At 64.3% G+C, this 109,603-nt stretch carries 109 protein-coding genes, 5 tRNA genes, 3 rRNA genes, 2 pseudogenes and 1 riboswitch (2 of these 120 only partly in view); of the genes and pseudogenes, 70 read left to right on the top strand and 49 right to left on the bottom strand.

All coding sequences use genetic code 11. The annotated features are described in order from the left end of the window. Positions 1-144 carry the end of an acetolactate synthase 3 large subunit gene (locus ACXI0U_RS19720; protein ID WP_043244472.1) on the top strand. 1,581 nt of this gene lie to the left of the window's left edge, so only the last 144 of its 1,725 coding nucleotides appear in the window; the start codon falls outside the window, past its left edge; it ends in the stop codon at positions 142-144. Positions 145-146: 2 nt separating this feature from the next. Beyond that, complete coding sequence (ilvN, locus tag ACXI0U_RS19715) at positions 147-638, top strand: acetolactate synthase small subunit (RefSeq protein WP_021219285.1); 492 nt, start codon at positions 147-149, stop codon at positions 636-638. A gap of 55 nt (positions 639-693) precedes the next feature. Here ilvN and ilvY read toward each other — a convergent pair whose 3' ends face one another. Beyond that, the gene (ilvY, locus tag ACXI0U_RS19710) at positions 694-1,575 is read right to left on the bottom strand and encodes an HTH-type transcriptional activator IlvY (RefSeq protein ID WP_021219284.1); all 882 of its coding nucleotides are present in this window, start codon (positions 1,573-1,575) and stop codon (positions 694-696) included. A 125-nt stretch (positions 1,576-1,700) separates the two neighbouring features. Between ilvY and ilvC the strand changes: the two genes are divergently transcribed. From ilvC to ACXI0U_RS19650, 12 genes are all read left to right on the top strand, one after another. Then, positions 1,701-2,717 (top strand): ketol-acid reductoisomerase, encoded by a 1,017-nt coding sequence (gene ilvC, locus ACXI0U_RS19705; RefSeq protein WP_021219283.1) that lies wholly within the window; start codon positions 1,701-1,703, stop codon positions 2,715-2,717. A gap of 154 nt (positions 2,718-2,871) precedes the next feature. After that, positions 2,872-3,687, top strand: coding sequence for a CDP-diacylglycerol--serine O-phosphatidyltransferase (pssA, locus tag ACXI0U_RS19700; RefSeq protein WP_271659044.1), 816 nt, complete (start codon positions 2,872-2,874; stop codon positions 3,685-3,687). 61 nt (positions 3,688-3,748) lie between these two features. Next, positions 3,749-4,753 (top strand): protein-methionine-sulfoxide reductase catalytic subunit MsrP, encoded by a 1,005-nt coding sequence (msrP, locus tag ACXI0U_RS19695; RefSeq protein ID WP_431482729.1) that lies wholly within the window; start codon positions 3,749-3,751, stop codon positions 4,751-4,753. Next, positions 4,753-5,379, top strand: a complete 627-nt coding sequence (gene msrQ, locus ACXI0U_RS19690; protein ID WP_431482728.1) for a protein-methionine-sulfoxide reductase heme-binding subunit MsrQ — start codon at positions 4,753-4,755, stop codon at positions 5,377-5,379. Before msrP ends, msrQ begins: the two co-directional genes overlap by 1 nt. A gap of 541 nt (positions 5,380-5,920) precedes the next feature. Next, positions 5,921-7,457, top strand: a 16S ribosomal RNA gene (locus ACXI0U_RS19685). Between the two features lie 95 nt (positions 7,458-7,552). After that, positions 7,553-7,629 (top strand) — tRNA-Ile (locus ACXI0U_RS19680). A 27-nt stretch (positions 7,630-7,656) separates the two neighbouring features. Further along, a tRNA-Ala gene (locus ACXI0U_RS19675) sits at positions 7,657-7,732 on the top strand. A gap of 235 nt (positions 7,733-7,967) precedes the next feature. Beyond that, a 23S ribosomal RNA gene (locus tag ACXI0U_RS19670) occupies positions 7,968-10,859 on the top strand. A 131-nt stretch (positions 10,860-10,990) separates the two neighbouring features. Then, a 5S ribosomal RNA gene (gene rrf, locus ACXI0U_RS19665) occupies positions 10,991-11,106 on the top strand. The 16S, 23S and 5S rRNA genes sit together here with 2 tRNA genes alongside, the layout of an rRNA operon. Before the next feature lie 367 nt (positions 11,107-11,473). Continuing rightward, a complete protein-coding gene (locus ACXI0U_RS19660; RefSeq protein ID WP_374978949.1) occupies positions 11,474-12,136 on the top strand; it encodes a paraquat-inducible protein A in 663 nt (220 codons plus the stop codon). Then, the gene (locus ACXI0U_RS19655) at positions 12,123-12,746 is read left to right on the top strand and encodes a paraquat-inducible protein A (protein ID WP_374978948.1); all 624 of its coding nucleotides are present in this window, start codon (positions 12,123-12,125) and stop codon (positions 12,744-12,746) included. Before ACXI0U_RS19660 ends, ACXI0U_RS19655 begins: the two co-directional genes overlap by 14 nt. Beyond that, the gene (locus tag ACXI0U_RS19650) at positions 12,739-15,030 is read left to right on the top strand and encodes a PqiB family protein (protein ID WP_021220390.1); all 2,292 of its coding nucleotides are present in this window, start codon (positions 12,739-12,741) and stop codon (positions 15,028-15,030) included. The genes ACXI0U_RS19655 and ACXI0U_RS19650 overlap by 8 nt, the downstream gene beginning before the upstream one ends. A 59-nt stretch (positions 15,031-15,089) precedes the next feature. Here the strand turns inward: ACXI0U_RS19650 and mksF are convergent, their stop codons facing one another. The 5 genes from mksF to ACXI0U_RS19625 all read right to left on the bottom strand — a co-directional run bounded on the left by mksF (position 15,090) and on the right by ACXI0U_RS19625 (position 21,586). Further along, positions 15,090-17,924 carry an Mks condensin complex protein MksF gene (gene mksF / locus ACXI0U_RS19645; RefSeq protein WP_021220391.1) on the bottom strand — a complete coding sequence of 945 codons (2,835 nt, stop codon included), beginning with the start codon at positions 17,922-17,924 and terminating at the stop codon, positions 15,090-15,092. Next, positions 17,921-18,625 (bottom strand): Mks condensin complex protein MksE, encoded by a 705-nt coding sequence (gene mksE, locus ACXI0U_RS19640; protein WP_031288083.1) that lies wholly within the window; start codon positions 18,623-18,625, stop codon positions 17,921-17,923. The genes mksF and mksE overlap by 4 nt, the downstream gene beginning before the upstream one ends. Continuing rightward, the gene (gene mksB, locus ACXI0U_RS19635; RefSeq protein WP_184487340.1) at positions 18,615-19,862 is read right to left on the bottom strand and encodes an Mks condensin complex protein MksB; all 1,248 of its coding nucleotides are present in this window, start codon (positions 19,860-19,862) and stop codon (positions 18,615-18,617) included. Before mksB ends, mksE begins: the two co-directional genes overlap by 11 nt. A 172-nt stretch (positions 19,863-20,034) precedes the next feature. After that, entirely contained in the window at positions 20,035-20,643 is a 609-nt protein-coding gene (locus ACXI0U_RS19630; RefSeq protein WP_021220394.1) for a hypothetical protein, read from the bottom strand. Positions 20,644-20,908: 265 nt separating this feature from the next. Then, entirely contained in the window at positions 20,909-21,586 is a 678-nt protein-coding gene (locus tag ACXI0U_RS19625) for a hypothetical protein (protein WP_374978945.1), read from the bottom strand. Positions 21,587-21,893: 307 nt separating this feature from the next. Between ACXI0U_RS19625 and ACXI0U_RS19620 the strand changes: the two genes are divergently transcribed. The 7 genes from ACXI0U_RS19620 to rimI all read left to right on the top strand — a co-directional run bounded on the left by ACXI0U_RS19620 (position 21,894) and on the right by rimI (position 29,823). Continuing rightward, the gene (locus ACXI0U_RS19620; protein WP_271659037.1) at positions 21,894-22,904 is read left to right on the top strand and encodes a DUF6160 family protein; all 1,011 of its coding nucleotides are present in this window, start codon (positions 21,894-21,896) and stop codon (positions 22,902-22,904) included. Between the two features lie 2 nt (positions 22,905-22,906). After that, positions 22,907-23,935: a hypothetical protein gene (locus tag ACXI0U_RS19615; protein ID WP_479550722.1), complete on the top strand. Its 1,029-nt coding sequence runs from the start codon at positions 22,907-22,909 to the stop codon at positions 23,933-23,935. Continuing rightward, positions 23,925-24,515: a DUF6160 family protein gene (locus ACXI0U_RS19610; RefSeq protein ID WP_271659035.1), complete on the top strand. Its 591-nt coding sequence runs from the start codon at positions 23,925-23,927 to the stop codon at positions 24,513-24,515. Before ACXI0U_RS19615 ends, ACXI0U_RS19610 begins: the two co-directional genes overlap by 11 nt. 14 nt (positions 24,516-24,529) lie before the next feature. Continuing rightward, positions 24,530-26,851 (top strand): DUF6160 family protein, encoded by a 2,322-nt coding sequence (locus ACXI0U_RS19605; protein WP_479550721.1) that lies wholly within the window; start codon positions 24,530-24,532, stop codon positions 26,849-26,851. Positions 26,852-27,008: 157 nt separating this feature from the next. Beyond that, entirely contained in the window at positions 27,009-28,559 is a 1,551-nt protein-coding gene (locus ACXI0U_RS19600) for a 2-isopropylmalate synthase (RefSeq protein ID WP_479550720.1), read from the top strand. Continuing rightward, positions 28,556-29,374 carry an energy transducer TonB gene (locus ACXI0U_RS19595; protein ID WP_184487347.1) on the top strand — a complete coding sequence of 273 codons (819 nt, stop codon included), beginning with the start codon at positions 28,556-28,558 and terminating at the stop codon, positions 29,372-29,374. The genes ACXI0U_RS19600 and ACXI0U_RS19595 overlap by 4 nt, the downstream gene beginning before the upstream one ends. Then, positions 29,371-29,823 carry a ribosomal protein S18-alanine N-acetyltransferase gene (rimI, locus tag ACXI0U_RS19590; protein WP_479550719.1) on the top strand — a complete coding sequence of 151 codons (453 nt, stop codon included), beginning with the start codon at positions 29,371-29,373 and terminating at the stop codon, positions 29,821-29,823. Before ACXI0U_RS19595 ends, rimI begins: the two co-directional genes overlap by 4 nt. A gap of 32 nt (positions 29,824-29,855) precedes the next feature. Here rimI and ACXI0U_RS19585 read toward each other — a convergent pair whose 3' ends face one another. Next, complete coding sequence (locus tag ACXI0U_RS19585; protein WP_479550718.1) at positions 29,856-30,197, bottom strand: hypothetical protein; 342 nt, start codon at positions 30,195-30,197, stop codon at positions 29,856-29,858. Positions 30,198-30,356: 159 nt separating this feature from the next. On the opposite strand from ACXI0U_RS19585, the gene ACXI0U_RS19580 reads away from it, so the two are divergent. The 7 genes from ACXI0U_RS19580 to ACXI0U_RS19550 all read left to right on the top strand — a co-directional run bounded on the left by ACXI0U_RS19580 (position 30,357) and on the right by ACXI0U_RS19550 (position 38,526). Further along, positions 30,357-31,703, top strand: a complete 1,347-nt coding sequence (locus tag ACXI0U_RS19580; protein ID WP_423728785.1) for a flavin monoamine oxidase family protein — start codon at positions 30,357-30,359, stop codon at positions 31,701-31,703. 86 nt (positions 31,704-31,789) lie between these two features. Continuing rightward, on the top strand, positions 31,790-32,434 hold the full coding sequence (gene can, locus ACXI0U_RS19575; protein WP_021220405.1) for a carbonate dehydratase: 645 nt from the start codon (positions 31,790-31,792) through the stop codon (positions 32,432-32,434). Between the two features lie 3 nt (positions 32,435-32,437). After that, a complete protein-coding gene (locus ACXI0U_RS19570; protein ID WP_479550717.1) occupies positions 32,438-33,346 on the top strand; it encodes a DMT family transporter in 909 nt (302 codons plus the stop codon). Between the two features lie 257 nt (positions 33,347-33,603). Next, complete coding sequence (locus ACXI0U_RS19565; protein ID WP_111264892.1) at positions 33,604-34,773, top strand: integrase core domain-containing protein; 1,170 nt, start codon at positions 33,604-33,606, stop codon at positions 34,771-34,773. A gap of 544 nt (positions 34,774-35,317) precedes the next feature. Then, positions 35,318-36,151, top strand: a complete 834-nt coding sequence (locus ACXI0U_RS19560) for an AraC family transcriptional regulator (RefSeq protein ID WP_479550716.1) — start codon at positions 35,318-35,320, stop codon at positions 36,149-36,151. Between the two features lie 480 nt (positions 36,152-36,631). Next, positions 36,632-38,023, top strand: a complete 1,392-nt coding sequence (locus ACXI0U_RS19555) for an amino acid permease (protein WP_479550715.1) — start codon at positions 36,632-36,634, stop codon at positions 38,021-38,023. Between the two features lie 125 nt (positions 38,024-38,148). Continuing rightward, on the top strand, positions 38,149-38,526 hold the full coding sequence (locus ACXI0U_RS19550; protein WP_431482719.1) for a hypothetical protein: 378 nt from the start codon (positions 38,149-38,151) through the stop codon (positions 38,524-38,526). On the opposite strand, the gene ACXI0U_RS19545 is transcribed toward ACXI0U_RS19550, so the two are convergent. Further along, the gene (locus ACXI0U_RS19545; protein WP_431482718.1) at positions 38,502-38,840 is read right to left on the bottom strand and encodes a hypothetical protein; all 339 of its coding nucleotides are present in this window, start codon (positions 38,838-38,840) and stop codon (positions 38,502-38,504) included. The genes ACXI0U_RS19550 and ACXI0U_RS19545 overlap by 25 nt on opposite strands. A 216-nt stretch (positions 38,841-39,056) precedes the next feature. Between ACXI0U_RS19545 and ACXI0U_RS19540 the strand changes: the two genes are divergently transcribed. Then, positions 39,057-39,485: a hypothetical protein gene (locus tag ACXI0U_RS19540; RefSeq protein WP_479550714.1), complete on the top strand. Its 429-nt coding sequence runs from the start codon at positions 39,057-39,059 to the stop codon at positions 39,483-39,485. 53 nt (positions 39,486-39,538) lie between these two features. On the opposite strand, the gene ACXI0U_RS19535 is transcribed toward ACXI0U_RS19540, so the two are convergent. Continuing rightward, complete coding sequence (locus tag ACXI0U_RS19535; protein ID WP_021220411.1) at positions 39,539-39,964, bottom strand: hypothetical protein; 426 nt, start codon at positions 39,962-39,964, stop codon at positions 39,539-39,541. Between the two features lie 91 nt (positions 39,965-40,055). On the opposite strand from ACXI0U_RS19535, the gene ACXI0U_RS19530 reads away from it, so the two are divergent. Further along, positions 40,056-40,439: a hypothetical protein gene (locus tag ACXI0U_RS19530; RefSeq protein WP_479550713.1), complete on the top strand. Its 384-nt coding sequence runs from the start codon at positions 40,056-40,058 to the stop codon at positions 40,437-40,439. A 315-nt stretch (positions 40,440-40,754) separates the two neighbouring features. Here ACXI0U_RS19530 and ACXI0U_RS19525 read toward each other — a convergent pair whose 3' ends face one another. Then, positions 40,755-42,533 carry an acyl-CoA dehydrogenase C-terminal domain-containing protein gene (locus ACXI0U_RS19525; protein WP_479550712.1) on the bottom strand — a complete coding sequence of 593 codons (1,779 nt, stop codon included), beginning with the start codon at positions 42,531-42,533 and terminating at the stop codon, positions 40,755-40,757. A gap of 200 nt (positions 42,534-42,733) precedes the next feature. On the opposite strand from ACXI0U_RS19525, the gene ACXI0U_RS19520 reads away from it, so the two are divergent. Further along, the gene (locus ACXI0U_RS19520; protein WP_431482715.1) at positions 42,734-43,201 is read left to right on the top strand and encodes a hypothetical protein; all 468 of its coding nucleotides are present in this window, start codon (positions 42,734-42,736) and stop codon (positions 43,199-43,201) included. 80 nt (positions 43,202-43,281) lie between these two features. Here the strand turns inward: ACXI0U_RS19520 and ACXI0U_RS19515 are convergent, their stop codons facing one another. Continuing rightward, positions 43,282-43,539: a DNA-binding protein gene (locus ACXI0U_RS19515; RefSeq protein ID WP_236209850.1), complete on the bottom strand. Its 258-nt coding sequence runs from the start codon at positions 43,537-43,539 to the stop codon at positions 43,282-43,284. A gap of 123 nt (positions 43,540-43,662) precedes the next feature. Between ACXI0U_RS19515 and ACXI0U_RS19510 the strand changes: the two genes are divergently transcribed. Beyond that, positions 43,663-43,935 carry a DNA-binding protein gene (locus ACXI0U_RS19510; RefSeq protein WP_111264789.1) on the top strand — a complete coding sequence of 91 codons (273 nt, stop codon included), beginning with the start codon at positions 43,663-43,665 and terminating at the stop codon, positions 43,933-43,935. Continuing rightward, positions 43,928-44,143, top strand: coding sequence for a hypothetical protein (locus ACXI0U_RS19505; RefSeq protein WP_021220417.1), 216 nt, complete (start codon positions 43,928-43,930; stop codon positions 44,141-44,143). The genes ACXI0U_RS19510 and ACXI0U_RS19505 overlap by 8 nt, the downstream gene beginning before the upstream one ends. 584 nt (positions 44,144-44,727) lie before the next feature. On the opposite strand, the gene ACXI0U_RS19500 is transcribed toward ACXI0U_RS19505, so the two are convergent. Then, positions 44,728-44,913, bottom strand: a complete 186-nt coding sequence (locus tag ACXI0U_RS19500; protein WP_021220418.1) for a hypothetical protein — start codon at positions 44,911-44,913, stop codon at positions 44,728-44,730. A gap of 166 nt (positions 44,914-45,079) precedes the next feature. On the opposite strand from ACXI0U_RS19500, the gene ACXI0U_RS19495 reads away from it, so the two are divergent. The 4 genes from ACXI0U_RS19495 (at position 45,080) to ACXI0U_RS19480 (ending at position 46,690) form a co-directional block, all read left to right on the top strand. Beyond that, positions 45,080-45,349, top strand: a complete 270-nt coding sequence (locus ACXI0U_RS19495; protein WP_479550711.1) for a DNA-binding protein — start codon at positions 45,080-45,082, stop codon at positions 45,347-45,349. Next, positions 45,346-45,561: a hypothetical protein gene (locus tag ACXI0U_RS19490; RefSeq protein ID WP_479550710.1), complete on the top strand. Its 216-nt coding sequence runs from the start codon at positions 45,346-45,348 to the stop codon at positions 45,559-45,561. Before ACXI0U_RS19495 ends, ACXI0U_RS19490 begins: the two co-directional genes overlap by 4 nt. 362 nt (positions 45,562-45,923) lie before the next feature. Beyond that, on the top strand, positions 45,924-46,094 hold the full coding sequence (locus ACXI0U_RS19485) for a YhfG family protein (RefSeq protein ID WP_139131194.1): 171 nt from the start codon (positions 45,924-45,926) through the stop codon (positions 46,092-46,094). Continuing rightward, positions 46,094-46,690 carry a Fic/DOC family protein gene (locus tag ACXI0U_RS19480; RefSeq protein WP_479550709.1) on the top strand — a complete coding sequence of 199 codons (597 nt, stop codon included), beginning with the start codon at positions 46,094-46,096 and terminating at the stop codon, positions 46,688-46,690. Before ACXI0U_RS19485 ends, ACXI0U_RS19480 begins: the two co-directional genes overlap by 1 nt. A gap of 479 nt (positions 46,691-47,169) precedes the next feature. Here the strand turns inward: ACXI0U_RS19480 and ACXI0U_RS19475 are convergent, their stop codons facing one another. Next, a complete protein-coding gene (locus tag ACXI0U_RS19475; protein ID WP_479550708.1) occupies positions 47,170-47,628 on the bottom strand; it encodes a hypothetical protein in 459 nt (152 codons plus the stop codon). 896 nt (positions 47,629-48,524) lie between these two features. On the opposite strand from ACXI0U_RS19475, the gene ACXI0U_RS19470 reads away from it, so the two are divergent. Further along, positions 48,525-48,893 (top strand): hypothetical protein, encoded by a 369-nt coding sequence (locus ACXI0U_RS19470; protein WP_479550707.1) that lies wholly within the window; start codon positions 48,525-48,527, stop codon positions 48,891-48,893. Between the two features lie 123 nt (positions 48,894-49,016). On the opposite strand, the gene ACXI0U_RS19465 is transcribed toward ACXI0U_RS19470, so the two are convergent. After that, a tRNA-Met gene (locus tag ACXI0U_RS19465) sits at positions 49,017-49,093 on the bottom strand. 219 nt (positions 49,094-49,312) lie between these two features. Between ACXI0U_RS19465 and ACXI0U_RS19460 the strand changes: the two genes are divergently transcribed. From ACXI0U_RS19460 to ACXI0U_RS19425, 8 genes and pseudogenes are all read left to right on the top strand, one after another. Then, positions 49,313-49,981: a metal ABC transporter ATP-binding protein gene (locus tag ACXI0U_RS19460; RefSeq protein WP_479550706.1), complete on the top strand. Its 669-nt coding sequence runs from the start codon at positions 49,313-49,315 to the stop codon at positions 49,979-49,981. Continuing rightward, complete coding sequence (locus ACXI0U_RS19455) at positions 49,981-50,841, top strand: metal ABC transporter permease (RefSeq protein WP_423728799.1); 861 nt, start codon at positions 49,981-49,983, stop codon at positions 50,839-50,841. Before ACXI0U_RS19460 ends, ACXI0U_RS19455 begins: the two co-directional genes overlap by 1 nt. Positions 50,842-50,858: 17 nt before the next feature. Continuing rightward, entirely contained in the window at positions 50,859-51,728 is an 870-nt protein-coding gene (locus ACXI0U_RS19450) for a metal ABC transporter solute-binding protein, Zn/Mn family (protein ID WP_479551108.1), read from the top strand. Then, positions 51,725-52,156 (top strand): annotated as a pseudogene (hisI, locus tag ACXI0U_RS19445) (phosphoribosyl-AMP cyclohydrolase). The gene ACXI0U_RS19450 and the pseudogene hisI overlap by 4 nt, the downstream one beginning before the upstream one ends. Further along, positions 52,153-52,713, top strand: coding sequence for a gamma carbonic anhydrase family protein (locus ACXI0U_RS19440; RefSeq protein WP_043245640.1), 561 nt, complete (start codon positions 52,153-52,155; stop codon positions 52,711-52,713). Before hisI ends, ACXI0U_RS19440 begins: the two are co-directional and overlap by 4 nt. A 2-nt stretch (positions 52,714-52,715) precedes the next feature. Further along, the gene (locus ACXI0U_RS19435; RefSeq protein WP_479550705.1) at positions 52,716-54,056 is read left to right on the top strand and encodes a dihydroorotase; all 1,341 of its coding nucleotides are present in this window, start codon (positions 52,716-52,718) and stop codon (positions 54,054-54,056) included. 69 nt (positions 54,057-54,125) lie between these two features. Further along, positions 54,126-54,536: a MerR family transcriptional regulator gene (locus ACXI0U_RS19430; RefSeq protein ID WP_479550704.1), complete on the top strand. Its 411-nt coding sequence runs from the start codon at positions 54,126-54,128 to the stop codon at positions 54,534-54,536. Next, the gene (locus ACXI0U_RS19425) at positions 54,529-54,915 is read left to right on the top strand and encodes a carboxymuconolactone decarboxylase family protein (protein ID WP_043245635.1); all 387 of its coding nucleotides are present in this window, start codon (positions 54,529-54,531) and stop codon (positions 54,913-54,915) included. The genes ACXI0U_RS19430 and ACXI0U_RS19425 overlap by 8 nt, the downstream gene beginning before the upstream one ends. Positions 54,916-54,973: 58 nt before the next feature. Here ACXI0U_RS19425 and ychF read toward each other — a convergent pair whose 3' ends face one another. The 9 genes from ychF to ACXI0U_RS19380 form a co-directional block, all read right to left on the bottom strand. Next, positions 54,974-56,074 carry a redox-regulated ATPase YchF gene (gene ychF / locus ACXI0U_RS19420; protein ID WP_021220431.1) on the bottom strand — a complete coding sequence of 367 codons (1,101 nt, stop codon included), beginning with the start codon at positions 56,072-56,074 and terminating at the stop codon, positions 54,974-54,976. A 39-nt stretch (positions 56,075-56,113) separates the two neighbouring features. Beyond that, positions 56,114-56,698: an aminoacyl-tRNA hydrolase gene (pth, locus tag ACXI0U_RS19415; protein WP_031288103.1), complete on the bottom strand. Its 585-nt coding sequence runs from the start codon at positions 56,696-56,698 to the stop codon at positions 56,114-56,116. Between the two features lie 34 nt (positions 56,699-56,732). Continuing rightward, complete coding sequence (locus ACXI0U_RS19410; RefSeq protein ID WP_021220433.1) at positions 56,733-57,341, bottom strand: 50S ribosomal protein L25/general stress protein Ctc; 609 nt, start codon at positions 57,339-57,341, stop codon at positions 56,733-56,735. Between the two features lie 109 nt (positions 57,342-57,450). Then, a complete protein-coding gene (locus tag ACXI0U_RS19405; protein ID WP_021220434.1) occupies positions 57,451-58,392 on the bottom strand; it encodes a ribose-phosphate pyrophosphokinase in 942 nt (313 codons plus the stop codon). Positions 58,393-58,479: 87 nt separating this feature from the next. Next, positions 58,480-58,554, bottom strand: a tRNA-Gln gene (locus ACXI0U_RS19400). Between the two features lie 54 nt (positions 58,555-58,608). After that, a tRNA-Gln gene (locus tag ACXI0U_RS19395) sits at positions 58,609-58,683 on the bottom strand. A 35-nt stretch (positions 58,684-58,718) separates the two neighbouring features. Beyond that, positions 58,719-59,570 (bottom strand): 4-(cytidine 5'-diphospho)-2-C-methyl-D-erythritol kinase, encoded by an 852-nt coding sequence (gene ispE, locus ACXI0U_RS19390; RefSeq protein WP_021217951.1) that lies wholly within the window; start codon positions 59,568-59,570, stop codon positions 58,719-58,721. Positions 59,571-59,577: 7 nt separating this feature from the next. Continuing rightward, the gene (lolB, locus tag ACXI0U_RS19385) at positions 59,578-60,195 is read right to left on the bottom strand and encodes a lipoprotein insertase outer membrane protein LolB (protein ID WP_021217950.1); all 618 of its coding nucleotides are present in this window, start codon (positions 60,193-60,195) and stop codon (positions 59,578-59,580) included. Positions 60,196-60,198: 3 nt separating this feature from the next. Then, the gene (locus ACXI0U_RS19380; protein ID WP_479550703.1) at positions 60,199-61,926 is read right to left on the bottom strand and encodes a tetratricopeptide repeat protein; all 1,728 of its coding nucleotides are present in this window, start codon (positions 61,924-61,926) and stop codon (positions 60,199-60,201) included. Positions 61,927-62,111: 185 nt separating this feature from the next. Here ACXI0U_RS19380 and hemA point away from each other — a divergent pair, with 185 nt between their 5' ends. From hemA to ACXI0U_RS19350, 6 genes are all read left to right on the top strand, one after another. Continuing rightward, complete coding sequence (gene hemA / locus ACXI0U_RS19375; protein WP_479550702.1) at positions 62,112-63,386, top strand: glutamyl-tRNA reductase; 1,275 nt, start codon at positions 62,112-62,114, stop codon at positions 63,384-63,386. Continuing rightward, entirely contained in the window at positions 63,383-64,465 is a 1,083-nt protein-coding gene (prfA, locus tag ACXI0U_RS19370; protein WP_479550701.1) for a peptide chain release factor 1, read from the top strand. The genes hemA and prfA overlap by 4 nt, the downstream gene beginning before the upstream one ends. Position 64,466: 1 nt before the next feature. Continuing rightward, positions 64,467-65,297 carry a peptide chain release factor N(5)-glutamine methyltransferase gene (gene prmC / locus ACXI0U_RS19365; RefSeq protein ID WP_479550700.1) on the top strand — a complete coding sequence of 277 codons (831 nt, stop codon included), beginning with the start codon at positions 64,467-64,469 and terminating at the stop codon, positions 65,295-65,297. Next, on the top strand, positions 65,291-66,046 hold the full coding sequence (locus tag ACXI0U_RS19360; protein ID WP_479550699.1) for a molybdopterin-synthase adenylyltransferase MoeB: 756 nt from the start codon (positions 65,291-65,293) through the stop codon (positions 66,044-66,046). Before prmC ends, ACXI0U_RS19360 begins: the two co-directional genes overlap by 7 nt. Next, positions 66,039-66,836: a glutamate racemase gene (murI, locus tag ACXI0U_RS19355; protein WP_316926492.1), complete on the top strand. Its 798-nt coding sequence runs from the start codon at positions 66,039-66,041 to the stop codon at positions 66,834-66,836. The genes ACXI0U_RS19360 and murI overlap by 8 nt, the downstream gene beginning before the upstream one ends. A gap of 110 nt (positions 66,837-66,946) precedes the next feature. After that, positions 66,947-67,462 (top strand): acyloxyacyl hydrolase, encoded by a 516-nt coding sequence (locus tag ACXI0U_RS19350; protein WP_316926493.1) that lies wholly within the window; start codon positions 66,947-66,949, stop codon positions 67,460-67,462. A gap of 661 nt (positions 67,463-68,123) precedes the next feature. Here ACXI0U_RS19350 and ACXI0U_RS19345 read toward each other — a convergent pair. From ACXI0U_RS19345 to ACXI0U_RS19295, 11 genes are all read right to left on the bottom strand, one after another. Continuing rightward, positions 68,124-68,447 (bottom strand): YkgJ family cysteine cluster protein, encoded by a 324-nt coding sequence (locus tag ACXI0U_RS19345; RefSeq protein ID WP_184487373.1) that lies wholly within the window; start codon positions 68,445-68,447, stop codon positions 68,124-68,126. Between the two features lie 47 nt (positions 68,448-68,494). Further along, complete coding sequence (locus ACXI0U_RS19340; RefSeq protein WP_374978922.1) at positions 68,495-69,004, bottom strand: DUF2878 domain-containing protein; 510 nt, start codon at positions 69,002-69,004, stop codon at positions 68,495-68,497. Further along, positions 68,997-70,268: a class I SAM-dependent methyltransferase gene (locus ACXI0U_RS19335; RefSeq protein WP_184487375.1), complete on the bottom strand. Its 1,272-nt coding sequence runs from the start codon at positions 70,266-70,268 to the stop codon at positions 68,997-68,999. Before ACXI0U_RS19335 ends, ACXI0U_RS19340 begins: the two co-directional genes overlap by 8 nt. Beyond that, on the bottom strand, positions 70,255-71,055 hold the full coding sequence (locus ACXI0U_RS19330; RefSeq protein ID WP_479550698.1) for a DUF1365 domain-containing protein: 801 nt from the start codon (positions 71,053-71,055) through the stop codon (positions 70,255-70,257). Before ACXI0U_RS19330 ends, ACXI0U_RS19335 begins: the two co-directional genes overlap by 14 nt. Beyond that, positions 71,052-72,299 (bottom strand): NAD(P)/FAD-dependent oxidoreductase, encoded by a 1,248-nt coding sequence (locus ACXI0U_RS19325; protein WP_021222243.1) that lies wholly within the window; start codon positions 72,297-72,299, stop codon positions 71,052-71,054. The genes ACXI0U_RS19330 and ACXI0U_RS19325 overlap by 4 nt, the downstream gene beginning before the upstream one ends. Further along, positions 72,296-73,060, bottom strand: a complete 765-nt coding sequence (locus ACXI0U_RS19320; RefSeq protein WP_431482701.1) for an SDR family NAD(P)-dependent oxidoreductase — start codon at positions 73,058-73,060, stop codon at positions 72,296-72,298. Before ACXI0U_RS19320 ends, ACXI0U_RS19325 begins: the two co-directional genes overlap by 4 nt. Continuing rightward, positions 73,057-73,479, bottom strand: a complete 423-nt coding sequence (locus ACXI0U_RS19315) for a nuclear transport factor 2 family protein (protein WP_021222245.1) — start codon at positions 73,477-73,479, stop codon at positions 73,057-73,059. Before ACXI0U_RS19315 ends, ACXI0U_RS19320 begins: the two co-directional genes overlap by 4 nt. Then, positions 73,476-74,909 (bottom strand): deoxyribodipyrimidine photo-lyase, encoded by a 1,434-nt coding sequence (phrB, locus tag ACXI0U_RS19310; protein WP_479550697.1) that lies wholly within the window; start codon positions 74,907-74,909, stop codon positions 73,476-73,478. The genes ACXI0U_RS19315 and phrB overlap by 4 nt, the downstream gene beginning before the upstream one ends. Then, positions 74,897-75,856 (bottom strand): MerR family transcriptional regulator, encoded by a 960-nt coding sequence (locus ACXI0U_RS19305; RefSeq protein WP_350447016.1) that lies wholly within the window; start codon positions 75,854-75,856, stop codon positions 74,897-74,899. The genes phrB and ACXI0U_RS19305 overlap by 13 nt, the downstream gene beginning before the upstream one ends. 2 nt (positions 75,857-75,858) lie before the next feature. Further along, positions 75,859-76,821: a YbgA family protein gene (locus ACXI0U_RS19300; RefSeq protein ID WP_431482699.1), complete on the bottom strand. Its 963-nt coding sequence runs from the start codon at positions 76,819-76,821 to the stop codon at positions 75,859-75,861. Between the two features lie 142 nt (positions 76,822-76,963). Continuing rightward, positions 76,964-77,947 (bottom strand): NAD(P)/FAD-dependent oxidoreductase, encoded by a 984-nt coding sequence (locus tag ACXI0U_RS19295; protein WP_021222249.1) that lies wholly within the window; start codon positions 77,945-77,947, stop codon positions 76,964-76,966. Between the two features lie 200 nt (positions 77,948-78,147). Here ACXI0U_RS19295 and ACXI0U_RS19290 point away from each other — a divergent pair, with 200 nt between their 5' ends. From ACXI0U_RS19290 to ACXI0U_RS19280, 3 genes are all read left to right on the top strand, one after another. Continuing rightward, positions 78,148-79,059: a TIGR01777 family oxidoreductase gene (locus ACXI0U_RS19290; protein WP_431482698.1), complete on the top strand. Its 912-nt coding sequence runs from the start codon at positions 78,148-78,150 to the stop codon at positions 79,057-79,059. Further along, positions 79,056-80,081: a ferrochelatase gene (hemH, locus tag ACXI0U_RS19285; protein ID WP_431482697.1), complete on the top strand. Its 1,026-nt coding sequence runs from the start codon at positions 79,056-79,058 to the stop codon at positions 80,079-80,081. Before ACXI0U_RS19290 ends, hemH begins: the two co-directional genes overlap by 4 nt. A 125-nt stretch (positions 80,082-80,206) precedes the next feature. After that, on the top strand, positions 80,207-81,565 hold the full coding sequence (locus ACXI0U_RS19280; RefSeq protein ID WP_431482696.1) for a spinster family MFS transporter: 1,359 nt from the start codon (positions 80,207-80,209) through the stop codon (positions 81,563-81,565). A 138-nt stretch (positions 81,566-81,703) separates the two neighbouring features. Here ACXI0U_RS19280 and ACXI0U_RS19275 read toward each other — a convergent pair whose 3' ends face one another. Both ACXI0U_RS19275 and upp read right to left on the bottom strand, forming a co-directional pair. Beyond that, a complete protein-coding gene (locus tag ACXI0U_RS19275; protein WP_350447012.1) occupies positions 81,704-82,981 on the bottom strand; it encodes a uracil-xanthine permease family protein in 1,278 nt (425 codons plus the stop codon). Between the two features lie 3 nt (positions 82,982-82,984). Further along, the gene (gene upp / locus ACXI0U_RS19270; protein WP_021222254.1) at positions 82,985-83,623 is read right to left on the bottom strand and encodes a uracil phosphoribosyltransferase; all 639 of its coding nucleotides are present in this window, start codon (positions 83,621-83,623) and stop codon (positions 82,985-82,987) included. Positions 83,624-83,890: 267 nt separating this feature from the next. On the opposite strand from upp, the gene ACXI0U_RS19265 reads away from it, so the two are divergent. Next, positions 83,891-84,448, top strand: coding sequence for a hypoxanthine-guanine phosphoribosyltransferase (locus tag ACXI0U_RS19265; protein ID WP_431482695.1), 558 nt, complete (start codon positions 83,891-83,893; stop codon positions 84,446-84,448). A 4-nt stretch (positions 84,449-84,452) separates the two neighbouring features. Further along, positions 84,453-84,923, top strand: a complete 471-nt coding sequence (locus ACXI0U_RS19260) for a WbuC family cupin fold metalloprotein (RefSeq protein ID WP_184487383.1) — start codon at positions 84,453-84,455, stop codon at positions 84,921-84,923. On the opposite strand, the gene dauA is transcribed toward ACXI0U_RS19260, so the two are convergent. Then, on the bottom strand, positions 84,911-86,635 hold the full coding sequence (gene dauA, locus ACXI0U_RS19255) for a C4-dicarboxylic acid transporter DauA (RefSeq protein WP_265169716.1): 1,725 nt from the start codon (positions 86,633-86,635) through the stop codon (positions 84,911-84,913). The genes ACXI0U_RS19260 and dauA overlap by 13 nt on opposite strands. A gap of 128 nt (positions 86,636-86,763) precedes the next feature. Between dauA and ACXI0U_RS19250 the strand changes: the two genes are divergently transcribed. From ACXI0U_RS19250 to ACXI0U_RS19240, 3 genes are all read left to right on the top strand, one after another. After that, positions 86,764-87,285 (top strand): hypothetical protein, encoded by a 522-nt coding sequence (locus ACXI0U_RS19250; protein ID WP_431482694.1) that lies wholly within the window; start codon positions 86,764-86,766, stop codon positions 87,283-87,285. 63 nt (positions 87,286-87,348) lie between these two features. After that, positions 87,349-87,636 (top strand): PA4642 family protein, encoded by a 288-nt coding sequence (locus ACXI0U_RS19245; RefSeq protein ID WP_021222259.1) that lies wholly within the window; start codon positions 87,349-87,351, stop codon positions 87,634-87,636. Between the two features lie 94 nt (positions 87,637-87,730). Continuing rightward, positions 87,731-89,038: a WD40 repeat domain-containing protein gene (locus ACXI0U_RS19240; RefSeq protein ID WP_479550696.1), complete on the top strand. Its 1,308-nt coding sequence runs from the start codon at positions 87,731-87,733 to the stop codon at positions 89,036-89,038. A 121-nt stretch (positions 89,039-89,159) separates the two neighbouring features. Here the strand turns inward: ACXI0U_RS19240 and mqo are convergent, their stop codons facing one another. Next, complete coding sequence (gene mqo / locus ACXI0U_RS19235; protein ID WP_021222261.1) at positions 89,160-90,683, bottom strand: malate dehydrogenase (quinone); 1,524 nt, start codon at positions 90,681-90,683, stop codon at positions 89,160-89,162. A gap of 337 nt (positions 90,684-91,020) precedes the next feature. Continuing rightward, on the bottom strand, positions 91,021-91,257 hold the full coding sequence (locus ACXI0U_RS19230; RefSeq protein WP_431482692.1) for a hypothetical protein: 237 nt from the start codon (positions 91,255-91,257) through the stop codon (positions 91,021-91,023). Positions 91,258-91,427: 170 nt separating this feature from the next. Between ACXI0U_RS19230 and ACXI0U_RS19225 the strand changes: the two genes are divergently transcribed. Continuing rightward, entirely contained in the window at positions 91,428-92,012 is a 585-nt protein-coding gene (locus ACXI0U_RS19225) for a YajG family lipoprotein (RefSeq protein ID WP_021222263.1), read from the top strand. Positions 92,013-92,190: 178 nt separating this feature from the next. Continuing rightward, positions 92,191-92,478 (top strand): hypothetical protein, encoded by a 288-nt coding sequence (locus ACXI0U_RS19220; protein ID WP_043246545.1) that lies wholly within the window; start codon positions 92,191-92,193, stop codon positions 92,476-92,478. Between the two features lie 79 nt (positions 92,479-92,557). Here the strand turns inward: ACXI0U_RS19220 and ACXI0U_RS19215 are convergent, their stop codons facing one another. Continuing rightward, the gene (locus ACXI0U_RS19215; RefSeq protein ID WP_271658993.1) at positions 92,558-93,721 is read right to left on the bottom strand and encodes a 1-acyl-sn-glycerol-3-phosphate acyltransferase; all 1,164 of its coding nucleotides are present in this window, start codon (positions 93,719-93,721) and stop codon (positions 92,558-92,560) included. Between the two features lie 104 nt (positions 93,722-93,825). Between ACXI0U_RS19215 and ACXI0U_RS19210 the strand changes: the two genes are divergently transcribed. From ACXI0U_RS19210 to ACXI0U_RS19195, 4 genes are all read left to right on the top strand, one after another. Then, positions 93,826-94,008 (top strand): CPXCG motif-containing cysteine-rich protein, encoded by a 183-nt coding sequence (locus ACXI0U_RS19210; RefSeq protein ID WP_271658992.1) that lies wholly within the window; start codon positions 93,826-93,828, stop codon positions 94,006-94,008. After that, positions 94,008-94,268 carry a putative signal transducing protein gene (locus tag ACXI0U_RS19205; RefSeq protein ID WP_265169714.1) on the top strand — a complete coding sequence of 87 codons (261 nt, stop codon included), beginning with the start codon at positions 94,008-94,010 and terminating at the stop codon, positions 94,266-94,268. The genes ACXI0U_RS19210 and ACXI0U_RS19205 overlap by 1 nt, the downstream gene beginning before the upstream one ends. 22 nt (positions 94,269-94,290) lie before the next feature. Further along, the gene (locus ACXI0U_RS19200) at positions 94,291-94,905 is read left to right on the top strand and encodes an SOS response-associated peptidase (protein ID WP_271658991.1); all 615 of its coding nucleotides are present in this window, start codon (positions 94,291-94,293) and stop codon (positions 94,903-94,905) included. 509 nt (positions 94,906-95,414) lie between these two features. Continuing rightward, positions 95,415-96,542 (top strand): IS481 family transposase, encoded by a 1,128-nt coding sequence (locus ACXI0U_RS19195; RefSeq protein ID WP_431483515.1) that lies wholly within the window; start codon positions 95,415-95,417, stop codon positions 96,540-96,542. 319 nt (positions 96,543-96,861) lie between these two features. On the opposite strand, the gene ACXI0U_RS19190 is transcribed toward ACXI0U_RS19195, so the two are convergent. After that, positions 96,862-97,704, bottom strand: coding sequence for a methyl-accepting chemotaxis protein (locus tag ACXI0U_RS19190; protein ID WP_371877108.1), 843 nt, complete (start codon positions 97,702-97,704; stop codon positions 96,862-96,864). A gap of 15 nt (positions 97,705-97,719) precedes the next feature. Next, a pseudogene (locus ACXI0U_RS19185) lies at positions 97,720-97,920 on the bottom strand (HAMP domain-containing protein); the annotation flags it as partial. Between the two features lie 1,250 nt (positions 97,921-99,170). On the opposite strand from ACXI0U_RS19185, the gene ACXI0U_RS19180 reads away from it, so the two are divergent. Beyond that, positions 99,171-99,986, top strand: a complete 816-nt coding sequence (locus ACXI0U_RS19180; RefSeq protein ID WP_271658989.1) for a M48 family metallopeptidase — start codon at positions 99,171-99,173, stop codon at positions 99,984-99,986. 77 nt (positions 99,987-100,063) lie between these two features. Beyond that, positions 100,064-101,047 (top strand): NAD-dependent epimerase/dehydratase family protein, encoded by a 984-nt coding sequence (locus tag ACXI0U_RS19175; RefSeq protein WP_431482680.1) that lies wholly within the window; start codon positions 100,064-100,066, stop codon positions 101,045-101,047. Positions 101,048-101,104: 57 nt separating this feature from the next. Here the strand turns inward: ACXI0U_RS19175 and ACXI0U_RS19170 are convergent, their stop codons facing one another. The 5 genes from ACXI0U_RS19170 to ACXI0U_RS19150 form a co-directional block, all read right to left on the bottom strand. After that, positions 101,105-101,551 carry a ketosteroid isomerase-related protein gene (locus tag ACXI0U_RS19170; RefSeq protein WP_021222272.1) on the bottom strand — a complete coding sequence of 149 codons (447 nt, stop codon included), beginning with the start codon at positions 101,549-101,551 and terminating at the stop codon, positions 101,105-101,107. A 112-nt stretch (positions 101,552-101,663) separates the two neighbouring features. Continuing rightward, entirely contained in the window at positions 101,664-102,242 is a 579-nt protein-coding gene (locus ACXI0U_RS19165; RefSeq protein ID WP_031288843.1) for a TMEM165/GDT1 family protein, read from the bottom strand. Between the two features lie 94 nt (positions 102,243-102,336). Further along, positions 102,337-102,456: riboswitch (yybP-ykoY riboswitch) on the bottom strand. Between the two features lie 50 nt (positions 102,457-102,506). Further along, the gene (locus ACXI0U_RS19160) at positions 102,507-103,979 is read right to left on the bottom strand and encodes an amino acid permease (RefSeq protein WP_431482679.1); all 1,473 of its coding nucleotides are present in this window, start codon (positions 103,977-103,979) and stop codon (positions 102,507-102,509) included. Between the two features lie 88 nt (positions 103,980-104,067). Continuing rightward, positions 104,068-105,063, bottom strand: coding sequence for a class I SAM-dependent methyltransferase (locus ACXI0U_RS19155; RefSeq protein WP_043246536.1), 996 nt, complete (start codon positions 105,061-105,063; stop codon positions 104,068-104,070). 49 nt (positions 105,064-105,112) lie between these two features. Continuing rightward, positions 105,113-106,078 (bottom strand): 2-hydroxyacid dehydrogenase, encoded by a 966-nt coding sequence (locus tag ACXI0U_RS19150; RefSeq protein ID WP_431482678.1) that lies wholly within the window; start codon positions 106,076-106,078, stop codon positions 105,113-105,115. Between the two features lie 79 nt (positions 106,079-106,157). Between ACXI0U_RS19150 and ACXI0U_RS19145 the strand changes: the two genes are divergently transcribed. Beyond that, entirely contained in the window at positions 106,158-106,787 is a 630-nt protein-coding gene (locus ACXI0U_RS19145) for a LysE family translocator (protein ID WP_184487397.1), read from the top strand. 109 nt (positions 106,788-106,896) lie between these two features. On the opposite strand, the gene ACXI0U_RS19140 is transcribed toward ACXI0U_RS19145, so the two are convergent. Then, positions 106,897-107,679, bottom strand: a complete 783-nt coding sequence (locus ACXI0U_RS19140) for an AraC family transcriptional regulator (protein ID WP_431482677.1) — start codon at positions 107,677-107,679, stop codon at positions 106,897-106,899. A gap of 89 nt (positions 107,680-107,768) precedes the next feature. Between ACXI0U_RS19140 and ACXI0U_RS19135 the strand changes: the two genes are divergently transcribed. Beyond that, positions 107,769-108,953 (top strand): MFS transporter, encoded by a 1,185-nt coding sequence (locus ACXI0U_RS19135; RefSeq protein ID WP_431482676.1) that lies wholly within the window; start codon positions 107,769-107,771, stop codon positions 108,951-108,953. A gap of 82 nt (positions 108,954-109,035) precedes the next feature. Here ACXI0U_RS19135 and ACXI0U_RS19130 read toward each other — a convergent pair whose 3' ends face one another. After that, positions 109,036-109,603: the final stretch of a thiolase family protein gene (locus tag ACXI0U_RS19130; protein ID WP_431482675.1), read on the bottom strand. It continues 608 nt past the right edge of the window; only the last 568 of its 1,176 coding nucleotides appear in the window; the start codon falls outside the window, past its right edge; its stop codon occupies positions 109,036-109,038.

Raw genomic sequence — 109,603 nt, 5'->3', positions numbered from 1 at the left:
CCGAAGATGGAAGAAGCGTTCGCGCTGAAGAATCGCCTGGTGTTCCTCGATATCCAGGTCGATCCGAGCGAACACGTCTACCCGATGCAGATCCGGGATGGCGCCATGCGCGATATGTGGCTGAGCAAGACGGAGCGGACCTGAACATGCGACACATCATTTCCCTGCTGCTGGAGAACGAACCCGGTGCGCTGTCCCGTGTCGTCGGCCTGTTCTCCCAACGCAACTACAACATCGAAAGCCTGACCGTAGCGCCCACCGAGGATCCGACCCTGTCGCGTCTGACGCTGACCACCGTTGGCCAGGACGATGTGATCGAGCAGATCACCAAGAACCTCAACAAGCTGATCGAAGTGGTCAAGCTGGTGGACCTGTCGGAGAGCGCTCACATCGAGCGCGAGCTGATGCTGGTAAAAGTGAAGGCTACTGGCGCCCAGCGCGCCGAGGTCAAGCGCACCACCGACATCTTCCGCGGGCAGATCGTCGATGTGACCAGTAGCGTCTACACCATCCAGCTGGCCGGTACGTCCGACAAGCTGGACAGCTTCATCCAGGCGATCGGCACCGCGTCGATCCTCGAGACCGTGCGCAGTGGCGTTACCGGCATTGCCCGTGGGGACAAGGTGCTGAGCATCTGATCGCCATGCTGTGTTGAAGAGCCCCGCCTTGTGCGGGGTTTTTTATTACCCGGATTTACTGGCGACGATTCCAGAAGGCGGCGATTAGCGGATCCTTGAGGCGTTTTTCCAGGGCGAACAGGCCGATGTCGTAGGCGGTCAATGGAGGCTGGATGTCGTAGATGCGGATGCGCTCGGTCAGCGGGCTGTTGTCGAGCACGATCTGCGGAACCACGCCGATGCCGAACCCCAGGCTCACCATGCTGACGATGGCTTCGTTCCCCGCCACCTGGGCGTAGATACGCGGCTTGATGCTGTGGCTTTTCAGCCAGCGCTCGGTGCGCGTTCGGGCCAGGCCTTCTTCCGAGAGAATCATCGGCACGTCCTTCCAGCTTTGCGCTGTGGGCTGCCTCAGCTGTTCCTCGCTCAGTAACTGAGGTGACTGTGGTCCGATGAAGCGCAGCTCCGAACGGGTGATTGACTGGAAGTCGATGCCGGCTGGCAGGTTGTCGGGCCGGGCGCCGATGGAGAGGTCCTCCAGCCCCTGTTGTACCCGCTCGACCGCCTTGGCGGGGTCGCCGGTGTGCAGCTTCATTTCGATGCGAGGGTAGTCCTGGCGGAAGCTGCTGAGGATGTCGTAGAGGAAGCTGTAGCTTGCCGTCACCGAGCAATACAGGGAGAGCTCGCCGTGCAGGTCCACCTGGTCCTGCATGAACCGCTGGCGGATGGCGTGCCAGCCGCTCATGACCTCGCTGGCATACTCGCGGAACTGCTGCCCCTCTCGGGTCAGCTGGACCGAACGGTTGTCGCGTACGAACAGGGGCGCGCCGACTTCGTCTTCGAGCTGCTTGATGCTTCGGCTGAGTGCAGAGGGGCTGACATGCTGTTCGCGGCTGGTTTTGCCGAAGTGCAGGTTATCTGCCAGGGAAAGGAAGAGCCTGAGCGAGTGGTTGTCCATGAGTGTTCCATTAACAGGCACATGACGTTGCGAATATATCATTTTACGCAACGGGCCCGATCGCTTAATGTGCCTCTGTCGCGGTGCGCGCACCCCATCCCTTTCGTTTTAGAAGAGTCATGAACATGAAAGTTTATTACGACAAAGACTGTGACCTCTCGATCATCCAGGGCAAGAAAGTAGCCATCATCGGTTACGGCTCCCAGGGTCATGCTCATGCCTGCAACCTGAAAGACTCCGGTGTCGACGTAACCGTCGGCCTGCGCCCGGGCTCCGCCACCGTCGCCAAGGCTCAAGCCCATGGCCTGACCGTGAAGAGCGTGCCGGAAGCCGTTGCCGCCGCTGACCTGGTCATGATCCTGACTCCCGACGAATTCCAGTCCAAGCTGTACAAGGACGAAGTCGAGCCGAACCTGAAGAAAGGCGCCACCCTGGCTTTCGCCCACGGTTTCGCCATCCACTACAACCAGGTCGTTCCGCGTGCCGACCTCGACGTGATTATGATCGCGCCGAAGGCTCCGGGCCACACCGTACGCTCCGAGTTCGTCAAGGGCGGCGGCATCCCTGACCTGGTCGCCATCTACCAGGACGCTTCCGGCAATGCCAAGAACGTTGCCCTGTCCTACGCCTGCGGCGTTGGCGGCGGCCGTACCGGCATCATCGAAACCACCTTCAAGGACGAGACCGAAACCGACCTGTTCGGTGAGCAAGCGGTTCTCTGCGGCGGTTGCGTCGAGCTGGTGAAAGCCGGTTTCGAAACCCTGGTCGAAGCTGGCTACGCGCCGGAAATGGCCTACTTCGAATGCCTGCACGAGCTGAAGCTGATCGTTGACCTCATGTACGAAGGCGGCATCGCCAACATGAACTACTCGATCTCCAACAACGCTGAATACGGCGAGTACGTGACCGGTCCGGAAGTCATCAACGCCGAATCCCGTCAGGCCATGCGCAACGCTCTGAAGCGCATCCAGGACGGCGAATACGCCAAGATGTTCATCCAGGAAGGTGCTTCGAACTACGCGTCGATGACCGCCTACCGCCGCAACAACGCTGCTCACCCGATCGAGCAGGTTGGTGAGCGTCTGCGTGCGATGATGCCGTGGATCTCCGCCAACAAGATCGTCGACAAGACCAAGAACTAAGGTCTCGCGCGGTTGAAGAAGAAACGCGGCTACGGCCGCGTTTTTTCATGGTGCTCCCGCTTCTGGTATAAAGCCTGATTACCGGGCACGTGACGCGAACCAGCCTGTTGCATCCCGGTCAAATTCATTCGCATACCTCGCAAGGATGTTGTTCATGAGTGACCGTCCCGAAGAGCCGAACGAGGCTCCCGACGCCGAAAGCCTGCTGCCGATCGACGAGCATGTCGAAGAGGGGCACGATGATGAGGGTCGCAAGGTCCGTCATCGCGGCATCTATCTGCTGCCCAACCTGTTCACGACTGCCAACCTGTTCGCCGGCTTCTACGCGATCATCAACGCCATGAACGGAAACTTCTCCGTCGCGGCTGCCACCATCTTCGTTGCCATGGTGCTCGACAGTCTCGATGGGCGGGTTGCGCGCCTGACCAATACCCAGAGTGCATTCGGCGCCGAGTACGACTCGCTCTCGGACATGGTCGCCTTCGGCGTCGCACCCGCGCTATTGGCATTCGAATGGGCACTGAGTGGGCTCAACAGCGTTGGCCTGACGGTTGCCTTCATCTATGTGGCAGGTGCGGCTCTGCGCCTCGCGCGCTTCAACACCCAGATCGGCAAGGCCGACAAGCGCTACTTCATTGGTTTGGCCAGCCCGGCCGCTGCCGGTGTTGTTGCTGGTACGGTGTGGGCGTTCAGCGACTTCGGTATCAAGGGCTCGAACATGTCCTTCATCGTCGCCCTGCTGGTAGCGGCTGCCGGCATGTTGATGGTCAGTAACGTCAAGTACTACAGCTTCAAGGACCTTGACCTGAAGGGGCGCGTCCCGTTCGTGGCCATCCTTGTGGTGGTGCTGGCGTTCGCCGTAGTGTTCAGCGACCCGCCGCGTATCCTGCTGCTGATCTTCCTTGCTTACGCAGCCTCCGGTCCGGTGCAATACTTGCTGCAACTGCGTCGCCGCAAGCGCGTCGAGTGATGTAATTTCCTCCCGGCTCCGCAGTCTACTGGGCAACCCATGCCGTAACTGTGGAGCCGTCATGCTGATCAGAACTCCCGCCGCGTCTTCCTCCCGGGAAGATGAAGTCACCCCTGAATCCATCTACCTTTCGCGTCGCGCCTTCATGGCGGGAGTGGGGGCTGCCGCTGCACTTTCTTCCCTTCCCGGTCAGGCCGCAGAGTCTGCGGCCTATGCCGATGTTGAACCGGCTGACGCGCCTGCCTGGTTCTCGGGCAAGTTGCAGGATGCCCGTTGGCAGGCGATCACCGCTGGGAGTGAGGCGGTGACACCTTTCAAGGATGCCACCCACTACAACAACTTCTACGAGTTCGGCACCAACAAGGGCGACCCCGCACGGTATGCGGACAAGCTCAGTGTCGAGCCTTGGCAGGTGAAGATCGATGGGGAGGTGGCGAAGCCAGGTACTTACTCGCTCGAAGACCTGCTGAAACCTCATCGACTGGAAGAGCGTATCTACCGACTACGTTGCGTCGAGGGGTGGTCGATGGTTATCCCCTGGCTGGGCTTCCCGCTGGCGGATCTTTTGCAATTGGTGGAGCCCAACGGGAATGCGAAGTTCGTGCGCTTCGAGACGCGACTGGCTCCTGATGAGATGGCCGGTGTGCGTTCGGGGTTCTCGTTGATCGACTGGCCTTATATAGAAGGGCTGCGATTGGATGAGGCGATGCATCCGCTCACGCTGCTGGCTGTTGGCATGTATGGGCGTGTGCTGCCTAACCAGAATGGGGCACCGTTGCGTTTGGTGGTGCCGTGGAAGTATGGCTTCAAGAGCATCAAATCCATTGTGCGTATCAGCCTGGTGGCCGAGCAGCCGAAGACGACCTGGGAGGCCATTGCGCCCAACGAGTACGGCTTCTATTCCAATGTGAATCCTGAAGTGGATCATCCACGTTGGAGCCAGGCTCATGAGCGGCGTCTTCCCAGTGGCTTGTTTAGCCCTAACGTGATTCCGACGCGGATGTTCAATGGCTATGACGAGGTAGCCACTCTCTATGGCGGCCTCGATCTGCGGAAGTACTACTGATGCGCTATCGACTGTGGCGCGTGGCGGTTTTCCTGGCGGCGTTGGTTCCTCCTTCTCTGTGGGTTTATCAGGCCTGGATCTTTGACCTAGGCCCTGACCCGGGGAAGGCGCTTGTCGACCGGCTTGGACTCGGCGCGCTTTGGCTCCTGCTCATCACTCTTGGGACGACGCCCCTGCAGAAGCTGACGGGCTGGGGTGGTTGGATCGCCGTTCGCCGGCAGCTGGGGCTTTGGTGCTTCGCTTATGTGGTCTTCCATATAAGTGCCTATGCGGTGTTCCTGCTTGGCCTGGATCTGGGCCAATTGGTGAAAGACCTGAGTAAGCGCCCTTACATTATCGTGGGTGCACTGGCCTTCTTCATGCTCTTTGTCCTGGCGGTGACGTCCAACCGGTACAGCATTCGGAAGCTCGGTAGGGGCTGGAAGCAGCTGCATAGGCTCGTCTACCTGATTCTCGGGCTGGCCTTGTTGCATATGCTTTGGGTGGTGCGTGCGGATATGGCTGAGTGGGCGGGCTATGCCATTGCCGGGAGCGCGCTTCTTGCGCTGCGTCTGCCGGTAATCTCTCGGAGGCTCAAGCGGCCAGTTCCGGGGCCTGCAGAGAAGATGACGAAAAGATTTCAATAAAGTGTTGACGTGCCGTTTTTGATCCCTATAATGCGCACCACTTCCACAGCAGAAGCCAAGAAAAACCTCTTGTAAATCAAAAGGTTAAGTAAAGGTAGAGTGATTTGATTTAGGTCGAATCGATGCGGTGGAAGGGTGATGCCAGGTTGGGTTTTGGCGTCGCCAGCCTCTTCCGGATGAGTTCGAAAGAAGCTGAAAAACAGGTGTTGACAGCGAGTTGAAACGCTGTAGAATTCGCCTCCCGCTGATGTGAAGCGAAAGATTCACGGAAAGCGCAAGTCGTTGAGTAGAAAGAAAAAATTCTTCGAGAAACAGCTTGACAGATAGAAAGGCTGCTGTAGAATGCGCGGCCTCGGTTGAGACGAAAGACTTAATCGAAATTGCTCTTTAACAATTTGAATCAAGCAATTCGTGTGGGTGCTTGTGATGTAAGACTGGTAGTCGACTGATTATCAGCAACACAAGTAACACTCGTGAATTCGAGAGTTTATTTGCGATTGCTGAGCCAGGTTTAGGGTTTTCTCAAAACCCAAGCAGTATTGAACTGAAGAGTTTGATCATGGCTCAGATTGAACGCTGGCGGCAGGCCTAACACATGCAAGTCGAGCGGATGAGTGGAGCTTGCTCCATGATTCAGCGGCGGACGGGTGAGTAATGCCTAGGAATCTGCCTGGTAGTGGGGGACAACGTTTCGAAAGGAGCGCTAATACCGCATACGTCCTACGGGAGAAAGCAGGGGACCTTCGGGCCTTGCGCTATCAGATGAGCCTAGGTCGGATTAGCTAGTTGGTGAGGTAAAGGCTCACCAAGGCGACGATCCGTAACTGGTCTGAGAGGATGATCAGTCACACTGGAACTGAGACACGGTCCAGACTCCTACGGGAGGCAGCAGTGGGGAATATTGGACAATGGGCGAAAGCCTGATCCAGCCATGCCGCGTGTGTGAAGAAGGTCTTCGGATTGTAAAGCACTTTAAGTTGGGAGGAAGGGCAGTAAGTTAATACCTTGCTGTTTTGACGTTACCGACAGAATAAGCACCGGCTAACTTCGTGCCAGCAGCCGCGGTAATACGAAGGGTGCAAGCGTTAATCGGAATTACTGGGCGTAAAGCGCGCGTAGGTGGTTCAGCAAGTTGGATGTGAAAGCCCCGGGCTCAACCTGGGAACTGCATCCAAAACTACTGAGCTAGAGTACGGTAGAGGGTGGTGGAATTTCCTGTGTAGCGGTGAAATGCGTAGATATAGGAAGGAACACCAGTGGCGAAGGCGACCACCTGGACTGATACTGACACTGAGGTGCGAAAGCGTGGGGAGCAAACAGGATTAGATACCCTGGTAGTCCACGCCGTAAACGATGTCGACTAGCCGTTGGGATCCTTGAGATCTTAGTGGCGAAGCTAACGCGATAAGTCGACCGCCTGGGGAGTACGGCCGCAAGGTTAAAACTCAAATGAATTGACGGGGGCCCGCACAAGCGGTGGAGCATGTGGTTTAATTCGAAGCAACGCGAAGAACCTTACCTGGCCTTGACATGCTGAGAACTTTCCAGAGATGGATTGGTGCCTTCGGGAACTCAGACACAGGTGCTGCATGGCTGTCGTCAGCTCGTGTCGTGAGATGTTGGGTTAAGTCCCGTAACGAGCGCAACCCTTGTCCTTAGTTACCAGCACGTTATGGTGGGCACTCTAAGGAGACTGCCGGTGACAAACCGGAGGAAGGTGGGGATGACGTCAAGTCATCATGGCCCTTACGGCCAGGGCTACACACGTGCTACAATGGTCGGTACAAAGGGTTGCCAAACCGCGAGGTGGAGCTAATCCCATAAAACCGATCGTAGTCCGGATCGCAGTCTGCAACTCGACTGCGTGAAGTCGGAATCGCTAGTAATCGTGAATCAGAATGTCACGGTGAATACGTTCCCGGGCCTTGTACACACCGCCCGTCACACCATGGGAGTGGGTTGCTCCAGAAGTAGCTAGTCTAACCGCAAGGGGGACGGTTACCACGGAGTGATTCATGACTGGGGTGAAGTCGTAACAAGGTAGCCGTAGGGGAACCTGCGGCTGGATCACCTCCTTAATCGAAGACATCAGCTTCTTCATAAGCTCCCACACGAATTGCTTGATTCACTTGCGAAAAGCGATTGGGTTGTTAGACCCGAGAGTAAGACGATTGGGTCTGTAGCTCAGTTGGTTAGAGCGCACCCCTGATAAGGGTGAGGTCGGCAGTTCGAATCTGCCCAGACCCACCAATTGTCATGGGCGTGGCAGGTCTTCGAGGGGCCATAGCTCAGCTGGGAGAGCGCCTGCTTTGCACGCAGGAGGTCAGGAGTTCGATCCTCCTTGGCTCCACCATCCACTCTGATAATCGCTGAAAGCTCAGAAATGAGTGCCTTGAGAATGGCATTGATTTCTGGTCTTTGCGCCAGAACTGTTCTTTAAAAATTTGGGTATGTGATAGAAGTAGACTGAATAATCTCTTTCACTGGTGATTATTCAAGTCAAGGTAAAATTTGCGAGTTCAAGCGCGAATTTTCGGCGAATGTCGTCTTCACGTTAGAGACAATAACCAGATTGCTTGGGGTTATATGGTCAAGTGAAGAAGCGCATACGGTGGATGCCTTGGCAGTCAGAGGCGATGAAAGACGTGGTAGCCTGCGATAAGCTTCGGGGAGTCGGCAAACAGACTTTGATCCGGAGATCTCTGAATGGGGGAACCCAGCCATCATAAGATGGTTATCTTGTACTGAATACATAGGTGCAAGAGGCGAACCAGGGGAACTGAAACATCTAAGTACCCTGAGGAAAAGAAATCAACCGAGATTCCCTTAGTAGTGGCGAGCGAACGGGGACTAGCCCTTAAGTGGCTTTGAGATTAGCGGAACGCTCTGGAAAGTGCGGCCATAGTGGGTGATAGCCCTGTACGCGAAAATCTCTTAGTCATGAAATCGAGTAGGACGGGGCACGAGAAACCTTGTCTGAATATGGGGGGACCATCCTCCAAGGCTAAATACTACTGACTGACCGATAGTGAACCAGTACCGTGAGGGAAAGGCGAAAAGAACCCCGGAGAGGGGAGTGAAATAGAACCTGAAACCGTATGCGTACAAGCAGTGGGAGCCCACTTTGTTGGGTGACTGCGTACCTTTTGTATAATGGGTCAGCGACTTATTTTCAGTGGCGAGCTTAACCGAATAGGGGAGGCGTAGCGAAAGCGAGTCTTAATAGGGCGTCTAGTCGCTGGGAATAGACCCGAAACCGGGCGATCTATCCATGGGCAGGTTGAAGGTTAGGTAACACTGACTGGAGGACCGAACCGACTACCGTTGAAAAGTTAGCGGATGACCTGTGGATCGGAGTGAAAGGCTAATCAAGCTCGGAGATAGCTGGTTCTCCTCGAAAGCTATTTAGGTAGCGCCTCATGTATCACTGTAGGGGGTAGAGCACTGTTTCGGCTAGGGGGTCATCCCGACTTACCAAACCGATGCAAACTCCGAATACCTACAAGTGCCGAGCATGGGAGACACACGGCGGGTGCTAACGTCCGTCGTGAAAAGGGAAACAACCCAGACCGTCAGCTAAGGTCCCAAAGTTATGGTTAAGTGGGAAACGATGTGGGAAGGCTTAGACAGCTAGGAGGTTGGCTTAGAAGCAGCCACCCTTTAAAGAAAGCGTAATAGCTCACTAGTCGAGTCGGCCTGCGCGGAAGATGTAACGGGGCTCAAACCATACACCGAAGCTACGGGTATCACGTAAGTGATGCGGTAGAGGAGCGTTCTGTAAGCCTGTGAAGGTGAGTTGAGAAGCTTGCTGGAGGTATCAGAAGTGCGAATGCTGACATGAGTAACGACAATGCGAGTGAAAAACTCGCACGCCGAAAGACCAAGGGTTCCTGCGCAACGTTAATCGACGCAGGGTTAGTCGGTCCCTAAGGCGAGGCTGAAGAGCGTAGTCGATGGGAAACAGGTTAATATTCCTGTACTTCTAGTTACTGCGATGGAGGGACGGAGAAGGCTAGGCCAGCTTGGCGTTGGTTGTCCAAGTTTAAGGTGGTAGGCAGAGTGCTTAGGTAAATCCGGGCGCTTAATGCCGAGAACTGATGACGAGTCGTCTTTTAGACGATGAAGTGGTTGATGCCATGCTTCCAGGAAAAGCTTCTAAGCTTCAGGTAACTAGGAACCGTACCCCAAACCGACACAGGTGGTTGGGTAGAGAATACCAAGGCGCTTGAGAGAACTCGGGTGAAGGAACTAGGCAAAATGGCACCGTAACTTCGGGAGAAGGTGCGCCGGTGAGGGTGAAGGACTTGCTCCGTAAGCCCATGCCGGTCGAAGATACCAGGCCGCTGCGACTGTTTATTAAAAACACAGCACTCTGCAAACACGAAAGTGGACGTATAGGGTGTGACGCCTGCCCGGTGCCGGAAGGTTAATTGATGGGGTTAGCGCAAGCGAAGCTCTTGATCGAAGCCCCGGTAAACGGCGGCCGTAACTATAACGGTCCTAAGGTAGCGAAATTCCTTGTCGGGTAAGTTCCGACCTGCACGAATGGCGTAACGATGGCGGCGCTGTCTCCACCCGAGACTCAGTGAAATTGAAATCGCTGTGAAGATGCAGTGTATCCGCGGCTAGACGGAAAGACCCCGTGAACCTTTACTGTAGCTTTGCACTGGACTTTGAGCCTGCTTGTGTAGGATAGGTGGGAGGCTTTGAAGCGTGGACGCCAGTCTGCGTGGAGCCATCCTTGAAATACCACCCTGGCATGCTTGAGGTTCTAACTCTGGTCCGTTATCCGGATCGAGGACAGTGTATGGTGGGCAGTTTGACTGGGGCGGTCTCCTCCTAAAGAGTAACGGAGGAGTACGAAGGTGCGCTCAGACCGGTCGGAAATCGGTCGTAGAGTATAAAGGCAAAAGCGCGCTTGACTGCGAGACAGACACGTCGAGCAGGTACGAAAGTAGGTCTTAGTGATCCGGTGGTTCTGTATGGAAGGGCCATCGCTCAACGGATAAAAGGTACTCCGGGGATAACAGGCTGATACCGCCCAAGAGTTCATATCGACGGCGGTGTTTGGCACCTCGATGTCGGCTCATCACATCCTGGGGCTGAAGCCGGTCCCAAGGGTATGGCTGTTCGCCATTTAAAGTGGTACGCGAGCTGGGTTTAGAACGTCGTGAGACAGTTCGGTCCCTATCTGCCGTGGACGTTTGAGATTTGAGAGGGGCTGCTCCTAGTACGAGAGGACCGGAGTGGACGAACCTCTGGTGTTCCGGTTGTCACGCCAGTGGCATTGCCGGGTAGCTACGTTCGGAAGAGATAACCGCTGAAAGCATCTAAGCGGGAAACTCGCCTCAAGATGAGATCTCACTGGAGCCTTGAGCTCCCTAAAGGGCCGTCGAAGACTACGACGTTGATAGGTTGGGTGTGTAAGCGCTGTGAGGCGTTGAGCTAACCAATACTAATTGCCCGTGAGGCTTGACCATATAACACCCAAACAATCTGACGATTGTTGTTATAAGGTGAAGTCGACTTAGCCGAAAATTGGCCAGAACTTGCAAAGCCTTATCACATACCCATTCGGGGTCGCGTCCTAGACGATACCCCAACCGAATTGCTTGACGACCATAGAGCGTTGGAACCACCTGATCCCATCCCGAACTCAGTAGTGAAACGATGCATCGCCGATGGTAGTGTGGAGTTTCTCCATGTGAGAGTAGGTCATCGTCAAGCACCTATACCAAACCCCCGATCTTCGACAGAAGGTCGGGGGTTTGACTTTGTGCCACGGAAAAGTTGGCGAGCGGCTTGTGGCCGTGGCAGTAGGGGCGACTTGTAGGGGCGACTTCAGTCGCCAAGCAGGCCGAAGGGCTGCTAATCCCACGACCCTCATGTGACTCCTCCCTTCCTGGCTAACCTTGGAAAAGCCCCGGACTGAAGTCCGGGCTACGTCCAGGCTACATCCGGGCTACCGATATGCCGGTCCGCTGCCATTCCCCACCCGTTTCGAACCTGTGAATGGCAAATCGGGTCACAGTCAGGCAGACCCATTGCCGCTGCGCTCGTCTAGAATAGGCGCGAATTCATATGAGCCCCCTGTATGCCTGACTCGGCCGATTCCCGCCCGTTGTCCGAACGCCCTCTTGAGGAGTTGGTCGCCTGCCCGGAGTGCGACTTGCTGATGCATCGTCAGCACGTCGAAGAAGAACACAAGGCCTGCTGCCCGCGCTGTGGCTATGAGCTCATCGTTCACCGTGCCCATATGGAGCGCCGCGCCCTGGCCTTGGTGCTGACCGCATTGATGCTCTACGTCCCGGCGAACTTCTTGCCGATTATGAAGCTCAACCTGCTCGGCCAGACAACTCAGGACACCATCTGGAGCGGCGTGCTCGGCCTCTACCACAGCGGTATGGATGGCGTAGCCGTCCTGGTCTTCCTCTGCAGCATGGTCATCCCGCTGCTCAAGCTGATCTGCCAGCTCGTGGTGCTGCTATGCATCCGTTGGCAGGTCATGCAGGGACTTGGCCTGCACCTCTATCGTCTGTACCACCACATGCGCGAGTGGGGGATGCTCGAGGTCTACCTGATGGGCATCCTCGTCAGCATCGTCAAACTCATCGACATGGCTGACCTGCATCTGGGCGTTGGCCTCGCCTGCTTCATCGGCCTGCTTCTGTCGCAAGTCTGGCTGGAGGTGACCATGTCCCCCCATCAGGTCTGGGATTCCCTCGACGCTGGAGGTCACGCCAGTGAGAGCGCTTGATGCCGGCATCCTCGTATGCGGTGACTGCCATCAGTTGAACCGCCCCGACGAGGACGACGACACTCCCACCTGCACCCGCTGCGGCTCGCGCCTCCATGAGCGTAGGCCCAACAGCCTGATCCGCACCTGGGCGCTGCTGCTCACCGCCACCATCCTCTACATCCCGGCCAACGTGCTGCCGATCATGACGGTGAACTTCTTCGGCAATGGTTCGCCCTCCACCATCATGGAAGGCGTGATCGAGCTGATCCACGCCGACATGCTGCCCATCGCCCTGGTGGTCTTTACCGCCAGCATTCTGGTGCCCACCTTCAAGCTCGTCGGCATCGCCCTGCTGCTTTACTCCGTGCAGAGGCATCAGCCCATGTCGGCCAGGCAACGCATCCTGATGTACCGCTTCATCGAATGGATCGGTCGCTGGTCCATGCTGGATATATTCGTCATCGCCATCCTCGTGGCGCTGGTGAACTTCGGCAACCTGGCCAGCATCGAAGCCAATCCCGGTGCGGCCGCCTTTGCCAGCGTCGTGGTCCTGACCATGACCGCAGCAGTAACCTTCGATCCCCGACTGATCTGGGACAACACCGATATGGACGACGAGAATGGCTGACCTGCCAAAGCCCAAGACGAAGAAAACCACCAACTGGTCGGCCATCTGGGTCCTGCCCCTGATCGCCCTCGGCATCGGCCTCTGGCTGGGCTGGAAGTCGATGAACGATGCCGGTATCGACATCAAGATCTACTTTGAGAACGGCGAAGGCATCCAGGTCGGCAAGACCCAGCTCATGTACAAGGGCATCCAGGTCGGCAAGGTCACCGACCTGCACGTCAGCGAAGATATCAATGGCGTCGTCGCCACGGTCGAAGTGCTCAAGGAAGCCGAGCCTTACCTGAGCAAGGAAACCCGCTTCTGGCTGGTTCGCCCACGCGTGTCCCTCGCCGGTGTCACCGGCCTGGAAACCCTGGTCTCCGGTATCTACATCGCCATCGACCCGGTGAAGGGCGAGCCCGAGCGCAAGTATCACGCGCTGTCCGAGCCGCCGCCGCTCTCCGACAACCTGCCCGGCCTGCACCTCACCCTCAAGGCCGAGCGCCTCGGCTCCCTGGAGCAGGGCAGCCCCGTCTACTACCGGCAGATCCAGGTCGGTCAGGTGAAGAGCTACGAGCTGGCCGAAGACCAGCGCACGGTCGAGATCAAGGTGCACATCGAGCAACCCTACGCCCAGCTCGTGCGTAAGCACACGCGCTTCTGGAACGCCAGCGGCCTCAATGTCACCGCCGGCCTGTCCGGGGTGAAGATCCGCACTGAGTCGCTGCTCAGCATGGCCGCCGGCGGCATCGCCTTCGCCACGCCCGAGAACCGCCAGGACAGCCCGCCCACGGATTCCACCATCCCCTTCCGCCTCTACGACGGTTTCGAAGCCGCCGAAGCCGGCCTCAAGGTCATGCTGCGCATGGAAGACGTCAGCGGTCTCAACCCCGGCAACACCCCGGTCATGTACAACGGCGTCCAGGTCGGCACCCTGAAGAAGCTCGACATGGACAAGAACTTCGCCGGCGCCACCGCCGAGCTGACCATGGAGCCGCGCACCGAGGAGTTCCTGGTCGAAGGCACCGAGTTCTGGACGGTCAAGCCCTCCATCTCCCTCGCCGGCATCAGCGGTATCGAGGCCCTGGTCAAGGGCAACTACATCGCCGTGCGCTTCGCCAAGAGCGGTACGCCTACCCGCGAGTTCACCGCCCGGCCCAAGGCCCCGCCGCTGAACACCGATGCCCCCGGCCTGCACCTGGTGCTCACCAGCGACAAGCTCGGCTCCCTCGATGTCGGCAGCCCGATCCTCTACAAGCAGATGCGCGTCGGCAGCGTGCAGAGCTACCAGCTCTCCCGTGACCAGCAACGCGTCGTGGTTGGCGTCCACATCGAGCCGGAATTCGCCAAGCTGGTGAACGAATCCACCCGCTTCTGGAACGTCAGCGGCGTCAGCATCAAGGGCGGCCTGTCCGGTGTCGAGGTGAAGAGCGAGTCGCTGCAGACCCTCCTGGCTGGCGGCATCTCCTTCAGCACGCCGGATTCCAAGGCTACGCCGGTCACCAAGCCGCGTCGCTTCACCCTCTATGACAACGAGAACCTCGCCCTCGGCAAAGGCACGGTGGTCGAAGTCCGCATGACCCAGGCCGATGGCCTGCGCGAAGGCACACCCGTGCGCTTCAAGGGCCTGGATGTCGGCAGCGTCGAGCGCATCACCCTGGCCGATGACCTGGGCGGCGTCGTGGTCACCGCACGCATCACCGAGGCGGCCGATCGCATCGCCCGCACCGGCACCCAGTTCTGGGTGGTCAAGCCCGAACTCGGCCTGGTACGTACCGCCAATCTCGACACCCTGGTCAGCGGCCAGTACCTGGAAGTGCAGCCCGCCTCGGCCAAGGGCCCGATGCAGACCAAGTTCACCGTACTCGCCGAACCGCCGTCGGCCATTGCCCGCGAAGAAGGCCTGCGCATCGTCCTCAGCACCGCACGTCGTGGCTCCATCAAGCCCGGCGTGGTGGTCAGCTACCGCGAGGTCCCGGTGGGCAAGGTTGTGCGTTTCGAGCTGGGCAAGACCGCTGATCGCGTGCTCATCCACGTGCTCATCGAGCCGCGTTATGCCTCCCTGGTACGCAGCGGCACGCGCTTCTGGAATGCCAGCGGCGTGGGTATCGATGCCGGTCTGTTCAAGGGCGTGAAGGTGCGCACCGAATCCCTGGAAGCGCTGATCGAGGGTGGCATTGCCTTCGCCACGCCGGACAACGCCCAGATGGGCGCACCGGCGATCCCCGGGCAGACCTTCGCCCTGCATGACGAACTCAACGAAGAATGGCTGAAGTGGGCACCGAAGATCGCCATCGAAAAGTGATCCACCCAGCATGAAAAAGGGCCGCATCTGCGGCCCTTTTTCGTTACTGCGGCTTCAACTCACGCTGGCTCGGCTTCCTCGCTGGCAGCCGGGGTTTGCTGGCTGGCCTGCTCGCGACGCTTGATGAACTTCCAGTCCGCCTCGTCGATGTAGATGCCGTTGGGGCCGCTGCCCCCTTCCAGATCGATCGCCACGTCGGCCGAAACCTGCGGCTTCACCGACGCCAGGATGGGCGTGAAGCCCAGCTGGGCACTGGTCTCGATCAGCGCCTGCTGGTTGCGCTCGTCGATGTCCGCCGCCTCGTCCAGGTAGTAGGGGAGGCGGATGCGGCCGGCCTGCTCGCGGTCCATCAGGTGCAGCAGCAGGTACATGTTGGTCAGCGCCTTGATGGTCATGGTGGTGCCGTTGGAGGCGGCGCCATCGATGTCCGTGTGAATGATCGGCTGGCCATGCACCTTGGTGATCTCGAACGCCAGCTCGAACAGGTCCTTCAGGCCCAGCTGGTTGCCGTTGGCAGCCACCAGGCGCGCCAGGTACTCCTTGGCTTCCTCGTTCTTCGCATCCTGTTCGGAGGATTGCGACAGGTCGAACACCGACAGGGTCTCGCCTTCCTCGTACTGGCCGGCACTGTGGATGATCTGGTCGATGTGGCGCAGCGCATCCTTGTTCGGCGCCAGCACGATGCGGAAGCTCTGCAGGTTCGAGACCTGGCGCTTGTTGATTTCGCGGTTGAACAGCGCCAGCTGGTGTTCCAGGTTGTCGTAGTCGCTGCGGATGTTGCGCAGGGTCCGGGCGATGTCGGTGACCGCCGCACGGCGCGCCTTAGCCAGGGTCAGGGCCTCGTCCTGGCGGTGGGCGTAGGCGTTGATCAGCAGTTGCAGGCGACGCTCGGTGTCGTCTTCGCTGTCGAACTTGGCCACGCCCTTCAGGCGTACTTGGGCGTAGAGCGCCTCGATCTGGCCATCGATGCGCTGCAGCGCCTGCCAGGTGTCCTGGTAGTCGTTGAGCAGCGGCAGCAGGTTGTCGATGCTGTCGTCCACCGGGTCGGTGAAGGGCGTGCCGAAGGGCAGGTCGGCCGGCAGCAGCTGGCGACGGCGCAGCGCGTCTTCCAGGGTGCGCTCCTTGGCTTCCAGGTCGGCCAGCTGACGGCCCACCAGCTGCAGCTTGGCGGAGAGTTGCTGGACGCGTTCGGTAAAGGCATCGCTGGAGCGCTTGAGGTCATCCTGTGCGGCTTCGCGCTGGGCCAGCAGTTCCATCTTGCCGGCTTCCTCGGCAGACAGCGTCTGGGCCTTGCGGAAGTCTTCCAGGGCCTTCTGGGCATCCAGTACGGCCTGGTACAGCTGCTCGGCCTGGGCCTTGCTCGCGGCGCGGTCGGAGGCGACCGACTGCTGGGTCTTGAGTTGCTTCAGCTCGCGCTCCAGGCGGTCCTTCTGGTCGCGCAGGGCCGCGCGGTCGGCCAGGGCCTGCAGGGCTGGCGGTTCGATGCTGGACAGGTCGATATCCAGGCCGGGCACCTGGAAGTGCTCGCCCTTGAAGCGGTCGAGAATGGCTTCCAGGGACTTCACCCAGGCGTCTTCTTCATCCAGCTGAATGCCTTTCTCACCCAGGGGCAGGCTGAACAGCTGGCCGTTGAACAGGCGCATCAGGCGGTCGACGTCGGCCTGGGAGAACTCCTCGCGCAGGCGCGAGTAGCTGTTGTTGTCGGCGTGATCGAGCTGCTGCTTCACCGACTTCAGGCGTTTCTCCAGGTCGCGCAGGCGCTCGTCCAGGTCCTCCGAGGAGAACTGGCGGGATTGCGCCAGGGCGCCGGCCAGTTCGTCGTGGGCGTCCTTGGCGGCCAGCAACTGCTGCTCCAGCACCTTGATGTCGTTGACCAGGGCGAAGCGGTTCTTCAGCACCGCCAGCTCGCCTAGCCAGCGCTGGATCTCGCTGATCTCGCGCTCCAGGCGCATCAGCTCCTGGGTGCCGCCGCGTTGTTCGTGCTGCAGGCCATCCTGCTCGTTGCGGTAATGCTCGGCCTGGATCACCAGCTCCTCGCGGCGAGCGCCGGAGTAGTCGTGCCAGGTGCCCAGCAGGTTATCCAGCAGGGGCGAAAGGCGGTGCAGCTTGCCGCGCAGGGTCTCGCGCTGGGTCACGCCGTTGGCCAGTGCCTCCACCAGCGGGCCGGCGGCCACCAGGGCCTGGTAGTCCTGCTCCATGCGGCGCACGTCGCGGAAGGCTTCCTCGGTGGCGGCGATGTAGTCGACGCTGCCCGAACGCAGGCTGTGCTCGAAGGCATCGAGGAACAGCTGCTTGAGCTTGGCTGCGGTGATCTCGCGCATGTGCAGCAGGTTGATGAACAGCGAACGGAAGGTCTTCAGGCTCTGCTCGCTGGTGGAGCGCAGCGGGATCAGCGTCAGGTCCAGCGGAATGGACGTGTGACCGCCCACCAGCAGGCGGCGCAGTTCGTCCGGCTTCAGCTCGTAGGCCTTGATGCCCTCGCGCTCGAGGTTATTGAACAGCTCGCGCTGACGCAGGCAGGTGCCGTTCTTCTGGTAGTGATCCAGGTCCAGGCTGCCCTGGTAGGCGAAGAACTGGTGACCGAAACCGCCGCCCGGGCCGCGACCGGCAACACCGATCACGTGGGGGCCGTGGGGCAGCGAAACTTCGACCAGGATGTAGCTGGTGTCGGTGGCGAAGTAGAACTTGCGCGACTGCTCCAGGCTGTACTTGCCGAAGCTCATGTCCGACATGCGCGCCAGGATGGGGAATTGCAGCGCGTTGATTGACGCGGATTTACCCAGGTTGTTGGCGCCGTAGACCGACAGCGGGGTTTCCAGCGGGAACAGGCCGAGGCTGTAGCCGGCGGTGTTCAGCAGGGCGAAGCGGCGGATGCCATAGCGTTCCTGGCTCATGCGTCCATCTCCTGCGCGGCGCGCTCTTCGGCCATGGCACGGGCCAGGGCATCTTCATCGGATTCAACGGCGGCCGGCTCATCGACCTCCAGCGAAATGATGGGCTCCTCGCCCTCATCGTCCATCAGCACCGGCGCTTGCAGGGCCAGGTCGCTGCTGTGCAGGTTGGCGGCCAGGTCGCGGTCGTGCTGCACCGACAGGCACACATCGAGGAAGCGGTGCATGGGCGGCAGGAAGCGGTAGATACCGTTGCTGTCCTCGGCGAAGCCGAGCTGGGTGAGGCGGCGGATGACCTTCTCCTCCAGCTCTTCATGGGTGGTCACCTCGGCCTGCAGGAACAGGTCGCGGTACTTCTCCAGCAGCGCGGGCAGTTCATCGCGGCCGATGCTGCCGCCGTCGAGCACGGAAAGCGGGTCACGGCCCTGGTCGGCCAGGTGTTCCACCAGGATGAAGGTGAACAGCGCCAGGCGCTGGGCGGTCTTGTTCACCTGGGCGCCCATCTGCTCGGGCACGAAGTAATAGAAGCCACGCGGGTCGCACACCAGCTCGAAGCCGAGTGCCTTGAACAGGGCGCGGTACTGGTCCTGCATGGTGGACAGCTGGGCGTAGCATTCCGGCTCGCTGCGCGAGAGGTGATAGCCCTTGAACAGCTCGCGGAAGATGGCCGAGAGCTGGGTCATTTCGGTGAGATTAAGATGCATGTTTTTCGCTCTTGATGAGGGCGAAGGAGCTCAGGCTGACCTGATGCTCCGCGGTGAGGTAGTCGCGGCGTTCCAGGCGGTCACGCTGGAAGCGGCTTTCGCGGGAGAGGCGGGAGAACCAGTAGAGCAGCTCGTCGGTGGCGCCTTCCGGTTCCTGCTCCAGCAGCCAGGCCATGAGGTCCGGCAGCGGCAGGGCCTGCTCGCAACGGTCGATCATTTCCCGGGCGGTACGCGGTGCACGCGGCGCTTCGCCACGACGGCCGCCGGAGGCCTTGGGGAAGTGCGCCGGCTTCGGCTCGAAGCGCGCCAGGGCGTAGACGTAGGCCTCCACCTGCGAGGCGCTGCCGAGGAAGGTGCTCTGCGGCCGGGTGAACAGCGGCAGTGCCGCCTGGGGCACGGCATCCAGGCCCTTCTTGCGGATCACCGACAGCGCCAGGGCGGCACCACGGGTCACGGCGTTGTGCCGGCGCGCTTCCTCGCGCAGCGGCAGCAGCAGCTCGCGGGCCTTGCGCAGGGTCAACTGGGCGGTGGTCTGCATTTCCAGGATGCGCGCATGGGTGCGCAGCAGCAGGTCGTCGTCCACCAGTTGGCCGAGGCGTTGCTGTTCGCCGAGCAGCTTGAGCAGCACCTGCTCGACGCGGCGCACGCCCTGCTCGAAGGCGCCATCGGCGGCCACCAGCTGGATCATCGGCTCGACGTACTCGTCCCAGGTCGCCAGGACCTCGGCATAGCGCTGGCGCAGAGGGATCTGCCGGTCGCTGGTCTTGGCCCGTTCGGCCACGGCCACCAGGGCCTGTTCATCGTTGTCGAGCTTCTTCAATACATCGCGTACGCGCATGTCGAGCAGGCGCAGCTGGCGCGCCAGGTCGTTGCCGTCGCGGATCTCGAAGGCTTCCTGGATGTAGCCGGCCAGGCGCTCCAGGTGGCGCAGATAGGCTTCGATCTCCAGGCACAGGCCGAGGCGGTGCTCACGGCGCAGGTAGGCGAGGAAGTCGTGGATCTGGGCGTTCAGCTCGAAGCGGTTGGGGCTCTTGGCCACCGGCACCAGGATGTCCAGGCGGATCCACTGGTCGAGCAGCGCGGTAACGTCCGTGGGCGTGCCCTGGGGCAACTGGGCCCCGAGCTGCAAGCGCAGCTCGGCCAGGCTCAAGGTGCCGGCATCGAAGCGCTCGCACAGCGGCTCCAGCAGCGCCCAGTGTTCGGCGAGGGCGCGCAAAACGCGTTTGGGTTCGATCATCGGGGGAGACGGTCCCTGCCTAAGGAAAAAGACGCGATTGTACTGCATGACCGCCGGCTCGACTCAGCCCGAGCTGATCAAAGGACGGCTGGTTCGCACGTCGGCGGACGGGAGGGATGGCGCGCGTGGAAAGTGGCCAGGCAACGCCAGGGCCTGCGCCGCAGAGGCAGGCTCAGCTCTGGCGGAACAACCCGATCAGGTGATCGGCAATGGCAGCCTTGATGGCGTTGACGTTGAGCTGCGAGGTATGGCCCAGGCGCTCGGTATTGATGCGGTGCAGGTGCAGCGAAGGCATGCGTGCCTCGTATTCGCGCAGGTCGCCCTTCACCAGCACCGGCAGGAAGTGGTCGTTCTTCGCCTGGTAGCGCTGGATCAGCAGCTTCAGGCCTTCCTGGAACGGCAGCTCGCGGGACGCCGCCAGGCGGTGCTCACCGGGGATCTTCAGGTACAGGCCGGAATAACCCATGGTCTCGCCGGGCAGGATGTGGATGCCGGTGGGCTCCACCGCCTCGGGCGGGATTTCATTGAAGGTGTCGTGCCAGGCCTGCTCGTCGGGGAGGATGGTGATGCTGCCGTGCTCCTCCTCCGGCACCACGAAGCTGTAGTTGCTATAGAGCTTCTCGACATAGCCGGAATAGACGCACAGGCGGTTTTCGAAGCGCAGTAGGAAATCGATCGCCTGCTGGCGGTCGGTAATGGCATCCAGGTCCCAGGCGAGGTCGCTCTGGTTCTGCAATTCGTCCCAGTGTGAATCGGAATCGGCTTTGGAGTTGGCGTTCATGGACTCGGTCAATACGGCATCTGATCTGTAACAAGGCAGAAAACATGCCAGGCAATTCAAGGGCTTGGAATGGGGCTGGAGCGTGCTCCAGCTCACATTCGACATTCTAGAGCGGTCGCAATCTGACGAGGATGGTCACTTGTCGGACGGATTCAGGAAATTTCAGGCCCGGTACGCGAGAGCAAGCCTGCGCATGCCCTGTGTACCCATCGCGTTGTCGTGATCGTCCTGCTGCCAGGCTGCGCCGCTCATGGCCCTGGGCGAGTTAGGGAACCAGGGTCAGCGACACGGTGGAGCCGTTGGGGTAGGTGCTATTGAAGGAGTCGAAGGTGGTGCAGAAGGCGTGTTCGTCAAGGAAGTATTGGGTGTAGTTGGGCGCGACCTTATCCAAGGCGACTGTCGCATAGTCGTAGTACGTCGTTCCGCTTTTTACTGACGATCCTACTTGAGTGAGAGGGAAGTAGGTGCCGTCGATATTCAAGCCTTGCACAAGATCGCTGGACGTCAGGAGCAAATTGCACATCAGGTCTGCTTCTGGAAATGGTGCTGGGTTGAACAGTTTGACCACTCGGGCAAATGCCACGCTGCGGACGCTGGATAAGGTGGGACTCACTGAGCCGAGGGTGGGGCCCGATGGAGAGTAACCAGCCATAACCATGTTGAAGGTGGTCGTATCAGTTGGTTCTTCGTTGTAAGCCGTGTAATTGATCACGTCATATGTGATGAGCTTCCCCGCGGTCAATGTGCCGCTGAGAGATGACGTTGTGGCCAGGGTTTGGCGCCCGAACAGCTTTGCCTGGGGTTTGACCGGCGCAATCGGAGCGGCCTCGCCTTTTATGTAGCTGATATGTCGTTCCAGCTCGCTCTGGGTATCGGCCGCCGCAGCCATTAGCGGAAGACCGAGGGAGATGAGGGCGATAGGGCGAACCAGGGATTTCAGCATTGCAACGACTCCTTGTTTTATGGAGCCGGCAGTGGACCAGTTGCCCCGCTTCACGCCCAGCTATCCAAAGGCTGGCGGGCAGGAGGCCGCGCCTGCTCGGCGTGTCGACCAACCTGAAGCTAGGGGTGGCGTACGAGGTGTGGATTTGGGTAACAACCGCAGCGGCGAGCTGAGGGCGAACTTCAAAAATCCCACCTTTTTCCCGCCTATGGGTCGGGCCCTTATGGCGGGCGCTTCCCTATAGTGGCATCACGTAATCGAGCCGCCAGTGCTCGGCCATAACTATAAGAAGTAGAGGGAACTCGCCATGCGCCTGACCCGCAGTCCCGCCAAACGCCTTTTCCTCGTGCTTGCTGCCAGCCTGCTGGCCACCTCGGCCCAGGCCCGCATGGAGCCTCTTGATGACGCAGAGCTTTCCAACGTCACTGGGCAAGCGTTCATCAACCTGACAACCGATGCTGCAGGGGCGGTGAACTACACCCGTGTCAATTTCGGAGTGAAGGTCGATACCCAGCTCAATATCAAGAAGCTCGAATTGGGCGGTTACAGTCGCCCTGGGGAGTCCAAGAGCTCGGATATCCTGATCAACAATTTCGCGTTGGGAACCGTAGGACCCAACGACACCATCAATCCTTTTCAGATCGTCGATCCGTATTTCGAGTTGGCATACGAGGGGAACAAGGTCGTCGGTGTACGTATCGGCTTCGCCGAGGCGAAAGGTGTACTTTCCGGTGATATTTCCCATCTGACCGGAAAGGTGGCTGTTGACCTTGAAGGCAAGGCAAAGCCGCTATTGGACAGCGCCAATTTTTTCCAGAAGTTGCTGCTTGGCGCCACGGTCAATGACAACTCGATCATCAAGTCCGAAGCGGAATTGGTCAGCAATGGCACGCCTGATTCGGTCCGTGCCGCACAGGCAGGACTGAAGGATGGGGCGGTTGTGCAGTGCATTTCCAATTGCAATTTGCTCGGAGGGTTACTGACGGCTTTCCCTTCAAGCGGCTGCCAGATCATTGGGATTACCACGTGTTTCAACCTCAGCCAGTTCAAGTCCTTGGACATTGGAAACACGGCGGCAGCTGGAATGGATCAAGCAGCGCGAGGAGTCTTCATATCCGTACAACTCAAGGACACCCAATGGCGTGACCTTGATACCAACGCACTGGTCACCGCCGTAGCGGGTGCGTTTCTCAACATCCCCAAATACAAGAACGCCAACGGTGACATGGTTGCGGGTATCAAGTTCGACTTCGAGCAGGCCCTGAACGGTATTCCACGTAAGGACACCTGCTTGGGATCCGCTACTTCGGGGTGCTGATCATGCTCAAATCCTCGATTGCCGCATTTTTCTTGGTAGTGGCTTCGGTCGCTCAAGCTGAACTCAAGGCTCTGGATGATGCCGAGTTGTCCCGCGTCGACGGCGCCGGTATCGGTTTCGTGCTGGATAAGGTGCTGCTGGATGCGAATAACGCCACCATCACCATTAACGACATCAACAATGGCAGCGGGCAGAACGTACCCATTGCGGTGAAAGAGTTCTATCTAGGTGCCATCGGAAGCAACAAGGGCGCCAATCTCAATCCTGTAACCATTGGCCGGCTGGACCACCCCTTCGCCCTAAACCTGGCCCGTGGCGAGACCATGCGCACCCTCAACGATGCCGGCCAGTGGGTGCAAACCACCCCCAACGGCGTCTCGGTGCTGGAGTTCATGTTCCCCGAGCGCCTCACCACGGGGGGCTCGGCCTGCATCAGCGGTTACTCCACCGGCGGCAACACCTGCTCCAGCCGCGCCACGGAGAAGGTCGACCTGGGCATCCGCTTCGACTTCCAGGTCGCCGCCGGGCGCACCGACGTACTCAACCTGGATATCTCCGAACTGGCCATGGACGGGTCCTACCTGCGTCTCTGGGGCGACAAGGCCAAGAGCCAGATGGTCGGCGAGATGCGCATCAACCTGTTCGCCAAGGGCATCCAGCTGATGTCCTGCGCGGCCGGTAGTGCCAACTGCACCACTGCCGAGCAGCAACGTGATCGCACTATTTTCATGAGTGGCGCCTACGCCACGGTCGCTCTGGGTTACGGCAAGAGCCAGCCTCTGTTGTTCGACGCGACCAGTAATGGTCAGTTCGTGTTGGAGCTGCAGAGTCCGACGGCATCCGGCACTACGGCTGCTCAGAGGCAAGCTCTGGCAGATGATTTCTATGCCAATGCACCGCGTACCAACATCGTCATCAACAACCTAACGGTCGGTAGCGGCAACGCTAGCACCGGTGGATACAACTTTGGCTACAACGAAGTCGGCGGCCTCAGCATCAACTACCTGAAGGTGACCAGCCATGACCTCTAGACTCCTCCCATTGGTCCTGCTGCTTGCCGCCGGTTGCGCGCAGGCCGAGCTCAAGCCCATGGCGGATGCCGACCTCAGCGCCACGAGCGGGCAGGGTGGGGTCTACCTTTCCGGCGAGTTCAGTATCAACAAGGGCGGCGGCGTGCTCTGGAGCACCCCGGCCACCAACAACGCCGCGCAATGGACCATCGGCGAGCGCAGTTGCGCCACGGCCGGCTCCAGCACCCCGGAAAGTTGCGGCATGCGCATCGCCATCCGCACCGAGGCAGCGGGCGGCTGGTACGTGCTCGACAACCTCAAGGGCGTGTTCAGCTTCGAAGGCCTGACCCTGCGCACCCGCCTGATCAACGACAGCGCCGCCGGCTTCAACCAGGACGTGATCGAGCTGGGCCTGCCCAACAACGTGCGCTTCAAGGACGGCAGCTTCGCCTTCGCCGTCGCCAACCAGGGCGGCTGGCGCAACAAGGTGGGCACCACCGCCAATGGCGGCGACTCCACCTTCCAGCAGACCAACATCTTCTCGGCGAAGATCGACGGCGACATCCGCATGCAGGGCAGCGTGCTGGTCTTCCCCAAATAACAAGGAGCAGGGCGATGCGTGCAGTTGCGTTGTTCGCGGTACTCCTCAGCCCCCTGGCCCAGGCCATGCAGGCGCTGGATGACACGGCGCTGTCCGACGTCACCGGGCAGGACGGCATCAGCCTGGAAACCACCAGCGCCGGCTGGTCGGCCAGCAACATCAGCTACAGCGAGGACGGCCAGAGCCTCAACCTGCGTGGCGTCAGCAACCAGCCGCGCAGTGGCTCCAGCATCACTTCCACTACCAAGGTGGACGTGGTCAACCAGCGCCTGCAGATCGAGCACGCCAGCAGCGCCCAGGCGCTCAGCGTCACCAATATCGAAATGGGCGGCAGCACCAAGAGCTTCGGTTCCCTACGCGCCTTCTACACCCTGGGTGCGACGCTGAAGATCAAGGGCGGCGGCGCCAGCGGCGTGACCGGCATCTCGGTGGACGACAGCCGCCTCTCGCTCTCCGATGTCACCTTCTATTACCGCGACAACGGCTTCGACCTGATCGTCAAAGGCATGAGCCTCGACGCCTACCTGAACAACGCCTACATCGACATCGTCAGCGGTGGGGATGGCCAGGCGGTGCGGCTCGACCTGGGCAGCTCGCGCTTCGTCGCCGCCATCAATGGCATCGGCCTGGACCTGGCTCATGGCGACCCCACTGCATTGCCGGTGACACCCGACGCGCCGGACCTGCGCGACCCCAATGCCAGCAAGAGCTTCGGCAAGCTCAACATGGACCTGCGCCTGGGCGGCAGCGTCAGCATCTCCAGTGGCGGCGCCAGCGGCTCGGGCCTGCGCATCCGGCCCGACGTGAACATCGTCAACAGCCTGTTCCAGTACCAGGACGAAGGCATCCTGCGTGCCGAGAACTTCTCCGGCACCCTGCGCAGCCTCGCCGGCCTGACCCTCGACCTGGTGCAGGATGGCAATGGCAGCTTCGTCCAGGTCGCCTTCGCCGACCTCAAGCTCAACGCCACCCTGGGCGGGCTGATCATCGGCAACCCCACCAACCAGAAACTCGGCAGCCTGGGCATCGACCTCAACTTCGTCGACGACGGCGCGAAGAAGAACATCTTCAAGCTGCGCCCTGGCGGCGATCCCAACTCGGGCCTCAAGGGCATCACCGCCGACGTCAGCTGGAACATGGCCAACAGCTCGGTCTCGCTCACCGATAACGGCAACAGCATGTGGTTCAGCGGGCTGCGCACCAACGGCACCGGGCAGGTCACCCTGGACATCACCAAGAGCTGCGCGGCTGGCGCCTCCACCTCGTGCTACGCCGGCACCCAGAGCGACATGAGCAAGGGCAGCTACAACGGCCACTTCGACGGCCTGCGCCTGGGCCTGAACAACGTCAAGGGCAGCTACAGCTTCGATGGCCTGCGTGTGGGCAGCGCCACCGCGCCGCTGCAGGGCGGCACCGAACTGCTGGTGCTGATGGAAATCTTCCCCGCCTACGACTTCACCCTCAATGGCCAGCTCACCCTGCAACCGGGTGGCAGCAGCGGCTCGGGCATCAGCTACAACGCCGATTTCTTCATCACCGACGCCCGCGCCGCCATCACCGTGGACGAGACCGGCAAGGGCCTGTGGCTCTCCGGCACCCGCTACGACATGCACTTCCGCGATGGCTCGGTGGACGTCAGCAACAACGGCGTCGAGCTGCGCAAGGGCACCTACTGGTCCAACCTCGATGTCGCCGACCTGCGCTGGGGCGACCGCGCCACCGGTACCAGCCTCGGTCGCCTGGTGCTCAAGCGCTACGAACAGGGCTCCACCCTGGCGCTCAGCTCCGGCGGTGCCGGCGCTCTTTGCGTGGGCGGCAGCGGCTCCACTGCCAGTGCCTGTTCCGCCAGCGGCGGCCGCTGGGAAGACCGCGGCAACGAGGGCGTTTCGGTCAAGCTGAAGAACGTCTTCGTGCGCGACACCACCATCGACAGCACGGTCAACGGCGTGGCCACCGACGAGAAGCGCAACCAGGTGATCATCGAGACCGACCGCGTCAATGGCGTGAACGGCAGCGGCAGCCAGCTGGTTGTGGATAACTTCTACACCTCCGACGGCAACCCCAAGGACCCCAACGCCAACACCTACGGCTTCAACGCCGACCTCAACCTCGACGTCGCGCCGACCAAGGTCTGCACCAAGACCGGCAGCACCTGCACCGCCGTCACCCCCGACCCGCTGGGCTTCGCGGTCAACGGCCGCATCCACTTCAAGGAAGTGAACATCGACCGCATCCAGCACGTGCACCCCACCGGCGGCGCCGTCACCTCCATGTACGGGGTGAAGCTGCAGAACGCCGATATCCGCGCCAACCTCACCGCCACGCCGATCAACTGAACCGCCCGCCCGGCGGCGCCTTCCGTGCGCCGCCCGTGCCTTCCCGCCTCGCGCGTTTCGCGCCACAATTCGTCATCCGTCGTCGCGGCCACAAGCCGCGGCGTCTTTAGCCAGCGCCCCGGCCGCACCCCCGGTGGGGACATGAGGAGTGACCACAATGAATAACAACGATCGCGTCATCATTTTCGACACCACCCTGCGCGACGGCGAGCAGAGCCCCGGCGCCTCCATGACCCGGGAAGAGAAACTGCGCATCGCCAAGGCCCTGGAGCGGTTGCGTGTCGACGTGATCGAGGCAGGGTTCGCCATCGCCAGCCCGGGGGACTTCGAGGCGGTCAAGGCCATCGCCGACAGCATCAAGGACAGCACCGTGTGCAGCCTGGCCCGCGCCGTGGAAGGTGATATCGAGCGCGCCGCCGAAGCCCTCAAGGGCGCCAACTCCGGGCGTATCCACACCTTCATCGCCACCAGCCCCATCCACATGCAGTACAAGCTGCGCATGCAGCCGGACCAGGTGGTGGAGCAGGCCGTGCACGCCGTGCGCCACGCACGCAACCTGTGCGCGGACGTCGAGTTCTCCTGCGAGGACGCCGGGCGTTCGGAAATCGATTTCCTCTGCCGCATCATCGAGGCCGCCATCGACGCCGGCGCCCGCACCATCAACATCCCCGACACCGTCGGCTACGCCATCCCGCACCAGTACGCCGAGACCATCCGCCAACTGCTGCAGCGCATCCCCAATGCCGACAAGGCGGTGTTCTCCGTGCACTGCCACAACGACCTGGGGCTGGCCGTGGCCAACTCCCTGGCGGCGGTGGCGGTGGGCGCGCGCCAGGTGGAATGCACCATCAACGGCCTGGGCGAGCGCGCCGGCAACGCCGCGCTGGAAGAGATCGTCATGGCGATCAAGACCCGGGCCGACATCCTCGGCGTGCACACCCGCATCGACACGCCGCACATCCTCGCCACCTCGCGCATGGTTTCCGGCATCACCGGCTTCCCGGTGCAGCCGAACAAGGCCATCGTCGGCGCCAACGCCTTCGCCCACGAGTCGGGCATCCACCAGGACGGCGTGCTCAAGCACCGCGAAACCTACGAGATCATGTCCGCGCAGTCCGTGGGCTGGCACACCAACAAGCTGTCCCTCGGCAAGCTCTCCGGGCGCAACGCGTTCCGTACCCGCCTGGAGGAGCTGGGCATCCAGCTGCCCGGCGAGGCCGAACTCAACGCCGCCTTCGCCCGCTTCAAGGTGCTGGCCGACAAGAAGCACGAAATCTTCGACGAAGACCTCCAGGCCATCGTCTCCGACAGCCTCGGCGAGGAAGCGCCGGAGCACTTCCGCCTGGCCCACCTGGAAGTCGTCTCGCGCACCGGCGAGGTGCCCCACGCGCGGCTGGTACTGAGCATCGGCGGTGTCGAGCGTGAGGCCAGTGCTGAAGGCTCCGGCCCGGTGGATGCGACCTTCAAGGCCATCGAAAGCCTCGCTGCTTCGGCCGCCAACCTGCAGCTGTATTCGGTCAACGCCATCACCCAGGGCACCGATTCCCAGGGTGAAGTGACGGTACGCCTGGAAAAAGCCGGACGAATCGTCAACGGCAACGGTGCGGATACCGATATAGTTGTCGCTTCCGCCAAGGCCTATCTCAACGCGCTGAACCTCATGCAGGCCGGCGTACGCAAAGCCCATCCACAGGTAGCTGACGTTTGATCCAAGAGCTCCGTCGCCGCGCTTATCTCGATGCCATGCAGGTCGCCACCTGGCTGCCGCGCACGGTATTGCCCTTCGCTGCGCCTTCGCGCCCCGAGCTGCTGGTGCAGCCCGAGGCCGCGCCGAAACCCGAACCGACGCGGGTGCCCACTCCCGCCGCTGCCGCGACCCAGGCCACCCCGGCCGCAGCCGAGGCGCCGGTGCAGGCACCCACGAGACCGAAGATCGAGGTACCGCGCCCCGGCACCACGCCGCGCGTAGCGGTGAACCCCGAGCCGACGGCGGAGCCCGCCAATGAAGCGACCCCGGAGCCGGTGAAAACCGCTCCGGTGGCGCCACCGCGTTTCTCCCTGCAATTGCTGCGTGCCGGCAGTTGCCTGTTACTGGTGGAACTGCCCACCGGCGAAGGCTTCCAGAGCCGCGACCCGGCCTACCTGCTGCTCAAGGATCTGCTGCGCGCCGCCGGCCTGCCGGATGCGCCACAGATGATCGGTGAGCCGGTGCGCTGGCCGCTGCTGGTGCGCGGCAACATGGACCAGGGGCCAGACGCTGCCCGTGATTTCCTCCAGGGCTTCGTCGCTGCACGCATGGAAGAGGGCGCCGGTTGCAGTTGCCTGTGGCTGGTGGGTTTGCCGGCGATCCGCTTTGCCGGGGAAGCCGACGCCGATGCCTACTGCCGCGAGCTCCAGGTCGAAGGCCTGGGCGCCGCCTGGGCTGTGCCAGGGTTGGAGCTATTGATGGACGAACCGCAACGCAAGGCCGAGCTGTGGCAGGCCATGCGCCGGGTGACGAGACGCTGGAAATCCGCTGAATGACCGATGCAGTTTCCTTCCGCCGGATGACCGAGGCGGATCTCGATGCCGTGCTCAAGATCGAATATGCCGCCTTCAGCCATCCCTGGACGCGCGGCATCTTTGCCGACGGCCTGAAGTCCTACGACTGCTGGATCATGTTCGAAGGCACCCAGCAGGTCGGCCACGGGGTGATCAACGTGATCATCGATGAGGCGCACCTGCTCAATATCACCGTAAAGCCGGAAAGCCAGGGGCGCGGGCTGGGCTTGCGTCTGCTGGAGCACCTGATGACGCGCGCGCTGGAGCTCAAGGCCGGCGAATGCTTCCTCGAAGTGCGTGCCAGCAACGAGTCGGCCTACCGGCTCTACGAGCGCTATGGCTTCAACGAGATCGGCCGGCGCCGGGGCTACTACCCGGCGGTGGGTGGCCGCGAGGATGCCCTGGTGATGGCCTGCACCCTGCTGGACTGAAAAATGCCTGCGCTCGACGACGTCCCTAGAAGCTAGCGGGCACGCCGGGCGTAGCGGGGCTGCTCTTCCTCGTGCAGCTCCTCTTCCTCGTCACCGGTAACGCTGAGGTCGAAATCCCGAGACAGCGTGCCGCTGGGGTTGCTGAGCGGCGTGTCGGTTTCATCCTCCAGCAGCTCTTCCGGCGACAGGTCGAAATCCTTCGGCGGGTGCGGTGTGCCGCCCCGGGTCAGGCCGGCCTCACGCAACTGACGCGGCGGGAACTCCTCCACCGGGCCGCTGCCGGCAGGCGCTTCGGTCAGCGACTTCTCCGGGGCCTTGGGATCGTGCTCCTCGTCCGTCGCGGGGTTGTTGCGGGTCGGGTCTGGCTGGCTCATGGCGTGGCCTCCACGCTGTGGCTATGGAGGGTGGACGGCCGCCACGCGGAAAGATTCCCCCCATTTGCCCCGATCCGTCGGCCAGTCTGGCATTTACGGCCATTTTCCGGCTTCTGGTACCGGCGTACCCTTTTGCCACCATCAGGCGAGGAGGGCGCCATGCAGCAAACGGACGTGATCGTGGTCGGGGCGGGTATCTCGGGGCTGACCGCCGCCTGGCGCCTCGCCTGTGCCGGCAAGCGCGTGCAGGTGCTGGAGGCCAACGAGCGGGTGGGGGGGCGCACCCTCAACCATGGGTTATCCACAGGCGATGTGGTGGAGCTGGGTGGCCAGTGGGTGGGCCCGACCCAGGACCGCATCCTCGGGCTGCTGGGCGAGCTGAATCTCTCCACCTTCCCGCTATGGAACCAGGGCGACAACCTGACCTTCTTCGGCGGCCGGCTGAAGCCCTATCGCGGCACCATTCCGCGCTTCTCGCCGCTGGTGCTGCTGGATGTACTGCAGGCGCAGATGCGTTTCGAGCGCCTGTCACGGCAGATCCCCCTGGATGACCCGGCCCGCCACCCGCGTGCGGAAGAATGGGACTCGATGACCTTCGCCGAGTGGATCCGCCGCACCCTGAAGACTGCCCAGGGGCGCAAGGTGTTCGAGCTGATGAGCGGCGCCGTGTTCGCCGCCAGCCCCCACGACCTGTCCTTCCTTCATGTGCTGTTCTACGTGCAGGCCGGCAGTGGTTTCGACTGCATCCTTGGCGTCGAGAACGGCGCCCAGCAGGACCGTATCCAGGGCGGCTCGCAACGCATCTGCCTGGAGCTGGCGGCGCGCCTGGGCGATGCGGTGCGCCTCGGCCAGCCGGTGCGGGCGCTGCGCCAGGATGGGGAGGGCGTCGAGCTGTTCACCGATAGCGGGCGCTACCAGGCTGGGCGGGTGATCCTCGCCGTGCCGCCGACCCAGCTGTTGAGAATCACCCAGGCGCCGTTGCTGCCCGGCTGGCGAGACCAGATGCTGCAACGCCAGCCCCAGGGCGCCTCGATCAAATGCATGGCGCATTACCAGCGCCCCTTTTGGCGCGAGCGTGGGCTCTCCGGCCAGGCCACCAGCGAGGTCGGGCCGGTACGGCTGACCTTCGATAACAGCCTGCCCGGCTCAGCAGGTGGTGTGTTGCTGGGCTTCATCGAGGGCGACGAGGCGCGGCACTGGTCCATGCGCAGCGAGGACGAGCGTCGCGCCGTGGTGCTCGAGTGCTTCGCTCGCTACTTCGGCCAGGAGGCATTGGCGCCCCTGGAGTATGTGGACAAGTGCTGGGCCGATGAGCCTTTTGCCCGGGGCTGCTACGCCGCCTGTTTCCCGCCGGGGCTATGGACCACGGGTGCGGCACGCCTGCGTGAGCCCCATGGGCGCTTGCACTTCGCCGGTACCGAAACCGCCACGCGCTGGATGGGCTATTTCGACGGCGCCGTGGAGGCGGCCGAGCGTGCGGTAGCGGAAGTGCTGGCGGCGGGCTGAGCCGCTGTGACGGCGCGCGGCGGGCGCTTGTCAAAGCCTGGCACCCTCCGTAAGGTGCGCCGGCCATAAGAATGAGGAGAAGACCGATGAGCGACCTGCAGCAGCTGTTCGACAACAACGCCCGCTGGGCCGAGAACATCAAGGAACGTGACCCTCAGTTCTTCGAGAAGCTGGCCAAGCAGCAGGTGCCCGAATACCTGTGGATCGGCTGCTCCGATGCCCGCGTGCCGGCCAACGAGATCGTCGGCATGCTGCCGGGCGACCTCTTCGTCCATCGCAACGTCGCCAACGTGGTGCTGCACACCGACCTCAACTGCCTGTCGGTGGTCCAGTACGCAGTGGACGTGCTCAAGGTGAAGCACATTCTCGTCACCGGCCACTATGGCTGTGGCGGCGTGCGCGCGGCCATGCAGGACGTGCAGTTCGGCCTGATCGACGGCTGGCTGCGCACCATCCGTGACCTCTACTACGACCAGCGCGAGCACCTGGCGCAGTTCACCAGCGAGGAAGAGCGCGTCGACCGCATGTGCGAGCTCAACGTCATGCAGCAGGTAGCCAACGTCAGCCACACCACCATCGTCCAGAACGCCTGGCACCGTGGGCAGGAGCTGTCCGTGCACGGCTGCATCTACGGCATCAAGGACGGCCGTTGGAAGAACCTCAACGTCACCGTTAGCGGCATCGAGCAGCTGCCGCCGCAATACCGCCTGCGCCCCTTGGGCCAGAGCTGACCGATGAGTGAAACACGCGCCCCGGCCCTGGCCTGGGCCGGCCTGTTGCTGGCCAGCGCCTGCTGGGCCGGCAACGCCCTGGTGGCGCGGGCCTTCCATGACGACATCCCGCCCATCGCCCTGACCTTCTGGCGCTGGAGCCTGGCCCTGGCCATTCTCCTGCCCTTCGTCGCCCGCCCCCTCTGGCAGCACCGCGCCGCCGTGCGTCGCGCCGGCTGGCGCCTGGTACTGGTGGCAGCGATGGGCATCAGCACCTACAGCGTGCTGCTGTACTGCGCCGCGCGCACCACGGTGGCGATCAACCTCACCCTGCTCAACACCTGCCTGCCGCTGGCCACCTTCATCGGTGCCGGCCTGTTGCTGGGCGAATGGCCCACTCGGCGCGCCTGGCTGGGCATGGCGGTGGCCATCCTCGGGCTGCTGGTGCTGATCGGCCGCGGCAGCCTGGCCTCGCTGGCCAGCCTGAGCTTCAACCCCGGCGACCTGATCATGCTGCTGGCGGTGCTCGACTGGGCGCTCTACACCCTGCTGCAACGGCGCTGGGCTGCCTGGTTCCAGGGCATCCCGCCGCTGGCCTTCCTCGGTGCGCTGGCGCTCTGCGGCGTGCCGCTGCTGCTGCCGTTCTACCTGCTGGAGCTGGCCAGTGGCGCCCACTTCGAGCCCAGCCTGCGCAACCTCGCCGCCATCGGCTACACCGGCACCTTCGCCTCGCTGATCGCCTACTTGCTGTGGAACCACGGCATCGCCGTGCTCGGCGTGGCCAAGGCCTCGTTGACCAACTACCTGATGCCGGTGTTCACCGCGATCCTCGGCTTCCTCATCCTCGGTGAAGCGTTGCAGGGCTATCACTGGATGGGCGGCGGCATGATCTTCGTCGGTCTGCTGCTCGGTACCCGCCAGCGGGCGAAGTAGGCTCGTAGGCGCCGCAGGGCGAACTCATTGGCTCTGTCTGCGTTAAGTGTTGCTAGAAGATTTGAACCCAGCTGATTGCCGAGCTCTGATGATGTTTCTGGTTTCGCCCCCCCCCCCCGGGCGAGTCCCTTTTTTCAATCGCCAAAAAAGGAACCAAAAACGCTTGCCGGTATGACTCACCCACATAGGTGACAAATCGGTTCAACCACATGGGTTACAGTTTTTAACCTAGCGGGGTTCCCTCAGGAGGGTGCCCCATGCCTTGGCGAGAGCTGAAACCTATGGACGAAAAAGTATTGTTCATCGCTGATTACCTCAGGCAGGTGAGCAGCTTCACTGGGCTTTGTGAGCATTTCGGCATTAGCCGCAAGACAGGCTACAAGTGGGTTGAGCGTTACAAGCAAGCCGGCATGCAAGGGCTTGCCGAGCAGAGCCGAAAGCGTCACGAGCAGGAGCGAACTCCTTATGTCATTCGCGAGTACATCCTCGACTTGCGACGGCGCTCGGAGGTTGAGCTAGGGCCCAAGAAAATCCAGGCGCTGGTTGAGCGACGTTACCCCGGGCAGAGTCCCTCCAGGACCACGATCTACACCATCCTCAAACTGGAGGGCCTTATCGCCCCCCGACGAGTTCGCCGCCGGGTACCGAGTTATCCAAAACCGCTGAAGACGACCCACGAGCCCAATGAGCTCTGGAGCGCAGATTACAAAGGCCAGTTTCTGACCCAGGACGGTAAGTGGTGCTACCCCCTGACGGTTATGGATCATGCCAGCCGATACCTCCTGGCCTGCGAGGGCATGGCAGGGACACGACTGGAGGAGACCAAGGCAGCCTTTGAGCGGCTGTTTCGTTGCCATGGACTGCCACTGCGCCTGCGGACCGACAACGGAACACCGTTTGCCAGTACGGGCAGAACTGGCCTGACCCAGCTATCGATCTGGTGGCTACGTCTGGGGATCATTCCGGAGCGCATAGCCCCGGGGCGGCCTGAGCAGAATGGGCGGCATGAGCGCATGCACCGGACCTTGAAACGAGCAGTCACCCAGCCTGTGGCGGCGCACATGGCAGAGCAACAGCAGCGCTTCGATGAGTTCATTCAGAACTACAACCAGCAGAGACCTCATGAGGCCCTGAAGCAGCAGACACCCAGCCAGTGCTACAAGGAGTCACCACGTACTTATCCAGAACAGTTGCCGGAGCTGACGTATCCGGGCCATGTCGAAGTCTATCGGGCAGATTGCAACGGCATCCTCAATCGAAGGGGACTACGTATCTACGTAGGGCACCTGCTCAAGCACGAACAGATTGGATTGGAGCAGATTGGTGAAGAACTCTGGGCCGTGCATTTCGGCCCGGTTGTGATTGGTCGCGTAGATGAGCAAGAGCAGAAGGAGGGTTATCTATCCTTGAAAGTGTCACCCATGTGACTGAACTCTTTTGTTACCCATGTGGTTGATCCATACATGCCCCGTCATCCGGCCCCGGCTTCGCCGGGGTTCCCTCACTCCATCGTCGTTACTCGCTACGCTCGCCCTTCGGGCCGCACTGCAGTGCGTTCGCCGCAAGCGTCGTCTGGGGGCCGGCGCGATGGGCCATCCATGGCCTGGCGCGCCTCTCGCGGCATCCATGCCGCTCGTCCCCCGGCGCAACGACTGCGTTCGGCCTCCTGGAGGGGCGTTGGCGGCTGCCCCACCTTTCTTCGTCCAGCGCATTGCCACGTGGTGCGCACAGGCTTTCGTAGGATGGCGTAGAGCGAAGCGAAACCCATGCGGTGGCGGTGGCACGACCCCTTGGGCGCCCGGAAAGGGCCGTGCTTGAGCGCTTGCATTAAAGCCACAACAGCTAACGCAGACAGAGCCAACTCATTCGCCAAGCAGCGCACAGCGTTGCCCTGGCGCCTTCGGCCTCGCCTTGTAAAAAGCGCAAAATCTGCAAAACCGCCGTCGCTACAGTGCGTTCCAAGGAGGCCGCATGAAGCCCGAGACCCTGAACCACTATGGCCAGCGCCTGGAACCCGTCCTGCACTGGCTGGCTCGCCACCCCGACGCCGACCCGGACCTGTACCGGCTGGCGGACCTGGCCTGCCTTTCGCCGTACCACTTCCATCGCGTCTACCGCGCCTTGATGGGGGAGACGGTGAACGCCACGGTGCAACGCATCCGCATGCACCGCGCGGCGGTGGCGCTGGGCAACCCCGAGGCTTCCTTGCGTGATGTGGCGCAGCGCGCCGGCTATGAGTCGGACGCGGCGTTCAACCGGGCATTCGGCACCGCCTTCGGCATCCCGCCGGGGCGCTATCGCGCAGCCCGCTCCCGACCCTTCGACCCCAAGGAGCTCGGCATGTACCCCATCAAGATCGAAACCCTACCCGACGTCACCCTGGCAGGCCTGGCCCATCTTGGCAGCTACCAGGAAATCGGCCCGCAGTTCGCCCGCGTCTTCATGCTCGCCGCCACCCGCGGCATCGCCCAGCCCGAGTCGGTCGGCTACGGCATCTACTTCGACGACCCCGCCCAGGTGCCCGAGCATGAGTTGCGCTCGATGGCTTGCGTCCCGGTGGCGCCCGATGCCGTGCTGGGCGACGAGCTGCTGCGCTTCGAAATCCCCGCTGGCCGCTGCGCCGTACTGACCTACACCGGCCCGTACAACGAGATGGAAAAGCCCTACAACTGGATGTTCTCGCAATGGCTGCCCGCCAGCGGCCACGAGCCGGCGAACTTCCCCATGTTCGAGATGTACATGAACGACCCCCGCACCACCCCGCCCGCGCAGCTGCAGACCTGCATCTGCATGCCGCTGAAGTAGGGCAACGGGATCCGGCGGGGCAGGGAAGCGCCTTCGCCGGACCCTGTGTCACGGACCCGTAGGATGGGTAGAGCTCTGCGAAACCCATCGAGCCCAGCACCAGACAGCCATGGGCTTATGTTTCCTGGCGAAACGGCCAGGAACCTGTAGCGTCGACTTCTTTCGCTCCAAGAACCGCCGTACCAGAACGACTCCGCCTGTCAGAAGGTCGCATCGAAGTTATTTCTCTCGCCCTGTATAGTTCGCGCGGCAGATTCAGCTGTTTTAATCGGGAAGCCGATTGTCGCATTGCCCCCTCGGTGCCCCCTCTATACAACAGCCAACCGTCCGTATCCGGCCGACAAAGCCTGCCTTGTCTTTGCTGCCGAACGGGCGATTTCTGCTTTTCGCTCCCGCGACCCGGGTAGCGGAAACAACAGTCAGCCCTGCCGGGTTACCCCTCGGCGGGTGCCAGCCCTTTTACAAAAATAAGAGGTTCACATGTCCAGCAGCGAACATGAACTGCAACGCGGCCTGGGTGAGCGGCACATCCGCCTCATGGCCCTCGGCGCCTGCATCGGCGTCGGCCTGTTCCTCGGCTCCGCCAAGGCCATTCAGATGGCCGGCCCCGCCATCATGCTCTCCTACATCATCGGTGGCCTCGCCATCCTCGTGATCATGCGCGCCCTCGGCGAGATGGCCGTGCACAACCCCGTGGCCGGCTCCTTCAGCCGCTACGCCCAGGATTACCTCGGCCCGCTGGCCGGCTTCCTCACCGGCTGGAACTACTGGTTCCTCTGGCTGGTGACCTGCGTCGCCGAGATCACCGCCGTCGCCATCTACATGCAGATCTGGTTCCCCGACGTGGACCGCTGGATCTGGGCCCTGCTGGCCCTGGCGAGCATGGGCACCATCAACCTGATCACCGTGCGCGCCTTCGGCGAGTTCGAGTTCTGGTTCGCCCTGATCAAGATCGTCACCATCATCGCCATGGTCGTCGCCGGCGCCGGGATGATCGTCTTCGGCATCGGCAATGGCGGCATCGCCACCGGCATCAGCAACCTGTGGAACCATGGCGGCTTCATGCCCAACGGCATCCAGGGCGTGCTCATGTCGCTGCAGATGGTCATGTTCGCCTACCTCGGCGTGGAGATGATCGGCCTCACCGCCGGCGAAGCCCGCAACCCGCAGAAGACCATCCCCAACGCCATCAACTCGGTGTTCTGGCGCATCCTGCTGTTCTATGTCGGCGCGCTGTTCGTGATCATGTCCATCTATCCCTGGAACGAGATCGGCACCCAGGGCAGCCCCTTCGTCATGACCTTCGAGCGCCTGGGCATCAAGACCGCCGCCGGCATCATCAACTTCGTGGTCATCACTGCGGCGCTGAGCTCCTGCAACGGCGGCATCTTCAGCACCGGGCGCATGCTCTACAGCCTCGCCCAGCACGGCCAGGCGCCCAAGCCCTTCGCCCGCACCTCGCGTAACGGCGTACCGCGCAACGCGCTGCTGCTGTCCATCGGCGCCCTGCTGCTCGGCGTGCTGCTGAACTACCTGGTGCCGGAGAAGGTGTTCGTCTGGGTCACCTCCATCGCCACCTTCGGCGCCATCTGGACCTGGGCCATGATCCTGCTCGCGCAGATGAAGTTCCGCCGCAGCCTGAGCCCGGCCGAACAGGGCAAGCTGCAGTTCAAGATGTGGCTGTTCCCCCTCAGCTCCTACCTCGCCTTGGCCTTCCTGGTGCTGGTGGTGGTGTTGATGGCCTTCTTCGAGGAAACCCGCATCGCCCTGTACATCGGGCCGGCGTTCCTGGTGCTGCTGACCGTGCTGTACAAGGTGTTCAAGCTCGGCGACCAGCCCGCCGCCTACCTGACCGGCAACGTCGCCTCCTGACGGCAACCCGACAGACACCCCGCCCTGGCGGGGTGTTTTTGTTTGGGGTGGTTGGGTGTAGAACACCCACGCGGTCAATCAAGCGGCGCCACGAAGCCGGGGGCAAACCAGGGGAGGGAGACCGAATGAGCAAATTGGGATGCAGCTGCGGGCATGTGATTGTGGATCAGACCGACTCGCTACCCTACAAGGCCGAATTGCTGCGCGCTGACCGTGAAGAGATGTTCTACGACCGGGTAGAAGCGCTGTTCGCCAGCATGAAAATTGCCATGACTGAGGGGCGGCTATCCGAGCTGTTACACGAGGCGTATGGCAGTGGGCTGCGAGTAACGGAAGACGGGTTCTTTATCGAAAAGCTGTCGAGCTTGACCTGCGAACTCTTCACAACGATGTACGAGTGTGAGGCGTGTGGCCGCCTGTGGGTTCAGCGACCGAATGACCCACATTTCATCTCGTACTCACCGGATGGTGGAAAGCCTCAGCGAATACTGTCTTCGGAGTAGTGGCTTGTGTGTTCGTTGTCTGTGTCAAAGAAGGCATCGATATAACTCTCTGGTTCGAGATCACTGCTCCGCAGCAATGAGAAAACCTCGACTCCGTTGGCTTGGATCTGCTCGAACAGCTCGAACGCCTGCGAGAGCCCGAGGAACTTCATGTCTTCAGTCGCATAGATTTCCGCTTCCTGCTCAGCCAGTTGGATGGCGTGATCCATGTCGTTGGCCTGCCACAGCGTTATGCGCTCTTCATAGAGGTGTTTGGCTTTCTGGTTTGGACGAGGCGCCCAACGAAAGATGCATCTGACGGAGTAGGAGTTCATTCAGGTGTTCGCCTTTTCAGGTGGGAGTGGTCGTGGCTTTGGTTCCGCTGCCCGATCCGAAACCAGAGTGTAGGGCTCGGGAAGCGGGCGTCGTCGAGATGCAAAATTTCCATCCACCGCTATCATCCGGCAAAGCTCCTGCTCGCGAACGCTTTAGCGGTTCTCCCCCCGCTCACGGCATACAATGCGCACCTTATCCACAGGACGGATCACTTCGTGGGCAATGGACTCCGCACCGCCAGCCGCGCACTGGCGGCCAGCCTGCTCTTCATCATCGGCACTCTGCTCCAGGGCCTCTGGGCCCTCGCGCCCTTCGCCAGCAACCCACCCTCGGACATGGGGCGCTACTCGCTGGCCGAGGAGCTGCTGGTGCATGCGCTGCTGCTCATCCCGTTCCTGCTGCTCGCCCGCTGGCTAGGCAAGCGCATTACTTACCGCCTGCTCAGAGTGGCCTTGGCCACCTTGCTGGCGATGCTTGCGTGGTACCTGGTGGACATCAGCGTCTTCGATAACCGGGTAGCGAGCTGGAGCACCTACACGAGCCTGGAGATGGCGATCGAGGTGCTGGTGTATGCGGTGTTGCCGGTGATGGTGGCGGGGGCGGGGTTTGGGACGGCTCTAGCGCTATCGAGACTGGGAAAGTGAATTGCTAATGGTTCCCGGAGGGCTCGCTTTAGCCTTCCGGGAACATGAGGCCACTAGAGTTCAGTGGTGCATGGCTTCCCGTAGTTCCAGGTCACCTTGTTCCCGTCCTTGGCCACGAAGGTGAACACTCGTTCCGAGGCACCTTCATAAGCGTTTTCGAATGGAATCACGACCTTGTCTTTCGAGACTTTGGGCTTTACGAACTGCCTTGTGACCGGATCACCCCCCACGTACCTCGTCCACAGCATCTCGTCTTCGCCATAGAGATCTATGTAGTCGTATGAGCCATCGGCCTCGACACATTTGAAGAGGACGGAGTTGCCTTTCTTATAGGCGCTGTCCACGTATGACTTCATATCAAAGTCGTCCGCGTGAGCGGTGGTTACCAGGAGCGCGAGTGCCAGCGTAGTTTTCTTCAAGATGCTTCCTTTCAGGTGGTTGTCGCTTCGGGCAAGCATGACAGGCTGCTTTGTGCTCATGCCAGTGGATCTCTTTCAGGCACCCGACACGGCCCCGACGACGCTAAGATCGTGCCCCTTGCTTGGACGCTTTCCGTACAGGACGTACCCCATGATCGACCTGCTGTTCTGGCCACTGCTCGTCACCCTGTTGTTCGCGCCGCCCTGGTTGCTCTGGCAGCGCGCCGAGCGGCTGGGCTGGTTGAGCCGCTACGCGCTGGCCTTGCTCCCGGTGGGCGTTACCTGGCTGGGATGGCAATGGGGCATCTGGGCCTTTGAGCACTTCGACTGCCAAGGCAACACCAAGGGGCTGCACGACTGCCTGTCGAACGGGCAGGACATGACCGCCTGGGTTGGGCGAGTGCTATTCCTGAGCGTACCGATGATGTTCATCGGCCTGCCGCTTTCGGGTTGGTTCCTGATCGACACGCTGATGCGCCACCTCGGCCACCTCGGCCACCTCGGCCACCTCGGCCATCTCGCCAATCGCGAATGAACATGCCCCCACGCCCCGGCACATCACCGCCCGTGGCGTAGGGTGGATGGCGCTCTTCCCATCCACCAAGGGGTGTTCGGCACGGCCTTGTAGGGTGGCGCCACCCCGTGGGAGCGAATTCATTCGCGATGCTTTTCCTGTCCACCATGGGCATCTGGCATGGCTCAGACGGTGGATCGATGAAGCGCGATCCACCCTACGACGGCCCCAACCCGCGTGGCGCTACCCTGCGGGCCGACCCAATTCCGGGCAAAAAAAAACCGGCAATCAAAAGGGGAGGGATTGCCGGCGTGCGCATACGGAGGAGAGGGTTGGCTATGCCGCGAACTCGTCCTCGTTGAACGCCATCAGGGATGCTTTGCCTGCCATCACCTCGGCCAGCAGGCCGTCGGTCTCGGTCAGGGTTCGGGTCATGTAGAAGTCGGCGGACTTCAGCTTGGCGCCGTAGAAGGTCTTCTCCTCGCTGCCGGCGTCCAGCTTGGCCTGGGCCACCTGAGCCATGCGGGCCCACAGCCAGGCCAGCGTGGTCAGCGCGAACAGCCGCAGGTAGGGCGTGGCCGCCGCGCCGGCCTGTTCCGGGTCCTTCATGCCTTCGGTGGCCAGCCACATGGTCGCCTGCTGCAACTGGCGCAACGCCTTGTCCACCTTGGCCACGTGGGCCGCCTCGGGGTTGGCCTTGAGCCACTTATCCACCAACTGGAAGAAACCACGCACCGCACGGCCGCCGCCCAGGGCCAGCTTGCGGCCCACCAGGTCCAGCGCCTGGATGCCGTTGGTGCCTTCGTAGATACGGGTGATGCGGCAATCCCGCACCAGTTGCTCGATGCCCCAGTCCTCGGTGAAGCCCGAGCCGCCCATCACCTGCAGGCCCTCGTTGGCGCAGGCGAAGCCCTCGTCGGTGAGGAAGGCCTTCACCACCGGCGTCAGCAGCTGCACCAGATCGTCCGCCTGCTGGCGCACCTCGGCGTCCGGGTGGTCGTGGGCGATGTCCTGATGCAGACCGGTGAAGTAGGCCAGCGCGCGGCTGCCCTCGATCATCACCTTCTGGCGCAGCAGCATGCGCCGCACGTCCGGGTGCACCAGGATCGGGTCGGCCGGCTTGTCCTGCGCCTTCGGCCCGCTCAGCGAGCGGCTCTGCAGGCGCTCGCGGGCGAAGCCCAGGCTGATCTGGTAGGCGTTCTCGGCAATGCCCAGGCCCTGCATGCCGACCATCAGACGTGCCGAGTTCATCATCGTGAACATGCAGCGCAGGCCCTTGTGGGGCTCGCCGATCAGCCAGCCCTTGGCGCCCTCGAAATTCATCACGCAGGTGGCCGAGCCCTTGATGCCCATCTTGTGCTCCAGCCCGCCGCAGAAGGCCGGATTGCGGCTGCCATCGGCGAGGAACTTGGGCACCAGGAACAGCGAAATCCCCTTCACCCCTGCCGGCGCATCAGGCAGACGGGCCAGCACCAGGTGGACGATGTTCTCCACCAGGTCGTGCTCGCCGCCAGTGATCCAGATCTTCGTGCCGCTCAGCGCGTAGCTGCCATCCGCCTGGGGTTCGGCGCGGGTGCGGATCAGTCCCAGGTCCGTGCCGCACTGCGGCTCGGTCAGGCACATGGTGCCGGTCCACTCACCGCTGATCAGCTTCGGCAGGTAGGCCTCCTGCTGCTCGCGGGTGCCGTGGGCGGTGAGGGCATTGATGGCGCCGTGGGTCAGGCCCGGGTACATGCCCAGCGACAGGTTCGCCGAGCACACCATCTCCTCCACCATCATGTTCAGCACATGGGGCAGGCCCTGGCCGCCGAACTCGGTGGGGCAGGCCAGCGCCGTCCAGCCGCCTTCGGCGAACTGGCGGTAGCCCTCGCGGAACCCGGCGGGCGTCTTCACCGCGCGGGTCGCCGGGTCGTAATGACAGCCTTCCTTGTCGCCCGAGCTGTTCAGCGGGGCCAGCACCCCCTCAGCCAGGCGCGCCGCCTCTTCGAGGATCGCGCTGCCCAGGTCAGCGCCGAATTCCCCTTGGGATGGCAAAGCCTGCAGGTGCGTATAGGCATCGAGTACTTCATCGAACACAAAGCGCATGTCGCGGAGCGGCGCGCGGTAGGCCGGCATGGTGGAGTCCTCTAAAGCTGTACATTGAGTGAATTTGTATAGTTTTTCTACTGCTGCGTATAAGTTTGTACAAGGGGTTTGTACAACTTTTTCCCGCCGGGAGGATGACCGGCCAGTTCCGCTTTCAGCGCCCCGGCAAGCCGCTATGGTCCGCCAGGCCCCGCGCCCTGTAGGCTTCGCCCACCCGCAAGGAGGCCTCGATGAAACGCGCGTTAGGGATTACCTCACTCACCCTGGCACTCGCCGCCAGTACTGCAGGCGCCGGCTACCTCTACCTCACCCAGGTGCCCCGCCTGGCCTACCCCCTCCAGCGCCTCGACGGCTGGGCCCTGAGCGATGGCGGCTCGTACGGGTTGGAGGTGGTGGATGCCGAGAGCCGTGTCGTCCTGCTGGGCATTCAGGCCACCGGCCTCGATGTGCCGGAGGAGCGCCACCCCGCCTTTATCGGGCGGCCGCTGTTCGGCCTGCCCCTGACCGTCACCGCCGGCCTGGGCAGCACGCTAGAACGGCAGATCGATGCACTCGCCCACGAAATCGCCCGCAGCGGGCTGGATGAAGCTCGCTGGCGAAAGGCAGGGGACGCCCTCAACCCGCGCGAGCAGCCCTACGCCGTCGCGTGGTCCCTGCATGAGCAGTTGGTGGCGCGTCGCGGGGGAGGGCGGGAGTGAAGGCGGGGGATCAGGAGAGGAACGCCCGGCGCCTCATGACGTGGGCACCGAGCGGGGGAAGGTGAAAGGCGGCGCTAGGCCTAGGAGGGCGGGGCGATCAGACCGTCGTGTTCGGGGCTGGTTTGTCCGTCTTGGAGACGCAACTCTCCGCTGATCAACCAGCACTGATACTGCGGAAAAACTCTGCTTAGTATTCCTATCTCATCAGCACCAAGGCGGGCACGCCCACGCTTTATGTTCTGCCAGCGAACATATCCCGTACTACCTGCTTCTGATAATTCGGTGATGCTGGCCATTTCCAACAGTTGCATGGCGCGCTGCGTAATTCCTTCGCTCATACACTATTCCCAGACTTTTCCTACATTTATGCTTTTTCGGGTTAATGTATTATTTGCGTGTATTTGAGACGTGTATTAAGTACACGGCTTGTCCAAATATAGAGCCGATTATAGGAGCTTTATATGGAACAGTCTGGCGTAGTGGGGCTTAGCGCTGATGGAAAGCCTGAACGAATAAACGACGCGCGCTGTGCGCCGTTCTGCACTCAGCTCGTCCTGGCGGAGATGTGCGGCCTTGAGGAAATCACCGAGGACGTGGTGCGCGGCTGGGTCGAAACCCGAACGATCCCCACCGTGAAGATCGGGCGTCGTCGGGTGATCAATCTCCATCGCATTCGCAGCGACCTGGATCAGGGCAAGACGGTCTTCAGCGCAGGGGACTACGCGAATGAATAGGACGACTGCCCATCAGCTGCTGTTGCTTCTGCGGAGGATTCGCTACTCGGATCCGGATCGGGCGTTCGCACAGTTCATGCGCTTTACCGGTTATGTGGATGCGTTGCAGGACACGGGCGCCTATGAAGCCGAGACGTTGCGGCGCCTCGATCAGCTCGGGCTTAACGCGTTTGCGCAGCGCCGTGGCCGGAATCTTGTGGGGGAGTGATGAAAGGAAATGTCCTGAATTTTCGCAGGCGCAGGGAGTTGCGCCTGCTCTGCCTGCTGGTGCCGTCGTCCACGGGATCACCGCATGCGGTGCCTGTCACGACGCTGAGGGCACGCGCACCCTGGGTCGATGTTCAAGGGCGCTGGGGCTTGGCGTTACCTGCCGGCCTCTACCTGCGCGAGACCTTCGCCCGGAAGCCGCACGGGTGGTCGGGCAGGGAAGGGGGCCAACAGTTGGGGAGTGAGATGAACCGACGCTTATCTTCATGCGGCGCAGATTTGGAATTACCGCCTCCTCACTGCAGGACGTGCGCTACCAAGTCAGAAAACTGATCCAGCCTTCTTGCTCCCGGTCGAATCTGCCAGTCCTACGCCGTCGCGTGGTCACTGCATGAGCAGTTGGTGGCGCGTCGCGGGGGAGGGCGGGAGTGAAGGCGAGTGATCAGGAGAGGAACGCCCGGCGCCCCATGACGTGGGCACCGAGCGGGGGAAGGTGAAAGACGGCGCTAGGCCTAGGAGGGCGGGGCGATCAGACCGTCGTGTTCGGGGCTGGTTTGCCCCTGGTCCGGCTTCACCCCTCTGCTTTCACGCAGAAGGCGCGTCATCCGGGCTGATGTGGCCGTTCTCCGGCTCCGTGCGCCCGGATATCAGCCAGAGCGCGAACTGTGGATAAGCCTCGGCCAGGATGCCCACTTCCTCGGTGCTGATCCTGATCTTGCCGCCGCTGATGTTCCGCCAGCGTTCGTAGTTCTTGCCCCCGAGCTCGCTCAAGTGCTTCGGTCCTACAGCCCGAATCAGTTGAAGTGCTCTGTTTCTTACGTCATCCATTGATTTTTCTCGGCTTGAGTAACCTTTACTCGAAAGCAGCAGTGCCCTAGATTGCTTTGAGTATCTATTACTCGGAATGGCTTAGAGTGGCCGATTATAGGGTGTCTGTATGGAACAGTCTGGAGTAGTGAGGTTCAGCACGGGCGCAAAGCCTGAGCGAATGAGCGATTTCCGCTGTGCGCCGTTTTGCACGCAACTGGTGTTGGCGGAAATGTGCGGCATCGCGGAGATCACCGAAGACGTGGTGCGTGGCTGGGTCGAGAGCAACACCATCCCCACCGTGAAGATCGGCCGGCGCCGCGTCATCAACCTGCACCGCATCCGCCTCGACCTGGAGAGCGGCAAAACAGTGTTCAGCGCGGGGGACTACGCCCAATGAAAGCCATCAACGTTCAACTGCGCCTGCTCCTCAAGGCCATCCGCTATTCCGACTCGGAGCGCTCGCTCGCCTACTACATCCGCATGGGCGGCTACCTCGACGCCCTGCAGGACACAAACACCTTCGACACCACCGAAATCAAGCGCCTCGACCGCCTCGCCTTCAACGCCTACAACCAGCGCACCAACCGTCATAACCGGGAGCTCATATGAACAAGGCCGTTCACCCCCAGCAGGCACGCCCCGCATTGCGCCTGCTCTGCATCCTCACCCCCACGCCCTACGGCCAATGGCGCCCCGTCCCAGCCGCTACCCGCCGCCCCCGCGCGCCCCGCACCGATATCCGGGGCGCTGGGGCTATGTGCTGCCGGAGGAGCTGTATATGCGGGAGGTGTGGATAAGGAGGTGGGTTGGCCGGCCGCTCCGGTGCTCTCCCGGCCCAAAATAGTCCGCTGCCAGTCGATTCACTGAGCTCCAGGGAAGGGCTCTGATGGGTAGGGATCGGGACGGCATTCCCTCAAGGGGAAGCTGACGATCCGCTATAATGGCGCGGTTCCCAGCGAGAGACGCACACCATGCCTGCCCCGTCCCTAGCGGCCAAAAAGGCCTATTTCGCCAAAGTTCGCCAATCCAACTATGTCGCCAGCCTTCGCCTGGAGGGGTTTGATGTAACCCCGGCCGATGCGAAGCGCGAGCTGCCTACCCGCGAAGCCGCCATGAGCGCCTACCGCAACAAGAAAGGCTGATGGTCGACAAATACGGAGTTGGTCAGGACCCTTATTGCTACCCCGGCACGTCGGTTCTTCGAAACCGCCTGGGCCTTACCGATGGCGACGCACTTAGCGAAGCTGAGCGCACCCTTTCTTCAATCGCTGCCAGCAACATCGAGTTCATTGCACCGCCCTATGACGTGGTTGCCCTGAAGCGCATTCACCAGCAGCTCTTCCGGGACGTATACGACTGGGCCGGTGAGTTGCGTACCGTGGATATCTCCAAGGGAAACACGCACTTCTGCAATGTCAGTCGTATTGAACCCGAGGCTGAAAAAATCTTTCACGGTTTGGCGCAGGCAAACTGGTTCGAAGGCTTTGATCGCAACCACCTGGTTCCCGCTGTGGCTGAAGCCTTTGGCGATTTGAATATGATCCATCCCTTCCGCGACGGAAATGGTCGAGCTCAGCGCATCCTGTTTGAGTTCATCATCATCAACGCTGGTTTTGAACTGAGTTGGTGGGCGGTTGATGAGCGTGAGTGGATTCAGGCCAACATCGATGCTGTCGTCTGCGACTATGGCGCTCTTGCCCATATCTTTGATCGCTGTATTGGGTCGCTTATTGGCTGAAGCCCCCTTCCAGCAACCTGGCGTTGAATTGAGGCTGCTACCCCTATAAAGAAAGCCTCAATCTGGCAGTAGTCATGGGATGTCATCACAGCCATGTGGATTACTACAAGCAGATATCCCAGATGCTTGGCGAGGCAGGTGTCAATGGACACTGCAGTGCGATTTGGCGTCGGGCGATGTTGCACGCACATTAACATGGTTGGGTGAGAGTAGTTGCGGATTCGATAGCCTAAGAGTGAAGAGACTCCCGGAGTCTAGGAGAGCGGGGTGAGGGGATAGCGCCACAGAAAGCAAAAAGGGTTAACTAAAGCTAACCCTTTGCTTTTTTAATTGTACGGTTGCTTAAAGTCTTGTCTCAAGTTTTTGGAGCTACTGAGCTCCGTTATAGAAAAAGACTTGAAGTAAGTAAGCGTATGTCGCCGCAATTTAGTTGTCGTGCGTTCTGTATATATCGTCCGCTAGGATTTTCAGACTCTGGTCTAATCATCCAGTGGCAGGCTCTTCAAGAATAACGCCAGTCTTTGAGATTCTGATTTTGTTAGGTCAGTAGGTAGGTCAATGGAAACAGTAAACGAGTCTCGCAAATGAAATACGTGTTGGAGCGTCTCTAGTTCATCATGGGTGTCGGCCCCGGTTTCTTCGCTTTGAGACTCTCCTGTTGCTAATTTTGCGAGCCCGAGAGAGCTTACGCTCCAAACAAAACGTGTGCTGTATCCTCTACGACCTGAAACGAACTGGCCGCAACCGACCTGCTCTAAATCCCTGAATAAATCAATGACGTCTTTGCGATTTATATCCTTTATAACGCTCGATAGAAGTTCAAGGGTTCTATCTATTTTGGTCTCGCTTTGATTTCTCTTTCTCGCTCCCATATTGTCGATAAAAGCTCTTGCTACATTGCTTTTTGAGTAAAGCTCTTGGATTGCATTTTTATTCATAAATACCTCTATTTGTTTTTGTGGTTTTCTACTTAAGATAAAGTAGTGAGGCTATGTTCTCACTTGATTTGAGTTTTGGGAAATACCAAGTTTTTATAATGTAAAATATATAAATATTTTATAAAATTTCTCGGTTATAAGGCTTCTTGCATGTCCCCTATTTCGTCAACTTTGGATCTACTTCTGCACAGGCAGGGCTGATCTGCCCTTGCCCAGGATCAACCTCTCCTTTCCAAAGCCAAAGTTCGTATTCGGGAAATGCTTCGATCAAGGCATCAAGGTCTTCTAGACGGACCTTTACCTTCTGGTTGTGCGCAACGGTTCCACATCGCGTCTTTTCGATACCGGTGTTTTTGTCACCACGATGGGGTGAGGTGTCGAACAAATGATCTGACTCGCTCTTCCTTGACGCCCACTTGCTACCTCCTCCCTGAAATCATCTCGCCCACCTAAACTCCTGCCACACCACTCTCACCCTTACCTACTCCCCGCTCCGTCCCCCGCCAACTCCACATCTGCTTCGGCAACGCCCGGGCTGATTTGCCCCCGGGCCAGGTCGGTCTCACCGTGGATGATGTAGAGCTCGTACTCGGGGTAGATGGCCAGCAGCGCTGCCAGGTCTTCGACCCGGGTTTTCGTTCTGAAGTCAGTCGCCACGGTTTGCCAGCGGCGTCGATCACTGATGGTCGTATTTTTCGCCAAGGTTGAAGGGCCTATATGCCTTACAACCTCCCTGAGCCGATCTTCCATATTCAAAAACCATCTATAGAATCGACGAATATTTCGTTGTGTCGAATATTTCGTCATGTATAGTGGGGCTCGAATGACGAATATTACGTCACTCTTGAGCGTGATTGAGTCACAGTTTATGGGCATTTCAGAGGCAGGGATAGGCAATGAGACGGCACCTGGATTCACCCTTCGGAGCGGCTACCACTGGCAAGCGTGGCGCTTTGGAATTCGATGCGGACACGGCTATCGGCTACATCGGCAAGACGGTGCTCGTCGAGCTGGTGTGGGACGACAGCGAGGCGCCGATCTGGTGCTGCAAGCACATCGTCGGCGTGGTCCTGCCCATGGCGGGCGTGTATGAGGAAGCGTTCTTCATGACCATCGATGGTCATTACCGTGAGCGCTTTCCCAGCGAGGTCTTCCTTTCCACCATCCGCACGATTCGGGCCTTGTGGCCACGGGAGCCAACAAGCGGTGCTATTGACGGAGGCGCGTGCCAGAGCGGGGAGCCAGGGAAGGGCGGCGCAGCATGAGGGCCGCTGCGGTGAGAGCAATCAGGGGGAGGGCGTGATGCAGGGAGGCGGGCAGGGGAGCGTCAAGAAATGAACACCCCAGAAAGCACAAAGGGTTAGCCGAAGCTAACCCTTTGTTTTGTATGGTGGCTACGCAGGGACTTGAACCCCGGACCCCAGCATTATGAATGCTATGCTCTAACCAGCTGAGCTACGTAGCCAACGTGGCGCGCATTATTCTCTCGCCTTCTGCCTCTGTCAACCCCACTTTTCAGAATTTTTCGAAGGGCGATCAACCGCTTAGCGGTGGGTGCCGGTTGGCGTTCGGGTTGGAAAAGGGGAGGGGGCGTGCGCGGGGAAATGGGTTGTGAAGCGCGATTTGTTACTTTATAACATTTACGTTTTCCTACAGCCCTTTCTCCCACGCCCTGGACCTGACGATGCTTCAGTTCGATGCCTTGCAATGGGGGCCGCCTGCGCGGCCGTTGGCGCCGCCGCTTTCCCTGGCGTTGCCGGCCGGTAGCCTCACGGCGGTGGTGGGGCGCAACGGGTGCGGCAAGAGCAGCCTGCTGCGGGTGATCGCCGGTTTGCAGCGCCCCTTGGCGGGGCGGGTGAGCGTCGGAGCAGCGGGCCTGGGGGCGGTGGGCTTTCTGCAGAAGCAACAGGCGCTGGACCGGCAGTTCCCCCTCAGCCTGGGGGAGCTGGCGATGGCGGGGCTGTGGCGCAGCCGCTTGAGCCGGGTGGAGCGGCGCCGGCGCTGCGAGGCGGCCCTGGCGGATTGGCAGTTGGAGGCGCTGGCCGACCAGCCGCTGCTGGCGCTTTCCGGCGGGGAGTTGCAGCGGGCCTTGCTGGCGCGGCTGGAGCTGATGGACGCGCCGCTGCTGTTGCTCGACGAGCCCGACGCCGCGCTGGACGCGGAGGGCCAGGCGATTCTCTGGCAGCGCATCGCCCGCTGGCAGCGGGAGGGGCGCACGCAACTGGTGGTCTGCCATGACCTGGAGGCGGTGCGCGAGCGCTTGCCGCGCTGCCTGCTGATTCGCGCCGACGGCTGCCGTCATGGCGCCAGCCGCGTGCTGCTGCCGGCATCGACCCGCCAGCAGGTGGCCTGATGCTCGCAGCGCTCTGGCAACCCTTTGCGGAGTTCGCCTTCTTGCAGCGGGCGCTGCTGGGCGGGGTGGCGCTGGCGTGCAGTGCGGGGCCGCTCGGGGTGTTCCTGATGCTGAGGCGCATGAGCCTGATCGGTGATGCCATTTCCCATGGGGTGTTGCCCGGTGCGGCGCTGGCGTTCTGGTTCTTCGGCCTGAGCCTGCCGGCGCTGACCTTCGGCGGCCTGGTGGCGGGGCTGGGGATGGCCGGGCTGGCCGCGTGGATCACCCGCCGCACCGGCCTGCGGGAGGATGCGAGCCTGGCGGCCATCTACCCCATTTCCCTGGCGGGCGGCGTGCTGTTGCTGGGGCTGGCCGGGCGCCGGATCGACCTGCTGCACCTGTTGTTCGGCTCGGCCCTGGCGGTGGACGGCGAGACGCTGCGCAGCATGCTGACGGTGGCCGGCGCGAGCCTGGCGTTGTTGGCGCTGATCTACCGCCCGCTGCTGTGGGACAGCTTCGACCCGGTGTTTCTGCGTGGGGTGAGCCGCTTCGGGGCGCCGGCCTATGCGCTGTTCCTGGCGCTGGTGGTGCTCAACCTGGTGACCGGCTTCCACGCCATCGGTGCGCTGATGGTGGTGGGGCTGATGATGCTGCCGGCCGCTGCGGCGCGCTTCTGGAGCCGGCGCCTGCCGGTGCTGCTGCTGACGGCGGCGGGCATCGGCGCGAGCTGCGTGTGGCTGGGGCTTTTGCTGTCGTTCCACGCCAACCTGCCCAGCGGCCCCTGCATCGTGTTGCTGGCGGGGCTGGCCTACCTGATCTCGGTGTTCGTCGGGCCGGTCCACGGCTTGCTGCGACGCGCGCCCCTTCCCGTGCCCTGTTGAGGAGCCCCCGCATGTTCATGCGCCTGTGCGTTGTGCTGTTGCTGTGCCTGCCCGTTTCACTGTCCGCTGCGGAGAAAGCGAGGGTGGTGACCACCTTCAGCATCCTGGCGGACATCACCCGCGAGATCGGCGGGGACGACATCCAGCTCACCAACCTGGTGGGGGCGGATGCCGATGCCCACGTCTTCGAGCCTGCTCCGGCCCAGGTGCGAGCGGTGCTGGAGGCGGACCTGGTGATCGCCAACGGGCTGGGCTTCGAGCCCTGGCTGGAGCGCCTGCTGGCCAACGGCGAGGCGCGCGGCACGCGCATCGACGCGAGCAAGGGCGTGGTGCCGATCACGGTGCTGGAGCACGACCAGCGCCTGGTGGACCCCCACGCCTGGCAGAGCCTGGGCAATGCGGAGATCTACGCGCGCAACATCACCCAGGCGCTGGCGCAGTTGGTGCCGGCCCGCGCGGCGGCCTTCGAGGCGCGGCGGGACTCCTGGCTGGGCCGGCTGGGGGCGCTGCGCCAGAGCATCGCCCCGCGCCTGATGGCGTTGCCGCCGGAGCGGCGCCGGGTGCTGACCAGCCATGATGCCTTCGGTTACTTCGCCCAGGAGTGGCGCCTGCAGTTCCTCGCGGCCCAGGGTGTGAGCGATGCGGCCGAGCCCTCCGCCGCCGAGGTGGCGGCGCTGATCCGCCAACTGCGGGCGGAGGGGGTGCGGACCATTTTCGTGGAGAACATCCGCGATGCGCGGCTGGTGAAGCAGATCGCCGAGGAGGCCGGTGCGCGGGTGGGCGGTACGTTGTATTCCGATGCGCTGGCGGCCGAGGGCTCGGCCAGCACCTACCTGGGCATGTACCGGCAGAACGTGGAGCGGCTGCTGCAGGCCCTGGCGCCATGAAGTTCTGGCTGCAACTGGAACGGAGCCCGGCCGGCACCGCGCGGGATCTGGAGGCGGTGATGGCGGCCATCCCCTGGAATGCCGACGGGCTGATCGCCGCCGTGGCGCAGCAGTACGACAGCGGCGAGGTGTTGATGCTGGCGTGGATGAACCCCGAATCCCTGCGGCTCACGCTGGAGGAGGGGCGGGTGTGCTACTGGTCGCGCTAGCGTCTTTGCCTGTGGCGCAAGGGGGAGACTTCCGGGCATGTGCAGAACCTGGTGAGTGCCCACCTGGATTGCGACGGCGATGCGCTGCTGCTGCAGGTGGACCAGGCCGGCCCGGCCTGTCACACCGGGCGCCGTTCGTGCTTCTACAACCAACTCTCCGGCACGGGGCTGCGGGTGGTGAGCTCGGTGCCGGTGCCTTCTGCGGGAGGCCGTCCATGATCCGCAAGAACCCTTCCGGCCACCTGCCGGTGATTGCCGAGTCCGCCTATGTGGACAAGACCGCCATCCTCTGCGGCAAGGTGATCGTGCAGGACAACGTGTTCATCGGGCCCTATGCGGTGATCCGCGCGGATGAGGTGGATGCGAGCGGTGACATGCAGCCGATCGTCATCGGTGCCAACTCCAATATCCAGGATGGGGTGGTGATCCACTCCAAGTCGGGGGCGGCGGTCACCATCGGCAGCCACACCTCCATCGCCCACCGCTCGATCATCCACGGCCCCTGCCAGGTGGGGGATCGGGTGTTCATCGGCTTCAACAGCGTGCTGTTCAACTGCACCGTGGGCGATGGCTGCGTGGTGCGGCACAACGCGGTGGTGGACGGCTGCGACCTGCCTCCGGGTTTCCACGTGACCTCGACCCAGCGCATCGGGCCGAAGACCGACCTGGACAGCCTGCCCCGGGTGAGCGTCTCCGCCGCCGAATTCTCCGAAGACGTGGCGCGCACCAACATCGATCTGGTGCGCGGCTACAAGGCCCTGCAGAACGAGTTCTAGCCATGCATAACCTGCTGATCCGCAATGCCCGCCTGGTCAATGAAGGCTGCGAATGGGAGGCCGACCTGCTGGTGCACAACGGCCGTATCGAACGCATCGACCGCAGCATCAGCGCCCGCCCGGATGTGCGGGTGATCGACGCCCGCGGCCAGTACTTGCTGCCGGGGATGATCGATGACCAGGTGCACTTCCGTGACCCGGGCGCGCCCCACAAGGGCACCTTCCTCAGCGAGTCCCGCGCGGCGTTGGCGGGGGGCGTGACCAGTGTGATGGACATGCCCAACACCCAGCCGCCGACCCTGGACCTGGAGGCGCTGGTGGCGAAGGAGCGCCGCGCGGCGGCCTGTTCCTCGGTGAACTACGGCTTTCACTTCGGTGTGAGCCGGGACAATCTCGACACCGTGGCCCGGCTCGATCCGGAGCGGGTGGCGGGGGTGAAGGTGTTCATGGGCGCCTCCACCGGCAACCTGCTGGTGGACGACGAGGCCTCCCTGGAGCGGTTGTTCCGCGATTGCCCGACGCTGCTGCTGGCCCATTGCGAAGACACGCCGCGCATCCGCGAGCGCGAGGCGCAATGGGCGGCCGGCTACGGCGAGGCCATCCCGCCCGAGGCGCACCCGCTGATCCGCGATGCGGAGGCCTGCTACCGCTCCTCCAGCCGGGCGGTGGCGCTGGCCCGTCGTTTCGACACCAATCTGCATGTGCTGCACATCACCACCGCGCGGGAGCTGAAGTTGTTCACCCCCGGGCCGCTGCCGGGCAAGCGCATCACCGCCGAGGTGTGCGTGCACCACCTGCTGTTCGATGACCGCGACTACCCGCGCCTGGGCCACCTGATCAAGTGCAACCCGGCGATCAAGGCGCTATCCGACCGTGATGCCCTGCGCCGGGCCTTGCTGGACGGGCGGCTGGATGTGATCGGCAGTGACCACGCGCCCCATACCCGGGAGGAGAAGGCGCGGCCCTACGCCCAGGCGCCCGCCGGGTTGCCGCTGGTGCAGCACAGCCTGCCGGCGCTGCTGGAGCTGGTGGCTGACGGGCTGCTGCCGCTGACGCTGCTGGTGCACAAGACCAGCCACGCGGTCGCGGAGCGCTTCTCCATCGAGCAGCGCGGTTACCTGCGCGAGGGCTACTGGGCGGACCTGGTGCTGATGGAGCGCCTGGCCGAGCCACGGCCGGTGGAGGCGGACCCGATCCACGCGCAATGTGGCTGGACGCCGTTCCAGGGCCGCACCTTCCGCCACGCGGTGCGCACCACGCTGGTGTCGGGCCAGCTGGGCTGGCACCAGGGCCATTTCGGCGAAGATTGCCAGGGCCTGCCCCTGCGTTTTCGAAGGCGCTGAGGGGCGGTGCTTGACGCAGTGCCGGCAAAGGGTTGACTTAGAGCGCGCTCGAACTTCTAGGATCGCCCCATGGAACCTCATCTCAGCATCGACGAAGTCGCCCGGCGCACCGGGCTCACGGCTCACACCCTGCGTTATTACGAGCGCATCGGGCTCATCGCCCCGGTGGGCCGGGCGCCGGGTGGGCAGCGGCGTTACGCGGCTTCGGACATGGCCTGGATCGAGTTCCTGCTGCGCTTGCGCACGACCCGCATGCCCATCGGCAAGATGCAGGCGTTCGCCGCGCTGAGGAGCGCCGGGGAGCCGACGGTGCCGGCGCGTCGCCAGATGTTGGAGGGCCACCTTGCGGAGGTCATGGCCGAGATCGAGGCGATGCGCCAGGCCGCCGATGCGCTGCACGCGAAGATCGAGCATTACCGCGCGTGCGAGCAGGCCCTGGCGCTGGAGCCATCAACCGAGAAGGGCAACGCAGATGAATGACGAGAGCCGCTACCAGCGTGGGCTGGCGAAACTGAAAGAGATCGACGGCGAGGCCGGTGAGCGGGTGGTGGAGAGCCTGGCGGGCATCGCCCCGGACTTTGCGCGCTACCTGGTGGAGTTCCCCTTCGGCGACATCTATTCCCGCCCGGGGCTGGACCTGAAGAGCCGGGAGATCGCCGTGGTGGCGGCACTGACTGCCCTGGGCAACGCCGCCCCGCAACTGAAGGTCCACGTGCACGGCGCGCTGAACGTCGGCGCCAGCCGCACGGAGATCATCGAGACGATCATGCAGATGGCCGTCTACGCGGGCTTTCCGGCCGCGCTGAATGGCCTGGCGGTGGCGCGGGAGGTGTTCGAGCAGCGGGGCGAGGCGGCCTGAAGCACGAAGCCCCCGGCGGCGCAGGTCCGCAGGGGGCTTCGGGTGAAGCGGGGAGGGCTTAGACGTTGAAGCGGAAGTGCATCACGTCGCCGTCCTTGACGATGTATTCCTTGCCTTCCAGGCGCCATTTGCCGGCTTCCTTGGCGCCGGCTTCACCCTTGAACTGGATGAAGTCGTCATAGGCGACCACTTCGGCGCGGATGAAGCCTTTTTCGAAGTCGGTGTGGATCACGGCGGCGGCCTGCGGGGCGGTAGCGCCGATGCGCACGGTCCAGGCGCGCACTTCCTTCACGCCGGCGGTGAAGTAGGTCTGCAGGTTGAGCAGGTCGTAACCGGCGCGGATCACGCGGTTGAGACCCGGCTCTTCGAGGCCGAGGGCTTCGAGGAACATGTCCTTCTCTTCGCCGTCGTCGAGTTCGGCGATCTCGGCTTCGATCTTGTTGCAGACCGGTACCACGATGGCGCCTTCCTCTTCGGCGATGGCTTTCACCACGTCGAGGTGCGGGTTGTTCTCGAAGCCGTCTTCGGCGACGTTGGCGATGTACATCACCGGCTTGCTGGTGAGCAGGTGGAAGCCGCGGACGATGCGCTTCTCTTCGTCGCCCAGGTTCTTCAGCAGGGAGCGCGCGGGCTTGCCTTCGCTGAAGTGGGGGATGAGTTTTTCCAGCAGGGCTTTCTGCGCCAGGGCGTCCTTGTCGCCGCCCTTGGCGTTGCGGGTGACCTTCTGCAGTTGCTTCTCGCAACTGTCGAGGTCGGCGAAGATCAGTTCGAGGTCGATGATCTCGATGTCGCGCTTGGGGTCGACGCTGTTGGAGACGTGGATGACGTTCTCGTCTTCGAAGCAGCGCACGACGTGGGCGATGGCGTCGGTCTCGCGGATGTTGGCGAGGAACTTGTTGCCCAGGCCTTCACCCTTGGAGGCGCCGGCTACCAGGCCGGCGATGTCGACGAATTCCATGGTGGTCGGCAGCACGCGCTCGGGCTTGACGATCTCGGCCAGTGCCTGCAGGCGCGAGTCGGGCATCGGCACAATGCCGCTGTTCGGCTCGATGGTGCAGAAGGGGAAGTTCTCCGCCGCGATGCCGGATTTGGTCAGGGCGTTGAACAGGGTGGACTTGCCGACGTTGGGCAGGCCGACGATGCCGCAATTGAATCCCATGCTATGTCCCTCGCGCTGATTGGCGATAAAGAGGTGTGATCAGGCCTTCTGGCTGTGCAGCTTCTGCATCGCTTTGGTCCAGTCACCTGCGAGCATTTCCGGCAGCACGCCGAGGGCGAAGTCGATGCTGGAGTCGAGCTTTTCCTGTTCGCTGCGCGGGGCGCGGCCGAGGACGAAGCCGGAGACCAGGCTGCTGTGCCCCGGGTGGCCGATGCCGAGCCGGAGGCGGTGGAAGCCGTTCTGATTGCCGAGCTGGGCGATGATGTCGCGCAGCCCGTTGTGCCCGCCGTGCCCGCCGCCCAGTTTGAGCTTGGCGACGCCGGGAGGCATGTCGAGTTCGTCGTGGGCCACCAGGATCGCCTCGACCGGGATGCGGAAGAAACCGGCGAGCGCCGCTACGGACTGGCCGCTGCGGTTCATGTAGGTGGTGGGGATGAGCAGGCGAACGTCGCGGCCCTGATGGCTGAACTTGCCGACCAGGCCGAAATACTTCTTGTCGAGGGAGAGGTTGACGCGCTGGCTGTCTGCCACGCGCTCAACGAAAAGGGCCCCTGCGTTATGCCGGGTCTGGTCGTATTCAGGGCCTGGATTACCCAGGCCGACGATCAGTTGTACGGCAGTCACGACAGGGGCCCTTCCTCAGGCTGGCGAGTAGTGATTACTCGGCTGCGCCTTCTGCTTCGTCTTTCACAACGCGGGAGGCGTGGATGTTAGCCACAGCCAGGTCGTTGCCGTGCGCCAGTGCGACCAGCTCGACGCCTTTCGGCAGCTTGAGGTCGGACAGGTGAACGATTTGGCCCAGTTCAACCTTGGCCAGGTCGACTTCGATGAACTCCGGCAGGTCTTTCGGCAGGCAGGAGACTTCGACTTCGGAGATGGTGTGGGAGATCTCGCCACCACCAGTCTTCACGCCAACGGCGGTCGCTTCGTTCAGGAAGTGCAGGGGCACGTGAGCGGTCAGTTTCTGGCCGGCAACGACGCGCTGGAAGTCAGCGTGCAGTACGAAGCCTTTGGCCGGGTGACGCTGCAGGGCCTTGATCAGAACGGTTTCGGTCTTGCCGGAAACGTTCAGGGACAGGACGTGGCTGAAGGCAGCTTCGTTTTCCAGCAGCTTGGCCAGGTCTTTGGCCAGCAGGCTTACGGATTCCGGGGCTTTCTCGCCACCGTAGATCACGGCGGGAACCAGGTTGGCATTACGACGCAGGCGGCGGCTCGCACCTTTCCCCAGGTCGGAACGCGCTTCGGCATTCAGGGCAAAATCAGTCATTACGTTTCTCCAAAATAACCAAACCGCCCCGAGTGCTTGCGACCAGCATCTTGAGCGGTTGGGCAAAAAAGCCCCGCCGAAGCGGGGCGTTTTCGTCAGGGATGTCCGCTTAGCGGAACATCGCGCTGATCGATTCCTCATTGCTGATGCGGCGGACCGCTTCAGCCACGACCGGCGCGATATCCAGTTGGCGGATACGCGAGCAGGCCTGTGCCGCGGCGGACAGGGGGATGGTGTTGGTCACCACCAGCTCGTCCAGCACGGAGTTTTCAATGTTCTCGATGGCACGGCCCGACAGCACCGGGTGGGTGCAGTAGGCGTAGACCTTGGCGGCGCCGTGGTCCTTCAGGGCCTTGGCAGCGTGGCCGAGGGTGCCGGCGGTATCGACCATGTCGTCGACCAGGACGCAGGTACGGCCATCCACATCACCGATGATGTGCATGACTTCGGACTGGTTGGCCTTGGGACGACGCTTGTCGATGATCGCCAGATCGACACCCAGGGACTTGGCAACGGCGCGAGCACGCACCACGCCACCGATGTCCGGGGAGACGATCATGAGGTTGTCAAAGCGTTGGTCTTCGATGTCATCCACCAGAACGGGGGAGCCGTAGATGTTATCTACCGGAATATCGAAGAAACCCTGGATCTGGTCGGCGTGCAGGTCGACGGTCAGCACGCGGTCGACGCCGACCACGGTGAGCATGTCGGCCACTACCTTCGCGCTGATCGCCACGCGAGCGGAACGCGGGCGGCGGTCCTGGCGGGCATAGCCGAAGTAGGGGATCACTGCAGTGATACGGGAGGCCGAGGAGCGGCGGAAGGCGTCAGCCATCACCACCAGTTCCATCAGGTTGTCGTTGGTGGGCGCGCACGTGGGCTGAATCAGGAAGACGTCCTTACCGCGAACGTTTTCATTGATTTCAGCGCTGATCTCGCCGTCGGAGAATTTGCCTACGGAGGCATCACCGAGGGGGATGTGCAATTGACGTACGACGCGACGCGCCAGATCGGGGTTGGCGTTCCCCGTGAAGACCATCATCTTGGACACGCGCAGTACCTGCCGGCTGAGGGTGGACCTGATGAATAAAAAGCTGTTCAAAATGCACAGGTGCTTTTTGAACAGCTTTCTCGTGTATGGCAGGGGCGGCTGGATTCGAACCAACGCATGGCAGGATCAAAACCTGCTGCCTTACCGCTTGGCGACGCCCCTATCTGTTTCAACTCTCTTTGCAAGACCTTGTCGTACCGAACCCTTGGAGGGTTATGGCAGGGGCGGCTGGATTCGAACCAACGCATGGCAGGATCAAAACCTGCTGCCTTACCGCTTGGCGACGCCCCTGTATCGGTATAACCGGAGGACTTGCAACACTTCTTTCAAGCCAGGATTCCGAGCTTGCGGTGCAACATCGAGATGTTGCTTCCTCGCGCGACGAAATTCGGCAGAGTGGCTGGAAGTTGGCGGGCGACTTTATCAGCATCGTCCTTGTTTGGGAAGCTCCCAAACACACAAGCTCCAGTGCCGGTCAGTCTAGCTGCTGTGAAATTATTCAACAGGATCAGCGCGTTACGAACATCCGGGTAACGTTTCTCGACTACCGGTTGACAGTCATTACGACCGCCCCCCTCAAGAAGGCTGCGAAGATTAATGGGCGGAGTATTCCGTGTCAACTCGGGATCGGTGAAAACTTCCGCTGTGCTGACAAAGACTTGCGGTACGGCGACGAGGAACCAGGGCTCGGGCAGGGTGACCGGCTGCAGGCGCTCGCCGACACCTTCGGCGAAGGCCGCACGGCCGCGTACGAATACCGGCACATCGGCGCCCAGGGCCAGGCCCAGTTCGGCGAGGCGGTCCTCGCCCAGGTGGGTCTGCCAGAGGTGGTCGAGGCCGAGCAGGGTGGTGGCGGCATCCGAGCTGCCGCCGCCGATGCCGCCGCCCATGGGCAGGCGCTTGTCCAGCCAGATGTCGGCACCGAGAGCGGTGCCGGATTCCTGCTGCAGGCGCCTGGCGGCGCGGACGATCAGGTTGCTCTCATGGGGCACGCCCGGCACCTCGGTGCGCAGGTGGATTTCACCATCCTGGCGCAGGGTGAAGCCCAGTTCGTCGCCGTGTTCGAGGAACTGGAACAGGGTCTGCAGCTCGTGATAGCCGTCGGCACGGCGGCCGAGGATATGCAGCATGAGGTTGAGCTTGGCCGGAGCCGGGAGGATCAGCTGTGCGTCCTGCATGGTGCGCCTACTGGCCGAGCTGGCGCGGCTGCCAGTCCTTGATCACCAGGGTGACGTCGAGGTCGGCGCCCTTGAGCTTGATGCGCTCGGGCAGGGTGAAGCCGTTCTGCTCCACATAGCTGAGGTACTGCACCTGCCAGCCGTCCTGCTCGAGGCTCGCCAGGTGGCTCTTGCCGTCCAGGGTCAGGCGGCTGCGGCTATCCGGGGCGGGCAGGCCGCGCACCCACCATTGCAGGTGGGACACCGGCAGGCGCCAGCCGAGCTGTTCTTCCAGCAGGGCTTCGGGGGATTCGGCTTCGTAGCGACCCTGGTTGGCCACTTCGAGGGTAATGGCGCCCGGGTGCCCGGTGAGGCGTGCCGCGCCGCGACCCAGGGGGCCGGAAAGGCGGATGTCGTAATAGTCGCGGCGTTGCAGCCAGAACAGCGTGCCGCTGCCGGAGTCCTTCGGTGCGCGGATGCCGACCTTGCCGGCGATCTGCCAGCCGTCGAGCGCGGCGACCTGTTCCTTGTGAACTTTCCATTGCGCCGGGTCGCCCTGGCCGTCAACGGTTTCGTGGGAGGTGAGGCCGGCGCAGCCCGTGAGCAGGAGCAGGGCGCCGGCGGCTAGCAGTGAACGTAGACGCATGGATCAAAGAGTCTCGGAGCCGGTCAGGCGCTGCAGGGTGCCGCGCAGGATCGGGCTGTCGGGTTGGGTCTTGAGGGCTTCGGACCAGACTTCGCGAGCTTCGCTCTGCTTGCCACGGGCCCAGAGCACTTCGCCCAGGTGGGCGGCCACTTCGTGATCGGGGAATTCCTTCAGGGCCTGGCGCAGCAGGCGTTCTGCTTCATCCATGTTGCCCAGGCGGAAGTTGATCCAGCCGAGGCTGTCGAGAATGGCGGGGTCGTCCGGCTTGAGTTGGTATGCCTTTTCGACCAGTTGGCGGGCTTCCTCGTAGCGCGTGGTGCGATCGGCCAGGGTGTAGCCGAGGGCGTTGAGCGCCATGGCATTTTCCGGTTCACGCTCGAGGATGAAACGCAGGTCGCGCTCCAGTTGCGCCAGGTCGCCGCGCTTCTCCGCGAGCATCGCGCGGGTATAGAGAAGGTTGAGGTCATCCGGGAATTGCTGCAGGCCTTGCTGGATGACGTTCCAGGAACGGTCCTGCTGCTGACGCTCGGCGAAGCTCTCGGCCTCGATCAGGTACAGCTGGATGGCATAGTCGGGCTGGGCGTCGCGGGCCTTGTCCAGGCGGGCGGCGGCTTCGTCTGGGCGGTTGGCGTCCAGCAGGATCTCGGTCTGGCGCAGTTGCGCGGGCAGGTAGTCGTTGCCGGCACCGACCAGTGCGTACTCGATCAGCGCGCTTTCCTTGTCGCCGCGCTTTTCGTAGACCTGGCCCAGGTTGAAGTGGGCGGAGTCCACGTGGCTGCCACGGTCGACCAGCTCTTCGAGGTAGACCTGGGCTTCGTCCCAGGCCTCGCCTTCCATGCACACCAGCGCCAGGGAGAAGCGCAGGTCGTCATCGTCGGGGAATTGTTGCACCAGGCCGGCGAACTCGGACTTGGCTTCGACCAGGCGGTTCTCTTCCACCAGCAGGCGCGCGTAGGTCAGGCGCAGGCGTTTGTCGTCCGGGTGCTGCTTGATGCCTTTCTGCAGCAGCGGCAGGGCTTCGTCGGTGCGATCCAGGCTTTGCAGCAGGCGTGCGCGCAAAAGAATCGGCGGGATCTGCTGGTCATCCGAGGGGATGTCTTCCAGCAGCGCCAGCGCGTCTTCGGTGCGGCCGTCCTGTTGCAGCAGCACCGATTTGCCGAACACCAGCTGGCTGTTGTCCGGGTACTTGGCGAGCAGGCGGTCGAAGCTTTGCAGCAGGCCGGTGCGGGTATCCGGGTCGGTCTCGGCGGCAGAGAGAGCGAGGAAATCGAAGTGGGTATCGCCTTGGCCCTGTAGCACCTTCTCCATATAGGTCATGGATTCGTCGTAGCGGCCGCCACGGGCGAGCTGTACGGCGGCGGCGCGCTGGGCGTCGAGGTTGTCCGGCGCGTTCTTCGCCCAGATCAGCGCGGTGTCCAGCGCGGCCTGATCGGCCCCCAGGTACTCGGCGATGCGGAAGGCGCGTTCGGCGACGCCGGCGTCCTGGGTCGCATTGGCTTGCTGGACATAGTTGCCGAGGGCGATATCGAAGCGGTTGCGCTGCCCGGCCACTTCGGCGGAGAGCAGGGCGAACAGCGTGTCGCGGCTGAAGGAGCCATAGACTTCCGGCTTGGAATCGGGCGCCTGGCTGGTGTCTTCCACCGGCGGCGTGCCGTCCGGCGAGGTGGGGGCCAGGGTCTGGCAACCGCCAACGAGCAGGAGGGCGGTCAGCAACGCGAAGGATTTATTCATAGGGGAAAAGGCGACTAACCTGCGGTCGGAGCATCATGACACAAGCGGCTGGGCAAGCCCATGGGGCAAGGGCCGATACATTGTTGGGCCGGTTCATGGTGATTGTGACAATAGCGAGCGGTGGTTGTTCTCAATCTGTTGAAGGAGGACAATTGCGCGCCTCCCGTTTCCGTTAGCGACCCTGCATGGCCTTTCTTGCCCTCGGTATCAACCACAAAACCGCGTCCGTGGATGTACGTGAGCGCGTGGCTTTTACTCCCGAGCAATTGGTCGAGGCGCTGCGGCAGCTGTGCAACCTCACGGCCAGCCGCGAGGCGGCGATCCTCTCCACCTGCAACCGCAGCGAGCTGTACCTGGAGCAGGAGCAGATCAGCGCCGACGAAGTCCTGGCCTGGCTGGCCGGCTACCACAACCTCAGCCTCGAAGAGCTGCGTGCCTGTGCCTACGTGCACCAGGACGATGCCGCCGTACGCCACATGATGCGTGTCGCGTCGGGGCTCGACTCCATGGTCCTCGGCGAGCCGCAGATCCTCGGCCAGATGAAGTCCGCCTACGCCGTGGCGCGCGAGGCCGGCACCGTCGGCCCGCTGCTGGGCCGGCTGTTCCAGGCCACCTTCAGCACCGCCAAGACCGTGCGCACCGACACCGCGATCGGTGAGAACCCGGTCTCCGTAGCCTTCGCCGCAGTCAGCCTGGCCAAGCAGATCTTCACCGACATGCACCGCAGCCAGGCGCTGCTCATCGGCGCCGGCGAAACCATCACCCTGGTCGCCCGCCACCTGCACGAGCAGGGCGTGAAGCGCATCGTCGTCGCCAACCGCACCCTCGAACGCGCCAGCATGCTCGCCGAGCAGTTCGGTGCCCACGCCGTGCTGCTGGCCGATATCCCCGACGAACTGGTCAACAGCGACATCGTCATCAGCTCCACCGCCAGCCAGTTGCCGATCCTCGGCAAGGGCGCGGTCGAGCGCGCGCTGAAGCAGCGCAAGCACAAGCCGATCTTCATGGTCGACATCGCCGTGCCGCGTGACATCGAGCCCGAAGTCGGCGAGTTGGACGACGTCTACCTCTATACCGTCGACGACCTCCACGAAGTGGTCGCCGAAAACCTCAAGAGTCGCCAGGGCGCCGCCCAGGCCGCCGAGGAGCTGGTCGGTGGCGGTGTGGTCGAGTTCATGCAGCGCCTGCGCGAACTGGCTGCCGTGGACGTGCTGCGCGCCTACCGCCAGCAGGCCGAACGCACCCGTGACGAGGAACTGGCCAAGGCGCAGCGCATGCTGGCCAACGGCAGCTCCGCCGAAGACGTCATGGCCCAGCTCGCCCGCGGGCTCACCAACAAGCTGCTGCATGCCCCCAGCGTGCAGCTGAAAAAACTCTCCGCCGACGGCCGCTTCGATGCGCTGGCCGTGGCCCAGGAACTCTTCGCCCTCGACGAGGGCACGGACAAGCACGCCCAATGAAAGCGTCACTGCTCAACAAGCTCGACATCCTCCAGGATCGTTTCGAGGAACTCACGGCCCTGCTCGGCGATGCCGAAGTCATCAGCGACCAGAGCAAGTTCCGCGCGTATTCCAAGGAATACGCCGAGGTCGAGCCCGTCTACCTGGCCTTCCGTGAATTCCGCAAGGTGCAGTCCGATCTCGAGGGCGCCCAGGCGCTGCTCAAGGACAGCGACCCGGACCTGCGCGAGATGGCCGAGGAAGAAGTCGCCCAGGCCCGCGAGCAACTGGTCGAGCTGGAGGCGCGCCTGCAGCGCATGCTGCTGCCCAAGGACCCCAACGACGGTCGCAACGTGTTCCTCGAAATCCGCGCCGGCACCGGTGGCGACGAGGCGGCGATCTTCTCCGGCGACCTGTTCCGCATGTACTCGCGCTATGCCGAGCGCCAGGGCTGGCGGGTGGAGATCCTCTCCGAGAACGAAGGCGAGCACGGTGGCTACAAAGAGGTGATCGCCCACGTCGAGGGCGACAACGTCTACGCCAAGCTCAAGTTCGAGTCCGGCGCGCACCGCGTGCAGCGGGTGCCGGAAACCGAATCCCAGGGCCGCATCCACACGTCCGCCTGCACCGTCGCCGTGCTCCCCGAGCCGGACGAACAGGCCGCCATCGAGATCAACCCGGCCGACCTGCGCGTGGACACCTACCGCTCCTCCGGCGCCGGCGGCCAGCACGTGAACAAGACCGACTCCGCCGTGCGCATCACCCACATCCCCTCCGGGATCGTGGTCGAGTGCCAGGAAGAGCGCTCGCAGCACAAGAACCGCGCCAAGGCCATGGCCTGGCTGGCGGCCAGGCTGAACGACCAGCAGGAAGCCGCCGCGCACAAGGAAATCTCCGACACCCGCAAGCTGCTGGTGGGCTCCGGCGACCGTTCCGAGCGCATCCGCACCTACAACTACCCCCAGGGGCGGGTCACCGATCACCGCATCAACCTGACCCTCTACGCGCTGGACGACGTGCTCGCCGGTGGTGTTGAAGCGGTCATCGAACCGCTGCTCGCCGAATACCAGGCCGACCAGCTGGCCGCCCTGGGAGACTGACGTGACCATCATCGCCAGCCTGCTCAGCGAGGCCCGCCTGCCGGGCTCGCCGAGCGCCCGCCTGGACGCCGAGCTGCTGCTCGCCGCCGCCCTGGGCAAGCCGCGCAGCTTCCTGCATACCTGGCCCGAGCGCGTGGTCAGTGGCGAGGCCGCCGAGCTTTACGCCAGCTACCTGGAGCGCCGGCGCAACGGCGAGCCGGTGGCCTACATCCTCGGTCAGCAGGGCTTCTGGAGCCTGGACCTGGAGGTCGCCCCGCACACCCTGATCCCGCGCCCCGACACCGAGCTGCTGGTGGAAAGTGCCCTGGCCCTGGTGCCGGCCACCCCCGCCCGCGTGCTCGACCTGGGCACCGGCAGCGGCGCCATCGTCCTGGCCCTGGCCAGCGAGCGCCCGGGCTGGCGCCTGATCGGCGTTGACCGCATCAGTGATGCCGTGGCCCTGGCCGAACGCAACCGCGTGCGCCTGAAGCTGGACAACGTCGAATTCCGCGAGAGCCACTGGTTCTCCGCCCTGACTGGCGAGCGCTTCGACCTCATCGTCAGCAACCCGCCCTACATCGCCGCCCGCGACCCGCACCTGAGCGAAGGTGACGTGCGTTTCGAGCCGGCCAGTGCACTGGTTTCCGGTGCCGACGGGCTGGACGACATCCGCCTGATCATCAGCGAAGCCCCTGCACACCTGAATGCCGGTGGCTGGTTGCTGCTGGAGCATGGCTACGACCAGGCCGCCGCCGTGCGCGAGCTGCTGTCCCGCCAGGGCTTCGAGGCGGTGGAAAGCCGTCGAGACCTGGGCGGCCACGAACGCATCAGCCTGGGCCGCCTGCCATGCTGAGCGACGAAGAGCTCCTGCGTTACAGCCGGCAGATCCTCCTGCCGCAGATCGACGTCGATGGCCAGCTGCGCCTGAAGCAGGCCCGTGTACTCATCGTCGGTGTCGGTGGCCTCGGCTCGCCGGTCGCTCTCTACCTGGCCGCTGCCGGTGTCGGCGAGCTGCACCTGGCGGACTTCGACAGCGTCGACCTGACCAACCTGCAGCGCCAGATCATCCACGACAGCCAGAGCGTCGGGCAGCCCAAGGTCGACTCGGCCATGGCTCGTCTCACCGCGCTCAACCCCGAAGTGCGCCTGGTGCCTCACCGTGCCGCGCTGGATGTCGACTCCCTGGCTGCCGCTGTTTCGGCCGTGGACCTGGTGCTCGACTGCTCCGACAACTTCGGCACCCGCGAGGCGGTCAACGCCGCCTGCGTGGCCGCGCGCAAGCCGCTGGTTTCCGGCGCTGCGATCCGCCTCGAAGGCCAGCTTTCGGTGTTCGACCCGCGACGCGACGATAGCCCCTGCTACCACTGCCTTTATGGCCACGGCAGCGAAGCCGAGTTGACCTGCAGCGAAGCCGGTGTGGTCGGGCCGCTGGTGGGCATGGTCGGCAGCCTGCAGGCCCTGGAAGCACTCAAGCTGCTGGCCGGTTTCGGCGAGCCCCTGGTGGGCCGCCTGCTGCTGGTGGACGCCCTCGGCAGCCGCTTCCGCGAGCTGCGGGTCAAGCGCGATCCGGGCTGTACCGTCTGTGGGAATGGGCATGCCTGATCAGGCCCCCGTCGGCGTCTTCGACTCCGGCGTTGGCGGCCTCTCCGTGCTGCGTGAGATCCGCGGCCTGCTTCCCAATGAATCCCTGCTCTATGTGGCCGACAGCGGCTATATCCCCTATGGCGAGAAGAGCCAGGACTTCATCCGCGAGCGCAGCCAGGCGATCACCCGCTTCCTGCTGGAGCGTGGTGCCAAGGCGCTGGTGCTGGCCTGCAACACCGCCACGGTGGCGGCGGTCGCCGACCTGCGGGCGCGTTATCCACAGCTGCCCATCGTCGGCATGGAGCCGGCGGTCAAGCCCGCAGCGGCCGCCACGCGCTCCGGCGTGGTCGGCGTGCTCGCCACCACCGGTACCCTGAAAAGCGCCAAGTTCGCCGCGCTGCTCGACCGGTTCGCCAATGACGTGCGTGTGGTCACCCAGCCCTGCCCGGGCCTGGTGGAGCGCATCGAGATAGGCGACCTCGACAGCGAGGCGACCCGTGCGCTGCTCTGGAGCTACGTGCAGCCGCTGTTGGCCGAGGGCTGCGACACGCTGATCCTCGGCTGCACCCATTACCCCTTCCTGCGTCCGTTGCTGGCCGGCATGGTCCCCGAGTCGGTACGCCTGGTGGACACCGGCGCCGCGGTGGCGCGGCAGCTGCAACGCCTGCTCGAAGCCCGTGACCTGCTGGCGCGCGGGCCGGCTCAAGCCTGTCGTTTCTGGAGCAGCGGTGAGCCTGCAGCGATGCAGAATGTGCTGCCTGCACTATGGGGAAACGAGAGCGTTTGCGTGGCGGATCTCGGCTTTTAAAAAAACCTTGAACTTGCTGGTAGCCGTCTTTCTCTTAGTCCAAACGTATCTATAATCGCTCCAATTCGTACGTTTTAACCTGTCGATTAAGTCTGAATAAGGAAGTTTCCATGAAGAAACTGTTCTCTTTGGCTGCCGTTGCAGCCATTTGCGTAGGGCAAGCTGTTGCGGCACAGGCAGCTGATGTTTCTCTCGATGTTGGTCAGACCGGCGAATCGACCATGGTCTATCGCCTCGCTACCCAGTTCGATTTCTCCACCAGCTGGTTCCAGACCGACGTCGGTCGCCTGACCGGCTACTGGGATGCCGGCTACACCTACTGGGACGGCGACAAGACCTCCAGCAATCACAGCATTTCCTTCGCACCGGTGTTCGTCTACGAATTCGCCGGTGAAACCGTGAAGCCCTATGTCGAAGCCGGCATCGGTGTCGCCCTGTTCGCCAATACCGAACTGGAAGACAACGAGCTGGGCTCCTCTTTCCAGTTCGAAGACCGCATCGGCGCCGGCCTGCGCTTCAGCAACCAGGAAGTCGGCGTTCGCGCCATCCACTACTCCAACGCCGGCATCAAGCAGCCGAACGATGGCGTCGAGGCGTACAGCCTGCACTACCGCGTTTCCTTCTAAGCGCGAGTGACACGAAGAACCGGGCCCAGCGCCCGGTTTTTTTATGGCCTGTGGATAACCCTGAGCACCTGGCGGTGCGGCCTTAGGAGCGAATTCATTGGCTCTGTCTGCGTTAAGTGTTGCTAGAGGATTTGAGCTCAGCTGATTGCCGAGTTCTGGTGATGCTTCTGGTTTCGCCCACCCGGGCGAGTCCCTTTTAACAATCGCCTTAAAAGGAACCAAAAGGGCTTGCCCCATCATCCGGCCCGACTGCGTCGGGTTCCCTCACTCCATCGCCGCTCTGGGGGCCGGCGCGATGGGCCATCCATGGCCTGGCGCGCCTCGCGGCATCCATGCCGCTCGTCCCCCGGCGCAACGACTGCGTTCGGCCTCCTGGAGGGGCGTTGGCGGCTGCTCCAACTTTATCTGCTCAAATCCACGCATTGATGTGCGCACCAACCCAACGTGCACGTAGCGGCGGCTTTCGTAGGATGGCGTAGAGCGAAGCGAAACCCATGCTGTGGAGGTGGAAGAAATCCATAAATGCCCGGATAGCACCGTGCTTGAGCGCTTGCATTAAAACCACAACAGCTAACGCAGACAGAGCCAATTCATTCGCGACGGGTGCTGCCCCGCGTAGCCCGGGCTTCAGCCCGGGGCCATTCCGGGGGCCAGGTACCGGTCAGACCACGCGTCCGTAGGCGCTGTCGATCCCCCGGCGCTCATCCAGGCAATCGGCTTCGCCCATCTCGAACTCGCGGCAGATCAGCGGGCGGTTTTCGTAGATGGTGCAGAGCATGGTGTCGCGGTCCAGCGCGGCGCACCAGCCGTCGTCCAGGCGCGCCATGACGTCGCCGCCCCAGTCATCGGTTTCGATGAAGCGTTCGGGCACGCCGGTGTCGGTGATCAGCATCACTTCCAGCTGGCAGCAGCAGGCGGCGCAGGTGGCGCAGGTGATCTCGGGGGCGGCAGGCAGTTGTTGGACGGGAATCAGCGAAGGGCTCATGGGCGCGGAGTTTACGGCAAAGGCATGCGCTCCGGTTGCCGGGGCGATCAGGTGCTCGGCCTTGGCCGCTTCAACTGCCTCGCCAGGCGATGCAGCAGAGGTAGCAGCGCCGCCCAGATGAGCGCCAGTACCAGCAGGCTCGGCAGCGTGCCGAAGGGCAGGCCGACCCCGGCCACGCGCGCGCCGGCCAGGTACGACAGCGGTGCGGCGATGGCGCCCAGCAGGCTGGCCAGCCACCAGGGCCGGGCAGTCCAGGCCAGGCAATGGTTGAGCGTGGTGCCCAGCAGTGCCCAGAGCAATACCAGCCAGGGCGGGATCAGGTGCCCGCCGTAGCCGAAGTCGAACAGGCCGAGGTTGAGCAACAGGCAGTCCAGCAGGCTGCCCAGCAGCGTCACCGCGATCACCAGGCGGCCATCCTCCGACCAGGAGCCGATGCAGAGGAAGTGCAGCGCCAGGATCGCCGGCGCCACCAGCAGCAGGAGCGGCTGGTTGGCGGCGAACAGGCAGGCGAACCAGCCCAGTTGGAACAGCGCCGCATTGGCCAGCTGCCTAGGCATCCAGGCGGCCGAGCAATGACGGCGGGCGCGCGCCGGGCTTGGCCAGCACCAGTTGCGCGGTGCCGATGGCGCGCTCCAGGAAGCCACCCTCGCAGTAGCACAGGTAGAACTCCCAGAGCCGGTAGAAGGTTTCGTCGTAGCCCAGTTGCTCCAGGCGCCCGCGCGCTGCGCGCAGGTTGTCGTGCCAGTGGCGCAGGGTGCGTGCGTAGTGGGGGCCGAAGTCCTCCATGTGCAGCAGGTTCATGTCGCTGTCGCGGGTGATCACCTCCAGCATCTTCTGCACCGAGGGCAGGGCGCCCCCGGGGAAGATGTAGCGCTGGATGAAGTCGACGCTGCGTTTGGCCTGCTCGTAACGCTGGTCGCGCATGGTGATGGCCTGCAGCAGCATCAGCCCGTCGTCCTTGAGCAGGCGTGCGCACTGCTTGAAATAGGCGGGCAGGAAGCGGTGGCCCACCGCCTCGACCATCTCGATGGAGACCAGCTTGTCGAAGCGCCCGTCGAGGTCGCGGTAGTCCTGCAGCAGCAGGGTGACGCGTGATTGCAGGCCCTGCTCCTCGATGCGCTGGCGGGTGTACTCGTACTGCTCGCGGGACAGGGTAGTGGTCGTCACCCGGCAGCCGTGGTGGGTGGCGGCGTAGAGCGCCATGCTGCCCCAGCCGGTGCCGATCTCCAGCAGGTGGTCGTCGGGCTTGAGGTCGAGCTTGCGGCAGATGCGTTCCAGCTTGTTCAACTGGGCCTGCTCCAGGCTCTGCTCGGGGCTGGCGAACTGCGCGGCGGAGTACATCATGGTCGGGTCGAGCATCTGCTCGAACAGGTCGTTGCCCAGGTCGTAATGGGCGGCGATGTTGCGCCGCGAGCCGGCCCGTGTGTTGCGGTTGAGCCAGTGCAGGCCCTGCACCAGGGGCCTCCCCAGCAAAGCCAGGCCGCGTTCCATGCCGTCGAGCACATCGAGGTTGGCGACGAACACGCGGATCACCGCCGTGAGGTCCGGCGTGGTCCAGTAACCGTGGATATAGGCCTCCCCCGAGCCGATGGAGCCGTTGGCCGCCACCAGCGGCCAGACCGCCGCATCCTGCACCTCGATACGTGCCCTGAGTTCAGCCTGAGCGTCGCCGAAGACCCGTTCCTCGCCGTCCTCCAGCACGGTCAACTGGCCGTGGCGCAGCCCTTCCAGCTGGGCCAGCACCAGCCGGCGCAACAGGCCGCCGGCCAGGCCGGTGGTGCCGAACAGGCCCGGCTTGATGCCGAGACTAGTGCTCTTCATGGTGATGCTCCTTCGAATGCGTGGTGGCGACGCGGTAGGCGCCGTCCGCCGCCTGGTGGGAGAACAGAGGCAGGCGTTTGAGCAGCAGGCGCAGGGCCTGCCAGTAGATGCCCAGGACGGTCTTGGCCGTCATCCAGGGAAAGCGTGCGAGGTAGCGGTGCAGGCTGGCGCGATCGAGTTCGTGGCGCTCCAGGTCGAGGGTCGCGTCGAACAGCCGGGTGTCGCCCTGCCAGTCCTCCATGTGCACCGCCAGGCGTGGGCCCACCGGGCTGAAGGCCATGCGGTACTCCAGTTCGCGGGGCAGGAAGGGCGACACGTGGAAGGCCTTGTCCACCCGCACTCGCTGGTGGCCCTCGCCCTGCGCCGGCACCACGTAGTGGTAGCGCTCGCGCCAGGGCGTGTTGGTCACCTCGCAGAGGATCGCCATCAGCGTTCCGTCGGCGTCATGGCAGTAGAAGAAGCTCGCCGGGTTGAAGGCCAGCCCCCAGCTGCGCGCCTGGGCCAGTAGGCAGATGGCGCCTTCGGGGCGAACGCCCAGCGCCTCGGTCACGCGTTGGCGCACCGCCTCGGCCAAGGTCATGCCGGCGCCGGTGAACTGCGGCAGGAAGTCGCGCTCGCGAAAGGCGAAGGGCGCGAAGCGGCCGTGCCCGGCCAGGGGTGAGAGGCCGAGCACCTGTTCCTGCTCGTCCAGGTCCAGGTAAAGCAGGCCGATGCGGTAGCGGAAGGCGTGGGCCCGGGGCTGGTGCCGCCGGTGCCTGACCCAGCCGCTGTAGAGGGCGCTGTTCACAGGGATTCCCCGAACTCGCGGGCCACGCGCAGGGCGCTGACCACGCCATCCTCGTGGAAGCCGTTGCCCCAGTAGGCACCGCAGAAGTAGCTGTGCTGCTTGGCGTTGATCTCCTCCCAGCGCGCCTGGGCGCGGACGCCCTCGAGGCTGAACTGCGGATGGGCGTAGCTGAAGCGGGCGAGGACGCGCGCGGGGTCGATGGCTTCGCCCTGGTTGAGGCTGACGCAGAAGGTCTCCGGCGCCTGGATACCCTGGAGGATGTTCATGTTGTAGGTCACGGCCGCCGGACGCTGGCGAGGGCCGCCCAGGCGGTAGTTCCAGCTGGCCCAGGCCAGTGGCCGGCGCGGCAGCAGGCGCGTGTCGGTGTGCAGCACCACCTCGTTGTCGGCATAGGGCAGGGCGCCCAGTACCTCGGCCTCGGTCGCGCTCGGCTGGGCCAGCAGGGCCAGTGCCTGGTCGCTGTGGCAGGCGAATACCACCTTGTCGAAGCGCTCGCTGCCGGCGGCGCTGTGCAGGGTCACGCCCTCGGCATCGCGCTCGACCCAGGTCACCGGGCAGGACAGGCGGATGTGGTCGGCGAAGCTGGCCGTCAGTGGCGCCACGTAGCTGCGCGAGCCCCCGCTGATCACCCGCCATTGCGGGCGGTCGTTGACCGATAGCAGGCCGTGGTTCTTGAAGAAGCGCACGAAGAACTGCAGCGGGAAGGCCAGCATGTCGTCCAGCGGCATGGACCAGATCGCCGCCCCCATCGGTACCAGGTAGTGATCGCGGAAGCGCTCGCCATAACCGCCCATGCGCAGGTAGTCGCCGAGGGTGATGGCGGGGTTGATGCGGCCCGCGTCGAGGTCCGCCTGGGCGTCGTGGTTGAAGCGCAGGATTTCTCGCAGCATGCCCCAGAAACCCGGCGAGAGCAGGTTGCGCCGCTGGGCGAAGAGGCTGTTGAGGTTGTTGCCGTTGTACTCCAGGCCGCTGGCCGGGTCGTGCACCGAGAAACTCATCTCGGTGGGTTGGCTGGCCACGCCCAGGCGCTCCATCAGGCGGATGAAGTTGGGGTAGGTCCAGTCGTTGAAGACGATGAAGCCGGTGTCCACGGCGTAGTCACGCCCTTGCAGGTGCACGTCCACCGTGTGGGTGTGGCCGCCGATCCAGTCGCTGGCTTCGAACAGCTGGATATCGTGCTGGCGGGCCAGCAACCAGGCGCAGGTGAGACCGGAAATGCCGCTGCCGATGATGGCGACTTTCATTGGGGAGCTCCGTTACGGGCCAGGCGTCGGCCCAGGGCCAGGCGCACCCGCGCCGGCAGCCGGGCGAGCAGGCGCAGGGCGAGGATGAAGGGGCCCGGGAAGGCGATTTCCAGCGGCCGCCGCTGCAGCCGCCGGACGATGTGGTGCGCGGCACGTTGCGTCGACCAGCGCATGGGCATGGGGAAGTCGTTGCGCTGGGTCAGCGGCGTGTCGACGAAGCCGGGGCTCACCAGCGTGACGTCGAGGCCTTCGTGGGCCAGGTCCACGCGCAGGGATTCCAGCAGGTAGCGCAAGCCGGCCTTGGAGGCGCCATAGGCTTCGGCGCGAGGCAGGGCGAAGTGGGTGACGGCGCTGACCACGCCGACCAGGTGCGGCCGTTCGCCCTTGCGCAGCAGGGGCAGGGCGGCTTCGATGCAGCGCGCCGGGGCGAGCAGGTTGGCGGCTACCACGCGCTCGACCAGGTCGGCGTCGAACCGCCCGGCCTCCAGGTATTCGCAGGTGCCGGCGTTAAGGATCGCGCAGTCCAGCGCGCCCCAGTGCCGGGCGATGCGTTCGCCCATGGCGGTGACCTGGGCGGCGTCGGTCAGGTCGCCCGGCACCAGCAGTACCTGCTCGGGGAAGCGCTGCTGCAGGGTTTCCAGCGGGCCGCTGCGGCGGGCGCTGAGGGCGAGACGGTGCCCGTCCCGGAGCAGCAGTTCGGCCAGTTCGGCGCCGATGCCGCTGCTGGCGCCGGTGAGCCAGATGCGTCGGGAGTCGTTCATGCCAGTCGCCCCTTTAGCAAGCGGACCACCCCGCCCAGCAGCGGCACGTGTTCATAGAGCAGCGCGCCGGCATCGAAGTAGTCGCGGTGGTAGTACACCCGTTCGTTCCAGCGCAGGTGCGAGCAGCCTTCCACCGCAATCGGGCGGCCGCCTGCCAGGCGTGGGTGGCGATAGGTCATGGTCCAGCGCAGGTAGCCTTGGCCTTCACCCGCCTGGTCATAGCCGTGGAACTCGAAGTTAAGGTCGTTGACGTTCTCGTAGAGCCCGGCGAAGTAGCGGCGGATGGCGGGCAACCCTTCGACATGGTGCAGCGGGTCGGTGAACTGGGCGTCCTCGCTGTACAGCGTGGCGAGCAAGTCGAGGTTGTCGCGGCCCAGGCGCGCGAAGTCCTCGGCGAAACGTTGCAGGAAGGCGCTCATGCCGTGACCGCCTTGGGCAGGCTGCGGAACGCGGCGATGGCCCGGTCGCGGCTGGAGGAGAGGTCCACCATCGGCTGTGGATAACCTTCCGGCAGGAACAGCCCGCCACGGGCGGCCGGGTCGTGGATGTCCTTCTTGTCCAGGCTTGCCAGCTCCGGCAGCCACTGGCGGATGAACACCCCTTGCGGGTCGAAGCGCTGGGACTGGCTGACCGGATTGAAGATGCGGAAGTAGGGCGCGGCATCGGTGCCGGTGGAGGCGCTCCACTGCCAGCCGCCGTTGTTGGCCGCCAGGTCACCGTCGATCAGGTGGCGCATGAACCAGCGCTCGCCCTCGCGCCAGTCGATCAGCAGGTTCTTGGTGAGGAACATGGCCACCACCATGCGCAGGCGGTTGTGCATCCAGCCGGTGGCCAGCAATTGGCGCATCGCCGCGTCGACGATGGGGATGCCGGTACGCCCCTGCTGCCAGGCTTCCAGGTCTTCTGGGGCATCGCGCCAGCGCAGCGCTTCGGTGTCGGCGCGGAAGGCGCGGTGGCGGCTGACGCGTGGGTAGCCCACGAGGATGTGCTTGTAGAACTCGCGCCAGAGCAGTTCGTTGATCCAGGTGACGGCGCCGGCGTTGCCCGACTCGAACTCGCCCTGGTTGCTGCGCAGCGCGGCATGCAGGCATTGCCTTGGCGACAGCACGCCGGCGGCGAGGTAGGGCGACAGCTGGCTGGTGCCGGGGTGTGCGGGGAAGTCGCGTTCGTCCTGGTAGTGCTCGATCTGCTGGTCGGCGAACGCCTCCAGGCGGCGGCCCGCTTCCTCTTCGCCGGCGGGCCAGAGCGCTTGCAGGCTGGCAGGCGGGCTGTGGAAGCCCTTCACCGTGGCGGGTACGGCGCTGCTTTCGATATCCAGCGGCTCCTGCTTTTTCGGCAGCGGCGCACTGTGGGGCAGGGCGCTGTGCAGCCGCGCGTAGCAGGCCTTGCGGAACTGGCTGAAGACCTGGAAGTAGCTGTCGCTCTTGGTCAGCACGCTGCCCGGCTTGAACAGCAGTTGGTCGAGATGGCTGCGCAGGCGCAGGCCGTCGGCCTGCAGGCGTGCCTTCACGGCGGCATCGCGCTGGCTCTCGTTGATGCCGTACTCCTCGTTGACGTGCACGGTGCTGACCTGGTGCTCGTGGCACAGGCGGGCGACGGCTTCCGGGGCTTCGTCCCAGAGGTCGGCGCGGCGGATCAGCAGCGGCACGTTGAGGCGCGCCAGCTCGGCCTGCAGCGAGGCCAGGTTGCGCAGCCAGAAATCCACCTTGGCCGGGGCGTCGTCGTGTTCCAGCCACTGGCCGGGGCTGAGCAGGTAGAGGGCCAGGGTCGGCCCGGCGGCCATCGCGGCGGACAGGGCCGTGTTGTCCTGGATGCGCAGGTCGCAGCGGAACCACATCAGTTGGCGCATGGAAGATCCTCGGGCCTGGCCAGCACACCAAGGCTGGACAGGGTTTGCAGGGCCGCGACCGGGTCGTCGGCGAGAGGGGGACGGATGCCTTGTGCGGCCAGCTCTTGCAGCTCGCGCTGGTGGATGCGCACGGCGGGCCCGGCCAGCACCAGCGGGCAGCCGTGGTCGGCCAGCAGGCGCGCCAGGCTGGGGCCGGCCAGGGCTTGTTCGGCATACAGCAGCAGGGCGCGGGGCTCGATACGGGCGATGGCCAGGGGCAGCTCGGCGGCGGGTATCGGCCACTCCAGCACCTCCACCGCGCAGCCGGCATTGCTGGCCAGCCAGGCGCTTATCCACAGGCCCGGCGCCATGGGGTGTTCACAGGGGTTGAGCAGCAACAGCGGGGCGCCGCCATGCTGGCGGTTGTTGTGGTAGATGCGCGCGCCCAGCTTGCTGCGCAGCCAGGCGTTGAAGAACACCCGCTCCAGGCGCGCGCCATAGGCATCGCCCCAGCGGGTTTCCAGTGCTTCGAGCAGGGGCAGCAGCAGTTGCTGGCACAGCGTCAGCGGGGGGTAGATCGACAACGCGGCGTTGAAGCGCTCGTCGAGGCGGCGCTCTGCCAGGGCGCCGATGGCCTCCAGCAACTGATGACGCTGCTCGTCCCACAGCGAGGAAGACGAGAGTCCGGCGTGCTGACCGCCCCGCAGCAACCCCTTCACCTGGCCCACCGGTACGCCACGGTCGAGCCAGGTGAGCACGGCGTGGATGCGCGCCACATGCTCCGGCGCATACAGGCGGTGGCCCTTGGCGGTGCGCTGGGGCAGCACCAGGCCGTAGCGGCGTTCCCAGGCGCGCAGGGTCACCGGGTTGACGCCGGTGAGCCGCGCCACCTCGCGGATGGGCAGCAGGCCCCGGGCGAGTGCGGCCTGGAAGTCGCCGTCGAGCGGCGTGTCGTCGTAATCGTCCATGGCTAGATGGCGTTGCGCAGGCTGAGGTCTTCGGGATGCGGCTGCAGGTAGGCCTGCTGCGCGATGTAGGGATGCGGGTGGCGGGCGAAGTGGTGCTTGAGCAGGGTGAGCGGCACCACCAGCGGCACGATGCCGGTGCGGTACTGCTCGATCAGGCGCTGCATCTCGGCCTTCTCGTCACGCCCCAGGGCGCCCTTCAGGTAACCGCTGATGTGCTGCAGCACGTTGCTGTGGGTACCCCGGGTGGCGCAGCGGCTGAGGCCCTTCATCAACTCGCTGAAGTAACGCGGTGCCAGTTCCTCGGGGTGGTGCTCGCCAATGCTGCCGAGCATCCGCCCGAGGGCGCGGTAGCGCGCGGGGTCGCTGGCCATCAGCTGGTACTTGTAGCGGGCGTGGAATTCGAGGATGCCGCGCCGGGTCAGCCCCTCGGCCAGCAGGGCGCGCCAATCGGCGTGGGCGTAGACGCGGGTGAGGAAATTCTCCCGCAGCACCGGGTCGCACAGGCGGCCTTCTTCCTCCACCGGCAGGTCGGGGCGGGCGGCGCAGAAGGTCTCGGCGAACAGGCCGCGCCCGCCGCCTTCGGCGGGGTAGCCGTTGTCCTGGTAGACCTTGACGCGGTATAGGCCGCAGGAAGGTGACTTCTGCATGAAGATGAAGCCGTCCAGGTCGTCCAGGCGCTCGGCGGTCTGCCGGCCGTAGTCGCGCAGGGCATCGCTGACGTCACGCTCGTCGCGGCTGCCCACGGCGCGCGGGGCAGCGGGGTCGCCCACCAGGCGCAGGGTCGGGCGCGGCGTGCCGAGGCCGATGCCGACCTCCGGGCAGACGCGGACTAATTCCAGGTGGCGGGCGAGGAATTGGCTGCACAGTCGGGATTCCTTGTGCCCGCCATTGAAGCGGACTTCCTCGCCCATCAGGCAGGCGCTGATGCCGATCTTGGGGGGCTGGGCAGTGGGGGCGCTGGACATGCGGTGCCTCGGATGAACTTGTACAGGTTATGTTATTTGTACAACCTGTGTTCATGATAGGCGTGTCATTGTACAAATCAATAGTCTTGTACAACTTTTTCGGCGACCTGTCCGGGGTCGCCGATGGGACGGTGTGCGACCGTTAGAGGTGTTCGAGCAGGCGGCGGGCGGCGTCCTGCCCGCTCAGCCAGGCGCCTTCCACGCGGCCGGAGCTGCACCAGTCGCCGCAGGCGTAGAGCCCCAGGTCGGCGTCGGCCAGGGCGCCCCATTCGTGGGCCTGGGCCGGGCGCGCGTAGAGCCAGCGGTGGGCCAGGGTGAAGGCTGGCGGCGATACGGCACAGCCGATCAGCTCGGCGAAGGCGCCGTAGAGCTGCTCGATCACCGCTTCCTTGGGCAGGTCCAGGTGCTGGCGGCTCCAGGCGCTGGTGGCGTGCAGCACCCAGGTGTCCTGGCTGTTGTCGCGACCGGGCTTGGTGCGGTTGCGCGCCACCCAGTCGAGCCCGCTGCCTTGCACGAAGCAGCCTTCGACGGGTGTCTCCAGCGGCTTCTCGAAGGCCAGGGCCACGGCCCAGGTGGGCTCCATGGCGACGCTGGCGGCGACCCCGGCGAGCTTGGGGGCGGCGGCCAGCAGGGTGGTGGCCTGGGGCGCGGGGGTGGCGATGATGACGTGGCTGAAGGGGCCGTGGCTCTGGCCCTCGGCGTCCTGCAGGCTCCAGTGCTGCTCGCCGCGGAACACCTCGGTGATGCGGCAGCTGAAGTTCACCGGCAGCGCGCCCATCAGGGCCCGGGTGATGGCGCTCATGCGTGGGGTACCGACCCAGCGCACCTGTTCGTCCGGGGAGGGCGAGAGGGTGCCGTTGCGGAAGTTGTAGAGGGTGGGCGTCCACTCGGCGACCCAGCCGCGGTCGCGCCATTGCTGGACGACTTCGGTGAAGCGGCGGTCACGGGCGGTGAAATACTGCGCGCCGAGGTCGAGCGAACCGGCGTCGCTGCGCTTGCTGGCCATACGACCGCCACTGCCGCGGCTCTTGTCGAAGAGCTGCACGGCGTGCCCGGCGGCATGCAGCGCCTGGGCGGCGGAAAGGCCCGCGAGGCCGGTTCCGATGATGGCGATGGGAGTGCTCATGGTTACCTCTTTACCTTGTGCTGTAGCGACTGCTGATCAGGTGTTCGATAAACCTATACACTTTTGTTGCGTTGTACAGGGCTATCGGTTCCAATTCGAGTGCCGCTCATAAAGGTGTGACCATGGCGGACTCAACCCGTGCCCTGTCTTGATTCAGACTAGGGCGATATCTCCACTTAGCACCATGCGAGGAGGATGCCATGCACATATTGCTGACCGGCGGTACTGGCCTGATCGGCCGTGAGCTCTGCCGGCTGTGGAGCGGGCAGGGCCACCAGGTCACCGTGCTCAGCCGCACGCCGCAGCGCGTGGCGGGGCTTTGCGGGCCCGTGGTGCGGGCCATCGACAGCCTCGACGAATACGGTGACGGGCCCCTGGATGCACTGGTCAACATGGCGGGCGAACCGGTGGCCGGCGGGCTGTGGACGCGCAACCGCAAGGCGAAGATTCTCGACAGCCGGGTGGCCTTCACCGAGCGCCTGCTGGCCTGGCTGGAGACCCGCGAGCAACGCCCGGCGCTGCTGCTGTCCGGCTCGGCGGTGGGCTGGTATGGCGACGCCGGCGAGCGCGAGCTGCGCGAGGACGCGCCACCCGGCAACGGCGATTTTGCCAGCGCCCTGTGCATCGCCTGGGAAGAGACCGCGCAACGCGCCGAGGCACTGGGCATCCGCGTGGTGCTGTTGCGCACTGGCCTGGTGCTCGCGGCCCATGATGGTTTCCTCCGCGACATGCTCCGGCCCTTCCGCCTCGGCCTGGGCGGGCGCCTGGGCAGCGGCCGCCAGTGGATGCCGTGGATTCACCTGCAGGATCAAATCGCCGCGATGGATTTTCTTTTGCATCAGGAGGGGGCCAGTGGTCCCTATAATGCGTGCGCTCCGCACCCCGCGCGCAATTGTGATTTCACCCGGAGCCTGGGCCGCGCGCTGGGGCGGCCGACCGTTCTGCCGGCGCCGACCTTCGCGTTGCGCCTGCTGCTGGGGGAGATGTCGATCCTCCTGCTGGGTGGCCAGCGCGCCTTGCCGACGCGTTTGCTGGAGGCGGGATTCACCTTTCGTTTCACCGATCTGGATACGGCGCTCGCCGATGTGCTGAGGCCTAAGGACGTTGCATGACTGATCACGCGCTGCTGCTGGCCAACCTGGGCTCACCCGCTTCCACCTCGGTGGGGGACGTGCGTCGCTACCTCAACCAGTTCCTCATGGACCCCTACGTCATCGACCTGCCCTGGCCGCTGCGTCGCCTGCTGGTCTCGCTGATCCTGATCAAGCGTCCCGCGCAGTCGGCCCATGCTTACGCCTCCATCTGGTGGCCCGAAGGCTCGCCGCTGGTCGCTCTCAGCCGCCGCCTGCAGGCCGCCACCCAGCCGTTCTGGCCCCATGGGCCGGTGGCCCTGGCGATGCGCTACGGCGAGCCTTCCATCGAGAACACCCTGCAGGAGCTGGTGCGCCAGGGCGTCAAGCGCGTGACGCTGGCACCGCTCTACCCGCAGTTCGCCGACAGCACCACCACCACCGTCGAGCAGGAGACGCGCCGGGTCATCGCCGCCCATGGCTTCAAGCTCCAGGTGCAGGTGCTCGACCCCTTCTACGACCAGCCCGAGTACCTCGATGCCCTGGTGGCCAGCGCCCGCCCGCACCTGGAACAGGGCTTCGATCACCTGCTGATGAGCTACCACGGGCTGCCCGAGCGTCACCTGCACAAGGCCGACACCAGTGGCAGCCACTGCCTGAAGGGCGCGGACTGCTGCCAGCGTGCCGAGGGCCAGGTACTCGCCCGCTGCTACCGTGCCCAGTGCTACCGCACCAGCGAAGGCTTCGCCGCGCGCATGGGGCTGCAGCCGGGGCAGTGGTCGGTGTCCTTCCAGTCGCGCCTGGGGCGTGCCAAGTGGATCGAGCCCTACACCGAAACCCGCCTCGACGAGCTGGCGGCCCAGGGGGTGAAGAAACTGCTGGTGATGTGCCCTGCCTTCGTCGCCGACTGCATCGAAACCCTGGAGGAGATCGGCGACCGCGGGCGCGAGCAGTTCATCGCCGCTGGCGGCGAGGACCTGGTACTGGTGCCCTGCATGAACGATCACCCGCAATGGGCCCAGGCACTGGCCAGCCTTTCCGGCAAGGCCCAGCGCCTGCTCTGAGCATCAGCCCGGGGACAGCCCGGGCATTCGCCTGGCCTATAAAGCCGCTGCTTCATCCCGCCTGCACCTAAGCTGGGCGCTTCTTCCACCGTCGTGCGCCGCACCGGCGGCGCCGAGGAGAGCCCATGCAGAACAACAACAATGGCTATCCCTCGGGCCTGCGAGCCTGGACCACCGTCGCCATCCTGATGGTGGCCTACGTGCTTTCCTTCATCGATCGGCAGATTCTCAACCTGCTGGTTGAGCCCATCCGCCGTGATCTGGTCATCAGCGATACGCAGATGAGCCTGCTGATGGGCCTGTCCTTCGCGCTGTTCTACACCGTCTGCGGCATCCCCCTAGGGCGCCTGGCCGATACCCGCAGCCGCCGCGGGCTGATCGCCATCGGCGTACTGTTCTGGAGCGCCGCTACCGCCGCCTGCGGCATGGCCAAGCTGTACTGGCAGTTCCTCGTCTGCCGCATCGGCGTGGGCGTGGGCGAGGCGGCATTGTCGCCGGCGGCCTATTCGCTGATCGCCGACAGCTTCCCCCAGGAGCGCCGCGCCACCGCCATCAGCGTGTATTCCATGGGCGTGTACCTCGGCTCGGGGCTGGCCTTCCTGCTCGGCGGGCTGGTGATCAAGTTCGCCTCCGCTCAGGGCGACGTGCACCTGCCGCTGCTGGGTGACGTACGCCCCTGGCAATTGATCTTCCTCATCCTCGGCGGTGCCGGCGTGCTCTTCACCTTGCTGATGCTGGCGGTGCGCGAGCCGGCCCGGCGCGGCGTGGGCGCCGGTGTCGCGGTGCCTTTTTCTGAAGTGGGGCGCTACATCCGCGCCAACCGCCGCACCGTGCTCTGCCACAACTTCGGCTTCGCCGGGCTGGCCTTCGCCGGCTACGGCAGCGCGGCGTGGATCCCCACCTTCTTCATCCGCACCTACGGCTGGGACGCCGGCCACGTGGGCGTGGTCTACGGCAGCATCGTCGCGGTGTTCGGTTGCTTCGGCATCGTCTTCGGCGGCCGCCTGGCGGACCGCATGGCCAAGCGCGGGCGCAGCGACGCCAACATGCGCGTCGGCCTCATCGCCGCCATCGGGGCGCTGCCGCTGGTGCTGGTGTTCCCGCTGCTGGACAACGCCAACTGGGTGACCGTGCTGATGGCGCCGACCGTGTTCTTCCTCAGCATGCCCTTCGGCGTGGCGCCGGCGGCGATCCAGGAGATCATGCCCAACTCCATGCGTGGCCAGGCTTCGGCCATCTACCTGTTCGTCATCACCCTGATCGGCCTGGGCCTCGGCCCCACCGCCGTGGCCCTGGTGACCGACTACGTGTTCGCCGACGACAAGGCGTTGCGCTACTCGCTGCTGATCGTCACCTCGCTGGCGGTGTTCAGCTCGGTGGTGCTGCTGTGGATGGGGCTCAAGCCCTACCGCGAAAGCATCGAGCGCCTGAAGCAGTGGGTGGCGCCGAGCCCGCTGCCGGGCGCCAAGCTGGTGGATGCCTGATCGATGGGTTTCGCTCCGCTCTACCCATCCTACGGAGGCTACCGAACGGGGTATGAGCCCGGAGAGCCTCGTCATCGATGACGCCACGCTGCCAATAAAAAGCCCCGCGATTGCGGGGCTTTTTTTGTGGCGCGGGGCTCAGATGTCCGGCGCGTCGTCCGCCGCCTTGTGCTTCCAGGCGTCGTGGCCGGGAAGGACCAGGTTGAGGGCGATGGCGACGATGGCGCAGAGGGCGATGCCCTTGAGGCCGAAGTCGTCCGGGCCTGTGCCGGTGCCGATCAGCACGCCGCCGATGCCGAACACCAGGGTCACCGAAACGATCACCAGGTTGCGCGCCTCGGCCAGGTCCACCTTGTGGCGGATCATGGTGTTCATGCCCACCGCGGCGATGGAGCCGAACAGCAGGCAGAGGATGCCGCCCATCACCGGCACCGGGATGCTCTGCAGGATGGCGCCGAACTTGCCGATGAAGGCCAGGCCGATGGCGAATACCGCCGCCCAGGTCATGATCTTCGGGTTGTAGTTCTTGGTCAGCATCACCGCGCCGGTGACTTCGGCGTAGGTGGTGTTCGGCGGGCCGCCGAACAGGCCGGCGGCCGAGGTGGCCAGGCCGTCGCCCAGCAGGGTGCGGTGCAGGCCGGGGGTCTTCAGGTAGTTCTTGCCGGTGACGCTGCCCACCGCGATCACGCCGCCGATGTGCTCGATGGCCGGGGCCAGGGCCACGGGGACGATGAACAGGATGGCCTGCCAGTTGAACTCGGGGGCGGTGAAGGCCGGCAGTTCCAGCCAGGGTGCCGCGAGGATCTTGGCGGTGTCGACCACGCCGAACCAGAACGACAGGGCGAAGCCCACCAGCACGCCGGAGATGATCGGCACCAGGCGGAAGATGCCCTTGCCGAACACCGCCACCACCAGGGTGGTCAGCAGCGCCGGCATGGAGATCCACATGGCGGTGGCGTAGGGGATCAGCTCCGTGCCGTCACCGGCCTTGCCCATGGCCATGTTGGCGGCGATGGGGGCCATGGCCAGGCCGATGGAGATGATCACCGGGCCGATCACCACCGGGGGCAGCAAACGGTCGATGAAGCCGGTGCCTTTGATCTTCACCGCCAGGCCGAGGAAGGTGTAGACGAAGCCCGCCGCCACCACGCCGCCCATGGTCGCGGCCAGGCCGAACTGGCCCTTGGCGAGGATGATGGGGGTGATGAAGGCGAAGCTCGATGCGAGGAACACCGGCACCTGGCGACCGGTCACGATCTGGAACAGCAGGGTGCCCATGCCGGCGGTGAACAGCGCCACGTTCGGGTCCAGGCCGGTGATCAGCGGCATCAGCACCAGGGCGCCGAAGGCCACGAAGAGCATCTGCGCGCCGGATAGCACCTGGCGCCACAGCGGTTCGTTGAATTCATCGCTCATGGATCAGGTGTCCTTCTGCTTGGTGCCGAAGATCTTGTCGCCGGCATCGCCCAGGCCCGGAATGATGTAGCCATGCTCGTTGAGCTTTTCATCGATGGAGGCGGTGAAGATCATCACGTCCGGGTGGGCATCGTTGACCACCTTGATGCCTTCCGGCGCGGCCACCAGCACCATGGCGCGGATCTCCTTGCAGCCGGCACGCTTGAGCAGCTCGATGGTGGCGACCAGGGAACCGCCGGTGGCCAGCATCGGGTCGATGATCAGTGCCAGGCGCTCGTCGATCTCGGGGGCCAGTTTTTCCAGGTAGGTGTGCGCTTCGAGGGTTTCCTCGTTGCGGGCTACGCCCACGGCGCTGACCTTGGCGCCCGGGATCAGGCTGAGCACGCCGTCGAGCATGCCGATGCCGGCACGCAGGATGGGCACCACGGTGATCTTCTTGCCGGCGATCTTCTCCACCTGCACCGGGCCCGCCCAGCCCTGGATCTCGTAGTTTTCCAGGGGCAGGTCGTTGGTCGCTTCATAGGTGAGCAGGGCGCCCACTTCCTGGGCCAGTTCGCGGAAGTTCTTCGTGCTGATGTCGGCGCGGCGCATCAGGCCGATTTTGTGGCGGATCAGCGGGTGGCGGATCTCTCGGATAGGCATGGGGTGTTACTCCGGCGGGCTGGCAAAAAAATTGCGTTAGATTAAAGCATTGCCTGTGCCATGTCGTGACTGACTGGCCGGTCGCGCGACCTTTGGGGCGTTGCATGACGAGGCCTGCGGGGCTGCGACAAACTATCCTCGACACTCGTCCGGCAGGGCTTGCTCCCGGACAGACGGATGAGTACCTTTGCCGACTTTTATCTTGACGCCCCGATCAACTTCCCACGGAAGCCAGGGCCAACGCCGCTCAAAAACAGAGGAAAAGCCATGCCCGCCGATCTCGCCCACATCCGCCAGGTAATGGCCGAAGCCGACTGCCTGTACACCGATGCCCAGGTCGAAGCCGCCATCGACCAGATCGCCGGCGCCATCAACGGCGAGCTGGCCGAGCGCAACCCCGTGGTCTTCTGCGTGATGAACGGCGGCCTGATCTTCGCCGGCAAGCTGCTGCCGAAGCTCGACTTCCCCCTGGAGCTGTCCTACCTGCACGCCACCCGCTACCGCAATGAAACCAGCGGCGGCGAGCTGTTCTGGAAGGCCAAGCCGGAAATCTCCTTCATCGACCGCGACGTGCTGATCATCGACGACATCCTCGACGAAGGGCACACCCTCGCGGCGATCATCGACTTCTGCAAACACGCCGGCGCCGCCCACGTGCACACCGCCGTGCTGATCGACAAGACCCACGACCGCAAGGCGCGCCTGGACCTCAAGGCCGACTACGTGGGCCTGCCCTGCGTGGACCGCTACATCTTCGGCTACGGCATGGACTACAAGGGCTACTGGCGCAACGCCGCCGGCATCTTCGCCGTCAAAGGGCTCTAAGCCCGTGGCTGTGCGCTTCCTCGACCAGGCCCTGTTCGCCGACCTGGCCGCAGGGGCCGCGGCCAGCCCGCGCCAGCGGCTGCACCACAACTTCCACGGCATGGAAGAGCCCTGCCACCGCATGGCGGTGGGGCTGCAACCCGGCACCTACATCGCCCCCCATCGCCACCTGTCCGCCGACAAGGCCGAGACCCTGCTGGTGCTCAAGGGCGCCCTGGGCCTGCTGCTGTTCAGCGAGGACGGTGCCGTGCAGGAGACTCGCGAGCTGCGTGCCGGAGGCGAGTGCGTCGGGGTCGATCTCACGCCCGGCCAGTTCCATGCCCTGGTGGTGCTGGAGGCCGACAGCCTGCTCTTCGAATGCAAGGCCGGCCCCTATCGCCCGTTGGTGGATGGGGAGTTCGCCCCTTGGGCGCCCCGCGAAGGCGAGGCCGCCGCCCTCGACTACCTGGCCTGGATGCGCGCTCAGTTCGGCTGAGGCTCCAGCCAGCGCAGGGCCTTGGCCCGCGCCTGTTCCAGGTCGCGCACATAGGCCAGGCGGCCGTCCTCGCGACGGATGCCGGCACGGCGCAGCTTCAGCCGCACCCGCGTCGTGGTGCCCACCAGCACCAGGCCGATCCCCTGCTTGTGGTAGTCGTTCAGCAGGTTCTCGATGGCCGCCAGTGCGGTCATGTCCAGCAGCGGTACCGCGCTGATTTCCACGATCACCACCTTCACCTGCGGGTTCAGCCGGCGCAGCACGCTCAGGGCCTTTTCCGCGGCGCCGAAGAACAACGGGCCACGGATCACGTAGGGCATCACCTGCTCCGGCAGGCCCTCCAGCGCCTGGCCGAGGTGCGCGGGCAGGGGCTGGGCGTCGGTGAGGTCGCTCATGCGCTTGATGAACAGGGCCGCCGCCAGCAGCAGGCCGACGCCCACCGCCAGCACCATGTCGAACAGCACCGTCAGCACCAGGCAGGTGAGCAGCACCAGCACGTCGTTGCGCGGGGCGATGCGCAGGGTGTGGGCGACGTGGCGGGCCTCGCTCATGTTCCACGCCACCATCAGCAGCAGCGCAGCCAGGGCGGCCATCGGCAGGTAGCTGAACAGCGGCGCCAGCAGCAGCATGGCCAGCAGCACCACCCCGGCGTGGATCACCGCCGCGATAGGCGACACGGCGCCGGCGCGGACGTTGGCGGCACTGCGGGCGATGGCGGCGGTGGCGGTGATACCACCGAACAGCGGCGCCACCAGGTTGCCCAGGCCCTGGCCGAGCAGTTCGGCGTTGGGGTCGTGGCGGGTGCCGGTCATGCCGTCGGAAACCACGGCGCAGAGCAGCGACTCGATGGCGCCCAGCATGGCGATGGCGAAGGCCGGGGCGAGCAGCTGGCGCACCAGCTCGAAGGACATCACCAGCGGCGCGCCACTGGCGCCCGGCAACTCCCAGGGCCACGCGAAGCTCGGCAGGAAGGGCGGGATGCCGGGGTGCACCATGCCATCGAGTTCATAGGTGAAGCGCTCGCCGAGGGTCGCCACCGGCAGGCCCAGGTAATCCAGGGCCAGGCCCAGCAGGGCGCCGACCGCCAGGGCCACCAGGTGTCCCGGCACCTTGGGCACCAGGCGCGGCCACAACAGCAGGACCGCGAGGCAGGCCAGCGCCACCAGCGCGTCGCCCAGGTGTGCACTTGGCAGTGCCTGGGCCAGCAGGCCGAGCTGCTCGACGTAGTTCTGTGGCGGGTGGGCCAGCTCCAGGCCGAACACGTCCTTGATCTGCAGGGTGGCGATGACGATGCCGATGCCGGCGGTGAAGCCCAGGGTCACCGGGTAGGGGATGAACTGGATCAGCCGGCCGAAGCGCGCCAGGCCCATGGCGAGGAGGATCATCCCGGCCATCATGGTGCACAGCAGCAGGCCACCGAGGCCGAATTGCTGGGTGATGGGCAGGAGGATGACCACGAAGGCGGCGGTGGGGCCGGAGACGTTGAAGCGCGAGCCGCCGCTGAGGGCGATCAGCGGGGCGGCCACCAGCACCGTATAGAGGCCATGCTGCGGCGCGACCCCGACGGCGATGGCCAGCGCCATGGCCAGCGGGATGGCGACGATGCCCACCGTCAGGCCGGCGCCCAGGTCGCTGCGCAGGGATTTCCAGGAATAGCCGCTGCGCAGGCTCTGGCGCAGGGCAGCGAACAGTGGCGGCATGGGTAATGACATGGCGACTCCTCGGCGGAAGGCACCGATTATAGGGGCTGCGTGGCGCTTGCCACCTTGACCTGAGTCCAATGACTACAGGCCAAGGGCCCATGCTAGAGTGCTGCGCTCGTTTCTGCCGGGAGTTGCCGATGTCTCGCCGTACCCGCTTCGCTGCCATCCTCCTGCTCGCCGCCAGCCTGCCCCTGGCCGCCGCCCCGAGCGGGGCCCCCAAAGGGGCGACCACGCTCCTGCGGACCGACTTCCTGCCCCCCGACGAACAGGGCCTGCGCCAGGAGCAGCCCGAGCAGCAGCTGGTGGTGAAGGTGGTCAGCTACCGCGTCACCCTGGGCAACCAGCGCCAATCCAACCAGCAGCCGATCCCCATCACCACGCCGATGCTGATCCAGCTGCGCGCCGCACCCGTGGTCAAGACGACCGGCAAGGGCTCGGAAGCGGTCGATGTGCAGATCGACTTCGAGGCCGACGGCAAGAGCCTGAAGAAGGCGACCTACGACGAAGCCACCCGCAAACTGACGCTGCACTATCCACAGTCCCAATACCGCGCGGTGCTCGATCTGCTGCGCAGCGGCACGGTGTTCTGCCAGTTCGCCGCCTACCCCAACGGCCATGTCTGGGCCGACCTGCACCTGGGGCCCGTACGCCTGCGTTGAGCCGCATCGGCCTGCGGGGGTAAACTTCGGGCCCCGTGTGTTCCGGCCAGAGAGTAGTGAGCGATGCGCAAAGACAAGAAGCAGGTGATCGGCGAAGAAATCACCGAGGACTCGATCAAGCTGTTCCTCACGGTGGAGCCGGCCGATGCGACGCCGCCGTCCCTGCACAAGCTGGTCAAGGCCTATCGCGGCCTGCGCATCGATGACTTCGAACGCTTCCTGCAGTTCTTCCTCGAGGCCGGCTACGACCTCGGCGCCAAGGACGAGCAAGGCAATGACTTCGTCGCCCTGATCAAGGATCAGCGCCTGGCCGAACCCTATATCGAGGCCGTTCAGGCCGCCCGGGGCTGACCCGAGTTATTCACAGGAACCCGCCTTCGAGCGGGTTTCTGCTTTTCTGGGCCTGGCAAAAACAGTGACCCAACGCACGAACGAGGAGGTGCACATGAGCAAGGAAGACGCATCGCAACGCTGGCAGCAGAAGACCGTCGCCTATGCCCGCGCGATCAACGCCTATGTCGAAAAAGGCCTGCGCGAGGGCTGGGACAACGCCGGCAAGGAGCCCAGTTCCGCCGGGCGCGAGAAGCTGGTTCCCGCGCTGCTGGAAGCCCTGCGCGAGGCCAACCGCAGTGGCCACCTGGAAGGGCTGCAGGAAGCCTGGCCACCGGCCCATGCGCCGCTGCACGAGGTGCTCGATGAGCAGGGCCAGGCCATTCCCATGCTCGCGCTGCTGGATGATGGCTCCATCGTCGCGCGCATCGGCGCCACCTGGGAGCCGGGGCACGTGGTGCGCATCGTCGGTGATCGGGTCGAGGATGTACCGGGCCTGGCGTTCTTCGGCGCCTGCCCCAATCGACGTTTCTACGCCCTGGCGCGGGAGACGGGCGTGGAGGTGCGGGACGGCTGGGACGGCCCGGTGGTGCTGCACTGCCCCTGGCCGCTGGGCACCGAGGATGCGCCCGAGGGCGTGGAGCTGGAAACCTTCGCCGAGACGCCGCGCCCCACGCGCCTGCAGCCCTTCCCGGATGGGCGCCGGGTGCTGCTGGTGAGCAGCTCGGGCATCTTCGTGCTGGCCCCGGAAGGCGCGCGTCGCCTGTACCCGGACAACGCATCGCTCAAGGAATACGCCGAGGCCACCGGCTACGAGCCGCCGTACTCCACCGGCCTGAGCATGGAGCACGGGGCGGTGTCGGCGGACGGTCGCTGGATCGCCGTGGGCGGCCAGGACGGTCGCCATCACCTGTTCGACGCCGACCTGCAACCGGTGGCGGCCATCGGGCCCCATGGCGAGTACCCGCATTACGCCCTGTTCAGTGGTGATGGCCGCAGCGTGGCCTTCAACGCCTGCCACTTCTACAACGGCGGCACCCTAGCCGTGGACCTCGCCCAGGCAGCGGGCCTGGATTCGGACCACTACGAGGATGTGGCGGGCGTGACCCTGGTGGAGGAGGGCGCGCGCGTCTACGCCGGTGCCTCCCTGGGCGATCGCTTCATCCTCGGCGACGCCTACGGCTACCTGCGTTGCGTCGATGCGACGGGCGAGCCTGGCTGGCAGCACTTCCTCGGTTCGACCATGTGCGCCATCGACCTCTCCGCCGATGGCCGAACCCTGGTGGCCTCCAGCTACGCCGGCATCATCGCCATCATCGACCTGGAGGCTGGCCGCCCGGAGTGGCAGATCGGCACCGGTGAGCACCGCGAGCGTCGCCGCTGGCTGTTCTGGAAGGGCGAGGAAACGCCGCTGGCGTGGTGATCGGCGCGAAGACCATTGCTCTGCATGATGGGTTTCGCTCCGCTCTACCCATCCTACGGGCTGGCTCTGCCCCAGAACGAAAAAACCGCCCCGAGGGGCGGTTCTTTCATGGCGCTGAAGCTCAGCCCGCAGTGGCGGCGCTGGCTTCGGCCGGCTTGGCGGTGGCGATGCCCAGGCGCGCATCGCAGTGCTGGCTGACGCGGTGGTACAGCTCGGCGTCGGTCTCCAGCTCTTTCTCGCGAGCGGGGAAGATCTCCTTCAGCTTGGCGGACCACTCGGCCGAGCGGGCCTGCTCGGCGAAGCAGCGTTCGATCAGGTTGAGCATGATCGAAACGGTCACCGAAGCACCCGGGGATGCGCCGAGCAGGGCGGCGATACTGCCGTCCTCCGCGGCCACCAGTTCGGTGCCGAACTGCAGGATGCCGCCTTTCTTGGCGTCCTTCTTGATGATCTGCACGCGCTGGCCGGCCACTTCCAGGCGCCAGTCGGCCGGGTCGAGTTCCGGGTAGAACTTGCGCAGGGCATCCAGGCGCTGTTCCTGGGACTGCATCACTTCCTTGATCAGGTAGCGGGTCAGGTCCATGTTGTCGCGCGCCACGGCCAGCATCGGGCCGAGGTTGCTCGGGCGTACCGACAGCGGCAGGTCGAGGAACGAGCCGTGCTTGAGGAACTTGGTTGTGAAGCCGGCATAAGGCCCGAACAGCAGGGACTTCTTGCCGTCGACCACGCGGGTGTCCAGGTGCGGCACGGACATCGGCGGGGCGCCCACTTCGGCCTGGCTGTAGACCTTGGCCTGGTGGTGCTTGACCACGTCGGGGTTGTCGCAGCGCAGCCACTGGCCGCTGACCGGGAAGCCGCCGAAGCCCTTGCCTTCCGGGATGCCCGACAGTTGCAGCAGCGGCAGTGCGCCGCCGCCGGCGCCGAGGAACACGAAGCGCGCGGCGACTTCGCGGTTGGCACCGCTCTGGGTGTTCTTGATGCTGACCTTCCAGCCGTCATCGGTACGCTTGAGGTCGGTGACCTTCTGGAAGTAGCTGACGCGGGTATCCGCCTGGGTGGCGAGGTACTGCAGCAACTGGTTGGTCAGGGCGCCGAAGTTGACGTCGGTGCCGTTGGCCGCACGGGTGGCGGCGACCGCTTCGTCCGCAGGGCGGCCGGGCATCATCAGTGGCATCCATTCGGCCAGGGTGGCTCGGTCTTCCGAGTACTCCATGTGGGCGAACGCGTGGTGCTTGGTGATGGCTTCGAAGCGCGTCTTGAGGAAGGGGATGTCCTTGCCGCGCACGAAGGACAGGTGCGGCACGGAGTTGATGAAGTCACGGGGCGAACCGAAGCCTTCCTTGTCGCTCAGGTAGGACCAGAACTGCTTGGAGACTTCGAACTGGGTGTTGATCAGTACCGCTTTCTTGATGTCGATGGAACCATCGGCGGCCTGGGGTGTGTAGTTCAGCTCGCACAGGCCGGCATGGCCGGTACCCGCATTGTTCCAGGGGTTGGAGCTCTCGATGGCACCGGATTCGCGGAGTTCCGCGATTTCCAGCTTGATGCCTGGATCGAGTTCCTTCAGCAGGACCGCCAGTGTGGCGCTCATGATGCCGGCCCCGACCAGCAACACGTCCACTGCTTGGTAATCGTCTTGCGCCATTTGCTCGCCACTCTCTCGTGAAGTAGTGAAAAACCGTCATCTCACGCTCTTTTGGAGACGTGAACCTCAAAAGATCGCCTACCGGGGGCAGGCCGCTTCCATCAGCGCGGGTGGCGCTGCGTCCATGCAAAGGGATTTGCACGTCGGGCGGAAGGTGCGGCAGGCCAGTGATGGCAGCGAAAGTGGACGGCTCTCTGTGGGGCTGTGCGGGTGCCAAGCGAAGGCTCGGCCGGTGTTGCGAGGCCCGATCAGGAGACGACCTTATAATCGGGGGGCGATTGTAGCGAAGAAATAGGAGGAATTGAGCGTTTGTACGTGACTTTTATTCATCCATCGGTCAGGCCGCCAACGCTCGCGCGCCGCGTGACTGCTGGACGACCTGCTGGATGAGCGCGGAGGCGGGCAGTTGCTGGCCGATCCACGACAGGCGCTGTTCGCGGACCTGCACCCATCGGCCCCGCGCGGGCGCCTCGGCAGCCTGGTGGAAGCCACGGCACAGGCCCTTGTCGTCGAGCAGGGCGAAGCAGCGGATCTTGGGGCGAGGGGCGAACAGGGACCAGATGAACATCATCACGGCTTTCTCCTTGGGTATGCCGCTTTATCCCATCCCTGCGTGACAGGGGCATTACAGGAACCCGCCGGGCCTCCCAACGGTCTCATTCCAGGCCACTGATGGCGCTCTGTCAGTAGGCGTGCCGGCTGGTTATACTCCCGGCCTTCCGCGTCCAACCTGGAGAAACAAGCATGCTGAATCGCGCGTTGCTCGGCCTGCTGGCCGGCCTCAGCCTGACCCTGGTCGGCTGTGCCCTCAGCCCGCAACAACTCAGCCCGCAACCCAAGCTCACCGGCCCGCTCACGCCCGTCGGCCAGGGCCAGCCGGTAGTGGTTCGTGTCGCCGATGGGCGCTCCTCGCCGGTGCTCGGCACCCGTGGCGGCCTCTATGCGGACACCAGCAACATCACCGTTCAGGGCCAGGACATCCTGCCGCGCCTGCAGACCGAAGCCGAAGCCGCCGTGCGCCTGCTGGGCTTCACGCCGTCGCCCAACGCCTTCAACGCCCCGCAGCTGACCCTGACCCTGGCCGACCTGAAGTACCAGTCGCCCAAGGAAGGCGTCTACGTGACCAAGGCTGACATCAGCGCCACCTTCCGCGTCGACGTGCAGAACGCCAGCCGTCGCTACAGCGGTCGCTACAGCGCCTCCCTGGCCCAGCAGTTCGGCACCGCGCCGAACCAGGAAACCAATACCAAGCTGGTATCCGGTGTGCTCAGCGACGCCCTGACCCGCGCCTTCAAGGACCCGACCATCGGGCAGATGCTGGCGCAGTAAGGCTGCACCGCTGCGAACGAGCCCGGCCCCCGTGCCGGGCTTTTTCTTGCCTGCGCGATTCGTCGGAAACGCCGCAGGGGAGCGGGGCGCTCGGGTAGACTCGCCGCCGAATCCGGATGGCCCGCTCCCCGCGCGGCCGCATTTCCACCTCGCAGGCCGCGCCTGCTCGGAGTTGAAGATGTCCCTGCAGGACCTCTGGTCTGTCTACCTCGCCCATCCCCACCAGGTGGTCAACGCCCTGGCGCTGTTCTTCGCCCTGGTCGGTTCCTGGCTGCTGGTCGCCACCCGCCTGCGCGAGCAGCGCGTCGCCGGGCGCCTGGCCGCCGACAGCGAAATGGAGGGGATGGCGCAACCGGCGCTGATGCAGGACGAGACCACCCAGCGGCTGAACCGCTTCTTCTACGCCTTCGGCTATTTCAGCCTGGCCGTGGCCCTTGGCGTGTCCTGGGCCAGCACCCAGCTCTGAGCGATCCCGGCGCTGCCGGTGACCGGCTGGACATGAAAACGGCGACCCGAGGGTCGCCGTTTTGCATTGCGCGCTACCGTCAGAGCTGCAGGCCGGCCCTGATGCGGTACTGGTTGCGCACCGGGGTGGCGTACTGCAGCACCAGCCAGGGACGCTGTTCTTCCGGGCAGGCGTTGAGGCGCTTCTGCCACTCGGCGCGGGCGCGGGCGATCTCGTCCGTGCCGAACAGGCTTTCCAGCGTCGGCACCGCCAGCTCGGGGTCGCGCTCGCTCCACATGGCGTAGGCCAGATAGTGCACCGGGAACAGCCGGTAGCCGCCGAGGATGCGACGGTCCATCTCGGCGGCCAGCAGCTTGGCGTCAGCGATGTCCTCGCGGATCTCGTCGTTGAAGGCGATGTGCACCCGGCCTTTGTAGCCGGTGATGCCCAGGGCGATGCTGGTGTCGTCCTCGCCCGGCGCCTTCTCGTAGCCGCCGGTGGTGGCGCGGATATACAGCTCGCGGGCCTTGGCCAGGTCGCAGGGATCGTATTCGTAGCTGATCGACACCGGCACCAGGTGCAGGTCGTGGATCACCGCGGCGAAGGGCTCGTCCTTGCGGCTCATGTGGAACATCTTGAGGATCGCCGAATCGGTGCGGTCGTCGCCGTCCTTCGCGCGGCCCTCGGCCTGGGCGATCCAGATCGACTGGGCGTCCACGCGGATGGAGTGGTTGATGTAGGCCGACAGCAACTGGAAGGCCGCCAGCTTCTCGCGCCGGCCCGCCAGGTTGCGGTGCACGATGAAGCTCTTGTTCAGGCGCATGAGGTCGCTGACGAAGGGCTTCTGCAGCAGGTTGTCGCCGATGGCGATGCGCGGCGTGGGCACCCCGGCGTGGTACACGGCGTAGTTGACGAAGGCCGGGTCCATGACGATGTCGCGGTGGTTGGCGACGAACAGGTAGGGGTTGCCGGGCTTGAGCTTGTCCACGCCGGAGTAAGTCACGCCGTCGGTGGCGCGCTCGATGGTGTGGTCGACATAGGGCTCGATCTTGTCCTGCAGCGCGGTCACCGAAGCGATGCCGCGGAACTCGCGACGCAGGCGATGAGCTATAACAGGCTTGAGCAGCCAGCCGAGCGGGCCTGCCAGGCGGGGGAAACGATAGCGGGTGAGGGCGCCGAGGAAAGCCGGGTCGGCGGACAGGCGCGCGAGCACCTCGGCCACCTCGGCATCGTCGTAGGGTCGGATGGCTTCGAATTCGCCCATCGGGTTCTCTTGTTGTGCTGCGGCTGGAGATAAGGGTGGCGCCCCGAATCACGGGGCCTGAAATAGACCGGCGATTATACAGCCAAGTCACACGGGAGTTTCGCATGCTGGAAACCCAGGCCTATGAATGCCCCCACTGCGGCGAACCGGTGGAAGCGGTGCTCGACCTTTCTGCCGGCGACCAGCAGTACATCGAGGATTGCCCGGTGTGCTGCCGGCCCATCGTCTTCGCGCTCGCCACCGACGGTGAGGACTGGAGCCTCGACGTGCGGCGGGAGGACGACTGATGCAGCGCATCTATGAGCCCGGCGACCTGATCGAGGCGGAGCTGCTCCTGGGTATGCTGGCCAGCGAGGGCATCGAGGCCCACCTGGCCGGCGGGCACCTGCTGGGCGGCATCGGCGAGCTGCCGTTGATGGGGCTGCTGGGCCTGCTGGTGGAGGATGAGGACGCCGAGCGGGCGCGGCTGTTGATCGCCACGTACAATGCCGCGCAACCCATGCCGGGCGATGAGCCCGACAGCTACCCCGGCACCCTGCTGTGCTGAACCTGCCCGAGCCCTTTGCCTGATGTCTGGACGCTTCGCCCTGTTTCGCTGGTCGCCCGCATTCGCCGCGTTGCCCGGTTTCCCCGCCGAGCAGCAGCCGCACTGGAACCTGGCGCCTGGCGCACGGGTTTTGATGCTGCGCGGGCAAGCCGGCGAGCAGCGCCTGGACCTGGCCCGCTGGGGCCTTACCCCGGCCTGGCTCACCGACCTGTCGAAGACCCCGGCCCACGCCCGCGCCGAAACCCTGGTGGAGCAGCCGATGTTCCGCGACGCCTTCCGCCAGCGCCGTTGCCTGATTCCGGCCAACGGCTTCTACGAGTGGCGCGGGGTGCGCAAGCGGCCTTACTGGGTTAGCGGCGAAACGTCGCTGCTGCACTTCGCCGCACTCTGGGAGCCCTTTCCGGTGGGCGATGCCGAATACCTCAGCCTGGCGATGATCACCCGTCCCGCCGCAGACCTGCGTCGGCCGCTGGTGCTGGACGAAGCCGGCCAGCAGCTGTGGCTGGCGGCGGACAGTGATCCGGAAGAGCTGCGCGCGCTGCTCACCGCCGCCTCGCCACCGTTGCGCGAGCGGGCGCTGGCCACCCTGGTCAACGACCCCAAGCTGGATGGGCCGGAGTGCCTGACGCCGGCGTGATCGGATCTTCCCGGGCTGAAGCCCGGGCTACAGGACTCTTGTTGGGGCGAATTCATTGGCTCTGTCTGCGTTAGCTGTTGTGGTTTTAATGCAGGCGCTCAAGCACGGTGCTTTCCGGGCACCAAAGGATTTCTGCCACCTCCACCGCATGGGTTTCGCTTCGCTCTACACCATCCTACGAAGGCCCGTGCGCACCACGTGGTGATGCGCTGGGCGAAGAAAGTTGGAGCAGCCGCCAACGCCCCTCCAGGAGGCCGAACGCAGTCGTTGCGCCGGGGGACGAGCGGCATGGATGCCGCGAGAGGTGCGCCAGGCCATGGATGGCCCATCGCGCCGGCCCCCAGAGCAACGATGGAGTGAGGGAACCCGACGCAGTCGGGCCGGATGATGGGGCAAGCCCTTTTGGTTTCTTTTGGGGCGACTGCTGTATAGACCGAGGACATAGCTGACAGGTGTACGGAGACATGGTTGACACTTTCCGGCGAGCTGCCTTGCCGGGGATCCATACCATGCCTTGGAACACGAGAGACGCCATGAGCTTGAAAGAGGAATTCATTGCGTTGGCCTTACAGCCTGACAGCAACAGGCGAGAACTGTGCCGACGCTTCGGTATCAGCCCGCAAACGGCTTACAAGTGGCTTAAGCGATACGAACAGAGCGGGAGAGATGGCCTGCACGAGAAATCCCGCCGGCCGCTCAATAGCCCCAAGCGGACCCCTCCCGCGCTGGAAACGGAGGTGGTTGCGTTGCGTCAGGCGCATCCTGCGTGGGGCGGACGCAAGATCAGCTATGTCCTTAACTGCGGTATTGCCCCCAGCACTGTGACTAACGTCCTGCACCGCCATCTGCTGATCCTGCCGCCTGAAAAGGAAGCCAAGAAGCCCTGGCAGCGCTTCGAGCACGAGGCCCCCAATGACCTCTGGCAGATGGATTTCAAGGGCTACTTTCCGACCCAGCAAGGCCAGTGTCATCCGTTGACGGTTGTGGATGACCATTCCCGCTTCAACCTGGCGATCCAGGCCTGCGCCAATGAGCGCAAGGAAACGGTTCAGGAAAAGCTGAGCGAAGTCTTCCGCCGCTATGGTTTGCCTGCCCGAATCAACACCGATAACGGCTCCCCTTGGGGCTCGCCACGTAATCCGGGTGAACTATCCGAGCTGGGTGTTTGGCTGGTCCGGCTGGGCATTCGCCTGAGTTTCAGCCGGCCTTACCATCCACAAACCAATGGCAAAAACGAGCGCTTTCATCGCGCGCTCAAAGCTGAAGTACTCAAGGGAAAGCACTTTCACGACTTGATCGAAGCCCAGGCTGCTTTCGATCAATGGAGGGAGATCTACAACCTTCAACGGCCCCACGAAGCGCTGGGCTATCAGGTTCCCATGGAGCGATACCGCACAAGCCCCTGGCCATTTCCAGAAAAACTGGAGGACTTCGAATATGCCCCGGATGACGAAGTGACAAAGGTTTATCACAGCCGATTCCGCTTTAGAAAACACTACTTCCGCATCGCCAAGGGGCTTGCTGGGCACCTGATCGCTATACGTCCCAGGCCTGAAAGCGATGCGTTGTACGACGTGTACTTCTGCCATCAATTTCTACGAACTATCGACCTGAACAACCCTGACTACGGACCATAATGTGTCAACCATGTCCCCGCACATGTGTCCACCATGTCTCCGGTCTATACAGGGCGACTGCCAAAAGAGACTCGCCCGGGGGGGCGAAACCAAAAACATCACCAGGGCTGGGCAATCAGCTGGGCTCAAATCCTCTAGCAACACTTAACGCAGACATAGCCAATTCATTCGCCAGGCAGGCCGAAGGGCTGCTCAGCGGAGTCATGCGGGACAGGCGAATGGAAGGGGGCAACTGCGTTGCCCTGGGCGACTGAAGTCGCCCCTACAATCCATTCTCCCTGCGTCATTCCCGCGAGCGCGGGGCCCCGACTGAGTCGATCTACACCCTGAACTGATTGATCAACCGGCGCTGCTGCTCGGCCAGCTTGGTCAGCTCGGCGCTGGCCTGGGAGGCTTCGTCGGCGCCGCCGGCCACTTCATTGGCCACCTGGCCGATGTTGGTGACGTTGCGGTTGATGTCTTCGGCCACCGCGCTCTGCTCCTCGGCGGCGCTGGCGATCTGGGTGTTCATGTCGTTGATCACCGATACAGCCTGGGTGATGGATTCCAGCGCATGGGCCGCCTCGCTGGCGGACTGCACGCTGGTGTCGGTCTTGTCCTGGCTGTCCTGCATCACCTTGACCACGTCCCGCGTGCCCTGCTGCAGTTGCTGGATCATGGTCTGGATCTCTTCGGTGGCCTGCTGGGTCTTCTGCGCCAGGTTGCGCACCTCGTCCGCGACCACGGCGAATCCGCGCCCCTGTTCGCCGGCACGGGCAGCCTCGATGGCGGCGTTGAGCGCCAGCAGGTTGGTCTGCTCGGCGATGCCGCGGATGGCCACCAGGATGGCGTTGATGTTCTCGCTGTCCTTGGCCAGGTTCTGCACCACGCCCACGGCGCGGCTGATCTCGCCGGCCAGGGCGGTGATGGCCTCGGTGGTGCTCTGCACGATGCGCTTGCCGTGGTTGGCGGCCTGGTCGGCATGGCTGGCGGCCTCGGCGGCCAGGGTGGCGTTGCGCGCCACGTCCTGGGCTGTGGCGGTCATCTCGTGGACGGCGGTGGCCACCAGTTCGATCTCCGCCAGCTGCTTCTGCACGCCCTGGTTGGTGCGAATGGCGATGTCGGCGGTGTGCTCCGAGGAGTCGCTGACCTTCTGCACCGAGCTCACCACCTGGCTGATCATGGTCTGCAGCTTGGCGAGGAAGGTGTTGAAGCCGCTGGCGATGGAGCCCAGTTCGTCGGCGCGCTCGGAGTGCAGGCGACGGGTGAGGTCGCCTTCGCCCTGGGCGATGTCGTCGAGCATGGCCACCATCTGCCGCAGCGGGCTGGCGATGCCGAAGCCGACGAACCAGATCACCACCAGGCCGAGGGCGGCGATCAGCAGGCCGACCACCGACATGCCGAAGATGTCCTCGTCACGCTGGGTGGAAAGGTCGGCTTCCAGCTTGTGCAGGTCCGCCATCACGGTGTCCAGCGGCATGTTCAGGCTTAGGGTCCAGGTGGCGTCGGTGCCCGCGACCTTGAAGGGGACCAGCAGCAGGATGCGGCCGCTGTCGCGATCGACGCGGTAGACGGGCTGGTCGCCCTGCAGGGACTTGAGGCTCTCGGCCACGGCGCTGCCCAGCACGCGGTCGGCCGGTTCGCTGTTCTTGCTGGCATCGGCGGTGTAGGCCACCAGGCGCTTGTTGCTGGAGAGCAGGGCCATCTCGCCCACGCCGCCGTAGAGCTTCTGGTTGGCGCTGGTGAGCAGTTGCTGGATGAAGTCGAGGGAGAGGTCGGCGCCGGCGATGCCGCGGAATTGGCCCTTGACCATGATCGGCGCGTTGAAGGACGCCAGCATCACCATCTTCCCGCCCATCTCGTAGGGCGCCGGGTCGACCACGCAGGGGCGCTTGGTGTCGCGCGGGCACAGGTAGTATTCGCCCTCGCGTACGCCGGTGGGCAACACCTTGGTGCTTTCCAGGGTGTCCCCCATGGGCTCCATCACCAGCTTGCCGGCGGCGTCGCGGTACCACCAGGGCATGAAACGGCCGCCCTCGTTCTGCCCGGGCTGGCCGATGGAAGCGGCGTCTTCGCCGAAGGCGTTGGGTTCCCAGCCGATATAGGCATCCAGCAGCTTGGGGTTGTTGGCGAGGATGTGGTGCAACAGGTTGATCATCTCCTTGCGGCTGCTTTCCATCGCCACGGCGCCGTTCTCGTCGGTCTCGCCGGCCAGGGCGTTGGTCTGCGCCAGGCTGCTGGCCACGGTCATCGGGTAGGCCAGTTCGCGCTGGATGTCCGAGACCTGGGAGGCGGCGAGGCTGAGCAGGCGCTCGCTGATGATCTGCTCGAGCAGCGCCTGGGTTCGTGTCTGTACCAGCTCCTGGGTCCGGGCGCCGGCGAACAGCGCGTAGAGGACGAGGGCCACCACCACGGCGAGCACGCTGGCACCGGCCAGCGTCGCGACCGAAAACTGGATCGATCTGAATTTCATGGGAACTCCCGGGGTCTCAGGTACAGCCTTGGTCCATGACATATCGGCCGACAGTCGGCGAAGCATGAGCCTGCTTCACAAGAAAAGAACGCAAGTCGCTGGATGGCAAGGCCTGCGGTTGCTCCGGGGTGTGGCGCAGGCATAGAGTACGGCGCAGTTTTCACAGGAGAGTCACAGTGACGAAGTCTCACATCCTCGGCAGCCTCGCGCTGTCCCTGCTGCTGGCCGGATGCCAGGCAGTGAATACCACCAGCGGCGGCGCAGTCGGCGTCGAGCGCAAGCAGTACATGTTCAGCATGCTGTCCGAACAGCAGGTGAACCAGATGTACGCCCAGTCCTACCAGCAGACCCTGTCCGAGGCGTCGCAGCAGGGTGTGCTGGACAAGAACAGTGCCGACGCCAAGCGCGTCTCGGCCATCGCCAAGCGGCTGATCGCCCAGACCACGGTGTTCCGCCCCGATGCCGGCAGTTGGGCCTGGGAAGCCAACGTGATCGACAGCGAAGAGCTCAACGCCAACTGCGGCCCGGGCGGCAAGATCATCGTCTACAGCGGCCTGATCGATCAGCTCAAGCTCACCGACGACGAACTGGCGGCGGTGATGGGCCACGAGATCGCCCACGCCCTGCGCGAGCACGGCCGTGAAGCCATGTCCAAGGCCTATGGCGTGCAGATGGCCACCCAGCTCGGTTCCCTGCTGGGGGCCGGCGACCAGAGCCTGCAGATGGCCAACCAGGGTGTCGAATACCTGATGACCCTGCCCAACAGCCGCGGCAACGAGAACGAGGCGGACCTGATCGGCCTCGAGCTGTCCGCCCGGGCCGGCTACAACCCCAACGCCGCCATCACCCTGTGGCAGAAGATGAGCAAGGCCAGCGAAGGCGCGCCGCCGGAATTCATGAGCACCCACCCGTCTTCCAGCTCGCGTATCTCGTCCCTCCAGGCGGCCATTCCCAAGGTCATGCCGTTCTATCAGCAAGCCAAGGGCAAGTGAGGCCGGCGGCCTTGTAAAGGCCGTCCTAGGCGGCTCGCCGCCTGCATGACGCAGGCGGCGTGTACTGGAGGTCTCCCGTGAAGATCGCAGTCCTTGGCGCCACCGGCCTGCTGGGCCATCACACCGCTCGCGCCATCCGTGCGGCGGGCCACGAGCTGGTGCTGATCCATCACCCCGACTCGCGCATCGAGCGCCTGGGCTACCTCGACCCGGAGCTGCGTTCCGCCGCGCTGTTCGACCACCCGCAACTGAGCCGCGCCCTGGCCGACCTGGACGGCGTGGTGTTCTGCCCCGACGACGCACCCGCCCGGCACCGGCGCTGGCAGGATGCCGTGGCCAGCGCCCTCGACGAAACCAACCATTTCTACGCCGACTGTCTCTCGGCCCATGTGCCGCGCATCCTCCATGTCGGTGCATCGGTCGCGTTGCCGCGCCATCCCGACGGTGAGCCGGGGCACGAGGGGTTGTTCTACGACGAGATGCCGCGCTGGAAGAACCCCTACCTGCTGTGCAAATGGGCGCTGGACCGACAGGCCCGCGAGCAGGCCCGTGCGGGCTTGCCGGTGGTGATCGGCATTCCCGGCATGGCCCTGGGCGAGTTCGATGCCGGCCCTTCCAGCGGGCGCCTGATCACGGCCATCGCCAGTGGCGCCATGAGCCGCTACGTGGAGGGGCAGCGCAATGTCATCGATGCCGGCGAGGCCGGGCGTGGGCTGTTGCTGGCCCTGGAGAAGGGCCGTGTCGGTGAGCGCTACCTGATCACCGGGGCCAACATCGAAATGGCCGAGCTGACCGCGCACATCGCCCGGCTGCTGGAGGTGGCTGCGCCCACGCCAATGCCACTGGCGGTGGCCCGGGGCATGGCGGCCCTGCAGCGCCTGCGCCAGCGCATGAGCGGCGAGGCGCCGAAAATCGACCCGACCAGCATCGCCGCCATGGCGGGCGGGCAGTTTCTCGATGGCGCCAAGGCTGCAGCCGAGCTGGGCTTCCGGGCGGAGGTGGCGCTGGACGACACCCTGCGCCGGGCCATCCGCTGGTTCGGTGAGAACGGGTATCTCTGAGGAAGGGCTCGTCAGGTGCGTCTCGGGCTGAAGCCCGGGCTACCCGTGGAGGGCTGATCAGGGCAGGGCTTTTTCCGCATAGGCGCGGTTGCTCAGGCCGAGCTGGGCGCGGAAGCTTTCCATGTCGAACATGGTGCAGATCTCCTGCACTTCGCCCCGGCTGTTGAAGGTCCAGAAGGCCATGGCGGAGATGCTGAGGATGCGGTCGCTGGGCGGGTAGCCGAGGGCCGGCTTGTGGATGCTGCCGATCAGGGTGCACCAGGTGAAGACATGGGCTTCCTCGGCGATGCATTCCTCCACCACCACTTCCAGGTCGGGCATGGCGTCGCGGATCTTCAGCACCATCTCGCGGTAGCCCTCGCCGTCCAGCGGGCCCGGCATGAACGAGCTCTTGTAGAGGAAGTCCTTGCTCTGCAACTGCTCGGCGAGCGCCACGCGCCCCTTGTTCCAGGACAGGTCGATATGCTGGCGCGCCACGCGCTTGCGGTCGTCGGTCGACGTCATCTGCTTTCCTCCTCCCTGGTCGGGCCGGCAGTAGGGCGAGGAATCTACCAGTTGGCGCGGCGCTGCCATTGGCCGAAACGCCAGCGAACTGGCGTCAGGCCGGTGACGCGGTTCAGGCCGCGCCGAGGGTGAGCGCCTTGTACACGGCGTAGATGGCCAGGGCAGCGAAGGCCAGGGCGGCGAGGCGGCGGATCAGGGTCAGCGGCAGCTTGTCGGCGGCGAAGTTGCCGGCCAGCACCACCGGCACGTTGGCCAGCAGCATGCCCAGGGTGGTGCCCGCGACCACGAGGATGAAATGCGGGTACTGAGCGGCCAGCATCACGGTCGCGACCTGGGTCTTGTCACCCATCTCGGCGAGGAAGAAGGCGATCAGGGTGGTGAGGAAGGGGCCGTATTTCTTCAGCCCGGACTCCTCGTCGTCGTCCAGCTTGTCGGGCACCAGGGTCCACAGCGCCACGGCCACGAAGGAGGCGGCGAGGATCCAGCTCAGGGTGGCGGCGGAGAAGAAGCTGGCGACCCAGTTGCCCACGGCGCCGGCGGCGAAGTGGTTGGCCAGGGTGGCGGCGACGATGCCCCAGATGATCGGCCAGGGTTTGCGGAAGCGCGCGGCCAGGAGCAGGGCGAGCAATTGAGTCTTATCGCCGATTTCCGCCAGGGCAACGATCAGTGTGGGGACGAACAGGGATTCCAGCATCAGGGTTCCTACGGGGGCGGGTTCGACTAATCACCATGACACGTACAGCCTGCCCGCCCCGGGCCAGGTTGTTCGTGTCATAGGTCTTGTCAAACCGCTGGCCTGTCTAGGCAGGCTTGGGTCGCACGCGCCATGGTCTGTGGACCAAGTATGTTGACGCGTGCCTGGCGAGCAGGGCGCTCGCGGGAGACTACTCCCCTAGGACGGGGCGCATTTTGCACAAGGCGGGCGTGCCGGGCAAGCCCGCCGTTGCGCTGTTCGTCAGCTGTCGGTGGCGCGCACGTCCATCTCGGCGTAGCGCACGGTGCGGCTGCCGTTCTTCAGGCGGTAGCCGAACCAGATGGCGAGGAACAGCGGCAGGCTGATGTAGGTGGCAGCCAGCCCGGCCCAGTCGATGTGCTCGCCCACCAGGGCCTCGTAGTTCTGCCCGAGGGTGATCACCAGGCACAGGGCGAAGGCGAACAGCGGGCCGAAGGGGAACAGCTTGGCGCGGTAGGGCAGGTCTTCCAGGCGCCCGCCCTGGAGCAGGTAGCCCTTGCGGAAGCGGTAGTGGGAGATGGCGATGCCCAGCCAGGCGATGAAGCCGCACATGCCCGAGGTGTTGAGCAGCCAGGTGTAGAGGGTCGACTCGCCGAAGGCCGCGGTGAAGAAGCACAGCGCGCCCACCAGGGTGGTGGCGTAGAGGGCGTTGCGCGGCACGCCGCTGGCGGAAACGCGGGCGAACAGGCGTGGCGCCTTGCCCTGGGTGGCGAGGGTGTAGAGCATGCGCGTGGAGGCGTACATCCCCGAGTTGCCGGCCGAGAGGATGGCCGTGAGGATCACCGCGTTCATCACCCCGGCGGCGGCGGCGAAGCCGGCGCGCTCGAACAGCAGGGTGAAGGGCGAGACGCTGATGTCGCTGGCGTCGTTCTGCAGCAGGCTCGGGTCGGTGTAGGGGATCAGCATGCCGATCACGAAGATCGCCAGGACGTAGAACATCAGGATGCGCCAGAACACCTGGCGGATGGCGATGGGGATGTTCTTGCGCGGGTTCTCCGACTCGCCGGCGGCGATGCCGATCAGCTCGGTGCCCTGGAAGGAGAAGCCGGCGATCATCGCCACCCCGACCATGGCCTGCAGGCCACCGACGAAGGGCGCGTCACCCTGGGTGAAGTGGCTGAAACCGGGGGATTCCATGCCGCTCATCACGCCCAAGATGGTGGCCAGGCCGATGATGATGAAGATCACCACCGTCACCACCTTGATCAGTGCGAACCAGAACTCGCTCTCGCCGAAGCCTTTCACCGAGATGACGTTGAGCAGGAACATCAGCGCCAGGAACAGTGCGCTCCAGTAGATGCCCGGCGTGTCGGGGAACCAGAAGCTCATGATCAGCTGCGCTGCCACCAGCTCGGCGGCGATGGTCACCGCCCAGTTGTACCAATAGTTCCAGCCCAGGGCGAAGCCGAAGCCATCGTCGACGAAACGGCTGCCATAGGTGCTGAACGAGCCGGAAACCGGCATGTGTGCGGCCATCTCGCCGAGGCTGGTCATGAGGAAGTAGACCATCACGCCGATCAGCGCGTAGGCCAGCAGGGCACCGCCCGGGCCGGCTGTGGCCACGGTGGCGCCGGAAGCGACGAACAGGCCGGTACCGATGGAGCCGCCGATGGCGATCATGTTCAGGTGGCGGGGCTTCAGCGAACGGTGCAGGCCGCTGCTGGCGGTGGGGGCGGCAGTGTCGAGGTCAGTCAAGAAAAACTCCAGGTGCCCGGTGCTTCGCCGGGCGTGTTGCGGCTATCAGGTGCCGCTCGAGTATGGATGGTGCGCGGGTGCCCGCCTGTCAGCGGCGGGCGCTGTAGATGCGGAAACCCTCCCCTTCGGCCAGGGTGCGGCAACCGCCGAGCGCCTGTTCGATCAGGGGTTGGTATTTGAGGAAGCTGTTGGCCACCAGGCGCAGTTCGCCGCCCACCAGCAGGTGGCGCACGGCCTCGCGCAGCAGCGTTTCGCTGGCCTGGTAGTCGGTGTGCACGCCCTGGTGGAAGGGTGGGTTGCTGACGATGGCCGAGAGCAGCTTGGGCGCGGCGTGGATGCCGTCACCGGCGATCACGTCGGCCTCTAGCCCGTTGGCGGCCAGGGTCAGCCGGCTGGCGGCGATGGCGAAGGCGTCGACATCCAGCATCACCAGCTGGCTCTGTGGATAACGTCGCTTGAGCGCCGCACCGAGCACCCCAGCGCCGCAGCCGAAATCCAGCACCTTGCCGGTGGGCAGCTTGGCCAGGTTGTCCAGCAGCAGGGCGCTGCCGCGATCCAGGCGGCCGTGGCTGAACACGCCGGGCAGGCTCACCACCTGCAGCGGGCCGTCGGCCAGGTCGAGGCTGTAGCGCTGGGCCAGGGCTTCGAGGTCCGGCACCGCCGGCGCCTGGTCCACCTGCACCTGCCAGAGCTGGCAGTGGCGGGCGCTGTCGAGCTTGCGAGGTTTGCCGAAGGGCTCCAGCTGGCGGGCGGCACGTTCGATGCCCGCGCGCTTCTCGCCTACCAGGTACAGCGGCTTGCCGGGCAGGCGCGCGGCCAGGGCGGTGAGCAGGTAGTCGGTCAGCTCGCGGGATTTGGGCAGGAACAGCACGGCGGCTTCGAAGGGGGCTTCGGGCGCGTTGACGCTGAATTCGCAGCGCCCGGGGAAGCGCGCTTCCAGGGCGTTCTGCTCGCCGATGTGCCAGGTCCAGCCGCGTGCCTGGGGCAGTTCGCCCAGCAGGTCGTCGGCGGGAAGGCCCGCCAGAAGCAGCGGGCCAAGGAACAGGTCGGCCTGTCGGAGCAGTACTTCGCTGCGCGGGTCCATTGGGTAGATCCTGATAAAAACCGCGAATTTTATCAGAATCTTTTAGGCCTTAGCTGACCGTGCGGCGAGGCGTTCCCTTCAGCCAGGCATCCAGGTTCTCCGCCATCTGCACGACGATGCGCTGCCGCGCCTCACAGCTGCCCCAGGCGTTGTGCGGGGTGACGATCAGCCGCGGGATGTCCACGGCCAGCAGCGGGTTGCCGTCCTTCGGCGGCTCCTGGGTCAGCACATCGGTGGCGGCACCACCCAGGTGGCCGCTGCGCAGCGCGTCGGCCAGGGCGTGTTCGTTGACCAGGCCGCCACGCGCGGTGTTGACCAGGAAGGCGCCGGGCTTCATCAGCGCCAGTTGCTCGGCGTCGATCAGGTTGCGGGTGTGCTCGTTGAGCGGGCAGTGCAGGGTCAGGGCGTCCACCTGGGGCAGCAGTGCAGCCAGGGGCAGGCGGTCTTCGCGAGGCGGCCGGCCGGGCAGGGCACCGAGCAGCACGCGCATGCCGAAGGCTTCGGCCAGGCGTGCCACGGCGCTGCCCAGTTCGCCATGGCCGAGCAGGCCGAGGGTCTTGCCCTCCAGTTCGACGATGGGGAAGTCCAGCAGGCAGAACTGGGTCGCCTTCTGCCAGTGGTCGTGGCGCACGGCTTCGCGGTAGTCGACGAAGCGGGTGGCCAGGTTGAGCAGCAGCATCAGGGTGTGCTGGGCCACGGACGGGGTGCCGTAGCCCTGGCAGTTGCACACGGTGATGCCACGGGCGCGGGCGGCGGCGAGGTCGATGTTGTTGGTGCCGGTGGCGCTGACCAGGATCAGCTTCAGCTCCGGCAGCTCGGCGATGGCGGCGGCATCGATGGTCACCTTGTTGCTGATGGCGACCTGGGCGCCGTGCAGGCGCTCGACGACATCCTTGTGGCTGGTCTGGTCGTGCAGCTGCAGGTCGGCGAAGTGCTGGCGCAGTGGCGCGAGGTCGAGATCGCCGAGGTCGAGGGAAGCGTGGTCGAGGAAGACCGCGCGGAGGCTGTTGGTCATCAGCTGTACCTTTTTCCGAAGCAGAGGTAGGCGTAAGGTTGCCAGCCTATCAGAGCCTTTCCCATTATTCGGAGGTCCCATGTACTGGGCGGAATTCCTCACCGTTGCCTTGATCCACCTGCTGGCCGTGGCCAGCCCCGGTCCGGATTTCGCCATCGTCGTGCGCGAAAGCGTTGCCCACGGGCGCCGCGCCGGCACCTGGACGGCCATAGGCGTGGGCACCGGCATTTTCGTCCACGTGGCCTATTCGCTGCTGGGCATCGGCTTGATCGTTTCCCAGTCCATCGTCGCCTTCAATGCCCTGAAGTGGCTGGCGGCGGCCTACCTGCTGTACATCGGCATCAAGGCACTGCGTGCCAAGCCGGCGGACCCGGTCGCCACCGAGGCCGACCTCACCACCGCCGAGCGCAGCCCGCGCGGGGCCTTCGTCACCGGCTTCATCACCAATGGCCTGAACCCCAAGGCGACGCTGTTCTTCCTCTCGCTGTTCACCGTGGTCATCAACCCGCACACACCGCTGACCATCCAGGCCGGCTACGGCCTCTACCTGGCTTGTGCCACGGCGATCTGGTTCTGCCTGGTGGCTTTGCTGTTCAGCCAGCAACGGGTGCGCAGCGGCTTTGCCCGCATGGGCCACTGGTTCGACCGGCTGATGGGCGCGGTGCTGGTGGGGCTGGGGGTCAAGCTGGCGTTCACTTCGATGAAGTAAGGGAGCGCGCTCCGATCACCGCAATGCACGGCGCACGTATTCGTAGGATGGGTAGAGCTCCGCGAAACCCATCACCGCGATCCGCACTGAACCCTCCGAAGTCCAGGCCTCACTCCTTCTCCAGCGTCGCCAGCAACCCCAGGCTGGCGACGTATTCCCTCGGGTTTTCCCCCAGCAGGCGGCGGAACATGGCGCTGAAGGCGCGGCCGCTGCCGTAGCCCAGGTCGCTGGCGACCTTCTGCACGCTGTGCCCGGCCAGCAGGCGCGGCAGGGCCTCGGTGAGGCGCAGCTGCTGGCGCCAGTCGTTGAAGTTCATGCCCAGCTCCTGGGCGAACAGGCGGGACAGGGTGCGGGTGCTGGCGCCCACCTGCAGGCTCCAGTCGTCGAGGGTACGGCTGCTGTCCGGCGTCTCCAGCAGGGCCAGGCAGATGGCCTGCAGGCGGCGGTCGCGGGGCATCGGCAGGTGCAGCGGCATGCGCTCCAGGGCGGCGATCTCGTGGAGGATCAGGCGTTGCACCAGGGTGCGGTGCTCGTCGTCGGCGTCGCGTGCCTCCAGCTCCACCAGGCGCAGGATCAGCTCGCGCAACAGCGGCGGCACCGCCAGCACGCAGCAGGTATCCAGCGCTGGCGGCGCGGCCTCGGCGGCGATGAACAGGGTGCGCATCTGCACCTTTCCGGACATGAATATCTGGTGCTCGATACCCGGTGGGATCCACACCGCGCGGGTCGGCGGAATGACCCAGGCGCCGGCTTCGGTGACCAGGCGCATCAGCCCCTGGGCGGCATAGAGGAACTGCGCCTGGTTGTGCAGGTGCAGGTCGACATGGGCGTTGTCGGGATAGTCCAGGGCAACGGCGCCGATCCGGCCCAGCGGTAGGTGGTCGATGAACATGGCTGATCCGATGATCTTTTTGGCAGAAAGCTGCCGGTCGGCCAACCTAGCATGGCGGTCCACAACAACCAAACAGCAGCGAAACTGCCATGAACCGACCGCGCACCGTCATCCGCTTCATCAACGCCGCCCACATCATCGACCACATGTTCATGCTCATCTTCCCCGCCGCCGTGCTGGGCATGACCGCCACCTTCGGGCTGTCCTATGCCGAGCTGATCGGCCTGTCCCTGGGCGGCTTCATCGCCTTCGGGGCCTGCTCGCTACCGGCCGGCTGGCTGGGGGACAAATGGAGCCGCCGGCAGATGATGCTGGCGTTCTTCATCGGCATCGGTGCCGCCGCCATCTTCACCGGGCTGAGCAACAGCACGCCGATGCTGGTGCTGGGGCTGACGCTGGTGGGTGTGTTCGCCGCCATCTATCACCCGGTGGGTACGGCGATGCTGGTGGCCCATGCGGAGAACCGCGGCCGCGAGATCGGCATCAATGGCATGTGGGGCAACCTGGGCGTGGCCTTCTCCGCGCTGCTGACGGGCTTTCTCACCGCCCATTTCGGCTGGCGCGCGGCCTTCATCCTGCCCGGGGCGCTGTCCGTGGCCATCGGCGTCTGGTTCGCCTTCTGCGTGCGGGATGAGGCAGCCCCCGTCGCGGCCGCCGGGGCGAAGCGCGGTGCCGGTACGGGGCAGGTGTCGATGCGCCTGGTGTTCGGCGTGCTGGCGCTGGTGACCGCCACCGGCGGGGTGATCTTCAACGCTTCGACCATGACCTACCCGAAGCTGTTCCAGGAGCGTCTGGTGGAGCTGTTCTCGTCGCCCGAGAGCCTGGGCATCGTGGTCAGCATCGCCTATGCCTTCGGCGCCGTGGCGCAGCTGTTGATGGGACGGGTGCTGGACCGTTGCAGCCTGAAACTGCCCTTCGTGGTGATGACCCTGTGCCAGGGGCCGTTGCTGGTGGCGATGGCCTACGCCGACGGCTGGATGGTGATCGCCCTGGGCGCCGCCTTCATGTTCGCGGTGTTCGGCCAGGTGACGGTGAATGACGCGATGGTGGCCAACTTCGTGGCGCCGCAATGGCAGGCGCGGGTCTTCGCCCTGCGCTACTTCCTGTCCTTCGGCGCCAGTGCAGCGGCCATCCCGATGATCGCCTTCATCGAACCGCGCCAGGGGTTGGTGGGGCTGTACCTCGTGCTGGCGGGCTTCGGCGTGGCAACCTTCGTCGCGGCGCTGGTGTTCCCGAAGACGCCGGCCCATGCGCCGAAGGCGGTACCCGTCTGAGCGTGCCGACATGAAGGCTGAATGAAAAAGGGGCTCCCGGACCAGCGTCCGGGAGCCCCTTTGCGTTTCCCGAGAAGGCGCTTTACAGCAGCTCGACCGCCACGGCCGTGGCTTCGCCGCCGCCGATGCACAGCGAGGCGACGCCGCGCTTGCCGCCCTTGTTACGCAGGGCGTTGATCAGGGTGAGGATGATGCGCGAGCCGGTGGAGCCGACCGGGTGGCCCTGGGCGCAGGCGCCGCCGTAGACGTTGACCTTGGCGTGGTCCAGGCCGTGTTCACGCATGGCGAGCATGGTGACCATGGCGAAGGCTTCGTTGATTTCGAACAGGTCCACATCGTCCTTGTTCCAGCCAGTCTTCTTGAACAGGTTGGTCATGGCGCCGATGGGGGCGAGGGTGAATTCGCTCGGGTCCTGGCTCTGGGTGGCGTGGGCGACGATCTTGGCCAGGGGCTTGAGGCCGCGGCGCTGGGCTTCCTCGGCGGTCATCAGCACCAGGGCACTGGCGCCGTCGGAGATGGAGCTGGCGTTGGCGGCGGTGATGGTGCCGTCCTTGCGGAAGGCCGGGCGCAGGCCGGGGATCTTGTCGAGGTTGGCGGTCAGCGGCTGCTCATCGTCCTTCACCAGGATCTCACCCTTGCGGGTGGTGACG

This window comes from Pseudomonas sp. C9D1 (genome assembly GCF_056491235.1).
The sequence above is the reverse complement of the archived record's forward strand: the minus strand, read 5'-3'. Positions and strand labels throughout refer to the sequence as shown.

What these genes read in the sequence shown, in the direction of transcription:
- ilvN (WP_021219285.1), top strand. Translation starts at nt 147, where the DNA reads ATGCGACACATCATTTCCCTGCTGCTGGAGAACGAACCCGGTGCGCTG.
- ilvY (WP_021219284.1), bottom strand. Translation starts at nt 1,575, where the DNA reads ATGGACAACCACTCGCTCAGGCTCTTCCTTTCCCTGGCAGATAACCTG.
- ilvC (WP_021219283.1), top strand. Translation starts at nt 1,701, where the DNA reads ATGAAAGTTTATTACGACAAAGACTGTGACCTCTCGATCATCCAGGGC.
- pssA (WP_271659044.1), top strand. Translation starts at nt 2,872, where the DNA reads ATGAGTGACCGTCCCGAAGAGCCGAACGAGGCTCCCGACGCCGAAAGC.
- msrP (WP_431482729.1), top strand. Translation starts at nt 3,749, where the DNA reads ATGCTGATCAGAACTCCCGCCGCGTCTTCCTCCCGGGAAGATGAAGTC.
- msrQ (WP_431482728.1), top strand. Translation starts at nt 4,753, where the DNA reads ATGCGCTATCGACTGTGGCGCGTGGCGGTTTTCCTGGCGGCGTTGGTT.
- ACXI0U_RS19660 (WP_374978949.1), top strand. Translation starts at nt 11,474, where the DNA reads ATGCCTGACTCGGCCGATTCCCGCCCGTTGTCCGAACGCCCTCTTGAG.
- ACXI0U_RS19650 (WP_021220390.1), top strand. Translation starts at nt 12,739, where the DNA reads ATGGCTGACCTGCCAAAGCCCAAGACGAAGAAAACCACCAACTGGTCG.
- mksF (WP_021220391.1), bottom strand. Translation starts at nt 17,924, where the DNA reads ATGAGCCAGGAACGCTATGGCATCCGCCGCTTCGCCCTGCTGAACACC.
- mksE (WP_031288083.1), bottom strand. Translation starts at nt 18,625, where the DNA reads ATGCATCTTAATCTCACCGAAATGACCCAGCTCTCGGCCATCTTCCGC.
- mksB (WP_184487340.1), bottom strand. Translation starts at nt 19,862, where the DNA reads ATGATCGAACCCAAACGCGTTTTGCGCGCCCTCGCCGAACACTGGGCG.
- ACXI0U_RS19630 (WP_021220394.1), bottom strand. Translation starts at nt 20,643, where the DNA reads ATGAACGCCAACTCCAAAGCCGATTCCGATTCACACTGGGACGAATTG.
- ACXI0U_RS19625 (WP_374978945.1), bottom strand. Translation starts at nt 21,586, where the DNA reads ATGCTGAAATCCCTGGTTCGCCCTATCGCCCTCATCTCCCTCGGTCTT.
- ACXI0U_RS19620 (WP_271659037.1), top strand. Translation starts at nt 21,894, where the DNA reads ATGCGCCTGACCCGCAGTCCCGCCAAACGCCTTTTCCTCGTGCTTGCT.
- ACXI0U_RS19615 (WP_479550722.1), top strand. Translation starts at nt 22,907, where the DNA reads ATGCTCAAATCCTCGATTGCCGCATTTTTCTTGGTAGTGGCTTCGGTC.
- ACXI0U_RS19610 (WP_271659035.1), top strand. Translation starts at nt 23,925, where the DNA reads ATGACCTCTAGACTCCTCCCATTGGTCCTGCTGCTTGCCGCCGGTTGC.
- ACXI0U_RS19605 (WP_479550721.1), top strand. Translation starts at nt 24,530, where the DNA reads ATGCGTGCAGTTGCGTTGTTCGCGGTACTCCTCAGCCCCCTGGCCCAG.
- ACXI0U_RS19600 (WP_479550720.1), top strand. Translation starts at nt 27,009, where the DNA reads ATGAATAACAACGATCGCGTCATCATTTTCGACACCACCCTGCGCGAC.
- rimI (WP_479550719.1), top strand. Translation starts at nt 29,371, where the DNA reads ATGACCGATGCAGTTTCCTTCCGCCGGATGACCGAGGCGGATCTCGAT.
- ACXI0U_RS19585 (WP_479550718.1), bottom strand. Translation starts at nt 30,197, where the DNA reads ATGAGCCAGCCAGACCCGACCCGCAACAACCCCGCGACGGACGAGGAG.
- ACXI0U_RS19580 (WP_423728785.1), top strand. Translation starts at nt 30,357, where the DNA reads ATGCAGCAAACGGACGTGATCGTGGTCGGGGCGGGTATCTCGGGGCTG.
- can (WP_021220405.1), top strand. Translation starts at nt 31,790, where the DNA reads ATGAGCGACCTGCAGCAGCTGTTCGACAACAACGCCCGCTGGGCCGAG.
- ACXI0U_RS19570 (WP_479550717.1), top strand. Translation starts at nt 32,438, where the DNA reads ATGAGTGAAACACGCGCCCCGGCCCTGGCCTGGGCCGGCCTGTTGCTG.
- ACXI0U_RS19565 (WP_111264892.1), top strand. Translation starts at nt 33,604, where the DNA reads ATGCCTTGGCGAGAGCTGAAACCTATGGACGAAAAAGTATTGTTCATC.
- ACXI0U_RS19560 (WP_479550716.1), top strand. Translation starts at nt 35,318, where the DNA reads ATGAAGCCCGAGACCCTGAACCACTATGGCCAGCGCCTGGAACCCGTC.
- ACXI0U_RS19555 (WP_479550715.1), top strand. Translation starts at nt 36,632, where the DNA reads ATGTCCAGCAGCGAACATGAACTGCAACGCGGCCTGGGTGAGCGGCAC.
- ACXI0U_RS19550 (WP_431482719.1), top strand. Translation starts at nt 38,149, where the DNA reads ATGAGCAAATTGGGATGCAGCTGCGGGCATGTGATTGTGGATCAGACC.
- ACXI0U_RS19545 (WP_431482718.1), bottom strand. Translation starts at nt 38,840, where the DNA reads ATGAACTCCTACTCCGTCAGATGCATCTTTCGTTGGGCGCCTCGTCCA.
- ACXI0U_RS19535 (WP_021220411.1), bottom strand. Translation starts at nt 39,964, where the DNA reads ATGAGCACAAAGCAGCCTGTCATGCTTGCCCGAAGCGACAACCACCTG.
- ACXI0U_RS19530 (WP_479550713.1), top strand. Translation starts at nt 40,056, where the DNA reads ATGATCGACCTGCTGTTCTGGCCACTGCTCGTCACCCTGTTGTTCGCG.
- ACXI0U_RS19525 (WP_479550712.1), bottom strand. Translation starts at nt 42,533, where the DNA reads ATGCCGGCCTACCGCGCGCCGCTCCGCGACATGCGCTTTGTGTTCGAT.
- ACXI0U_RS19520 (WP_431482715.1), top strand. Translation starts at nt 42,734, where the DNA reads ATGAAACGCGCGTTAGGGATTACCTCACTCACCCTGGCACTCGCCGCC.
- ACXI0U_RS19515 (WP_236209850.1), bottom strand. Translation starts at nt 43,539, where the DNA reads ATGAGCGAAGGAATTACGCAGCGCGCCATGCAACTGTTGGAAATGGCC.
- ACXI0U_RS19510 (WP_111264789.1), top strand. Translation starts at nt 43,663, where the DNA reads ATGGAACAGTCTGGCGTAGTGGGGCTTAGCGCTGATGGAAAGCCTGAA.
- ACXI0U_RS19505 (WP_021220417.1), top strand. Translation starts at nt 43,928, where the DNA reads ATGAATAGGACGACTGCCCATCAGCTGCTGTTGCTTCTGCGGAGGATT.
- ACXI0U_RS19495 (WP_479550711.1), top strand. Translation starts at nt 45,080, where the DNA reads ATGGAACAGTCTGGAGTAGTGAGGTTCAGCACGGGCGCAAAGCCTGAG.
- ACXI0U_RS19490 (WP_479550710.1), top strand. Translation starts at nt 45,346, where the DNA reads ATGAAAGCCATCAACGTTCAACTGCGCCTGCTCCTCAAGGCCATCCGC.
- ACXI0U_RS19485 (WP_139131194.1), top strand. Translation starts at nt 45,924, where the DNA reads ATGCCTGCCCCGTCCCTAGCGGCCAAAAAGGCCTATTTCGCCAAAGTT.
- ACXI0U_RS19480 (WP_479550709.1), top strand. Translation starts at nt 46,094, where the DNA reads ATGGTCGACAAATACGGAGTTGGTCAGGACCCTTATTGCTACCCCGGC.
- ACXI0U_RS19475 (WP_479550708.1), bottom strand. Translation starts at nt 47,628, where the DNA reads ATGAATAAAAATGCAATCCAAGAGCTTTACTCAAAAAGCAATGTAGCA.
- ACXI0U_RS19470 (WP_479550707.1), top strand. Translation starts at nt 48,525, where the DNA reads ATGAGACGGCACCTGGATTCACCCTTCGGAGCGGCTACCACTGGCAAG.
- ACXI0U_RS19460 (WP_479550706.1), top strand. Translation starts at nt 49,313, where the DNA reads ATGCTTCAGTTCGATGCCTTGCAATGGGGGCCGCCTGCGCGGCCGTTG.
- ACXI0U_RS19455 (WP_423728799.1), top strand. Translation starts at nt 49,981, where the DNA reads ATGCTCGCAGCGCTCTGGCAACCCTTTGCGGAGTTCGCCTTCTTGCAG.
- ACXI0U_RS19450 (WP_479551108.1), top strand. Translation starts at nt 50,859, where the DNA reads ATGCGCCTGTGCGTTGTGCTGTTGCTGTGCCTGCCCGTTTCACTGTCC.
- ACXI0U_RS19440 (WP_043245640.1), top strand. Translation starts at nt 52,153, where the DNA reads ATGATCCGCAAGAACCCTTCCGGCCACCTGCCGGTGATTGCCGAGTCC.
- ACXI0U_RS19435 (WP_479550705.1), top strand. Translation starts at nt 52,716, where the DNA reads ATGCATAACCTGCTGATCCGCAATGCCCGCCTGGTCAATGAAGGCTGC.
- ACXI0U_RS19430 (WP_479550704.1), top strand. Translation starts at nt 54,126, where the DNA reads ATGGAACCTCATCTCAGCATCGACGAAGTCGCCCGGCGCACCGGGCTC.
- ACXI0U_RS19425 (WP_043245635.1), top strand. Translation starts at nt 54,529, where the DNA reads ATGAATGACGAGAGCCGCTACCAGCGTGGGCTGGCGAAACTGAAAGAG.
- ychF (WP_021220431.1), bottom strand. Translation starts at nt 56,074, where the DNA reads ATGGGATTCAATTGCGGCATCGTCGGCCTGCCCAACGTCGGCAAGTCC.
- ACXI0U_RS19410 (WP_021220433.1), bottom strand. Translation starts at nt 57,341, where the DNA reads ATGACTGATTTTGCCCTGAATGCCGAAGCGCGTTCCGACCTGGGGAAA.
- ispE (WP_021217951.1), bottom strand. Translation starts at nt 59,570, where the DNA reads ATGCAGGACGCACAGCTGATCCTCCCGGCTCCGGCCAAGCTCAACCTC.
- lolB (WP_021217950.1), bottom strand. Translation starts at nt 60,195, where the DNA reads ATGCGTCTACGTTCACTGCTAGCCGCCGGCGCCCTGCTCCTGCTCACG.
- ACXI0U_RS19380 (WP_479550703.1), bottom strand. Translation starts at nt 61,926, where the DNA reads ATGAATAAATCCTTCGCGTTGCTGACCGCCCTCCTGCTCGTTGGCGGT.
- hemA (WP_479550702.1), top strand. Translation starts at nt 62,112, where the DNA reads ATGGCCTTTCTTGCCCTCGGTATCAACCACAAAACCGCGTCCGTGGAT.
- prfA (WP_479550701.1), top strand. Translation starts at nt 63,383, where the DNA reads ATGAAAGCGTCACTGCTCAACAAGCTCGACATCCTCCAGGATCGTTTC.
- ACXI0U_RS19360 (WP_479550699.1), top strand. Translation starts at nt 65,291, where the DNA reads ATGCTGAGCGACGAAGAGCTCCTGCGTTACAGCCGGCAGATCCTCCTG.
- murI (WP_316926492.1), top strand. Translation starts at nt 66,039, where the DNA reads ATGCCTGATCAGGCCCCCGTCGGCGTCTTCGACTCCGGCGTTGGCGGC.
- ACXI0U_RS19350 (WP_316926493.1), top strand. Translation starts at nt 66,947, where the DNA reads ATGAAGAAACTGTTCTCTTTGGCTGCCGTTGCAGCCATTTGCGTAGGG.
- ACXI0U_RS19345 (WP_184487373.1), bottom strand. Translation starts at nt 68,447, where the DNA reads ATGAGCCCTTCGCTGATTCCCGTCCAACAACTGCCTGCCGCCCCCGAG.
- ACXI0U_RS19340 (WP_374978922.1), bottom strand. Translation starts at nt 69,004, where the DNA reads ATGCCTAGGCAGCTGGCCAATGCGGCGCTGTTCCAACTGGGCTGGTTC.
- ACXI0U_RS19335 (WP_184487375.1), bottom strand. Translation starts at nt 70,268, where the DNA reads ATGAAGAGCACTAGTCTCGGCATCAAGCCGGGCCTGTTCGGCACCACC.
- ACXI0U_RS19325 (WP_021222243.1), bottom strand. Translation starts at nt 72,299, where the DNA reads ATGAAAGTCGCCATCATCGGCAGCGGCATTTCCGGTCTCACCTGCGCC.
- ACXI0U_RS19320 (WP_431482701.1), bottom strand. Translation starts at nt 73,060, where the DNA reads ATGAACGACTCCCGACGCATCTGGCTCACCGGCGCCAGCAGCGGCATC.
- ACXI0U_RS19315 (WP_021222245.1), bottom strand. Translation starts at nt 73,479, where the DNA reads ATGAGCGCCTTCCTGCAACGTTTCGCCGAGGACTTCGCGCGCCTGGGC.
- phrB (WP_479550697.1), bottom strand. Translation starts at nt 74,909, where the DNA reads ATGCGCCAACTGATGTGGTTCCGCTGCGACCTGCGCATCCAGGACAAC.
- ACXI0U_RS19305 (WP_350447016.1), bottom strand. Translation starts at nt 75,856, where the DNA reads ATGGACGATTACGACGACACGCCGCTCGACGGCGACTTCCAGGCCGCA.
- ACXI0U_RS19300 (WP_431482699.1), bottom strand. Translation starts at nt 76,821, where the DNA reads ATGTCCAGCGCCCCCACTGCCCAGCCCCCCAAGATCGGCATCAGCGCC.
- ACXI0U_RS19295 (WP_021222249.1), bottom strand. Translation starts at nt 77,947, where the DNA reads ATGAGCACTCCCATCGCCATCATCGGAACCGGCCTCGCGGGCCTTTCC.
- ACXI0U_RS19290 (WP_431482698.1), top strand. Translation starts at nt 78,148, where the DNA reads ATGCACATATTGCTGACCGGCGGTACTGGCCTGATCGGCCGTGAGCTC.
- hemH (WP_431482697.1), top strand. Translation starts at nt 79,056, where the DNA reads ATGACTGATCACGCGCTGCTGCTGGCCAACCTGGGCTCACCCGCTTCC.
- ACXI0U_RS19280 (WP_431482696.1), top strand. Translation starts at nt 80,207, where the DNA reads ATGCAGAACAACAACAATGGCTATCCCTCGGGCCTGCGAGCCTGGACC.
- ACXI0U_RS19275 (WP_350447012.1), bottom strand. Translation starts at nt 82,981, where the DNA reads ATGAGCGATGAATTCAACGAACCGCTGTGGCGCCAGGTGCTATCCGGC.
- upp (WP_021222254.1), bottom strand. Translation starts at nt 83,623, where the DNA reads ATGCCTATCCGAGAGATCCGCCACCCGCTGATCCGCCACAAAATCGGC.
- ACXI0U_RS19265 (WP_431482695.1), top strand. Translation starts at nt 83,891, where the DNA reads ATGCCCGCCGATCTCGCCCACATCCGCCAGGTAATGGCCGAAGCCGAC.
- dauA (WP_265169716.1), bottom strand. Translation starts at nt 86,635, where the DNA reads ATGTCATTACCCATGCCGCCACTGTTCGCTGCCCTGCGCCAGAGCCTG.
- ACXI0U_RS19250 (WP_431482694.1), top strand. Translation starts at nt 86,764, where the DNA reads ATGTCTCGCCGTACCCGCTTCGCTGCCATCCTCCTGCTCGCCGCCAGC.
- ACXI0U_RS19245 (WP_021222259.1), top strand. Translation starts at nt 87,349, where the DNA reads ATGCGCAAAGACAAGAAGCAGGTGATCGGCGAAGAAATCACCGAGGAC.
- ACXI0U_RS19240 (WP_479550696.1), top strand. Translation starts at nt 87,731, where the DNA reads ATGAGCAAGGAAGACGCATCGCAACGCTGGCAGCAGAAGACCGTCGCC.
- mqo (WP_021222261.1), bottom strand. Translation starts at nt 90,683, where the DNA reads ATGGCGCAAGACGATTACCAAGCAGTGGACGTGTTGCTGGTCGGGGCC.
- ACXI0U_RS19225 (WP_021222263.1), top strand. Translation starts at nt 91,428, where the DNA reads ATGCTGAATCGCGCGTTGCTCGGCCTGCTGGCCGGCCTCAGCCTGACC.
- ACXI0U_RS19220 (WP_043246545.1), top strand. Translation starts at nt 92,191, where the DNA reads ATGTCCCTGCAGGACCTCTGGTCTGTCTACCTCGCCCATCCCCACCAG.
- ACXI0U_RS19215 (WP_271658993.1), bottom strand. Translation starts at nt 93,721, where the DNA reads ATGGGCGAATTCGAAGCCATCCGACCCTACGACGATGCCGAGGTGGCC.
- ACXI0U_RS19210 (WP_271658992.1), top strand. Translation starts at nt 93,826, where the DNA reads ATGCTGGAAACCCAGGCCTATGAATGCCCCCACTGCGGCGAACCGGTG.
- ACXI0U_RS19205 (WP_265169714.1), top strand. Translation starts at nt 94,008, where the DNA reads ATGCAGCGCATCTATGAGCCCGGCGACCTGATCGAGGCGGAGCTGCTC.
- ACXI0U_RS19200 (WP_271658991.1), top strand. Translation starts at nt 94,291, where the DNA reads ATGTCTGGACGCTTCGCCCTGTTTCGCTGGTCGCCCGCATTCGCCGCG.
- ACXI0U_RS19195 (WP_431483515.1), top strand. Translation starts at nt 95,415, where the DNA reads ATGCCTTGGAACACGAGAGACGCCATGAGCTTGAAAGAGGAATTCATT.
- ACXI0U_RS19190 (WP_371877108.1), bottom strand. Translation starts at nt 97,704, where the DNA reads ATGATCAGCCAGGTGGTGAGCTCGGTGCAGAAGGTCAGCGACTCCTCG.
- ACXI0U_RS19170 (WP_021222272.1), bottom strand. Translation starts at nt 101,551, where the DNA reads ATGACGTCGACCGACGACCGCAAGCGCGTGGCGCGCCAGCATATCGAC.
- ACXI0U_RS19155 (WP_043246536.1), bottom strand. Translation starts at nt 105,063, where the DNA reads ATGGACCCGCGCAGCGAAGTACTGCTCCGACAGGCCGACCTGTTCCTT.
- ACXI0U_RS19150 (WP_431482678.1), bottom strand. Translation starts at nt 106,078, where the DNA reads ATGACCAACAGCCTCCGCGCGGTCTTCCTCGACCACGCTTCCCTCGAC.
- ACXI0U_RS19145 (WP_184487397.1), top strand. Translation starts at nt 106,158, where the DNA reads ATGTACTGGGCGGAATTCCTCACCGTTGCCTTGATCCACCTGCTGGCC.
- ACXI0U_RS19140 (WP_431482677.1), bottom strand. Translation starts at nt 107,679, where the DNA reads ATGTTCATCGACCACCTACCGCTGGGCCGGATCGGCGCCGTTGCCCTG.
- ACXI0U_RS19135 (WP_431482676.1), top strand. Translation starts at nt 107,769, where the DNA reads ATGAACCGACCGCGCACCGTCATCCGCTTCATCAACGCCGCCCACATC.